This window comes from Anaerocolumna aminovalerica (assembly GCF_900115365.1).
Lineage (GTDB): Bacteria > Bacillota > Clostridia > Lachnospirales > Lachnospiraceae > Anaerocolumna > Anaerocolumna aminovalerica.
On record NZ_FOWD01000014.1, the window covers coordinates 1 to 108281 of the forward strand.

Annotated in this window: 93 protein-coding genes; 27 read left to right on the forward strand and 66 right to left on the reverse strand. The window is 34.4% G+C overall.

All coding sequences use genetic code 11. The features are described from left to right. Positions 1-95: 95 nt before the first annotated feature. Positions 96-1703 carry a mannitol dehydrogenase family protein gene (locus tag BM183_RS09315; RefSeq protein WP_091686393.1) on the reverse strand — a complete coding sequence of 536 codons (1608 nt, stop codon included), beginning with the start codon at positions 1701-1703 and terminating at the stop codon, positions 96-98. 349 nt (positions 1704-2052) lie between these two features. Here BM183_RS09315 and BM183_RS20700 point away from each other — a divergent pair, with 349 nt between their 5' ends. Further along, a complete protein-coding gene (locus tag BM183_RS20700; protein WP_170847947.1) occupies positions 2053-2583 on the forward strand; it encodes a hypothetical protein in 531 nt (176 codons plus the stop codon). A 93-nt stretch (positions 2584-2676) separates the two neighbouring features. Next, the gene (locus BM183_RS09325) at positions 2677-2952 is read left to right on the forward strand and encodes a hypothetical protein (protein ID WP_091686395.1); all 276 of its coding nucleotides are present in this window, start codon (positions 2677-2679) and stop codon (positions 2950-2952) included. A 104-nt stretch (positions 2953-3056) separates the two neighbouring features. On the opposite strand, the gene BM183_RS20705 is transcribed toward BM183_RS09325, so the two are convergent. Further along, positions 3057-3209 carry a CPC_1213 family protein gene (locus BM183_RS20705; RefSeq protein WP_170847948.1) on the reverse strand — a complete coding sequence of 51 codons (153 nt, stop codon included), beginning with the start codon at positions 3207-3209 and terminating at the stop codon, positions 3057-3059. 160 nt (positions 3210-3369) lie between these two features. On the opposite strand from BM183_RS20705, the gene BM183_RS09330 reads away from it, so the two are divergent. Continuing rightward, positions 3370-4143, forward strand: coding sequence for a 3'-5' exonuclease (locus tag BM183_RS09330; RefSeq protein WP_091686396.1), 774 nt, complete (start codon positions 3370-3372; stop codon positions 4141-4143). Between the two features lie 46 nt (positions 4144-4189). Here the strand turns inward: BM183_RS09330 and BM183_RS09335 are convergent, their stop codons facing one another. The 4 genes from BM183_RS09335 to BM183_RS09350 all read right to left on the reverse strand — a co-directional run bounded on the left by BM183_RS09335 (position 4190) and on the right by BM183_RS09350 (position 8948). Next, complete coding sequence (locus tag BM183_RS09335; RefSeq protein WP_091686398.1) at positions 4190-5749, reverse strand: DUF4153 domain-containing protein; 1560 nt, start codon at positions 5747-5749, stop codon at positions 4190-4192. Between the two features lie 204 nt (positions 5750-5953). Continuing rightward, positions 5954-6166, reverse strand: a complete 213-nt coding sequence (locus BM183_RS09340) for a helix-turn-helix domain-containing protein (RefSeq protein WP_091686400.1) — start codon at positions 6164-6166, stop codon at positions 5954-5956. A 10-nt stretch (positions 6167-6176) separates the two neighbouring features. Further along, positions 6177-6626, reverse strand: a complete 450-nt coding sequence (locus BM183_RS09345; protein ID WP_091686402.1) for a DUF2975 domain-containing protein — start codon at positions 6624-6626, stop codon at positions 6177-6179. Between the two features lie 369 nt (positions 6627-6995). Then, positions 6996-8948: an elongation factor G gene (locus BM183_RS09350; protein ID WP_091686404.1), complete on the reverse strand. Its 1953-nt coding sequence runs from the start codon at positions 8946-8948 to the stop codon at positions 6996-6998. Between the two features lie 408 nt (positions 8949-9356). Between BM183_RS09350 and BM183_RS09355 the strand changes: the two genes are divergently transcribed. Next, positions 9357-9869: a spore coat protein gene (locus BM183_RS09355; protein ID WP_091686406.1), complete on the forward strand. Its 513-nt coding sequence runs from the start codon at positions 9357-9359 to the stop codon at positions 9867-9869. A 127-nt stretch (positions 9870-9996) separates the two neighbouring features. Here BM183_RS09355 and BM183_RS09360 read toward each other — a convergent pair whose 3' ends face one another. Both BM183_RS09360 and BM183_RS09365 read right to left on the reverse strand, forming a co-directional pair. Further along, the gene (locus BM183_RS09360) at positions 9997-11043 is read right to left on the reverse strand and encodes an ABC transporter substrate-binding protein (protein WP_091686408.1); all 1047 of its coding nucleotides are present in this window, start codon (positions 11041-11043) and stop codon (positions 9997-9999) included. A gap of 240 nt (positions 11044-11283) precedes the next feature. Beyond that, entirely contained in the window at positions 11284-12606 is a 1323-nt protein-coding gene (locus tag BM183_RS09365) for an MATE family efflux transporter (RefSeq protein ID WP_091686410.1), read from the reverse strand. Positions 12607-12837: 231 nt separating this feature from the next. Between BM183_RS09365 and BM183_RS21255 the strand changes: the two genes are divergently transcribed. Next, positions 12838-13668, forward strand: coding sequence for a methyl-accepting chemotaxis protein (locus tag BM183_RS21255; protein WP_091686412.1), 831 nt, complete (start codon positions 12838-12840; stop codon positions 13666-13668). Positions 13669-13865: 197 nt separating this feature from the next. Here the strand turns inward: BM183_RS21255 and BM183_RS09375 are convergent, their stop codons facing one another. The 14 genes from BM183_RS09375 to BM183_RS09440 all read right to left on the reverse strand — a co-directional run bounded on the left by BM183_RS09375 (position 13866) and on the right by BM183_RS09440 (position 35087). Beyond that, entirely contained in the window at positions 13866-14309 is a 444-nt protein-coding gene (locus BM183_RS09375) for a GNAT family N-acetyltransferase (RefSeq protein ID WP_091686413.1), read from the reverse strand. 78 nt (positions 14310-14387) lie between these two features. Continuing rightward, positions 14388-16310, reverse strand: a complete 1923-nt coding sequence (gene abc-f, locus BM183_RS09380) for a ribosomal protection-like ABC-F family protein (protein ID WP_091686415.1) — start codon at positions 16308-16310, stop codon at positions 14388-14390. Positions 16311-16778: 468 nt separating this feature from the next. Next, positions 16779-17486 carry a M48 family metallopeptidase gene (locus BM183_RS09385; protein ID WP_091686417.1) on the reverse strand — a complete coding sequence of 236 codons (708 nt, stop codon included), beginning with the start codon at positions 17484-17486 and terminating at the stop codon, positions 16779-16781. A gap of 48 nt (positions 17487-17534) precedes the next feature. Beyond that, positions 17535-18365 carry an AmmeMemoRadiSam system radical SAM enzyme gene (amrS, locus tag BM183_RS09390; protein ID WP_091686419.1) on the reverse strand — a complete coding sequence of 277 codons (831 nt, stop codon included), beginning with the start codon at positions 18363-18365 and terminating at the stop codon, positions 17535-17537. After that, the gene (gene amrA / locus BM183_RS09395) at positions 18362-19747 is read right to left on the reverse strand and encodes an AmmeMemoRadiSam system protein A (protein ID WP_091686420.1); all 1386 of its coding nucleotides are present in this window, start codon (positions 19745-19747) and stop codon (positions 18362-18364) included. The genes amrS and amrA overlap by 4 nt, the downstream gene beginning before the upstream one ends. A 121-nt stretch (positions 19748-19868) precedes the next feature. Further along, complete coding sequence (locus tag BM183_RS09400; RefSeq protein WP_091686422.1) at positions 19869-20177, reverse strand: hypothetical protein; 309 nt, start codon at positions 20175-20177, stop codon at positions 19869-19871. 321 nt (positions 20178-20498) lie between these two features. Beyond that, entirely contained in the window at positions 20499-21083 is a 585-nt protein-coding gene (locus tag BM183_RS09405; protein WP_091686424.1) for a hypothetical protein, read from the reverse strand. A gap of 101 nt (positions 21084-21184) precedes the next feature. Then, positions 21185-24616 (reverse strand): pyruvate carboxylase, encoded by a 3432-nt coding sequence (locus BM183_RS09410; protein ID WP_091686425.1) that lies wholly within the window; start codon positions 24614-24616, stop codon positions 21185-21187. Positions 24617-25097: 481 nt separating this feature from the next. Next, positions 25098-26279 (reverse strand): Wadjet anti-phage system protein JetD domain-containing protein, encoded by a 1182-nt coding sequence (locus BM183_RS09415; RefSeq protein WP_091686427.1) that lies wholly within the window; start codon positions 26277-26279, stop codon positions 25098-25100. Continuing rightward, complete coding sequence (locus tag BM183_RS09420; RefSeq protein ID WP_091686428.1) at positions 26257-29616, reverse strand: ATP-binding protein; 3360 nt, start codon at positions 29614-29616, stop codon at positions 26257-26259. Before BM183_RS09420 ends, BM183_RS09415 begins: the two co-directional genes overlap by 23 nt. Then, positions 29576-30232, reverse strand: a complete 657-nt coding sequence (locus BM183_RS09425) for a DUF4194 domain-containing protein (RefSeq protein WP_091686430.1) — start codon at positions 30230-30232, stop codon at positions 29576-29578. Before BM183_RS09425 ends, BM183_RS09420 begins: the two co-directional genes overlap by 41 nt. Positions 30233-30351: 119 nt before the next feature. Next, positions 30352-31725 (reverse strand): Wadjet anti-phage system protein JetA family protein, encoded by a 1374-nt coding sequence (locus tag BM183_RS09430; RefSeq protein ID WP_091686431.1) that lies wholly within the window; start codon positions 31723-31725, stop codon positions 30352-30354. Positions 31726-32721: 996 nt separating this feature from the next. Continuing rightward, positions 32722-33618 (reverse strand): intracellular short-chain-length polyhydroxyalkanoate depolymerase, encoded by an 897-nt coding sequence (gene phaZ, locus BM183_RS09435; RefSeq protein WP_091686433.1) that lies wholly within the window; start codon positions 33616-33618, stop codon positions 32722-32724. Between the two features lie 143 nt (positions 33619-33761). Further along, positions 33762-35087, reverse strand: a complete 1326-nt coding sequence (locus BM183_RS09440; protein WP_091686435.1) for a glycosyltransferase family 2 protein — start codon at positions 35085-35087, stop codon at positions 33762-33764. 319 nt (positions 35088-35406) lie between these two features. Here BM183_RS09440 and BM183_RS09445 point away from each other — a divergent pair, with 319 nt between their 5' ends. Then, positions 35407-36336, forward strand: a complete 930-nt coding sequence (locus tag BM183_RS09445) for an acyltransferase (protein ID WP_091686437.1) — start codon at positions 35407-35409, stop codon at positions 36334-36336. A gap of 180 nt (positions 36337-36516) precedes the next feature. Beyond that, on the forward strand, positions 36517-37662 hold the full coding sequence (locus BM183_RS09450) for a glycoside hydrolase family 18 protein (RefSeq protein ID WP_091686438.1): 1146 nt from the start codon (positions 36517-36519) through the stop codon (positions 37660-37662). Between the two features lie 166 nt (positions 37663-37828). Here BM183_RS09450 and BM183_RS09455 read toward each other — a convergent pair whose 3' ends face one another. The 3 genes from BM183_RS09455 to BM183_RS09465 all read right to left on the reverse strand — a co-directional run bounded on the left by BM183_RS09455 (position 37829) and on the right by BM183_RS09465 (position 42103). Continuing rightward, positions 37829-38611, reverse strand: a complete 783-nt coding sequence (locus BM183_RS09455; RefSeq protein WP_091686440.1) for a hypothetical protein — start codon at positions 38609-38611, stop codon at positions 37829-37831. Further along, entirely contained in the window at positions 38601-40733 is a 2133-nt protein-coding gene (locus tag BM183_RS09460; RefSeq protein WP_091686441.1) for a hydantoinase/oxoprolinase family protein, read from the reverse strand. The genes BM183_RS09455 and BM183_RS09460 overlap by 11 nt, the downstream gene beginning before the upstream one ends. Positions 40734-40804: 71 nt before the next feature. Continuing rightward, positions 40805-42103 carry a citrate transporter gene (locus BM183_RS09465; protein ID WP_091686443.1) on the reverse strand — a complete coding sequence of 433 codons (1299 nt, stop codon included), beginning with the start codon at positions 42101-42103 and terminating at the stop codon, positions 40805-40807. Positions 42104-42421: 318 nt separating this feature from the next. On the opposite strand from BM183_RS09465, the gene BM183_RS09470 reads away from it, so the two are divergent. The 5 genes from BM183_RS09470 to BM183_RS09490 all read left to right on the forward strand — a co-directional run bounded on the left by BM183_RS09470 (position 42422) and on the right by BM183_RS09490 (position 47435). Further along, positions 42422-43447 (forward strand): phosphotransferase enzyme family protein, encoded by a 1026-nt coding sequence (locus BM183_RS09470; protein WP_091686445.1) that lies wholly within the window; start codon positions 42422-42424, stop codon positions 43445-43447. Between the two features lie 159 nt (positions 43448-43606). Then, complete coding sequence (locus BM183_RS09475) at positions 43607-44233, forward strand: GntR family transcriptional regulator (RefSeq protein WP_170847949.1); 627 nt, start codon at positions 43607-43609, stop codon at positions 44231-44233. A gap of 151 nt (positions 44234-44384) precedes the next feature. After that, the gene (locus BM183_RS20995; RefSeq protein WP_091686448.1) at positions 44385-45371 is read left to right on the forward strand and encodes an ABC transporter substrate-binding protein; all 987 of its coding nucleotides are present in this window, start codon (positions 44385-44387) and stop codon (positions 45369-45371) included. A 12-nt stretch (positions 45372-45383) separates the two neighbouring features. Further along, positions 45384-46259: an ABC transporter permease gene (locus tag BM183_RS21000; RefSeq protein WP_091686450.1), complete on the forward strand. Its 876-nt coding sequence runs from the start codon at positions 45384-45386 to the stop codon at positions 46257-46259. A gap of 3 nt (positions 46260-46262) precedes the next feature. Further along, positions 46263-47435 (forward strand): quaternary amine ABC transporter ATP-binding protein, encoded by a 1173-nt coding sequence (locus BM183_RS09490; protein ID WP_091686451.1) that lies wholly within the window; start codon positions 46263-46265, stop codon positions 47433-47435. Positions 47436-47628: 193 nt separating this feature from the next. Here the strand turns inward: BM183_RS09490 and BM183_RS09495 are convergent, their stop codons facing one another. The 12 genes from BM183_RS09495 to udk all read right to left on the reverse strand — a co-directional run bounded on the left by BM183_RS09495 (position 47629) and on the right by udk (position 57004). Continuing rightward, positions 47629-48204: a CD3073 family putative ECF transporter S component gene (locus BM183_RS09495; protein ID WP_091686453.1), complete on the reverse strand. Its 576-nt coding sequence runs from the start codon at positions 48202-48204 to the stop codon at positions 47629-47631. Positions 48205-48326: 122 nt separating this feature from the next. Continuing rightward, the gene (locus BM183_RS09500) at positions 48327-48863 is read right to left on the reverse strand and encodes a CD3072 family TudS-related putative desulfidase (protein WP_091686455.1); all 537 of its coding nucleotides are present in this window, start codon (positions 48861-48863) and stop codon (positions 48327-48329) included. A gap of 166 nt (positions 48864-49029) precedes the next feature. After that, a complete protein-coding gene (locus BM183_RS09505) occupies positions 49030-49353 on the reverse strand; it encodes a GNAT family N-acetyltransferase (protein ID WP_091686457.1) in 324 nt (107 codons plus the stop codon). A 395-nt stretch (positions 49354-49748) separates the two neighbouring features. After that, positions 49749-50552, reverse strand: a complete 804-nt coding sequence (locus tag BM183_RS09510) for an energy-coupling factor ABC transporter ATP-binding protein (RefSeq protein ID WP_091686458.1) — start codon at positions 50550-50552, stop codon at positions 49749-49751. 3 nt (positions 50553-50555) lie between these two features. Next, positions 50556-51410, reverse strand: a complete 855-nt coding sequence (locus BM183_RS09515) for an energy-coupling factor ABC transporter ATP-binding protein (protein ID WP_091686460.1) — start codon at positions 51408-51410, stop codon at positions 50556-50558. Beyond that, on the reverse strand, positions 51398-52174 hold the full coding sequence (locus tag BM183_RS09520; protein WP_091686461.1) for an energy-coupling factor transporter transmembrane component T family protein: 777 nt from the start codon (positions 52172-52174) through the stop codon (positions 51398-51400). Before BM183_RS09520 ends, BM183_RS09515 begins: the two co-directional genes overlap by 13 nt. 21 nt (positions 52175-52195) lie before the next feature. Beyond that, a complete protein-coding gene (locus BM183_RS09525; RefSeq protein ID WP_091686463.1) occupies positions 52196-52798 on the reverse strand; it encodes an ECF transporter S component in 603 nt (200 codons plus the stop codon). Next, positions 52791-53561, reverse strand: a complete 771-nt coding sequence (locus BM183_RS09530; RefSeq protein WP_091686465.1) for a nucleoside phosphorylase — start codon at positions 53559-53561, stop codon at positions 52791-52793. The genes BM183_RS09525 and BM183_RS09530 overlap by 8 nt, the downstream gene beginning before the upstream one ends. Before the next feature lie 45 nt (positions 53562-53606). Beyond that, positions 53607-53792: a winged helix-turn-helix domain-containing protein gene (locus BM183_RS09535; protein ID WP_091686466.1), complete on the reverse strand. Its 186-nt coding sequence runs from the start codon at positions 53790-53792 to the stop codon at positions 53607-53609. 475 nt (positions 53793-54267) lie between these two features. Continuing rightward, positions 54268-55545 (reverse strand): DUF6273 domain-containing protein, encoded by a 1278-nt coding sequence (locus BM183_RS09540; RefSeq protein ID WP_091686468.1) that lies wholly within the window; start codon positions 55543-55545, stop codon positions 54268-54270. 115 nt (positions 55546-55660) lie between these two features. Beyond that, positions 55661-56218, reverse strand: a complete 558-nt coding sequence (locus BM183_RS09545) for an HD domain-containing protein (protein ID WP_091686469.1) — start codon at positions 56216-56218, stop codon at positions 55661-55663. A gap of 165 nt (positions 56219-56383) precedes the next feature. Next, a complete protein-coding gene (gene udk, locus BM183_RS09550) occupies positions 56384-57004 on the reverse strand; it encodes a uridine kinase (RefSeq protein ID WP_091686536.1) in 621 nt (206 codons plus the stop codon). Between the two features lie 438 nt (positions 57005-57442). On the opposite strand from udk, the gene BM183_RS09555 reads away from it, so the two are divergent. The 3 genes from BM183_RS09555 to BM183_RS09565 are packed head-to-tail and all read left to right on the forward strand — an operon-like array spanning position 57443 to position 61049. After that, positions 57443-58384, forward strand: a complete 942-nt coding sequence (locus BM183_RS09555; RefSeq protein WP_091686471.1) for an ABC transporter ATP-binding protein — start codon at positions 57443-57445, stop codon at positions 58382-58384. Then, positions 58371-59699: an ABC transporter permease gene (locus BM183_RS09560; protein WP_091686473.1), complete on the forward strand. Its 1329-nt coding sequence runs from the start codon at positions 58371-58373 to the stop codon at positions 59697-59699. The genes BM183_RS09555 and BM183_RS09560 overlap by 14 nt, the downstream gene beginning before the upstream one ends. A gap of 12 nt (positions 59700-59711) precedes the next feature. Continuing rightward, the gene (locus tag BM183_RS09565) at positions 59712-61049 is read left to right on the forward strand and encodes an ABC transporter permease (protein ID WP_091686474.1); all 1338 of its coding nucleotides are present in this window, start codon (positions 59712-59714) and stop codon (positions 61047-61049) included. Positions 61050-61249: 200 nt separating this feature from the next. On the opposite strand, the gene BM183_RS09570 is transcribed toward BM183_RS09565, so the two are convergent. Continuing rightward, positions 61250-61789 (reverse strand): hypothetical protein, encoded by a 540-nt coding sequence (locus tag BM183_RS09570; protein WP_091686475.1) that lies wholly within the window; start codon positions 61787-61789, stop codon positions 61250-61252. 964 nt (positions 61790-62753) lie between these two features. On the opposite strand from BM183_RS09570, the gene BM183_RS09575 reads away from it, so the two are divergent. The 5 genes from BM183_RS09575 (at position 62754) to BM183_RS09595 (ending at position 67779) form a co-directional block, all read left to right on the forward strand. Further along, the gene (locus BM183_RS09575; protein ID WP_091686476.1) at positions 62754-63932 is read left to right on the forward strand and encodes an ABC transporter substrate-binding protein; all 1179 of its coding nucleotides are present in this window, start codon (positions 62754-62756) and stop codon (positions 63930-63932) included. Between the two features lie 262 nt (positions 63933-64194). Further along, entirely contained in the window at positions 64195-65076 is an 882-nt protein-coding gene (locus tag BM183_RS09580) for a branched-chain amino acid ABC transporter permease (protein ID WP_091686478.1), read from the forward strand. A 16-nt stretch (positions 65077-65092) separates the two neighbouring features. Further along, positions 65093-66229 carry a branched-chain amino acid ABC transporter permease gene (locus tag BM183_RS09585; protein WP_091686479.1) on the forward strand — a complete coding sequence of 379 codons (1137 nt, stop codon included), beginning with the start codon at positions 65093-65095 and terminating at the stop codon, positions 66227-66229. Next, positions 66219-67067, forward strand: coding sequence for an ABC transporter ATP-binding protein (locus BM183_RS09590; protein ID WP_091686481.1), 849 nt, complete (start codon positions 66219-66221; stop codon positions 67065-67067). The genes BM183_RS09585 and BM183_RS09590 overlap by 11 nt, the downstream gene beginning before the upstream one ends. Beyond that, positions 67054-67779, forward strand: coding sequence for an ABC transporter ATP-binding protein (locus BM183_RS09595; RefSeq protein ID WP_091686483.1), 726 nt, complete (start codon positions 67054-67056; stop codon positions 67777-67779). Before BM183_RS09590 ends, BM183_RS09595 begins: the two co-directional genes overlap by 14 nt. Positions 67780-67944: 165 nt before the next feature. On the opposite strand, the gene BM183_RS09600 is transcribed toward BM183_RS09595, so the two are convergent. From BM183_RS09600 to BM183_RS09660, 13 genes are all read right to left on the reverse strand, one after another. Continuing rightward, positions 67945-68445: a hypothetical protein gene (locus BM183_RS09600; RefSeq protein ID WP_091686484.1), complete on the reverse strand. Its 501-nt coding sequence runs from the start codon at positions 68443-68445 to the stop codon at positions 67945-67947. Between the two features lie 164 nt (positions 68446-68609). Continuing rightward, the gene (locus BM183_RS09605) at positions 68610-69551 is read right to left on the reverse strand and encodes an alpha/beta fold hydrolase (RefSeq protein WP_242960955.1); all 942 of its coding nucleotides are present in this window, start codon (positions 69549-69551) and stop codon (positions 68610-68612) included. 45 nt (positions 69552-69596) lie between these two features. After that, a complete protein-coding gene (locus BM183_RS09610) occupies positions 69597-70208 on the reverse strand; it encodes a TetR/AcrR family transcriptional regulator (RefSeq protein ID WP_091686486.1) in 612 nt (203 codons plus the stop codon). Between the two features lie 298 nt (positions 70209-70506). Continuing rightward, on the reverse strand, positions 70507-73521 hold the full coding sequence (locus BM183_RS09615; protein ID WP_091686488.1) for an insulinase family protein: 3015 nt from the start codon (positions 73519-73521) through the stop codon (positions 70507-70509). A 205-nt stretch (positions 73522-73726) separates the two neighbouring features. Next, positions 73727-74314, reverse strand: a complete 588-nt coding sequence (locus BM183_RS09620) for a nucleoside-triphosphatase (RefSeq protein WP_091686490.1) — start codon at positions 74312-74314, stop codon at positions 73727-73729. Beyond that, on the reverse strand, positions 74250-74582 hold the full coding sequence (locus tag BM183_RS09625) for a winged helix-turn-helix domain-containing protein (protein WP_091686492.1): 333 nt from the start codon (positions 74580-74582) through the stop codon (positions 74250-74252). Before BM183_RS09625 ends, BM183_RS09620 begins: the two co-directional genes overlap by 65 nt. Positions 74583-74590: 8 nt before the next feature. Further along, complete coding sequence (locus BM183_RS09630; protein WP_091686493.1) at positions 74591-75352, reverse strand: ABC transporter ATP-binding protein; 762 nt, start codon at positions 75350-75352, stop codon at positions 74591-74593. 36 nt (positions 75353-75388) lie between these two features. Beyond that, complete coding sequence (locus tag BM183_RS09635) at positions 75389-76402, reverse strand: FecCD family ABC transporter permease (RefSeq protein ID WP_242960957.1); 1014 nt, start codon at positions 76400-76402, stop codon at positions 75389-75391. Continuing rightward, positions 76399-77538, reverse strand: a complete 1140-nt coding sequence (locus tag BM183_RS09640) for an ABC transporter substrate-binding protein (protein ID WP_091686495.1) — start codon at positions 77536-77538, stop codon at positions 76399-76401. The genes BM183_RS09635 and BM183_RS09640 overlap by 4 nt, the downstream gene beginning before the upstream one ends. Positions 77539-77730: 192 nt before the next feature. Beyond that, entirely contained in the window at positions 77731-78591 is an 861-nt protein-coding gene (locus tag BM183_RS09645; protein ID WP_091686496.1) for a carbohydrate ABC transporter permease, read from the reverse strand. 2 nt (positions 78592-78593) lie between these two features. After that, positions 78594-79532 (reverse strand): carbohydrate ABC transporter permease, encoded by a 939-nt coding sequence (locus BM183_RS09650; RefSeq protein WP_091686498.1) that lies wholly within the window; start codon positions 79530-79532, stop codon positions 78594-78596. Positions 79533-79727: 195 nt separating this feature from the next. Then, complete coding sequence (locus BM183_RS09655) at positions 79728-81164, reverse strand: ABC transporter substrate-binding protein (protein ID WP_091686499.1); 1437 nt, start codon at positions 81162-81164, stop codon at positions 79728-79730. A 63-nt stretch (positions 81165-81227) separates the two neighbouring features. Beyond that, positions 81228-82244, reverse strand: coding sequence for a LacI family DNA-binding transcriptional regulator (locus tag BM183_RS09660; RefSeq protein ID WP_091686501.1), 1017 nt, complete (start codon positions 82242-82244; stop codon positions 81228-81230). A gap of 274 nt (positions 82245-82518) precedes the next feature. On the opposite strand from BM183_RS09660, the gene BM183_RS09665 reads away from it, so the two are divergent. After that, positions 82519-84942 carry a glycoside hydrolase family 94 protein gene (locus tag BM183_RS09665; RefSeq protein WP_091686503.1) on the forward strand — a complete coding sequence of 808 codons (2424 nt, stop codon included), beginning with the start codon at positions 82519-82521 and terminating at the stop codon, positions 84940-84942. 112 nt (positions 84943-85054) lie between these two features. Here the strand turns inward: BM183_RS09665 and BM183_RS09670 are convergent, their stop codons facing one another. The 10 genes from BM183_RS09670 to BM183_RS09715 form a co-directional block, all read right to left on the reverse strand. Next, on the reverse strand, positions 85055-85813 hold the full coding sequence (locus BM183_RS09670) for an amino acid ABC transporter ATP-binding protein (protein ID WP_091686505.1): 759 nt from the start codon (positions 85811-85813) through the stop codon (positions 85055-85057). Positions 85814-85873: 60 nt separating this feature from the next. Further along, positions 85874-86524 (reverse strand): amino acid ABC transporter permease, encoded by a 651-nt coding sequence (locus BM183_RS09675; RefSeq protein WP_091686506.1) that lies wholly within the window; start codon positions 86522-86524, stop codon positions 85874-85876. 100 nt (positions 86525-86624) lie between these two features. Further along, complete coding sequence (locus BM183_RS09680; RefSeq protein ID WP_091686508.1) at positions 86625-87419, reverse strand: amino acid ABC transporter substrate-binding protein; 795 nt, start codon at positions 87417-87419, stop codon at positions 86625-86627. Between the two features lie 335 nt (positions 87420-87754). Continuing rightward, positions 87755-89170, reverse strand: a complete 1416-nt coding sequence (locus tag BM183_RS09685) for a DUF5808 domain-containing protein (protein WP_091686510.1) — start codon at positions 89168-89170, stop codon at positions 87755-87757. Positions 89171-89368: 198 nt separating this feature from the next. Next, entirely contained in the window at positions 89369-90373 is a 1005-nt protein-coding gene (locus BM183_RS09690; RefSeq protein WP_139221505.1) for a sensor domain-containing diguanylate cyclase, read from the reverse strand. A 196-nt stretch (positions 90374-90569) separates the two neighbouring features. Further along, positions 90570-91505 (reverse strand): tRNA dihydrouridine synthase, encoded by a 936-nt coding sequence (locus BM183_RS09695; RefSeq protein ID WP_091686513.1) that lies wholly within the window; start codon positions 91503-91505, stop codon positions 90570-90572. Between the two features lie 76 nt (positions 91506-91581). Beyond that, a complete protein-coding gene (locus BM183_RS09700; RefSeq protein ID WP_091686515.1) occupies positions 91582-91935 on the reverse strand; it encodes an arsenate reductase family protein in 354 nt (117 codons plus the stop codon). A 182-nt stretch (positions 91936-92117) separates the two neighbouring features. Further along, positions 92118-93338, reverse strand: a complete 1221-nt coding sequence (locus BM183_RS09705) for a Zn-dependent hydrolase (protein WP_091686517.1) — start codon at positions 93336-93338, stop codon at positions 92118-92120. A 19-nt stretch (positions 93339-93357) separates the two neighbouring features. After that, on the reverse strand, positions 93358-93972 hold the full coding sequence (locus tag BM183_RS09710) for an NUDIX hydrolase (protein WP_091686519.1): 615 nt from the start codon (positions 93970-93972) through the stop codon (positions 93358-93360). A gap of 223 nt (positions 93973-94195) precedes the next feature. Next, positions 94196-94654: an Lrp/AsnC family transcriptional regulator gene (locus tag BM183_RS09715; RefSeq protein WP_091686520.1), complete on the reverse strand. Its 459-nt coding sequence runs from the start codon at positions 94652-94654 to the stop codon at positions 94196-94198. Positions 94655-94857: 203 nt separating this feature from the next. Here BM183_RS09715 and BM183_RS09720 point away from each other — a divergent pair, with 203 nt between their 5' ends. From BM183_RS09720 to BM183_RS09730, 3 genes are all read left to right on the forward strand, one after another. Beyond that, positions 94858-96267 carry an MATE family efflux transporter gene (locus BM183_RS09720; protein ID WP_091686522.1) on the forward strand — a complete coding sequence of 470 codons (1410 nt, stop codon included), beginning with the start codon at positions 94858-94860 and terminating at the stop codon, positions 96265-96267. Positions 96268-96939: 672 nt separating this feature from the next. After that, positions 96940-97365 carry a helix-turn-helix domain-containing protein gene (locus tag BM183_RS09725; RefSeq protein WP_091686523.1) on the forward strand — a complete coding sequence of 142 codons (426 nt, stop codon included), beginning with the start codon at positions 96940-96942 and terminating at the stop codon, positions 97363-97365. A 714-nt stretch (positions 97366-98079) separates the two neighbouring features. Then, entirely contained in the window at positions 98080-99414 is a 1335-nt protein-coding gene (locus BM183_RS09730; protein WP_091686525.1) for an MATE family efflux transporter, read from the forward strand. A 157-nt stretch (positions 99415-99571) separates the two neighbouring features. Here BM183_RS09730 and BM183_RS09735 read toward each other — a convergent pair whose 3' ends face one another. Together BM183_RS09735 and BM183_RS21665 are read right to left on the reverse strand one after the other, a co-directional pair. After that, a complete protein-coding gene (locus BM183_RS09735) occupies positions 99572-100858 on the reverse strand; it encodes a glycoside hydrolase family 3 protein (RefSeq protein WP_091686527.1) in 1287 nt (428 codons plus the stop codon). 1095 nt (positions 100859-101953) lie between these two features. Beyond that, positions 101954-102346 (reverse strand): VanZ family protein, encoded by a 393-nt coding sequence (locus tag BM183_RS21665; protein ID WP_091686529.1) that lies wholly within the window; start codon positions 102344-102346, stop codon positions 101954-101956. A gap of 432 nt (positions 102347-102778) precedes the next feature. On the opposite strand from BM183_RS21665, the gene BM183_RS09745 reads away from it, so the two are divergent. Both BM183_RS09745 and BM183_RS09750 read left to right on the forward strand, forming a co-directional pair. After that, entirely contained in the window at positions 102779-103159 is a 381-nt protein-coding gene (locus BM183_RS09745; RefSeq protein WP_330392389.1) for a BlaI/MecI/CopY family transcriptional regulator, read from the forward strand. A 1-nt stretch (position 103160) separates the two neighbouring features. Beyond that, positions 103161-104927 (forward strand): M56 family metallopeptidase, encoded by a 1767-nt coding sequence (locus BM183_RS09750; protein WP_091686532.1) that lies wholly within the window; start codon positions 103161-103163, stop codon positions 104925-104927. Positions 104928-105053: 126 nt separating this feature from the next. Here BM183_RS09750 and BM183_RS09755 read toward each other — a convergent pair whose 3' ends face one another. The 3 genes from BM183_RS09755 to BM183_RS21485 all read right to left on the reverse strand — a co-directional run bounded on the left by BM183_RS09755 (position 105054) and on the right by BM183_RS21485 (position 107564). Beyond that, on the reverse strand, positions 105054-105662 hold the full coding sequence (locus BM183_RS09755; RefSeq protein WP_091686533.1) for a uracil-DNA glycosylase family protein: 609 nt from the start codon (positions 105660-105662) through the stop codon (positions 105054-105056). 335 nt (positions 105663-105997) lie between these two features. Continuing rightward, the gene (locus tag BM183_RS09760) at positions 105998-107401 is read right to left on the reverse strand and encodes a chitobiase/beta-hexosaminidase C-terminal domain-containing protein (RefSeq protein ID WP_207650142.1); all 1404 of its coding nucleotides are present in this window, start codon (positions 107399-107401) and stop codon (positions 105998-106000) included. A 40-nt stretch (positions 107402-107441) separates the two neighbouring features. Continuing rightward, a complete protein-coding gene (locus BM183_RS21485; protein WP_334292870.1) occupies positions 107442-107564 on the reverse strand; it encodes a carbohydrate-binding protein in 123 nt (40 codons plus the stop codon). A gap of 507 nt (positions 107565-108071) precedes the next feature. Here BM183_RS21485 and BM183_RS21670 point away from each other — a divergent pair. Next, positions 108072-108281, forward strand: a 210-nt coding sequence (locus BM183_RS21670; protein ID WP_170847951.1) for a transposase zinc-binding domain-containing protein, incomplete at its 3' end; no start/stop codon positions are given.

Sequence of the window (108281 nt, forward strand, 5' to 3'; positions counted from 1 at the left end):
AATTGAGTCATTATGAAGGCCCAATTAACACTTTTGAGTTTTTCACATAACTTCAGGGCAAAGCGTACGTCGTTAATAAGTTAAATTTTTATTTATCAAAGATATTTGCTTAAAGTTTCTCTTACAGCCCCTATATCGGAAACAAGTTCCTGAAAGTAATTCTCAATCTTTTCCCCTAAACCGGCTTTGTACAAATCGATTCCGAATATATTTGGGTTAGACAAAATAGGCTGTAATTGTTTATGAAATGGTCCTTTATCCCCTAGAGATATGTCCCTTACATACGGGGTCAATTCTTCTAATAAGGGATCCGGACTTATGTTCATTTCTTCTCCTCTGTCGTTGATTCCCATTAAATATCTGCACCATCCTGCTATTACAAGAGGAATATATGTTAGTTGGGAGGCTTTTAGATCTGTTCTTTTCTCGTAGGCTTTTATAGTTTCTCCAAAACGTATGGCCATTTTCTGGGAAGTGTCCTCAGCAATTCTTTGGGGAGTATCATTAATGAAAGGATTGGGAATCCTGATGTTTAAAACGGTATCTATGAATGCTTTTGGATTCATAATTCCAGGATTTATAACAACAGGCAGACCTTCCTGATATCCTATTCTTTCAACAAGGGATTTTAAATGAGGGTCTTCCATTTCCTTTGCTATTAGTGTGTAGTCAAGCAAACATCCAAAAATAGCTAATGTGGTATGCAGAGGGTTCAAACAGGTACATACCTTCATCTTTTCTACCTTGTCTACAGTTTCTCTGTCCGTAAAGATAACACCGCCCTCTTCCAGATTTGGCCTTCCATTTGGAAAATCATCTTCTATGACTAAATAGCCTGTTTCTTCCGCATTTACAAAGGGTGCAACACTGTTACGGCCGGTTTTTATATCATTAACATCTTCTAACCCTGCATCTTTTAATAGTTTTCTTACATTTTCGTCTGTTCTTGGTGTTATTTTATCTATCATGGTCCATGGGTAAGAAACTTTATTGGTATTATTTAAATAGTCTTCAAATTCTGGTTCTGTAAGACTATTTTTAACCCACATTTTCGCAATAGTACAGATGGATTCTTTTAACTTTGTTCCATTATGGGAACAGTTATCCATACTTACCATAGCTATAGGATATTCTCCCTGTTTAAATCGCTTATATAAAAGAGCTGTGACCTTACTCATATAATTAAGAGGTGCTGCTGGCCCATTCTGAAAATCTTCCCTTACATCCGGATAATATTCTTTTTTAGAATTCATTAAACTATAACCTTTTTCTGTAATAGTAAGGCTTGCCAGCTGAAGACTTGGTGCGGAGAATATTTCTTTTAAACGGCTCCAGTGAATTTGATTTTGGGAATCTAATGTAATGGATTCCATAATACTTCCTATTACGGACTTTTCAATTGTTCCATCTGCTTTTAAGGTAACTAATACTGTTAAATTATCATGAGGTTGAAATAATTGGGAAATAACATGATAATTGGTACCGGATACTGCAATAATTCCTTTATCTGCTCTACGGTTCTCTAAAATAGTATGCTGTATATTAGCAGGGAATGCCCTAAATAAATTTCCGGTTCCAAAACGAATCCATGTAGGGTTATTTTTTGTATTGATTTCAATCTGTTCCCTGTCATAACTGGGTATTTGAAATCCTGCATGAGTCCACTGGCTTACATTTTTTAATTCTTCATTTTTTAATTTCATAATAATCTATCATCCTTAATTCTTATTTAGTAAAAGTCTCCGCTAATTATAATGTCACTTATTAAGCTAAATGGCAAGTGATTTTTTTTTAACAATGTAACTCCGCTGAGAGATTTAAAAATTTTAACGAAACGCAAAATTTCAATGAATAATTATAGTATTAAATTAGATACTATTTTTATAATTATTTATACAGGATGAATATCATTGACAATATTCTTATATCCTCCTGAAAATGAAACTTCTTCCTTAACATTCTGATTATCCAAGGGAAAGACACCCTTCCCTATCACCCTCTTTTTCTTATTGCATATATTATAATGTAATATAAAACAAAGAGGTAACCCTATTGAATTATACTTTTTTTAATGAAAATGAAGATAGGAATGAGCAGGTAGAAGCGTCACAGCGGAATGACCAAAGACGTCGTCCTGGTCCTGGCAGACCTGGTGGTCCTGGTAGACCTGGTGGCCCTCCCGGTGGTCCTGGTTTCCCTCCTGGCGGTCCTGGTTTTCCTCCTGGTGGTCCTGGTTTTCCTCCCGGTGGCCCTGGTTTCCCTCCTGGCGGTCCTGGTTTCCCTCCCGGTGGCCCTGGTCCTACCCCCGGTGGTCCCGGTTTACCCGGTAGAGAACAATTTGCACCTCCAAGGTCCGCACCACCTGAGTTTACTCCATTAACTCCACGCACCCCAGTTAATATAAGACAAATTGGAAGATGTCTGTTCCGTTTTACTTTTATATGGTTAAGGAATGGCAATAGTTTCTGGTTTTATCCGGTATTTTTAACTGGTAATATCTTAATCGGATTCCGATGGGGAAGAAGAGGCTGGGAGTATACTATACTGAATACAAGAAGAATCATTTTTTTCCAATGCTTCTAAATTCTATAACAACAAAACATCCTTTCTATATCAATTGTAAAACAACTTATGAATACACGTAGATAGCCTATTTTATGGCAGATGGGAGATACAATGGAAAAATTATATATGGAGACAAAAGCGGGAAATTTCCCAATCGATGAAGAGATAGTAGAAAAATATGATTTAGAAAAAGGAACCTTCTCACCATTTACCAGTAATCGTATTGTTAATGAAGATGGTGATTTTACAAAAAAAATTTCCCCTAAAGAACCTGTATCTATGGGTGAAAGTGAAGGGGAAGTTGATGTAATGGAAAACGGCCTTAGTTTATCAACTTCTGAAATGATTGATCTGGCACAGGGTGTAGATTCCCCTGATTTAAATTAATGTTTTTTAAATTGCACCTCTAAATTTAATCTTTTGAAGTGCCCTCTGCCTTCTTGGCAGGGAGCACTTCACTTTTTCTAGTATTTTAAATTATACTTTACTTTTTACAAATGCTTATCTTTAGGATTATCCTCTTTCAGACCAAATACTGCACGTGCACTTTCTGCTTGGGGATCATGCTTTATATGTTTGGAATGAAACTTGCCATCTTCTTTTTTATTATTTTTAGTACTTTTCATTTTATTATTTGACGCCATTTAAGTCCTCCTTGGAATAAATCTTCTTTTTTAGTATGTACTCCTTACTTGGATTTATCCAAGACCACTTTTAACATATTGCATATATTTTTATATTTATTACATAATAGTAAATTAGTCCATTAAAAATATAACTTATATCTAATTAAAGGAGAAATCTATGAACTATATCGTATTCGACTTAGAATTTAATCAGGATATTCCAAACACAATAATGGATGAAAAAGGTTCTCAAATAGATAAAAAGGTATTTTATCCTTTTGAAATCATTCAAATTGGCGCTGTCAAATTAGATTCTTATTATCATAGTATTTCTACTTTTAACCGTTTTATTAGACCAACCATATATACCAGGGTAAGTCCCTTTATCTCCGAATTAACAGGAATAACTACAGAGCAGCTCTTAGCGGAAGAAATTTTTCCTGACGTTTACATGGCATTTCTGGATTTTATAGGAGATACCGATTCTGTATTTTGTACATGGGGTATGTCTGATATTAAGGAATTATTCCGTAATACAAAATATCATCAACTGGATAATAGCTGTTTACCAAGTAAATATATAAATATTCAACCTTTGGTATCCCTTCATTTTGGTCTTTCCTCTAAAAAATTATTGAGTCTGCAAACTGCGGTAGAATTGTTAAATATACCAATAAATCAAACTTTTCACGATGCGTCTTCCGATGCATATTATACTTCGGAAATTTTTAAAAGATTACGTCCTTCCTATAGGGAAGCAAAAATTTATGATCCGGATAAGATTGTTATACAAGCAATTAAACCCAAAAAAACAATTGATGTGGAAGGCCTTATAAAACAATTTGAAAAAATGTATAACAGAGAATTTTCCGAAGAAGAAAAAGGAATTGTCCTTCTTGCTTACAAAATGGGAAAAACTCATCAATTTATTAAATTATTTCCTCCTGGCTAATAGAAAAGGGGGACGGAAAATTTTAAAACTGAAACAGGGATTCTGCCTATTTATTCAGAGCCCTGTAAGCGCCCTCATAGGATAAATTAAAATCTCTTAATTTCCTATTATATTTTTCCATTCGTATAGTTTCGTGATACTGTTCAACTTTCAGAATAAAGTCTTCTTTCGTTAAAAAATCATTTATTTGGCCCACAGACATATTGTTGCTTTCTTCCATTTCTTCAAGTGCTGGAAGAACAACAGGTGCTGCATCAAGGGACAGTACATTGGTTAAAAAATTAATATCCACAATATCTAATTCTTCTTTTTGTTGTATCTGATAATATGCAATATAATAATCCGGCTTTGAAAATGAGAATGCAATGTAGCATACCCCAGTTACTATAACACAATAATGAAATAGCGGAAATTTTCTATTAAAAACATAAATAATTACACCGGCTAATACAAATGTATCAATAAAAAGAAACAGTAAAACAAACAGCCTTAAAAAGGTCAGGTTATATGCTCCGATATAAAGTATCATGCGGTAAGCTGCTGAACCAATCATAATATAAGTACATACTGTCATAAAAGTCAAAATAATACGAATCAGTTTACTATCTTCAAAGTATTTTGTAATGAAAATTATAAGCAAAATATTAATGGCTGTTACCAAAAGAAGTTCAAAAAAACCTCTTCTGGCATATTCTGAAAAGGTAAATCCCTTAGGCAACACAGAAAAACCTCCGGTAAACAGATAAAGTATCTGAATGCCGCAAAAAATTGCATATACCAAACTAAGTAATACTAAAGCAGTAACTGCTATAGAAGCATCTGCCTTAGTAAAAGGTCTTGGTACTTCTTCAATACCTGCTTTTGCAGTACTTCCGCAAATAATACAGTAACATGCAAGGAAACCCATTATAATCATAAAGATTACTGCAAATAAATTAGATGAAAATATAAATGTATATATGTTTTTAAACATACTTCGAAACAGTAGGTCTGCACTGGACAATAATCCAATCATTATTCCCAGAAGGGGCAATGAAATTACTACACCAAGAAGAATATTTCTTACCTTTTTATTCTTTAATATCTCCGTATTTTGGAAAAATAATAAACTGTCTTTAAAGGGCATGGCAATTGTGGCAATACAAGAAAAGGGCAATAATAACATCCGGGTAAGATGTTTTAGCAAATCCCATTCCTGATCGTCATAAAATTGATGTAACAGCGACAAATCTAATAATAGTAAAATACCAATTATATTCAGAAAATGCAGTATCCAACTTGAAGTAAATAGGCAGGAAGCTCCTAATAATAAGACACCTGTATAATAAGCAGCTGTTCCTCTTTTTACCTTTATAGATAAGCTTTTTATGACTATCACCAATAGCACTGTCATAATAACCGTAAATATTAATATATTAAGACCTAGCCTTGCTTTATAAAATAAAAACGTATATGAAGCTCCAAATAGTAAACTAATACCGCCAAATATTCCGAAATTTGGGCGCACTTTATGAAGCAGTGATGGATTCTTATTTTCAGCAGAATCTAATACTGTAGGTTGATTGTCCTCCTGATTAACGGGAAGACCGCTATTCAATTGTTCCATTATAAATCCTCCTTTAATAACTTTAATTTTTTTAAAACTTCTTTTATATTTCTTTTTAGGTTCTTTTTAATTTCTTTTAAATTTCTTCTTTAATTTCTTCTTTGTTTCTTCTTTAATTTCTTTTCTAATTTTCTTTAATTTCCATTTCAATTTCCTTTTTCAATTTCAATTTCCTTTTTAATTTCTTTTCAAATTCTTTTTATTCTATTCCTCTTCTTCATCTACATAAGCTAATATATCTCCTGGCTGGCAATTCAGAGCTTTACATATTGATTCCAGAGTGCTAAACCGTATGGCCTTTGCCTTATTATTTTTTAAAATAGACAGATTTGCCATGGAGATATCAACTTCTTTTGCTAATTCGGTTAACCCTATCTTTCTTTGAGCCATCACAACATCCAAATTCACTATAATCATTGGTTACCTCCTATATTGTTAAGTCATTTTCTTGTTTGTAAGTAACTGCCTGATCAAACACCTGAGAGAGTACCAGAGAAAATAGACCTGCTACTAAAAAAACTAAGATAATAACTAATGCTGCAGGAGTTATTACAAAAAAAAGTCTTAATGACATAATAAATGCAATGATAAAGGCACAGGATCCCATTCTCTTTAGCGCTGCAACATTTTCCCTGACAAATGGATCTTCACGGATTACCGTCTGAAGCATTTTACGCAGATTCCATAGAATAATTAAGGCAAATACACCAGCCATCATAAATATAATGCAAAAAGGAAAGTAGTTTTCTTTAAAAATCGGAATATACCTTCCTGCTTCCTTAAAAATAAATGGAACTCCCCCACAGACTATGATTCCTGAGAGAAACATAAAGTCTATTAAGTATTTCGTAAATTGAACATATGGATTTTTCTTCATAATGGTAACATCCTCCAAATAATATTTATTTTACTATTTCTTATAATATACTCCTAGTAATTACGAATGTCAATAATAATTTATCGAATAACAATAAATTATTATTGATAAAAATAACCACCTAAAATATGACTGAATCGTTCTTATGTAATATCATTCATTAGAAATGGTTACATAAGTTATGAAACTAAATAAGGTTCCATAATTCACATTCATATAATAAGTGGTTCTCTAATTTGTATTAATATATCAAAGGTAAATCTCTTATTTCAATTATCAGCCGCTGCTAGCACATAAGGTAAATAAAACCGTTATCACCTTTCATTATAAGGATCTAGTTTTTACTAATTGTTATGAGTTTATGTAATTTTATGTGTGCATATATTTTTCTGCTTCGTTCCAAGGCACTGTAAAGGAAGTTCCTTTTGCACAAAATACTGACCAGGAAGTATTCTCTACATCTCTTTCCTTGTCATAACCAATTTTTTGTACTACTTCCTCCTCTTTCCGGCATATATCATAGCCATCAAATCGCAGACTGATGCTGCCAGTTCCTTTTGTAAAAGATACTAAGTCTGTACTATATTCCATAAATGTTTCCACCGGTCCTCTTCCATGTATTAACACATTCCTGTCCATTTGAACCGGGGCTTGGAAGGTGCCTCCCATTTTCTGAATATCAGACATTACCCTGCCCAGGTAATCCTCTTCTATATATATATCAAACTGATAGAACGGTTCCAATAAAATAGACTTTGCCTTCTCCAGGCCTTGTCTGATTGCTCTATATGTGGCCTCTCTAAAATCTCCGCCTTCTGTATGTTTTATATGGGCTCGTCCATTTTGAAGAACAATATTTATATCCGTAATTGGCCCGCCGGTTAATACTCCTTTATGAACCTTTTCAAAAACATGAGTTTCAACGAGCCTTTGATAATTTAGAGATAAATCATCTACACGGCATTCACTACTGAATGTTATTCCTTTTCTCCTTTGATTCGGTTCTAACCTTACCTGAACTTCAGCATAATGCCTTAGTGGTTCAAAATGCCCGTACCCCACAACTGGGGATTTTATGGTTTCCTTGTATTGAACTTTCGGCTTTTCAAAAGTAACCAGAATACCGAATCTATTCTTAATTTCTTCTTCCATGACTTCCAGTTGTATTTTGCCCATAACATTTACCAGCATTTCATCGGTATTTTTATTATAAGAAACAGATAATATAGGATCTTCTGCTTCCAGCACACGAAGTATTTCCATACATTTTGTATTCGAGGTACCGTCTAAGATTGTTATCTTGGATTGAAGGGGAGAAACCAGATAGTAGCTATAATTCTTACATACAACCGTTTCTCCGGTTTCCAAAATAGTACCGCTAATTGGTGTTTTTAGTCCGGTAACCGCAAAAACATCTCCTGCTGCCCCAATACTCTTACTTTCATATTTTTTCCCATTATATATCCGTATTTCATTAATCTTTTCCTTATAGATTTCGCCTTCCTGCTGGAATAGGAATTCATCTTTTACCTTAAGTTTTCCTTTTAACCCTTTTATAAAAGTCAGTCTGTTTCCATTCTCATCATAACGTATTTTAAAAACCTTCCCTAAAAAAGTTCCTTCACCTTCAAGATTTTGATAGTTCGTTTTTGTCAGACTTGAAAATACATCTAACAGCCGTTCAATCCCTTCTCCTTTTAAAGCTGCTCCGGTTATAATCGGATAACATTTCTCTTCTTTGATCAAATTGATTAAAGAAGCTTCCAAAGTTTCTTTAACGAAGCTTTCATCCAGATAAGCCTCTAAAAAAACTTCATCCCGTTCCGCAGCAAACTCAGCTAAAGAAGAAAGAGGTTTTTTATAATATAAAATATCTTCCGTTAATTTATATTTCATATCCTCTAATATGCTTTCCAGAGAAAAGCCGGCTAGATCTGTTTTATTAATAAAGAAAAAGGCAGGTATGTGATATGCTTGTAATAAATGAAATAAAGTAGTTGTATGGGCTTGCACTCCGGAACCTCCGCTAATAACTACTATGGCATAATCCAAAGCAGAAATAGAACGTTCCGTCTCAGATGAAAAATCTACATGTCCCGGTGTATCAAGGAGGTAATAGGTATCCCCTTTATATTCAAATATTCCCTGACCTGAGAATATGGTTATGCCTCTGTTTTGTTCAATTTCATCCGTATCCAGATAAGAAGTTTTGTTATCCACTCTTCCTAAACTACGAATACTTCCGGTATAATATAGTATTTGTTCAGATAAAGTAGTTTTTCCTGCATCTACATGAGCAAGAATTCCTATGGTTTTTTTCATGTTAACCTCGATTCTGGCGCTTTAGCGCCTTTGGATAACGAAAGTAATTTGTGGGCCAGTACAAATTGCCAGTTGAAAAAACATTGTTTTTTCAACCTAATCACCTGATGATTAATTATTGTTTGATTCTATATTTAAGTTCATGTTAAATCCATATTCCAATATAATGGTTCTATTATACCACCCTTAACTGCCCCTTTCTACTTCTATATTATTGTTCCTGTTCTTAAAGGTAACTGATTAATATACTGCTAATGCTTTCAGTATTTTTATATTTTAAGATACTTGTTTATCTTTTCCTTATTTCGGTTTTTCCCCGGATGTAATAAATATTTTGCTGTTATTTGTATTATATCCTACATATTATCGTGATTTATAAGAATACTAAGCATTAGGAGGTGGATTAATATGATAACAAATATAACATTGACAACAAAAGAGAAATTTTTACTAGAAGATCAAAAAACTGAAGAACAGATCTGTATACAAAAATATGCTAATTATGCTAATTTAGCTGCTGATCCGGAATTAAAGAGTATACTGAACAGTAACAAAAAACAGGAGGAAGAACATTTAAATACCATTAACCAACTACTTAGCGGCAAAGTCCCATCAATGAAAAGCAGCCAAGGTTCAAACAGCCAAAGCAGTAATAATTCAAGGGAAGAAAGTACCGGCAATTCCTCTCAAAGCTCACAATCCAAAGCTTCTTCCGGTGGTTTTCAAGCCAGTGATAAAGACTTATGTACCGATCTTCTAATGACTGAAAAATATGTTTCCGGAACTTATAATACGGCTATTTTTGAATTTAAAGACCCACAAGTACGTGATGTTTTAAACCATATTCAAAAAGAAGAACAAAAGCATGGAGAATCTATCTACAAATACATGGAAAGCCAAGGCATGTACAGTCCCAAGTAAATATAGAATTTATCTCTATAGAATTAAAATTGACCTTCGGGAGCAGCCCACGCTGAAAAAGCGTTTTATACTCTCGAAGGTCATATTATATACAGAACAAATTATTCCTTAAACTAAAAAATATATCTTATTTACCTGATGGGTTGATAACTTCTTGAACTTCTGTTGCATCAACATTTTCTTTATCTACTACCATAACACCAGTATCAATTAATTTTTCTTCTGGTTGTTTTCCTTCTGATAATGCGATAGCAGTCTTAACGCCTTCATATCCCATTAAGTATTGTTTTTGAAGAACTGTAGCTACTTCGAATTCACCTTCTCTGATCAGTTGTTCAATTTCAGCGGAGAAGTCAAATCCAACCATAACAATATCTTTACGTCCGGATTCTTTTAATCCAGTAACGAAACCTACTGTACTACCATTGTTAGGACCAAATACACCCTTTAAGTCTGGGTAAGCGGTTAAGAAGTCTTGTGTAAAACCTACTGCTTTTGTGATATCACCGTCGTTAACTTTAATGTCATTATTTAAAACTTCCCAAGCTTCTGGAGCATTAGCATCCCAGTATTCGTTAAAACCTTTTAAACGGTCAATGATTGTTTGAGAACCACTGCTACCGATTTGAACTGCGATTTGAGCTTTTTCTGTTTCAGAAACACCAGCTGTCTTCATACGGTTGATCATTTCTTCAGCTGCAATTTTACCAGCTTCTACGTTATCAGTCATTAATGCTGCGCTATAGTTTTCAGTGTTGATCATTGTATCAACTACAATGATTGGAATACCTGAATTAAAAGCATCATTTACAGGGTTAACCATTGCTGTACTATCAACAGGTCCAAGTACGATAGCATCTGCTTTTGCAGATACAGCATCTTGTAATTGCTGAACTTGTTTTTCGATTTCAGCTTCATTTGCAAGACCAGTAACAACAAGATTAATACCTAATTCTGCTGCTGCATCTTTAGCACCTTGTTCTACTACTGACCAATATTGGTTACCAAGAATCTTTGTTAAGAAATATACTGTTTTCTTACCTGGATTATTGGTATTCTCTGTGTTTTCAGTTCCATTTGAGTTTGCTGTTTCAGTTGTAGATTTAGAAGGACTACATGCTACAAGGCTTAAAGACATTACAGCAACTAATAAGATAGAAATAATCTTCTTCATTAAATGTTCTCTCCTTTTATTGTTATCTTTACGGAAATTAATTTCCGTTTTCAATGTAAGTTTAACACTAGTATACTAGTGTGTCAATGTGCATATCTTTAAAAATGTACATGCCTTTTTTGTGCAATTTGTCTAATTTTCATTTGGTATCAAAAGGAAAACTTACTTTTTATAGTATTTATAACCTATTTATCTTCAATAGGAATTATTTGTAATTAGCTAAATTGCGAAAATAATTAATTAAATTAGTTTTTTCCACCTAAATAAGTTAGGAAGTTCATAGGCTAACATAGCAATCCATCCTGCCAGGCAGGCAAAGGCAATACCTGAAAATCCGAAATAGGGTGCTAAAATATAGGCAAATATAACACGGAAAACAATCTGGCTAAATGTTGCTTTCAATGTAATACTCATTTGCCCCATCCCTCTAAAGAAACCTTGTATTCCATTTGTATTTGCCGGAAATACATAAAAAAAAGCCATATAAGTCAAATACACCACACCTAATCCAATTGACTTACTGTCTTCTGGAGATAAAAATAAAGACATAATTGGTTTTGCAAATAGCAAGACAATACTTCCAATGATAATCCAATAAATATTCTCCAGAATCATTCCTATTTTTAGTCCCTTTTTGATTCGTTCTGATTGATTTGCACCACGATTTTGGGCAATAAAAGTTGTCATCGCGGCACCGATACTTTGCTGAGGCGTAAAGGCAAAGTCATCCACACGATTAACTGCATTAAATGCCGCAATACTTTCCACCCCCAACGGGTTAACAGCTCCTTGAACGAGAACCTTTCCTACATATAGGCAAGTTTGCTGCATGGCAGATGCCCAGCTAAAACTTACAGTTTTCTTAAGTAATTCTTTATCAAATGTAATTTCCTGTCTTTTTAGCCGCAGCTCAGGAACCTTTTTCCAGACATAAATCACACATAGAATTGCAGATACCGCTTCTGCTGCTATAGTGGTATATGCGGCGGTAACTACCCCCATTTTAAAATAACCTACAAAGATTAAGTCCAGGCTTCCATTAAGTACAGAAGAAATAGCTAAAAAAATCAGCGGTGTTTTTGAATCCCCAATGCTTCGAAGACTGGCTGCATAAAAATTATAAATAAATGTGAATAACAAACCTAAGAAAATAACATGAAGATAAGCTATAGATGAATTAAGAATTTCCTCCGGAGTACGAAGCATAATTAAAATTGGCTTCGATAACATCATACAGATTGCTGTCATAATCACTGTAAAGGTCAGACCTGCTATTAATGAAGTTGATATTTCTCTATGAAACTTATCCATATCACCGGAACCGTAAAATTCACTCATAAGTACAGAAGTTCCCATACATATTCCTACTATAAAGAAAATTATAATATTCATAATCGGATTGGCAGTTCCAACACTTGCAAGAGCCTTTTCACCTGCAAACCGCCCAACAATAATGGAATCTACTGCATTATAAGTTAATTGAAACATATTCCCAAGTATCATGGGCAATGCAAATGATATTAAATGTTTTGGTATATTGCCACCAGTCATATTCTTTGTCATATTAACCTCAATTCCGGCCCTTTAGCGCCCTTTAATAGCCCAAACCTCACATCAAAACAGTATAGCACTATCATATATTGTAATCAAATGTATTTTTTACAAAAATTTTAATGTCTTTCTGTCTGGTATTTGTTACTATTGTAATTTTAATCCACAACTATTGACATACCGAATAACTAGTATAAAATGGTAGTATAGTAATACTTAACCTATACATAGGAGGAGTTTTTAATGTTAAAGATGGATTGCGGTAGTGAAATTCTAAATAGCATTTATTATGCTATCCCATTAATCGATACTTTTTTCGATCATGATATTGAAATCATGTTAACTGACAGGGAGAAGGTCCTTTACTATCAGGGGAGTAAAGAGATTGATGCCAAAATTGCAGTTGATTCGGAACCAGGAAAATTTGTTAAGGAAGCTATGGAAAAGGGAAATATTGATGTAACTGTTATTCCTGAAGACTTTATCGGGGTATCCTTTAAATCCTATATGGTACCCATTAAAGATGACGATGGTGATGTTATTGGTTCCATTGCAATAGGTAAAAGTCTTTCTAAAAAGGATGAAGTAGGTAAAATAACGCAAAATCTTATTGACGCATTAAAACACATTGAAACAAGTATAAACCAGATTGCTCATGGTGTTTATGACTTAGCAAATATGAATAATGAAATTCTGAGTGAAACAAATGAAGCAACCAATATGGCAAGCAACACCAGCAGCATCGTTGATTTTATTAAAAATGTATCTTCTCAAACTAACTTATTAGGATTAAATGCTTCTATTGAAGCAGCCAGAGCCGGGGAATTCGGCAGGGGATTTAACGTAGTAGCCGGCGAAATTAGAAAGTTATCCATGTCATCAAATGAATCTATCGGTAAAATTGATACTGTTATCAAAGATATTTCAAATGCTATAACCAAGATTAATGATAAAGTAAAACATGCGGATGCAGTATCCCAGCAGCAATCAGAGGCATTGCAGGAAATAGCGGCTTCTTTTGAGCAATTGTCCTCTACGGCACATTTACTTGGGGCATTGGCTGATAAATTATAAGGTATTATAACCTACATACGTTTTGCCCACTTAAGGGTAGTAAAGAACTTTGAGAATAGGGGATATAGGTTTCCTATGGAACAAGAAACCTATATCCCCTATTCTCAAAGTTCCATCTAATTTTTTGAGGGGCAAAGCTGTTTTATAAATAATTTTAGTTTATATTAATTTATTTCATTTTCTAAACTATCATTAAATTATTTTCCCATTATCACTAAATCTCCAAAATCTTTAAAACCATTCTTTTTATAAAATTGAAAAGCTGGAAATTCTTTTTCTGTATTTAATATTATCCCGTTTAATCCTTCTTTTCTAATAGCTATCTCAATTTCTTTAATAAATTTACTCCCAATTCCTTTTCCTTGTAGACTATAGTCTATACAAAATTCATCTATATAGTATTCTAATCCTTTTATCCAAGGTTTTTTCATACCTATACATAGCCCTTTTATTTTTCCATTAATGCTAATCACATACCCTAAAAAATAATTATTTGCAAAATGGTTCTTAAAAAATTCTCTTACCTGTTCTCTTGATTCATATACATCATTCCAAGGTTCTCTTGAAAAAGTTGAAATAAATAAATCAACGCATTCTCCAATCATATTTTCTTCCATTCTGGTTACTACTATATTTTCCATTCCTGTATTCCTCCGTGTTTAAAATTCCCATGAATTAGGCATTATAGTTCTTTTTTTAATCTAAAGCAGGTAAACGTCCTACTGGGATAAATTATAACTTTCCCATGTTTCGTAAGCAGATTCTAATTCATTTACTAGTTTTTCTTTCTCAATGAAGGCATCTTTTAGGTAATTTATATCAGAATTATGGTTATCCATTTCTTCTTCCAAATGTTTTAATTTTAATTCCATTTCTTCTATTTCTTTTTCAATGGATTCTATCATTTTTTTCCTTTGAGTATCTTCCTTAGATTTATCCGGATTTTCTTTTTTCTTTCTTACTTCTTTTTTTATCTCTTTTTCAACAGTACTTTTCGATAAAAGAGTCGGATTCTTTTCCTTCTGCTTCTTAATTTCTTCCAGATAGTAATTGTAGTCTCCGTCGTATTTTTTGAAGCTGCCGTCTTCTATCTCGATTATATTATCAGCTACTTTATTAATAAAGTACCTGTCATGGGATACAAAAAGTAAGGTTCCTTCGTATTCCATCAACATTTCTTCTAAAACTTCTCTGGAATCTATATCTAAGTGATTGGTAGGCTCGTCTAATATCATGAAATTAACTTTTTCAAAGGTGAGGGAACACAGTTTCAGCCTGCTTTTTTCTCCTCCTGATAAATTTTTTATTTTTTTATTAACATCATCTTGATAAAATAATACTTTTGCCAGTTGCCGTCTGGCTATTTCATAGGTAATATCATATTGTCCCGAAAAGTATTCCAGTATGGTCTGTTCTTCGTCTGCAAATTCTACCTGTTGAGGTAAATAGCCTATTTTTACTTGAGAACCTATTTTTATGGAACCGGAATCCGGTTTTAATTCTTCTAAGATTATCTTCAAAAAAGTAGATTTTCCACTTCCATTTTTTCCGATAATACAAACCCTATTCTGATAAAATATTGTTAAATCAATATTAGAAAATAGTGTTTTATCCTCAAAAGATTTACCGATTTGCTCCGTATTAAGAACAATGTTTCCTGTCCTTTCTATATTTCCCTGATTAAAACTTACTATTTTTGCATCTAATACCGGTCTGTCATGAACATCTATTTTTTCCAGACGTTTTTCAAGTTCTTTGGCACGTTTATACATCTTATCGCTGTCACGCATTGCTCCCCAAATTCGGTATCTTTTGATTTGATTTTCCATTTGTTCAATTTTCTTTTGCTGATTTTGATAATTTTTATAATCAATAAGAAATCTTCTTTCCTTTTCCAGTACATAATAACTGTAATTACCATGATAAATACTGGCTTTGCTATATTCCAGTTCTATAATTTTATCTACCACATTATCTAAGAAATACCTATCATGGGATATAATAAATACACATCCCTTATAATCTTTTAAAAAGTTCTCCAACCAACTTATGGTTTCTAAATCCAAATGGTTTGTTGGTTCATCTAACAGTAAAATATCAGGTTCTTCTAAGAGAATTTTTCCTAAAGTAACTCTTGTTTTTTCACCACCACTAAGACTTTGAAAAGACATTTCCTTTAAGGCCTCCGTAATTTGAAGTCCTTCTGTAATCTTACTAATTTTCGTTTCTAGTTCATAGCCACCTTCTAATTCAAAGTGTTCTGATAATCTACCATAGTTATGAATAGCCTTCTCTAATTCACTTCCAGTTAATGTATTAAATTGCATTTCTAATTCTTTCATCTTATTTTTAATTAAAAACACATTATCAAAAGCCATGCGAATCACTTCTATTGTCTTAACATTCTCATCATAATCAGGAATCTGATTCAGATATCCGATCTTTGCATCTTTCCGAATATTTATATCTCCTTCCTGATAATCTTCCAGTCCCATAAGAATCTTAAAAATAGATGTCTTACCACATCCATTCTGGCCAATCAAGCCAATTCTTTCGCCTGTTTTAATCTCAAATGAGATTTTTTCAAATATTTTTGTTGCACCGTAATATTTTGCTAAATTATTAATTCCTAATTCTATCATTTTAATTAACCTCAATTCTAGCGCTTTATCGCCTTTTAATAACAATAACAATTTGTTCCATAACACAAATCCCGGTTGAGAATATATATTTTTTCAACCTACCTATAAACGCAAAAAAACCCAAAGCCAATAAGCTTTGGGTTTTTAATGTATCACTAATAATTCTTAGCTTCCATTATCAAACATATCAAATATAGTGAATGTGTGTTATCACTTCTTTATGATTTCTCCAAAATTCTTATATGGTTTCTATAAAATCTATTAAATTTGGACGCACCTATCCCCTTAACGAAAAATGTTGCGATCATAATAGATTCTAATTTTACCCATTTAAGAATATTATTCATTACAAAATTACCTTTCAAAATATAATATAGTTACATATTATGCTATATTTCTATTTAAGTCAAGTATGTTTTAATTTTTACCATATTAGCAGATTATAGGCTAGTCTGTTTTTTAGCCCTGTTAAATAACCATTTTCCAACTGGATTGATTTAGCCAGTGTTTACGTTGTTCATAATCCGGAAGTATCTTCCCTACCAAACGCCAAAATGACCTGTCGTGATTTAAGTGAACCATATGGCACATTTCATGAACTACAACATAGTCAATGGAGTCCATTGGTGCCATTGCCAGTTTCCAGTTAAAAGTCAGTTGCAATTTGGAGTCGCAGGTTCCCCAATTGCTTTTGTTATCGGAAATCCGGATGGAACGTGGCTTCATTTTAAAATTGCTTTGATATAATTTAATTCTTTTTTCTACCAAGGTCTTACATTGCTGATAATAAAACCGCTTCAGCGCCTGCTTTATTCTGTCGTCTTCTTGTTCTCTAACATATAGATGTAGTTTATCATCTTCCAATAATACATAATCTTGCTTTATATTTTCATCAATTGTAATGATGATAGGATAGGATTTTCCTAAATAAAGAAAGGTTTCACCCTCATTATAAACCTTTTCTTTAAATCCATTTGTTCTTTCCTTTTGCTCTTTTGATTTGGCCTGAATCCAATCCCATTTTGATTCTAATAAATGTCTGATACTTTCCTGTGAGGTTCCCTTAGGCACCCTTAATTCAATATGTCCATATATATCAATATAGATTCCCATGGTCTTTCGTTTTTTAAATATTATATTGTAATCTACTGTTTCATTTTTATACTCATGTATCATATACTGTCTCTTTTCATTACCTTCCTAAATCAATTCATTGCTCAATCCCTAACAATTACCTTCAAAAACAAAGTTTAAAGATTCCCTGGCTATATCTGCCAGTTTATACACAGAACTTACTTCTGTTGCGTTTCTATTCAACATCTTGTATCGGGGGAAAAACCTTGTTAAATGAAGGGGTATGTCTTTACTTACAGAAGCTATGAATTTTGACAAGCTTCTTATTTCTTCTTCACTATCGTTTTCTCCCGGAATGACAAGGGTAGTTATTTCTATATGACTTGTTTTAATAGCCAGTCTGATAAAGTCTTTTACCGTCTCCAAAGATCCGCCTATATTATGATAGAATTCTTCTGTAAAGCCTTTTAAATCAATGTTTAGAGCATCAATATACGGGAGAAGTTCTCTCATTGGTTCCTCACAAAAACAACCATTTGTAACCACTACATTTTTCAGTCCATTTTCCTTTGCCAATATAGCACAATCTCTTATATATTCATAACCAACCAAAGGTTCGTTGTAAGTATAGGCAATACCAATATTTCCTTTGGTCCTTAGCTCCAATGCCAGCTGAATCAGTTCTTCAGGTGTTACAAATTGAGTATCTAATTCATTTTTACCTGCCATAGAAATATCATTATTTTGGCAAAAGGAGCATTTAAAATTACATCCAAAACTTCCCACCGATAATATTTCACTTCCCGGATAGAACATTTTAAGAGGCTTCTTTTCAATAGGATCCAATGCAATGCCGGTTATCCTTCCATAATTAATAGCGGTTATTTCACCGTTTACATTGCTTCTTGCCTTACATAAGCCAATTTGTCCTTCTGCCAGATTACAATGATGGGGGCATATATTACATACTAATTTGTTCATTTATGTCTCACCACCTCAAATCTTTCCATCTGATAGCTTTCGGTTGGTTTGATCCCTGCTTTTTTTAGTGCAATATTAACCTGTTCTTCCGGTGTATTGATTCCTTCCAGGTTTGGCAAGAGCAGGCCTCTTTTATAACCATTGGATACGATTACTCCATATTTCTGAGTATCTAGTTCCCTTATGGATTTAATTGGTTCTGAAGCTCCAAGAATATCTACAGAATACTCCAATTCAGCTAATTCATCGGAACTAACCGGAGAAAAACGAGGGTCCTCTAAACCAGCACTGATTGCATTCTGTATAATTTCATCTGCGATGGAATCTGTAGTGGCGGCAATAGTTCCAATACAACCTCGAAGCTGGCCCTTCATTTTTAAAGAAACAAATACCCCAGCTTTTTGATTCACCATCTCTTTGGACAAATCCTTTGGCTTGTCTATTCTTTTGTTATGGAGAATATAACTTTCAAGGGATCTTCTGGCTAATCTCACATATTCATCTTCATTTTCCTTTAGATGGTTTAACCGTTGTTCCTCTTTCTGTTTATAAATCCGGTCAAAATGCCGCTCATTGTCATCTCCTATAACATCAAATGCTGCTACGGCATAACCTACCCCAAATGGGCCTTCATAAGAAAGAAGCTGAGATTTTACAGCTTTTCCATCCAATGCTCCGGCCATTATAATAATGGAGCGAAGTCCACATTCCCCAGCATTATGGCAAAAATCCATATCAAAGTTCAAAAATGCAAGAAAATCACCATGAGACATTGCCGAAGTAACCTGCCTATCAAATATAGGTCCTTCCTTAGCAAATCCATAAGGTCCATCTTCCTTTAATCGATGAGATAAATCGCCGCTGGCAATCAGTACTGCTTTTCTGTCTAATTCCTCTGCTGCTTTACTAATACACTTTCCAAATTGATAATGTTCTTCAAAGGACAAGCCGGATATGGAACAACGGACTACCTTATAATCCTTATAATATTTATTTACAAAATATAATGGTATCATAGTGCCATGATCCAGGGATTTCTTCTTTTCTCCCAGAGTTCCTGCTGGTATTCCTTCATTTGCTGCCAGGACAGATAACTTATCCGCCAGTTGGACATCATACTCTGTTTCAAATGATACATTAGGCTGCCCAAATTCCCTGAAATCACCCTTTGCACCTTTACCTGGGGAAACATGGATATAGTCTGCATACATAATGGAATGGGGTGTAGTAATCACTATGGTATCTGGTTTTAAGTCACCAATTTTTTCAGCTATCTCATCATAAGCCTTAATTGTTTCAGATATTTTGCTTTCTTCTCCCTTACCAATCTCAGGGATAATAAGAGGTGGATGAGGAACTATAAATGTATGAATAATTGACATGTAAAAACTCCTCTCATAATAATATGGCAAAGGTATAAACTTCTCCTATTTTGGTATAGTATATACAGTCACAGTATTTTCTCAAGACAGTTCTTATGCTCTTGAAATAAAGCCATACCATTTATTCTACACCATAAATATGAAACAAGTTTAAAAAATTTTCATTAGTCATCTTCTTTGCCAACAGTTGTTTAAAGGTAACCGTATTGGTCTTGTCTTCCTTTCGAAGTTTTTCAATCTTTTCTATAGTTTCTTCCTGACTTAAGATTAAATATTCATAAAGATCTTCAAACTTTGCAAGTTTATTAATTGCCTCACCGGAATAAACATCGGTACATGCTTTCTCGTTATTGAAGCCTTGTACCTGCTGTAGGTTTTTACTTTCTGTTATATATACTTTTTTATCAATTTTCTTTGTTAACCGTTCCATTATTCCTCCATAAACAAATATATTATATTTATTCTAATAACAGGTATCTTGCTGTCATTTCATATATCAGATTCAACTCAAAAGTTCTTACTGTATTCTTTTCTTATTAAAGCCCTTTATAAAATGATTATAACAGACTGTAATCTAAATAGCAGTAAAAGTTTTGTATTCATATATTTTATTCCTTATGATTTTGTTCCTTATGATTTATTTCTAAATAAAAAACCACATTCCTGATAAAGTGTTACCAAGAATGTGGCTTCATTCATATAAGAATTATATTACTTTGCAGTGCTAATTCTGTTTACTGCATCAGCACTATTATAATACCTGAATCAAAAATGCAGTTGTTTGGGGGGGAATACTTGCTGTCTGGAAGATTGCATGTTCTACTCTTACCATTTGACCAGGCCTAAGATCTTCTAATTGAATCATATTACCACGATTGTCTAAAATAATGGTTGAATCGGTAACAACAAATCTCATCTGATCTAACATATCATTGGGATCTCCTGTATAAAGGAAGCTATTGTCCAGGTCTACCTCTATTATTCTGTCCACTGTAACATCATATGGTATTTCCGAGTTTTTTACTGTTATAATAAATGCATTTGACTGAGGTGGATAACTTCTTGTCATAATGGAAGAAATTACAGCATCAACTATCATTCCTTCCCTTAAGTCCTGAAATCTTAGATGTCGTCCAAATTGATCTCTTATTCTGGTACCTCGGCTTACTATTAAGGTAACAATCTGCATATTCATATCGAAGTCTTCCGAAAGACTATAGGAAATTGTTACATAACCGGTTCTATTATCTCTATATATATTTTCTATTAATCCATCTTGTATAAAAATAAATATATCATCCCCTGGTGCACCATTAGAATAGTTTACATCATCCATATTAAATTCTCTATTTTTTTATCATTCTTTATATAATATGCTTTTTCGATTCAAATTGTTAATGATATTGTTTTTCCGTCTGATTGGCAAAAGTTACTCTTTTATTGCAATTTAATTAGAAGCTCTCCTGCTTTAACTTGCTGCCCTTCTTTAACTGCTACTTTTTCAACCTTGCCCGAAACAGAAGCTATTACATTGGTTTCCATCTTCATAGCTTCTATTACTGCAAGACTTTGCCCCTCTTTCACTTCATCTCCTTCTTTTACAAGGACTTTCAGGACAGTTCCCGGAATACTTGCTCCAAGTTCCAGCTTATTATCCGGCTCAGCCATCTGTAAGAAATTTTCTGTTCCCTTACCTGAGGTTATGGTGTTTTTATCCTTTATCTTAATTTCTCTTCTAAAGCCATTAACCTCAAATACAAGATTTCGATTTCCTTCTCCATCGGGCTTTCCAATATTAATTAACTTAATAATTAAAGTCTTACCTTCCTCAATTTCAATTTCACAGGTTTCTCCTTCGTAGAGGCCATGGAAGAAAATATCACTACCCATCCTGCTAAGATCACCATATTCCATCTTAAACTTAATGTAATCTTCAAATACTTTTGGATACAGTGCATAAGATAGAACCTGTCTGTGTGTTGGATTAATTCCGTACTTATCCTGGAGATACTTTCTATCCTTTTCAAAATCCTCCGGTGGCAGAAGTTCTCCCGGTCTGCAAGTAATTGGTTCTTCTCCCTTCAGAACTATTTTTTGAAGTTCTTTCGGGAATCCTCCCTCCGGCTGCCCCATCATTCCTTTAAAATAATCTACTACAGAATCGGGATAAGAAAGTTCTTTACCTTTTTCATATATATTTTCTGCAGTTAAATCATTCTTAACCATGAATATGGCTAAATCACCCACCATTTTGGAAGAAGGAGTAACCTTTACAATATCACCAAGAAGTGTATTGACTTCTTTAAACATTTGCTTTACTTCATTGAATCTGTGGCCAAGTCCGAAGCTCTCTACCTGAGGTTTTAAGTTAGAGTATTGTCCCCCCGGAATTTCATATTTATATATTTCAGCAGTTCCCGATTTTAGATCAGATTCAAATTGATTGTATACCGGTCTTACAGCGCCCCAATAATCACTGATTTTTTGAACGTTATCATTATTAATTCCGGTATCTCTTCCGGTATGTTCTAAAGCAGCAACAATGGAGTTTAATGCAGGGCTGCTGGTAAGTCCCGACATGCTGTTAAAAGCTGTATCCGCTATATCCACTCCTGCTTCCGCTGCCATAAGAACAGCAGCAACACCGTTACCACTTGTATCATGGGTATGCAAGTGTATTGGTATGGATATTTCTTCTTTTAATGCCTTCACTAATTCATAGGCAGCATATGGTTTTAACAAGGCTGACATATCCTTAATCGCAAGAATATGGGCACCCATCCTCTCTATTTCTTTCGCCTTATTCACATAGTACTTTAGATTGTATTTATCTTTGCAATTATCCAGTATATCACCAGTGTAGCAGAGAGCAACTTCTGCCACTTTACCTGCCTTAAGTACTTCATCAAGGGCAACTTCCACACCTTTTAACCAGTTCAAAGAATCAAAGATTCGGAATACATCTATTCCGGAAACTGCTGCCTCTTTTACAAATTCTTTTACTACATTATCCGGATAGTTTTTATAACCTACTGCATTGGCACCACGAAGAAGCATCTGAAATAACACGTTAGGAATTCTCTTTCTTAATTCCTGCAATCTTTCCCATGGTGACTCATGTAAGAAACGATAAGATACATCAAAGGTTGCACCTCCCCACATTTCCAGGGAGAACAAATCTTTTCCAAGAACAGAAGTGGGTTTTGCTATCTTTAGCATATCTCTTGTTCTAACTCTTGTTGCCATTAATGATTGTTGAGCATCACGCATGGTAGTATCCGTAAGCAGAAGTTTCTTTTGTTCCTTAATCCACTGTGTAAGTCCTTCCGGCCCTCTTTCATCCAATATTTGTTTGGTTCCCGTTAATTCCTCCGGAATCCGGACTTTAGGAACTACAGGTACATCAAATTCTTTTAATTTACACTTACCTTCATTTACAATCATATCTCCAAGGTAACTTAATACTCTTAATTCTTTATCTTTTTTGGGAGATATATCTAAAAGTTCCGGGTTCTCTGCAATAAAATTAGTATCGCAGGTGCCTTTTATGAAAGTATCATGATTTAATACATTGAGAATGAATGAAGCATTGGTTTTTATGCCTGAGATGGTAGTTTCTTTTACGGAACGGGTAGCTTTTCGAATAGCATCTTCAAAGGTTCTTCCATGAGATATTACCTTTACCAGTAAACTGTCATAGTATGGACTGACAGTTGCTCCGGTAAATCCATTTCCACCATCAAGTCTCACACCAAAACCAGAAGATGTTCTATATATATCAATCTTTCCGGTATCCGGTGCGAAATTATTCGCCGGGTCTTCTGTAGTAATTCTACATTGTATAGAATAACCCCTAGGTTTTACATCTTCCTGAGATATAATTCCTATCTCTTTAGAACCCAGTTCATAATCCTGGGCAATGAATAACTGAGCCTGCACAATATCAACTCCGGTGACCATTTCAGTAACCGTATGTTCCACCTGGATTCTTGGATTCATTTCTATAAAATAATGGTTCCCATTAACATCTACTAAGAACTCTGCTGTACCTGCACTACGGTAATTTACTTGTTTTGCAATTTTAATTGCATCTTCACAGATGGCTTTCCGTTTTTCATCTGAAATAGATATAGCCGGGGTAAATTCAACTACTTTTTGATGCCTTCTCTGAATGGAGCAATCTCTTTCGTAAAGATGAACAATATTGCCATGATTGTCACCAAGAATCTGTACTTCTATATGTTTTGGCTTCTCCAAATACTTTTCTATAAATATATCATCAATTCCAAAGGCTTTTTTCGCTTCACTTTTTGCACTATGATAGGAAGGAATCAGTTCTTCTTCGCTATGTACTATTCTCATTCCTCTTCCACCACCGCCGGCTGCTGCCTTTAACATAACAGGATAACCACAGGAAGCCGCGAATTCCTTTGCCTCTTCCTCTGACTGAATGGGTCTTTCTACTCCCGGAATGGTTGGTACACCGGCTTTTTTGGCAACAATCTTAGACTGAATCTTATCACCTAGCTGATCCATCATATATCCGGTAGGCCCAATAAAAACGATTCCTGCCTCATCACATTTTCTTGCAAATTCAGGATTTTCGGATAAAAAACCATAACCTGGATGAATAGCATCTACACCTTTCTTTAAAGCAATTTTAATTATTTCATCAATGCTTAAATACGCTTCGATAGGTCCTTTGTTCTTTCCTATTTGATAAGATTCATCTGCTTTTGTTCGAAACAAGGAATACTTATCTTGTTCTGAATAAATAGCTACCGTTCTGATTCCAAGCTCATTACAGGCTCTGAATATTCGGATGGCTATTTCTCCTCTGTTTGCTACCATTACTCTTTTAAATTTCATTGTGAACCTCCTCCGGTCTATAACATATACGAATTACGGTATTTTATAATACGTGTATACAAGTCAAATTTGTTCTATTATAGCGGAGAAATCTGCATACTTCAAGTGTAAATTTTTTTCTTTAATATTTACTGTATTAATAGGTATTTAAAGTTTAAGATAATAAACTTCATTTTAATTGGTAAATATCGGTACATTAGGTAGTGATAATATAATAAAAATATAATAATAGATTTCATACAAATATAAAAATTACCAGCAGCATTGAATTTATAATTATTATGTTAAATGAGGTGGTAAAGATGAATATTATTTTTCTACCATGATTAGAAGATTTTTTCCATATAAGTGCTCTTAGTATCAAGCAGCATCGAGAATCTCTATATAAAGAAATTTGGCATAAATATAAGGGATTAGAATACTTTAGTGCATGCGGATTTGGCGGTCAGAAATTATGTAATTAATAAATTATAAAACTAAATCATAAATAAGCTTCCTGCTCTATTACCAGTCCTGTTTTAATGATTAAGTTAATTAATTCCTGAAGCATAGGTTCTTCCAATTTTTTCAATTTTTCCAATTTAACTTCTTCTATGGGTTCCCCGAAACTTTTATACTTATTAAATATATCCTTATCCATTCTATATGGCTTTACCTGAGGGAATATTTGTTTTTTTATATACCGGAATATACAAATACCTCCAAAGTCCAAATCTCCGCTATGCAGATAGGTAACTGGCTGCCCTGATAAATTATCAGCTAATTCTTTTAAAAAGTTCCGTTCCAGTGGTGAAAAGTAGCCATGAGAGAATATAATCAGTGTCCCCTCTTCCATTGGTTCTGCTGTGAAATTAGCTTTGTTCTCAATGGTTAATATCTTTGTAATCTGAGGATTATCCAATATAATCGCATTTTTAATCGTCTGGGAATTCAGTACTGTGCCATAAGGAAAGCAGCCTGTATCAATTAAGCTTCCTTCTACCTTTATTCGTAGCTTTCCTTTAATATTAAGTTCCTGTGAGTATTCCTCAATGTAGAGCTGGTTAAGTACATCCGAATCTTCCATAGAATAATCCATGGTATCTTCAACGAAATCCCCATATTTCCTGGCAATACCGATAATCTTTTTTTGAAGTTCTTTTTCAAATACCTTGGAGTTGTTTAAATACCGCTTGCTAAATACTCTCTTAAATATAGGGCTTTCCAACCGGTCCAACCCGGATAGGCATTGATAAAGCTGTTCCATCTTTTCGGGTTTCTTTTCATAATCTCCCTTTTCCAGTTTCGGTAGTACTTCTGACTCAATATAGCTTCGAATCCATGGTTTCTTAAAGGTAAGGTAATATTTCATTACCATATCTTTTTGTTCAGCCACAGCTATATATTTTGGTTTTCGCTTGGATATTTGATAAAAGTAAGCCATGTTTGATAATGGATATTCTACTTTTTCAATATCAATATTATAATAACCTTTCACCCATCTAATTTTTAGCAGATCAGAGTTTTCTAACTCTTTAGCCTCTTCTATTAATGCACTTTTACCAATAATTTTATAATGCTTTTCTTCAATCCGAAAACTTGCATTACCAGAAGTTTCATTATCCCACTTTGAACTTCTTTCATATTGTTCTATAATAAAATCAAGCAGTTTCATCTTCTCCATCACTTTCCACAGTTAACAATTCCTGAAATTCTTTTTTCTCAAATTCCTGTATTGAGATACGGTTTTTATTAGGATTTGCAAAGACAAAAGTTTTATCCACATTATCTACGTAATTTTGAATCTTATCGTTGGTAGCACTGATAACTGCCTGGAATCCCAGTTTACGTATTAATCGGATACTGCTGCCAACCTTTTCTGCATCCATTTTGGAAAATGCCTCATCTAATACTACAAGTCTTGGTGTAGGCCTTCTTCTTATGTTCGCTTTCAGATTAATGCGGTAAACCTGTGCAAAACTTGCCAGTAAGGCAACATACAACGGGTTCTGTCCCTCACCGCCGGAATTCTTGGTAAGCATTTTACTTAGGCGCATCGGGGGCATCCCCTCTACTAACTGCTCCATATCAAAAGACAGATAGGTTCGGTAGTCAGCATATCTCTCCATATTGATTCTTGCTTCCTCTAATAGTTTTGGATCACTATTTTCCGGAGGCATAAATAATTCAATTAATTCGTTGATTAAATCACTGTAATCTTTCTCATGCTGTAAGCTGAATATATCCATTTGGTTATCATTTTTGCCTGCTAGTTGGTGAGGATTAATGTCCAGATTCTCGTCCATGAACATATCGTAGAACTTCCCATCTTCACCTCTGTTTTTGGTAATAATAAACCGGTATTTATCTTTACCAAAGTCCAGTTGTGCCAGTATACGGTTTAGATCCTCTTTCTGCTGCATTACTTCTTTTATAGCATCCCGGATTTTATATACAAAGTCTGTTTTAAAATGATAAACAGCCTGTTTTGCCTGTTCATTGGCTTTCTCTGTATATTCGCTTAATTTATCGCTTATTAAGTTTTCCAGTAATTGATTATATTCTTCATTATCTTTAGAGGTTAAAGAAAATCCCCGGAAAGAATAGGCGTTACGGTATTCCTCTCTTTTTAAAACTAATTTGTTAAATTCTTCTTCCCTTTTTCTTTCGCTATCCTGCTTTTTATTTAGCAGCTCAAAACGGATACTATCGGCTTTTCTGTAGCCTTGTTCTTTCATGAAAGAATCATATGAGGCTTCTCTGGATTCCTCTGGTGAAAATACATTTTGTTTTTGAAGCAGTTCTTCATTTAAAGCAAGCAGTGTATCCTTAAAGCTATTTAACTCATGATTCTTTGTTCTTAAATCAACTCCGGCCGACTCTTTCTGTTTTGTTTTAGAACGGATGGTCTCTTCTAATAAGCGTTGTTTTTCTATTAGTGCATCAATGTCTTTTTCTTTTAATTCCTTAATTTTTCGCTGGTACTCCCATTTCTTCTCTTCCTGTTTCCCGATCTCATGGATTTCCTTTAATTTTTGAATTAAGGAATCTGTTTCTTCTGTTAAGGTTTCATAATTTAATACATCCGTAAGTTTTCGTATTTGCTCGTCCAGAGGTCTTTTCTGTTTCTGTAATTCAGATACATCATGCTCCAGCTGTTTTAATCTTCTTTCAATGGAACTTCGCCCAATATAGGCATACTCGGTATAATTGCGGGGGTTAATATGCTGTAGTTTGAATCCTTGATATAACATACAATCCGCTGTAATTCCGCTCTTATTTTCACGAAGTTCTTCTATATTATGGCATTTTATAACTGCTCCTAATAGAAAATCCACATAAGCCCTTGCATATTCTAAGTCTGTTTCCACCTCTTCAGCAAGAGATTTCTTCATAATAACTTTGTTATCTTTTAATACTTTTTCCGTATCAATAACCGCTGCTTTATAGTATTTTTTCGGATCCAGACTTTGATAAAGCTTCATGGCTTCTTTGGCATATTGAGGTGGTACAATTAGTCCAAGTTTATTGTTTCCCATATATCCTTCTATAGCATTAAGCCAACGTTCATCTTTTACTTCCAAAACATCTGCCAACACATCAACCTGTACAGGCTCTTCGTAGTGTTCTTCCAACTTTCTTTTTATAAAATCCTTCACTTCTAACAAATACGCCGGATAAGCCTTTTGTCCATGTTGAAGGGTGATAATTTGTTTAGTTATACCGATAATAGAATTCTTTAACTCCTGAAGTTTCAATGACAGTTCTTCTTTGTCCTGTTGAAGTCCCTGTCGAATTTCCATAATACCGGATTTGATTTGTTCTATTTCATAGGAAGATACTTCATAATCACTAAAATGAAGTATTCCTTCCTGCACAGCCGGTTCTAGTAATTCTGTATTTAACCAGCACTTTAATCCATCGGCAATTTTATCATAGGCAGCCTTATTACGATACATAAACTCCAGTACCTGATTTAGTGCCTTTAATTCAGCTTCAAGAGAATCATAGCCGCTATTTTGAATGGTTAACATTACTTCATCTCTTTGCTTTTGAATAATTACCAGTTCTTCTTCCAACCCTTTTATGGATTGTTCCAATAGGGAAACATCCTGTTCATAATCCAGTTGTTTTCTCTGAATATATTCCAGTTTTCCTTCCAGGTTCTTAATATCCAATTTATCTATATTATACTGATACTGGATAGCACGATCCGCATATATCCGGTACTTCTCAAACTGATCATGTAACTGTGTAAGGATTCGGATTTCATTTTTGGTATCTTCCAGCCTTCTTTTTAACCTTGTGTACCCGGCTACACTATCCTGCATATCTTCAATATGAATGTCATTTTCTGTACAAATATAATTCTTTACGAATTCCTCCAGCTTCATATCCATCTTAAAGGGTATGGCCTTTTTAAAAAGTGCTGGAAAATGCTTTGGATGTAATCCTCCAAAATAATTACTATATAATTCATTTCTGAATTTTTCATTAGTTCTGCTAAAGTAGTACTCTTCTTTTGAATAATTTTCTTTCATATGCTCTTTTAACTCATTAACTGAGAATACTCTTTCACCATCTCTATAGCAATTAGGCAAAAGTTTTCCTCCATGCCAGAAAAACATACGGTTAATATCATTTACAGACACATCAACATCAAAAATTACTCCAAGACTTTGATATTTTCCGGTTTCCGTATCCTGAAACTCCAAAACTATGGTAGAGGAAAAGTTTTTGTTACGAAGATAACTAATCTTGTTATCTTCCTGAACCACCTTCATTCCCCTAAGGTATTCTATTAAGGTTCTGTCAGAATCTTCCTTAGCTGCCTTGTTAAAAAAGCCCCGGCCATTAGTGTCTGCATACAACACAATTTGTAAAGCATCCAATACGGTGGACTTACCACTTCCTGAATGTCCGGTAAAGAAATTGATTTCATTATGAAAAGACAATACCTTTTCATTGATATAGTGCCAATTATTCAGACACATCCTGGTCAGTGATTGAAATCTGTCCATCCAGCGGTTCCTCCTCTTCTTCCTCTTCCTCCTGATACTGCTCTATAATACCGGCAATGGCTTGTCCATCCAGTACCAAATTAACAACTGGATATATAATAAATCTGGTGTCACCCTCCAAGTTGCCCATTTCATCCAGAATTTCCATAATCTGATACTTCTTTAGTGCAGTTATGGTTCTCCGTACTTCCGTAGGTGATATGGATTTATTGTTCCATAAACGAAAAAGTTGTATCTTTTCATAGACATCATTTAACGTTGTATATACATGAATGGAATTAGAGGCTACATTCATTTGTTCATCAAATATAAGTTTTAATATCAAAATAAAAATAGTTGTTAATTTACTTAATTTCTCTCCTTGCAGGTTTTTAGATTTTAAATAAATAACACTAAATTGGCGGTTTTCAATTACATCAATATCCGATATTTTAAAATATTCTTTTATAAAATCTAAATGTCTTTCGCAAATACGGTAAACCCTATTGGGAAGATAACGTTCGGTTTTGTTATCGTATTTTCGCTCCAGCATAAATGTCTGATTTATTAATATTTTAATGGCTTCTGTTAATTCTTCTTTTTCTTCATCCAGGAGTTCATTGTAATATGGAAACATATTTTATCCTTTCTGTTCTACTATATTTGATTGCTATATCATTTTTATATAGGTATGTAATTTATCTAAACAAATATATTGTCTAGTCATCCCAAATAAGGAATATTAATTATATCAGGCTAAATCTCATTTCTCTCAAATATCATGTCCGGGTAAGTGTATTTACCACTTGTAATTGTACCCTTTACTCCAGGTACCACATGAAAAGGACTCTTCTTACGCATACTGTAATCATAAGCCAGGATCAATAGTTCAAATTCTTCATCTGTGGTAATTGGATACTCTTTGGTATGAAACATTCCATTATCCATCTGCCTAATAATAAACTGTTCAATCTGTACTTGACTATATCTGTTTTTATTTTTATTGATTTGCAGAATGGCTTCTTTAGATAATTCTTCCTCTACTTCCTCTTCCACTTCTACGGTTTCTTCAAATACTTTATGTTTTCCTCTTTTTTTATAAAGGGATTCATTGGATATAATGGTAAGATCATTAATCAGAATCGAATCTGAAACTTGTGACAGGATTTCGCTGTTCTCTTCTGCAGATAATAGATTTAGCAGAGTAACTACATTTCCCTGAACACTGTCATCATTACTTAAAAGGTATTCCAAACGGCTTACCGTAGCTCTGACATACTTACTGTGTTCTGTGTCAATATGGGCAATTCTCTTCTCCATATTCAGAATACCCCGCTCTATTTCATAAATAATGTCCAGAAACTCATTCTCAATGTCTTCTTCCTGTTTCCCCTCTGACATCATTTTTTGCTTTAATATAAACAACCGGCTCTCATCATCCTGTATAGCACGAAGAAGTTTTTTAATATCATTTTTGTAAATATAAAAATTATCACTGGTCTTTAGTAAACTATATTTTTTATTGATTATAGCTTCCACATAAACATCCAAATGTTCTTCCAAAAGTTCTTCATAATTCTTCTTCTCTAGCAAAGTTCCGAAAAATTGATCCATATTGTGAAGCATGTCCTGTAAAGACCTGTTCAGTCTGGTTGTATTAACCATAGCTGTCTTTAATAAGTCCATTCCGGCTTTGGTATCATAATAAAAAGAATAAATATTAGTATATACATTCTGAATGTACAAATCTGTATCACTGGAATCCGGATTACTTAATTTCTTAAATACCTCAATAAATGCAGAGGCATAGTCAGGAATAACAATATTGGTTTTAAAGGAGCTGTAATCCTCCACTTTCTTTAACCAGGTAAAACGAATCAGCTTATTAATAATTTTGGTTGCCATAGGCTCCATGCTATCTAAATCCTGTTCGTCATCATCCGCAGATATGTCTATAATACGGTCTGAAAAGTGTTCCGCAATAATCTGAATACAGGTTTCTTTTGTTAGAAAATAATCATTATATAAGTATTCGTCATAAATAACCATAAGGGATTCTATATATATGTATCGATTTTTAGAATAAAACAAATTCCAAAACAGCTGTGAAATCTTTAGTATTTCTTTCATGGTCAGCTCCTTAGCATTCTATAGTAATTAATAGGAAACACAAATAACATCGATATTATAACATAATATTATCCTAATTTCACTTGCTGAAATAAAAATTTGTTGTAGTAAGGCACTTTGCTCTGTAGTTTGTTGAGAACTCAGAAAGTGCTTTATTAAGCTTTATAATGACTCCATTTATATTGTTCAAGGATAACAGGGTGTATAGGATTAATTTTGCTACCTTACCCTGTCGGCCGGATTACGCAAAATTAATCATATACACCCTGTTATCCTAATTTAAAGTTTTATGAGAGTCATTACGAAAGTTTATTAAGCACTTTCTGAGATCAATTTATGTTGTCAGCAAAGCTGTAACTGCCGATTATTTTACAAACTAGTGTATATCTTAGGATAATAAAATGTACATACTATTTTATGTTGTTATATAATGGGTATACTAAATGAATTGTTATATTTATTAAGGCACTAAATTAAATACAAGTTTCAATACACAACTTTAACACAATGTATAAATTGAACTTTGGAGGTTTCGAAAAGCTTTTAATTCTTTTTGAAAAGATATTTAAACTTATGTAAATAGATATAGAATTTTTAAAGGTATTAAAACAGATAATATGAGATGAGAACCTATTTATATGGAAAGACTAATAGTTATTGTCTGACAGAGAATTTATTTCCTTAAGTATAATTAATATATATCTAAACTTGATTGATGAAAATTAAAATTATTTTACAAACAGCTTTGCTACACAACATAAATTAAAATCAGAAAGTACTCATTGAGCTTTCATAATGACTCTCATAAACTAAATTAAGATAACAGGGTGTATAATATAAATTTTGCGTAATCCGGCCGGCAGGGTAAGGTAGCAAAATTTATATTATACACCCTGTTATCCTTGAACATATAAATTGAGTCATTATGAAAGCTTTAATGAGCACTTTCTGATTTCCAACAAACTACAGAGCAAAGCGTCCTACTACCCTAAATTTTTATTTTCCCAAAAAGTTCAATAAAACTTGCATAAATTCTTCCGTTTCATCTACCATTGGTGCGTGGCCGCAGCCTTCAAATTCAGCAATTACTGCCCTGTCGCCCAATCCGTCTTTTATGGTTTGATATTGTTCCTTGGAAACAACAACATCCTTAGTACCTTGCATAACCAGTACAGGCCCTTTGATTTTATCTATATCACCTGTACCTTCAACTACTCCGCTGTGTTCATGAGTCATGTTAAAGGAGGTAAGAGCATAATCAGCTTCTACAAGGTTTCTCTGCTTTAAGGTAGCTTCCAGATATTTATCGTATGTTTCAGGGTTTATATTATTCCCTGTATAGATACTTGCGTTAAAGATTTGTTTTAAAGTTGCTTTGTCCCTATTCTTATATATATTTAGAACTGGTGCTGCAATCAGCGGATCCTTTGCGATTTCTTCCATAGTTGTTATTCTTTCTGCTGATGGTTTAAAATCAGGACCTGTTTTATAAAGGGGGAATCCTTTTATTCCTACAGAACCGGATACTGCTGCTTTTCTTACAAAATCCGGATAGTCTGCAGCAAATTGTAGAACCACTCCTCCACCCAGGGACCAGCCAAATATATCAAATTGTTTTAAACCAAGTTCATCTGCCAATAATTTTACATCTTCCGCTAATTCTTTTAATGAGCTGATTGGAGTGTTATATGTACTGTCACCATATCCCCTTAGATCCGGTGCATATATTTTATAGCCATCCGGCATATTATCCATAATAATATCCATATGGACAGAAGAACAATAATTTCCATGAATTACAAGTAATACTTTACTCCCTTCACCCATCTCCCTGTAGGCAAGAGTTTCCCCATTAGGTAGATCGACAGACTTTAGAAATACTTCTTTCGTCATAAAAAGCTCCTCCGCATTTTGATTATTTTGTACATTATACCATATTTTTCTCTAAAATAACAGTTGAGTTATTATAAAATAACCAAAGATCAGAGATTTTAGATAGCTTGTCTTATTGAAAAGGGGCATTTTAAATTCCTGATTTACAAATTAAGCCGGGTACGTTCTATTTTATTCCAATTATTTGTATGAATAAAGTAACTGATTGTCCCAAAAAATGCATAAATAATTCCTAAGAAACGATATGTAACGCATTCATATAATGTAAAACCGGTAAATTTAATATAGTCCTTTATAGAAAACACATAGTCATAACGGTGCAGTACAAAGAAAACCGTTATATTCTGTAAAAAAGAAGTGACGAATGAAACAAGCAACAGTATCTTTAATGCCCAAACCCCTGACGTTGGAACTAAAAAAATTAAAAATGGAATAAGAATGGTGGAAAATGATACAAGGGTTCCCAATATAAAAGAATCAAATAAAAGATACATGGATGTAAAAAAACAAAAATTATTGAACAAGTCATTCCAATAATAGATGATACAGTCTATAAAAGCCCGCTGCCATCTAAATCTTTGATTAATTAAGTTCTTAAAGTCTTCCGGACACTGTGTATAACAGATTGCTTCCGGAATAAATAACATTCGTTCATTTTTATTATTTTGTTTTATGTATTTTTGGAATTTAAGAGTAATATCCATATCTTCCCCTACTGTTTGTCTAAAACCATTAACCCGGAATAATACTTCCTTTTGAAAAGCTCCAAAAGCTCCGGCTATAACTGTAATTGCATTTAAGCGGGAATGGGTATACTTATTAAGGCAGAATCCTGTCAGATATTGAATCATTTGATGTCTGATTAAGGCATTGGTGTTTTTTAAAGATGGCCTTAAAGTACCGTTATCGTTCTCAAATCCTTGGGCTATATGAACCATCCCCCCCACTGCGATCACTTCTTCTGAAGAATCAAAAGCATGACTGATGTATTTCAAAGAATCCTTTTCAAGTAAACTGTCAGCATCCAAAGTAATCACAATGCCATTAGTACTGTAGTCAATTCCGGCATTGAGGGAATCCGCCTTTCCCCCATTCTCTTTGTTAATTACATATACATTGGGATATAGGGTGGAATGATAAAATTCCCTGACTCTTGCATAATGAAGCTTGCGGGCACATCTTCGGTCATCTATTACCAAACCCAACGATTCCATTAACACCCACAAGGTTTGATCTGTTGACCCATCATTGATAATAATAATTTCATGATGTGTATAATTCACATTTACAAGACTTCCTAAACATTTATGAATCACCAGTTCTTCGTTATAAGCAGGAACAAGAATAGTAAGGCCTTTTTCTTCTTCACTGGTCATATTCATAGCTGCTCTGTCCGGTCTTTCTTTTAAAAGTGGGATAATAATATAAACGAGTTGAAAAATAATAAACAAAATAAATAAAACATGCATATTTAAATTCTCCCTTCACTTTAATGAATAGATGTAAGTATAATAGCTTTTCAAAATAAATCAAATTTGGCAGAAAATTTTTTTTCGTCTTTTTTACTGTTTTTAACAGTTATTTCAAGAATTTATTTGTATATTTTTTCATATTTTTTACAGATGTCAAATTATTATCAAAGATATTTCATTAAAAACCAATTATAAAGATGATACTATTTATGGAAATCATAGAAAATTATGGTAAAGTCCAAATTTGACCATTTTATTTTTATGTGTATAATCTTAGTCATAATTTATAAATATATTATACATAAGGGGTAATCATATGGAGAAATTACAAAAGAAATCAGAACTGCAGCCAAAGAAAAGAAACAGAATTGTATACCTGGATATTTTACGTGTTTTATCCATTCTCTGTGTAATTGCAATTCATGGGGCGGCAGGCAAGGCACAAGATATTAACGCTTTAGGAGAACCAAGCTGGTGGTGGTCCAATGTAGTAAACAGCATTACCAGATGGGCAGTTCCTGTATTTTTTATGATTAGTGGAGCTTTGACATTAGATAGTCCTCACCTGGATAACATTCCATATTTTATAAAGTCACGTTTTCTTAAAGTAGGTATTCCGTTTCTGATATGGTCTATTATCTACTCTCTCATTATGGAAATTTATATTTTGGGGAATGAGATCCACTTTCCAGAAATATTGGGAATCCTATTTATGAATATTCTATTGGACAAATCATATTATCATCTATGGTTTGTTTACGATATATTTATTATTTATCTGATATCACCCCTTTTAAAGAAAATAGTGGTTCACTCCACCAAAAAGGAGTTTGAGTATTGGTTAGGACTGTGGTTTGCTTCCACTGTTTTATGCACTTTAATACAAAGCTTGGTGAGATTCTTTGGTGGACCAGAATATTATTACGTTCATATTCTGAATATTCCCTTTGTTTTTGGCATATCGGGATACTGTATTCTAGGTTATTATTTGCATCACCATGATTTATCCAAAAAATTAAGAATGGTTATTTACATAGGTGCTCTTGCTTCCGTATTTCTTACTGCCTTTGGAACATATTTTATTTCACTTTCTAAAAATACGTTAAACGAAAGCTTATATTCTCACTTTGCAGTAACTACGGTTACTATCTCTATTGCTATTTTTATTGCAGCAAAAAATATTGACTGGAATGGATTTCTGACAGAAAGCTTTCAAAAGCTTTTAGGAACTTTAAGTACTATCTGATTCATATGGTATTAATCATTGATTTTTCCGGGCGTTTAGGCTTTTTAGCTGAAAAATCATACGCATTTTATACTATAGCTTTAATTATCATTAGTTTTACCTTAAGTTTTATACTGGTTAAATTGATACAATTAATCCCTCGTGTAGGAAAATATTTAATTTAGAACCGGGAGGTGAATCATGTTTAAAAAAAATTTAAAAATAATAATTCTTATATGTACTGCAATAGTTATTGCAGCATGTGTAATATTTAGATTCGTGCAGTTAGGAAACGAATCCCAGAAATTTGTGAAGCTCTCTTATTTGCCTATTTATAAAACCTGGCATGCGAAAGATGTGCCTGGAGACTTATTAACAGACGTAAATCTTGCTTTTGGTGAAATAGCGCCTGATTTCACCCTTCAAGTAAATCCAATCAAAGAATTAAACCTCCCAAAAGAATTAGAAATATTGAGACAAAGTTATCCTGATCTTAAGATTAATCTGGCCATCGGAGGCTGGGGTGGGGATGGTTTTTCTGATATGGCTTTCACAAAGGAAACCCGTTCTGTTTTTATTGACAGCATTGTTTCCCACCTGGAAACTTATGGTCTTGACGGTGTTGATATTGACTGGGAATATCCTGTATTAGATAATTCAGGACTAATTAAAACCCGTCCTGAAGATACTGAAAACTTTATACTTTTAATGAAAGAAATACATTCTAAATTTAATGAGCTTTCAAATGATAAGAAGTATACTTTATCATTTGCAGCACCTATAAGTGATTGGGCCGTAGAGATTTTCGGAATAAAAGAAGTAAGTAATACTGTAGATTATATTAATCTCATGGGATATGATTACGTGGGGACATGGTCCCAGGTAACCGGACATCAAAGTAATTTAATGGATTGTAAGGAAGCACCTGATCATCTAAATACATATCAGGGAATACAAGAGTATCTTAAGGTCTGTAGACCTGAAAAATTAGTAGTGGGTATTCCCGCTTATGGATATGGATGGAGAGGTGTTCCCTCCGAGAATCAAGGATTGTTTCAGTCTGCAAAAGCCCCAATTCCTCTTGACGAATCAGATTTCACCTATAATAATTTAAAGGAAAATTATATTTCCAAAAATGGATATACCAGATACTGGGATGATATCTCAAAAGCTGCCTACCTGTATAACGGTGATATATGGATCACTTATGAGGATTTAGAAGCAATTCGATACAAGGCAGATACTGTAAAGAAACTGAAATTAGGGGGGATGATGTATTGGGAGCAGACTCATGATTTTACCGGAGATATTATTACAACGATTTCAAAAGAATTGGAGAAGCAGTAATTCCAGTATATAAATTCAGAACCAACGGTAGTTGGTTTTATATACCTGGATACAATAAACAGGAGATTTTTGATTTCAATAAAATCTCCTGTAAAAAACTCTTATTTTGTATTTTTCAAAGCTAAAATAGCCTACAGCCAATTTATCTAATTAAATTTTAAAGGCACTAATTAATATTTACCTCATTATCCATTATCTGTTTATATATATACTTTGCCTCATTCCTATCGTGAGGATAAAGCAGTAGAACATCCAGTACATTAGGGCTGAAGTTTAATCCAAGCAGCCTTTTTGCAAATGCCATACCGGCTATTTCACTGGTACAGGAAAGCAAGGAAGTATGTGTATATGGTCCTAATTTCCACAGTTTAATACGGTATTGATTTACAAATAGCTTTTTATTCCTGGCTTCAATATAGTGAAAAATTTCATGAGCAAGAACCACTTCTTTTAGATTAATGTTCAATAATTCCTTTATTTTATATTCACGGATCAGTTCTTCACCTTTTCTAATATTATCAATATATAACGTTATTGTACCCGGTTCTTCAAATGCGCCAAAATAAATATAGTTCAAGGAATCATCCCTGTCTTCTTCCCTAATAAGTATTCCGTACTCTTGTATTAACCGGTAGATATCAAAAGGCATTTCCTGCTTTTTCAGATTACTGAGAATCTTATCCGCTTCCTCCTGTCCACAAGTTAAAGATTGTTCTATAATAGTATTTCTAATCTCTGGTGTGATTTTTCTTTGGATAGGATCTGTATATACTTGATACATTGCAAAATATCTATCTTGCAGTTTTAATAATTCCTCTATTTCTTTTTTAATCTCCAGGTAATACACCATCCTATCCATTTTAACGTTACGCCCACTGTCTAAGGTATTATTTTTTATTTTTAAAGTACTGTTTTTTATCCTATTGAATATCATTCTTTTACATATCATTCTTAGCACCAATTAGAATTACACTATCACCGGATGCACGTGTCATTAATTCCGAGTCCATTACCATATGAAGTTGATCTAAACCGGACATTCCTTCATAATCAATAACTTTCGGGCCAATACACAGATAAAAGTCTGGTGTGATCTTAATATCTGACTTATAAACTGACAACTCTTCCCACAGCTTATCTACAACTGACCTGACACTGCCAGTAGTGGATTCAACGGCATTACCGTCACTTCTCTGGATTTTAATAATACCTTTTTTGTCTACAACACGAATCTCCTGTTTTCTTCCCTTTTGAGAACCAAATACATAGAAGTTTTCATTCTGCACAATGCAATTTACTTGTTTGGCTTCTACACGCATAGAATCCGCTGCAATTTTAGTCGCTTCCTCCATAGTAGCTTTCTTTGAAAGGTCTTGGGTTTGAATTTCTGTAGATCCTGTTGCAATAGCACGTACTTTGGAAGTTTGTGAATCTATTTCAATCTGAATTTCTATACTTTCTGCCGTTGCACCGGATTTAATTGCCATATCTGTTACTTCGGTACGTATTTCAGCAAGATCTTGTGGGGTCGGACTTGGAATCACACGTTCCACTACATCTCTTACCAAGGCTAGAGCTACACCGATAGAAGAAATAACTTCAGCATTCTTTGCAATTTGATATGGCAGATTCATTTTATTGGCGGTAAAGGGCAACAAAGCAGTTGCACCGCCGCCTCCTCCAATAAGGGTAATTTGATCACGTTCTATTTTATATTTATCTGCCAATTCTTCAATTACTGCAATACAGGTATCTGCCCCATTATTTAATATGGCTGTTGCACATTCTTCTACAGACATTTTTAATTCTTTTGCTAATGCTTCTATTGCTTTTTTACTGGATTCCGGATTACCATAGGAGAAATCTCCAGGCTTAACAATTCCTAAAGCTGTAGCTGCACAAGTTACGGTTATAGTACACCTGAATCCGCCATCACATTCAATGGCAATATAATCCTCCGGATCACCTTCTAACGGTTGTATTCTCACAACTTTGGGATTAACAATCTTACCGGGATCTGTAAATGCAGAATAAGGAAGATTTGCAATATGGGCGGAACGAGGCCCAACATGAATAATTCTGTTATTATCAGCGCGAACCATGGAACCGCCTGCAACACCGGATACATGAACATCCAGGGAGTGAATTAAGGTACTTTGTCCTCCTACAACAGAATAGTCAATCATTGGCCGGCCATTTTTAATAACACCTATATCCGTACTGGTACCGCCAACCTCAAAGAAAATTCCGTTGGAAACTCTCAAATACATTAAAGCTCCAACAGTAGATGCCGCCGGGCCAGATAACATAGTTAGTACCGGACGTTTTCTCATTTCTTCTATATCCATAACACCCCCGTCACCACGCATGATCATAAGAGGCGCTTTAATACCAGCTTTTCTAACGGCGGATTCTGTACTGTCAGCAGTTTCAAACATTTTTGGAAGTATGGAAGCATTAATTACTGCGGTACGGGTTCTTCTTGTCAAGCCGTATAATTTACTGATATCCGCGGCAGCTGTTACTTCAATGCCCCTTTCTTTTCCTGCTTCTTTTACAATTAGCTCTTCCTCAATATCATCCACACCAAAAGCTTTTGAGGCCACTATAACCCCACAGCCTTCAGCTTTTAAATCATCAATGACTTTACCCGCAGCTTCTTTGCTGATTTTTTTCAAATCCATATACCTATGGGCAGTTATTATCTTCCTCCTGCCGGAGTTATCTAAGTTTATATTTTTTACATTACTTTGCATATTGGATAAAAACCCTGAAATAACTCCTTTTCCCATTCCAATAATACCGGTTTTCGCTACATCACCTTCAAGCAATGCATTGGTGGCCTGGGTAGTTGAATGTGCAATAAATGTTACTTCATCCGGAGAAATATTGTTATCACCCAGGCATTTTTTAAAGGATTCTACCACACCTTCCGAAACACCTAATTCACTTTCATGTGTGGTTTTTACGGAACCGATTCCTACAATTTCATAAGTTGCATCATCTACAGCCACAGCCTTTGTATGAGTTCCTCCAACATCTATGCCCACCCGAATTTTCCTATTTGTCATGTTAAACCTCGATTCCGGCGCTTTAGCGCCTTTTTTAATTATAACATCTCAAACAATGGATGTTTAACCTCCTACCCGAATAATAGGAATACCAAAACAGTGTTAATGATATTTATGATCCATGCCCATATAACACCGGTTCTCAGGAATTCTTTTACCGAAACTTTACTGTAATTTAGTGCCCATAAATTCCAAGATTGAGTTGGACAAACAGAAAGGTTCATGGTAATCGTGGGAACATACATTAAGGTAAAGAGGAATGGAGTGGTAAAACCGCCTATGGCATTTAAAACCCCAACGGTGGCAGCACCTGCACCAAAGATTGTTAATGGCCCCCGGAATAATCCAAAGGGTGCTACAATTGCAAATACTATGCAAAGTACCAATGTGGAGTTTGGCATAATACCTCCAAGAATCGCTTCAAAAAACGGAGCTGCAACACCGGATATTTTATTGAACATGGGAAGGATGAATAAAAATCCCAATAAGCTTGCAACGTCAACAACTCCGTCATAAAAGGTTCTTGATATGGTTCTGGCAGCCTGTCCGAAATTGGGAAATTTACCGCAGACAGCAAGTCCAAAAACAGAACCTACAATAAATGCCGGAATTGACTGCCATTTAAAAAATATAGCCAATGCTGTAGGTATAATAGGTGTAATCATTGCTACTGTTGGTACTGTGGCCTCCAAATAACCCGCTTTTCCCGTTTTAACTGCCCAGGCCCTCCTGCGTCTTTTTTTCTTTCTCAAATGGTATATCAGCATGATCGAAATAATTATAAGTTGAACACCCATTGCCAAAAAACCAAAAACAAAATAATTTTTATCATATAGCATATCTGTAAAAATTCCCTGCATTTGTTTAAATAGTACCTGATTAATATACATACCGCTGCCCACACTCATTAGATATGAGGTAACTGCAAGAGGTTTAGGAACACCTAAGGACATAAGAATCGGCAGAATAATAACACCAATTGCTACTACTGCACCCGCACCAAAGGTAGAGGTAAATATAATACCGGAAACTATGGATAACAGTATGGTGGTAAATAATGGATTATCCCCGCCAAGTTCTGTAACACTCTTTATTAATTTTGAAGCAATACCTGTTTCAATCAGTACCCTTCCAAACCAACTACCGAATATAACGTTAACTGCAGTAGCACCCCAACTCTCCGGTCCTCCCTGAAAGATGTCGGTCTGAGCGCCTGCCCAGGTTAATTTGCCACCAGCCATACATAGTGCAACCCAAATAACTGCCATAATAAAGAAACCTACCATTAAGTTCCCTCCACGTGCAGCAAAATAGATTAACCCAAAGTATGTGATAAGCAGAATAATACCTATAATAATTGCAGTATCCATACACTTCTCCTTTCAATCATTATGTGTTTGTCCCGTTCTTACTTTTAACAACAAATACTTATATTAATTTTTCCATTTTGTCACTAAATATATTCATACAAATAGTATAGATAGATTTATCTAAAATTTAACTTTTAAAACAAAAATGTACCATAGAAATACATTATAGTTCCCCTATAAATAAACAATGTATATTCCGGTAAGAAGAATCTTAGAATAATACTAATTATTACTCTGGATAGATTTTCTAATTACTAATAGACATTACAATCTCTTTAATGATATAATACCCAAAAATGAAAACAGGAGATTTTTATTATGGAAAAGCATATTCATACCCTCTTTAATGAAGAAATTCTTGCATCCGCTTGTTCGAAATACAATATGGACAGGGGAAGTGTTAAAAAAGTAGGCGGATTTGAAAACTATGTCTACGGATATACCATTAATAATAAAGAATATGTGCTCCGTTTAACCCATAGTTCCCATAGAAGCAAAAACATGGTTCAGGGAGAATTGGATTGGGTTGAATATTTATCAAAAAATCATTCTGCTGTCTGTATGCCTGTATACTCTAAAAATCATCAGTTAGTAGAAATCATACCCATAGCAGAGGATAACTATTTTATAGCCACCTCTTTTGAAAAAGCAGAGGGCAGGCATATTCAGGCGAAAGATGCTAATGATTCCCTGTTTTGCACATGGGGAAAAGTTATCGGAAAAATGCATCAGCTGACCAAAAGTTATAAACCCAAAAATACAGCTACAACCCGCCCTGCATGGCATGAAGAAAAATTATTCAGTAATTGCAGAGAATATCTTCCTGAAGGTCATGAAATAGTTGCTGACAAATTAGAAAAAATGATTCATAAATTAAAATCGCTTCCTCAGGATAAAGACGGATATGGCCTAATACACACCGACATACATTCTGGTAATTTTTTTATTAATAAAGGAGACATCACTGTTTTCGATTTTGACGACTGTTCTTACATGTATTTTATTAGTGATATAGCTATAGCCCTGTTCTACTGTCTTCTAAGGCCAGATACCCCGGAAAACAGACTGGCTTTTGCCAATCGGTTTCTAAAGGCATTTTTAGATGGGTATCGTGAAGAGAATAAGTTGGATGATTTCTGGATTCAACTATTACCTGATTTTTTAAAACTACGTGAACTTTTGCTTTATGTAGTTGTTTACCGCAGCTGTGATATGAACAATCCAGGTCCATGGGAAGAAAATTACATGCGTAATAGAAGAGAATCCATTGAGAATGACATTCCATTCATAGGTTTAGAGTGGGATTTATCACCTTTTATGAATCTTTCAGCTTCAACACTGTAATATTACTCATTCAAATGATAATATCAGAGAAATTGACTGGGTGGCTGCATTCCTGCTGTAATATACTTTCACTGAGTACCATTATAGTAAGGAATTCTTGCAAAAAAATCATGTTAATAGTACAATACAAACAAAATATAAAGGATGGAGAGATTACATTTGAAAAACATTGGACCACCGGTTTATTCCCAAATTGCATTGGATATTGCTGTGCGAATTGCTAGAGGCGAATTAAAAGAAAACACCAAAATATCTGGACGTTCTAAAATGGCTAGTGAATATAATGTATCACCAGAGACTATTCGAAGGTCATTCCAGCTTCTCCAAGACATGAAAATTATTGAAGTATTACAAAGCAGCGGTGCAATTATTAAATCAAGAGATAATGCTTTAAAATATATTGAAAGAAATAATATTGGAGATGATTTTAGAAACTTAAAACGGGAACTAAATACTCTTCTAAAAGAACGCTCCAACATGGACAAGCGTATAAATGAAATTGTCGGTCAGATTATTGACTACAGCGAACGTTACCGTAACATTAAACCATTATACACATTAGAATTCGAAATTCCTGAGAATTCTTCTATATTAAAAAAATCCATTACGGAAACAAAGTTCTGGCAAAATACCGGTGCGACTATAGTTGCCATAAAGCGTTCAGACGATATTATATTATCACCTGGGCCTCATTTTGTATTTGAACCCCATGATATTATCGTGGTTACCGGTGATATGGGAATCGCCCAAAGAATCCAGGATTTAATAAAAAATTGTGATCAATAGGATACATTTCAATAGGTATTACCCATCAGCCATATTAAAAAAATATGGCTTTTTTTATTGACAAATTTAAAACTTGTATTATTATATATACATAAGTGCCAACTTGTATAACACAGTAAAGTTGTCGGAAAATCGAAAGGGAGGTCATAAAATGAGAAAAAAAGGAATGTTAATAGGAATTACTTTGCTGATATGTGCATCCTTTTTAGTTGGATGTAAAAAAGATTCAAATACAGTAATTAAATTAGCGGATGTAGGTTGGGATAGTATTAAATTTCATAACGCAGTTGCCAGCTTTATAGCAGGGAATGCTTACGGTTATGAAACAGAAGAAATATCTGCAACTACTCCTCTTACTGTTCAGGCTTTAAAAGGAAATGACATTGATGTAATTATGGAGATGTGGACAAACAATGTAGTCAGTTATTCAGATGATATTGCTTCTGGCGCTTATCAAGAACTTGGAACTAATTTTGACGACAACAAGCAGGGGTTCTATGTTCCCAGGTATGTAATTGAAGGTGACCCGTCAAGAGGTATTGAACCTATGGCACCTGACTTGAAGACTGTTGCTGATCTTGTTAATTACAAAGATGTATTTGTTGACGAAGAGGATGTAACAAAAGGAAGAATATACGGAGCTATTTCCGGTTGGGAAATTGATAAAGTTATGTATAACAAGTATAAATATTATGGTTTAGATAAAGATTTTAATTATTTCCGTCCTGGTTCTGATGCTCCATTAGCCGCTGCATTTTCAACTGCATATGAAAAAGGTGAGCCTATTGTTGGTTACTATTGGGAACCAACCTGGCTGACTGGTAAATATGATCTTGTTCTTCTGGAAGATGCTCCATATGATCCAGAAACTTATCCGGATGGAAAAACAGCCTGTCCACCTGTTATTGTAACTGTAAGTGCAAGTAATGATATGGTAAAAAAAGCTCCGGATTTTGTAGAATTTTTAAAAAAATACAAAACCTCCAGCAGCTTAACGGCAGAAGCCTTAGCATATATGCAAGATGAAAAAGCAAATTATGAAGAAACAGCAAAATGGTTCTTAAAAAATCACGATGAATTAATTTCAGAATGGTTGCCTGAAGAAAAGGCAGAACTTGTTAGAAACGCTTTGAATTAGGAAGGTGAATTTATGAATACGAATTGGCTTGCACAATTTCCTGATAATTTTAGGATTAACATTAATGATTCTATCAATAATGTTGTAAACGATATTAATAAAAATTTTGAAGGATTGTTTAAGGTAATAAAGGATGGCGTTTTAGGATTACTTGACGGAATCGGCGCTATTATCAATATAATACCCTGGTGGTTATTAATTCTTATTGTTTTCTTTCTGGGATGGAGAACTAGTAAGAAAATATATAAAGGTATAATGTATGCATTGAGTTTATCAATAATAGGTATATTAGGCCTTTGGGAATTAATGAATCTGACCCTGGCTATAGTTATAGCATCTGTTTTAATATCTTTATTATTTGGATTACCTATTGGGATTTTGCTTTCATCAAGTAAAAGGGCATTTGCCATTGTCCGTCCAATTCTTGATGCTATGCAGACAATGCCCTCCTTTGTATATTTAATTCCTGCGGTTATGTTCTTTGGATTAGGAAAAGTTCCAGCAGTTATCGCTACTATTATTTATGCAATACCACCTGTTATAAGGCTTACCTGCCATGCTATAAATCAAGTAGATAAAGAAATGGTAGAAGCGGCTCAATCCTTTGGTTCAACCAGAACCCAGCTTTTATTAAAGGTAAAGCTTCCCCAGGCATTACCAACTATAATGACTGGTGTTAATCAAACTATGATGATGGCGGTATCTATGGTTGTAACATGTTCAATGATTGGAGCAGCCGGACTAGGGGAAGAAGTATTAATAGGCATTAATCGTTTGGAAATCGGAAGAGGTTTCACTGCCGGTGTCTCTATCGTGATTATTGCCATCCTTATGGACCGTTTAACCCAGGGCTGTTTTAGCAAAAAAGCATCAGCATTGGAGGAATAAAAAATGGAAAATATATTAGAAGTAAAAAACGTAACTAAAATATTTGGGTCCGGCATCGGAAATGCATTAAAATTATTAAAGGCCGGAAGCAATAAAAAAGACATATTTAAACGTTTTGGCACAACAGTGGGAACAGATAATGTATCCTTTGATGTAAAAAAAGGTGAAATATTTGTTATAATTGGTTTATCAGGAAGCGGTAAATCCACTATTATCCGTTGTTTAAATATGCTGCATCATCCAACCTCAGGAGAAATCTTATTTAACGGAAAAGATATTTGTAAATTCAATAAAAATGAATTACGTGAATATAGAAGAAATCACATTTCCATGGTTTTTCAACATTTTGGCTTAATATCCAACCGTACTGTTTTAGGAAATGTAACATACGGATTAGAAGTTAAGGGTATTCCCAAAGCAGAAAGGGAAGCAAAAGCAGAAGAAATGCTTTCACTGGTAGGACTGGAAGGATGGGCAAATCATAACATATCTTCACTTAGCGGCGGTATGCGCCAACGTGTAGGAATAGCTCGTGCACTTACCAACGATCCTGATATTCTGCTTATGGATGAACCATTTTCTGCTTTAGATCCTATTGTAAGACGGGATATGCAATTTGAGCTGCTTAAGATTCATAAGATGGTTCAAAAAACAATTATATTTATTACACATGATATTAATGAAGCTTTTAAAATTGGTGACCGTGTAGCAATTATGAAAGACGGCAAGATTGTACAGATTGGTACACCGGAAGAGATATTAGAACAGCCCGTTAACGAGTATGTAGAAGAATTTGTTAAAGATATTGATAAAACAAAAATACTTTGTGTAAAGCATGTTATGACAGTTCCTTCTGCATTTGTAAAACAAAGTGACGGGCCAAATGTTGCTATGAAAGAAATGAAATCCAATGGAGTTTCCAGCGTTTATGTGGTTGGTGATAACATGAGGTTAGTTGGTTTACTCACTCTTGATGGTGCGCTAAAAGCAAGAAATGGAGAAGTCCCATTAAAGGATGTAATTATAAAGGATATTCCTGTTACCAATTCGGAAGTGAACCTTCAGGACCTTCTGCCAATTGCAGCTGAGGCGAAATATCCCATCGCAGTTACCAATCAGAAAAACCAACTGATTGGAATTGTTACCAAAGCCTCTGTACTCTCCTCATTAGCTTAATACTAAATTATTAGAGGGAGACTGTTTGAATACAATAAATGGCTATCTCAGCCGTTTAGTTAAAGATTATCCTTGAATAGGGTTTAAACAATAATCTCAATTTTTAACCCATTAAAAGTGGCTGTTGCAGATATTCATTTAGCAGCAGCCACTTTGTAATTGGTTCCATAATGTATGAAATATAATTGTTTTATTATTGAATTTTTGCTGAGTAACCTTTTAACGTACTTTTCATACCCGCCGGCAATGAAATGGTTAATAGATAAGCTATAAGACAAGTTCCCACTTTATCAATCAGATTATTACCTATCTTTGTAACAAAAGATGCTGTAAATAAGCTGGCTCCTGCATTCTTAAGTGCCATAACGAGAACATCGGAAACCGTTCCTGTTAGTCCGCCATATAAAGCGATACCTATGGGTGTACCTATTAACGGTGCTACAACACTTAAAATAAGACCTGTAATAATTGCAGTGATTACATTAAATTTAAATTTCTTAGCAATAAAACCTGTAATTAATGCAACAGCAATACTTACCAGGGCAAACGGGATATCCCGCATACTATAGATGAATCCTGTAATAACATTGGTCAATGCCCCAACAACGGCACCAGGAAAGGGCCCTATCAAAACGGCAGTAAGGATAGTACCTAAAGTATCCAGATAGAAGGGCAATTTTAATAATGAGGTTATAATACCCAATACAATATTAGCTGCAATAGCAACAGAACAAAAAGTCATTAAATACACCGGACTATTTCTTTTCATTGAACGTTCCCCCAATTCATAATACTTAAAATAAAATACCTATTTTAAAATTGTATTATGAAATCAGGAATATAACAAATTAATAATACCGATATAATCGATACATTAATAGATATTATCTATTAATTAATATGAGTAGTAAAAGTACTCAAATCCATAATAGGAATATCAACATTTTCTTTTTTCAGAAAAGATATCATTTCCTCCATAAATATTCCCGGTTCTTTTGCCATGTAAAGGTTGTAAAATTTTTTATGTAAATCCGGGCAACCAGTAAATTCACCTCCCCAGTCCCCTTTACAAGTCATATGGTATCCGCAGCTTGGACTTCCATCTATGGCGATAATACCTAATAGTTGAAAACGTTCCGGATAAGAAGCATATTCTTTTAACTGCATGATAATGGGTTCTAACATCTCCCTGCATTGTTTTCGAAAATAAGGATGATTAAATTGTTCTTTCACATGTCCCCATCTTTTGGCTCCATATAATAAAAATTCCGGGCATGGAAGTTGGAGTAGTTGTATATTATTCTTTAGTACATACTTTATTAATTTTTCTCTGTTAGCATTTTCCTGTTTTATTTCTTCTTGATTATAGCTCACCACTTTAGATGATGTATTTAAGATACAATGTGAAACTATTAGTATTTTATCCATATTTCAACCCTCCTGTCATGATGCTGCTTTATGGCATTGTATATGGAAAGAAGTTAAAATGAAATTCAAGTGAATTTCATTCCGGAATTTTTCTGAAGTATACTTTTCCATTTGTGAAGATACTTATTCTTCACTCTTCCTCCTATAGTCTATTAGCTGCTTTTTATCAGTGTTTACCATTAATATTACAAGCAACAGCTTGATCCATCAAACCATTTGAAATAACATCTTCATAATTCTTCTGATTCTTTCTGAACCAGGAATTTGCGTAGGAACAAGAAGCAGTTGCTTTCTTTCCTTCTTTTCTTAAATGTTCTGCAACTGTAGCCATTACCTCTCCTCCAACACCTTGTCCTCTTAGTTTAGGATTAACATAGACATGTTCTATATCTATCTCTCCATTTTCTTTTTGACGGAAATTAGCCTCTGCCAATATTTCACTATTTTCATCTTCACTATAAATTCTATTGTTTTCAAATTTCCAATTCATAAAATTTTGCCCTCCATCCTATAGATATATTTATTATTCCCACTAGTAATAAATAAACTCAAAATATTATAATCATTTTATTTACATTTACCACCATTCATACTACATTCATTTACAGATGTAACACAAAAAATCAAAATATATTATTTTTTCCTTTGTTTTCTCTCAACTATATTGTCCGTTTGAACATTATGATAACCTTCAGTATTCTTTATAAACTGTTTATATAAGTTTGTTTTCTTTCAGAATGATACCGTTTACCGGCATCTCAGATAATGTTGCATAATTCTATTATATAATAAAAAAACATCTTTTGCAGTACCTTATATACAAAGCAAAAGATGTTTATTGAATTAACATTTTATTAAGCTCATTTTTTATTTTTGATTTATTTATTACCTTTTATTCATTTTTCCTTGTATAAACTCTTCTACGTTTAAGAAACCCTCCTTAAATCCTAATTCATAACATAACTTCATAACATCTGGCTGCTCCAGATAAGACTTTTCCAGTATTTCCTTTTGTAAGAATACCATTTTTGTAGAATCATCAAGTATTGCATGTCCTTGTGCAAATACAATGGCCCGTTCAAATACATCTGCCACAAAGTTCATATCATGAATAATGGTAATCACAGTTTTTCCATCGTTACGAAGTTTACGAATAATATCTTTAATGCGTTCCTTTCCAGCATAATCCTGTGCAATGGTAGGCTCATCAAAAATGATAACTTCCGTATCCATAGCAAGAATGGAGGCAATTGCCGCCAGCTTTCTTCTTGAAAGCCCTAAATCATATGGATTTGTATGTTTCTCTTCTGCCAGACCAACAATCTCAAGTGCCTCCAGTGCCTTTATCTTAGCAGTTTCCTTATCCATACCAATCTGAAGGGGGCCAAACATAACTTCATCTAATACCTGATTTTTAAATATTTGATCATTGGGGTTTTGAAATACCATACCAACATGTTTTGCAATAGCAGCAACGGTCATGTCTTTAATCCCTTTACCGTTTAACAGAATTTCACCTTCTGTTGGTTTTAATAAGCCTTTCAACAATTTTACAAAGGTAGTTTTACCGGCTCCATTTTGACCAATAATTGCAGTTGACCGGCTATCAATAACAAAATTAAGACCTTTAAGAATTTCGTCTCCTTCCACATAGGAAAAATGAAGGTTCTTTACTTCAATTGTACTCATGCCTTACATTTCCCCCTTCCTATCACCGGATAAAATTCTCTTCGCTTCCTCCAATGTAATTGGATAATATCCGCTGCTTCTGTCTTTTAATCCAAGTTCTCTGCATATCTGAGTATACACTGGTGCTTCCACACCGTACTCATCTAAATCATCACGTGAAAAGATTTTCTGGGGAGTATCTATATCTATTAACTTACCATCCTCCAGCAAAACAATGCGGTCACTGTAGGCTGCTATCTTTTCCATGTTGTGTTCCACCATAATTATGGTAATACCCTGTTTACTTAACTTTTGTACTGCCTGAAATACTTCTTCCCTTCCCTGAGGATCCAGCTGAGACGTAGGCTCGTCCAATAATATGACTTCCGGTTTCATGGCTATGATACTGGCAATTGCCATTCTCTGCATCTGTCCCCCGGATAAATCAAAGGGATAACGGTCACGGTATTTACTAATATCCAAAAGTTCCATGGCATCATCAATGTGTTTTATCATTTCCTCCCTGGGAATTCCCATGTTTTCCAATCCAAAAGATATTTCTTCATATACCGTTAATTTGGATCCGGTTACCTGATTAAAAGGATTTTGAAAAACGATTCCTACGGTTTCACACAACTCTTCAACGCCTACTTTTTTTACTTCCATGTCATCTATAAAAATTTTTCCCCCATAGGCTCCTTTATAAAAATTCGGTATCAGTCCTGCAATTGCCTGACACAGGCTGCTTTTTCCGGATTCATTTCTTCCAATAATTCCAATGAACTCACCTGGTTCAATGGTAAATGAAATATCATCAAGAGCCAGTTTATTGGTTCCGGGATACTTATACTTCAGATGTTCAATTACTATCCTAGCCATACGGTAATCCTCCAAATCAGAGCAGCTGCAATACCTAATAATAAAGCTATCTGTATATAAATATCTGCACTTGTTTTTACCTGTTCATTTAAAAATGTCTTCTTATTCTTTGAATTAAATCCCCGTACTTCCAATGCTAATGCTCTCTCTTTTGTATTAATCAGGGAACTCATTATAACCGGCGAAATCAAAGGAATAAATGCTTTAATCCGTACCCATAGCTTCCCTTCTGTTTCCATACCTCTGCTTCTTTGAGCATCTGTTATAGTATTCATGGTTTCTGTCATCTGAGGTATAATTTGAAACACGGAAATAAATACATAACCAAAACGGGGTGAGAATCCTTTCCTGACAAAATTCTCAATCATATCGGAAGGTTTGGTAGTAAGAATTAATACACAAAAGCTTAATAATATATTGATTACATTAACCAATATTCCCAAAGCGAAATTCAATCCTTCCTTATAAAATACTGCCGGCCCAATTCTGAATAATGGTGTTATATTTCCTGCCCAGAATAATCCTTGAATAATCAGGACCGTTACTAATACAAAACCGGAGACCCCTAGCAATGGCAGCGTCTTTTTAAGGACTTTTCCTGATAGCAGTAAAATTATGCTCAGAACAATAAATCCCATGCCTGCCCATCGTATTCCTAACAGGGCAGGCACGGTAATTGCAGTAATGATATATATAATCTTGCTTTCCGGAGCCATCTTATTGAGCCACGATCCCTTGTCTACATATAAGCTAATACTTTTCAATAGTAAACTCCTCTCAAACTATTAATCCAAACTTTCTACTTCTTCATTATTGTGGAACAGATTAAGCAGATTCTTTGGAAGGCTTTTCTGAATGATAAATACCAGAATAACCACTGCCAATTTGTCCGGCACATCCACTACTAATTCATCCAAACCGGAAGCCAGCCACATAGGCATGTTCTGAGACACTGCCCATGCATACAGCGCATCTCCCCATACATTACCGGTGGTTCCTCCCCAGTAATATATATTTAATGGTGTAGAAATGATAACTGCTACAATACCGACTATAATACCTGTTAAAATGGCACCTTTTAGATTCTTCATAAATCCCTTATAGGCCAGAATACCAACTACAATACCAATACCAATATTGGTAAGGGCATATACTGTTGAAATAGGATCTAGTGTCAGACCATATATAATGTTGTTGACAGCACCACAGACAGCACCAATAATTGGCCCACCAAGTACTGCTGCCAGACAGGTTCCAATAGCATCCAGCCATAATGGAAGTTTTAACAAACTAGCAAATAATTTTCCTAAATAATTAATGCCAATTGCTGCAGGTATTAATACCAGCGTTGCAGTGTTAAATTTTAATGACCATAACTTTTTACTCATAATAACCTCTCCTTTTATTATTTATTTTATTTTCTTCCTTTACAAATGCTTCCAAAGCTAACAAAATTTCATTCTTTTCACCCAGTTTCATAGATGCTTCTCCATCTACATAACCATTTATTTCTTCTGCTAAATTCCCTTCATACTCAACTACCGTGTTTAAAATAGAGGCTGTTTTTACACCTCTTAGTGCCCCAATGGTAAATAAAGCTGCTGTCTCCATATCTGACCCCATAATGCCTTTTCCAGACCAATATTTACTTATTTCCTCCTCATTGTCAATATAGAAACTATCATGACTTCTTGCTTTTCCTATAAAAAATGGTACTTTGCATTCATTGGCTGCTTCTAAAACACTGATTAATAATTCCGTATCCGGAATAGCCGGATATATGCTATCTATATAAGCTTTTGAGGCTCCCTCATCCCTAACTGCACCATTAACAATCAATAAATCTCCAAATTTCATTCTGGGATCCAGCCCGCCGCAGCTTCCGATCCGTATCATATACTTTACTCCGATATTATGAAGTTCTTCTACTGCAATTCCCGTAGAGGCTCCTCCCATTCCGGTTGAAACCGCTAACACCTTAAGTCCTTTGTAATATCCGCTAACACTTCTCATTTCCCTATTATAAGCCAATTCTTTTGACTCCGTCAGAAAGGTCTTAATGTGATCAATTCTGCCCGGATCCCCGGGAAGAATCGCATATTTGGCGGCGTCTTCTTTTGACAGCCTGATATGTGCCTGCAAATCTATCATAAATATTCCCCTACTCCTTTCAAAGTCTTTGTAAGAATGTTTCTTTCAACCTTTCTTTTTTCCCTGTTTCTCTGTTTGTCTTGCCGGCTGACATTCTTCTTCCAGTAACTTTTCAAAATTCTTAATTACAATATGCGCTTTTGTAATCTCAATAATTCCACTTTCCTTTAATTGTTTTAAAATATTTAAGGGAATACAAAGTATTCGTTCCCATATTGCTGCATAATACATACGTACTATCGCTCAGCTTGTCTGTTTCCGATAATTTTTCAGTGCATTAAACTTTTATAATTCTTTTAGTAAACTTATGAAGAACCTACCATTTGTTTTGTGTATTATGTATACATTATGGAATTAAATAATTTTTTTTGTGTTATTTTAAATTAATTATATTCCCTTTGTCAAGGCAAGTAAAGGATTATTGTCCTTTTATAGTGATGTTTTTTACCATAATAAAAAAAGTATATATTTATCTAGGACAAATGTCCAAAATAAAATATATACTAAAAAAGGCTGCTGCAAAACCAATATGCCATTCTGAAAAGTAAATCCATATATAGCTGAATTCTTGTCCATAGAAACTTATTCTAAAAGTAAGATTCTCCATCCAATATTCAACTATGCTGAAATCCCATATTCAGAATGACTGTCTTGCAACAGCCAATAATTTTTTATCTTTTATTTAAATTTTATCTTTTATTTTAAGTTAATCTAGATTGAACCACATTACTGGCTTTACTCTGAATTCTTCACTATTTGCTTCATAACCATATTCCATAGCAAGTCTGTTTACAGACAGGAAGGCTGCACTGCTTGGTTGGTTACCTGGAGAACGAAGCCAGCTGTTACTTTTTAAATCAGGAATAAGTTCATTATATTGCTCTATTTCATCAATACTGAAAAGATATATATAATCTTGTGTATCGTTTCCTCCATCTGTTCCATACTTGGGATTATCCGGATTTTTTACAGTAGTAAGTATAATATTATCTTTCTCTGCTTGTGTAAAATTTTCATTCAGGAATTCTGAATTCAGCCAATTACGCAATGTAGACTGCTCCCATGTAATATCTCCTCCATTGGTATTGTATGCCATACCGGGCAATGCCAGGTCCTTTAGTAATAAAGCCTGATTACCTTGTATATCTAATATTCTCCACTTATTTTCACCTATATTAATGGTATCTCCGATTTCACTATTTTTAATATATAGTTTTTCCATGTCCACTTTTTTCTGGTCACTGTCTTTATAGTCCCCTGCTGCTTCAAAAGCTTTTTTAGCATTTTTATAATCTTCTTCAGCCATAGCCTTTAATCCTTTTTGGTATCTGCATTCGGCCATTCTATCTTTACTATCTTTAAAACCATCTATTTTTTTATAGATTTTAATTGCTTGATTATAAGAACCAGTAAACTGATATGCATTGGCTAAATAATATTTTGCATGAGTATTTTTGATTCCAAAAAATATTGCAACAACTGCAAGTACAACTGCCGCACTTCTTATTAACTTTTTCCTGCCTGATTTCTTTTCTATACGGGTGATTGCTTCTTCACATTTTTCCGCCAAGGTATTGGCATCCAGGTAACCATCGATTTTACGAAATTCTTCGGCAGCTAATTTATATTCATCTGCCCGTTTGGCCTGTTCTTTCAGCTCCGTGGCATTTTTATAAATCTGGTCTTTAATTTCCCCCTCTGTCAATTTAGCAAGACGATTACATTCCCCGGCAAGCTCCTTGGAATCTTTATAATCAGATAATTCATCAAATTGTTTTGCTGCTTCAAGGTACATATCTACTTTATCTTTATAAGGAGTCATACAGCCTATTGATTGCATTAAATTTAATACTTTTTGGTAATTGATTTCTTTACCTGCATCAATGGCTTCTTCACTTTCTGCTTCTGTTTTTAAAATTGTTTCATCCGTCATTTTATTTTCCTCTGCTAATTTTTCTAACAAATCCTTGTCCTTTTGAGACATAATAACCATCCTCATTTCCAAAAGTTCTATTCTTTAATTGTATTTGCTATTAAAACAAATACAAACACATCATATTCTTTTTTATTCAAAAAGTAAATATCAAAAAAAGGATATGCTATTTATGTATTTTTTGTACAGTATCGTTATAAATATCTTTTCGAAGTTTTTTTAGATATTCCGAAAAAGCCACATTACCATTACCATAATCTAAATTGGTAGTATATTCAAGGGGTATCCAGGTAGAAAGGTCTGCTTCGTTATGCTGGATAATTACTTCTATTTTGTCTAAAGCTTTGTATATTTTAGCTTCTAAAGTTTCCAAAGCCTCCATTTCTTCATACATAGCCCTAAGTTCCGTATTATAAGGTGCCGGCAGGGAATCCACCCAATTATATAATTGTTTGCTTTCTTCCTCTTCATCTTGTGCAGTTTTGTTAAAGGATGGGATATCACCGGTAAATGCTTCTCCCATATCATGGAATATACACATCTTTATTACTTTATCCATATCCGCTTCCGGAAATTCATCTTTTAAAAAATAAGCAAATAATGCTAGTCTCCAGCTATGTTCTGCTACACTTTCATGTCTTCCTTGTGAAGTCCAGGAATGGCGGGTGTTATTTTTTAAATTCTCTGCTGTTCCAAGAATTTCAATTAACTTTCTCGTATCCACTTACTTACCTCCTGTTATTTAATTATTCCCATTATCGTCATTTACCTATTATAGTAAATGAGGTTTACCATCGGATGTATTCATGCTTCCTTTGATTATACCATTATTAATAAGAAATGGCGAGGAAAATCCCCGCCCCAAGCTAACTACAATTCATAATTATATTCATTGCTCCGCCAAAATAGCTTTTATTCTGTGGATCAGCATATCCATTGCCACATTATTCTTTCCCCCTCGGGGTATAATAATGTCTGCATATTTTTTATAAGGCTCTACAAATAATTCATGCATTGGTTTTACGGTATTTATGTATTGCGCTATAACAGATTCCAAACTTCTTCCCCGCTCATTTACATCTCTAACAATTCTGCGGATCAGCCTTTCATCCGCATCGGTATCTACGAATACCTTAATATCCATTAAGGAACGAAGATTCGCATTTTCATAAATTAAAAATCCCTCTACTATAATAACTTTAGCAGGATTCACTCTTATTGTTTCGGCAACCCGGGTATGTTCTTTGTAAGAATAGACCGGCCTGTCAATTGCATCACCTTGTTTTAATGCCTTAATGTGGGTAATCATTCTTTCGGTATCAAATGCATTGGGATGGTCATAATTTAGTTTTGTTCTTTCTTCAAAAGGCAATTCATCGTGAGGTAAATAATAAAAATCGTGGCTTAATAATTCCACACTGTCTCTAAATGCTTCTTTTATTCGATTCGCAACTGTTGTCTTTCCGGAAGCAGAACCTCCTGAAACCCCTATAACAACAACATTTTTCATACAACTTACCATGCATACCACAAGTGATATGTGATACTGCCACAAACCTATGTGAAAGATATAACTGTGGCTTCCTTTCATTTATTTTTTCTTTCACACTACCAAATAAATGCCGTTCTTATATTCTATACATTCCAACGACATAAATCACCTTGGTTTCCTTTTTTCTTTTATATTCTATCATATAAAACGAAGAAGATAAATCACAAAATAATTTATTGGAAGTACTTTTATCTAAAGTAAAATAGTGGTATAATCATTTTTGCTTGGGCATATGTAAAAACCATTTGTTTACATAAGTTTTGCCCAAATATAAAATATCTTTTTAATATCAATAAGGGATTTAAAATGAAGTGGGGAAGCAACCAGCAATTAGTACTGGAATACAACATTGTATTATAATTAAAAGGCGTTAAAAGTGCCAGAAACGAGGTTAATATGTCATTAAGTGTTAATAATTTATCTAAAAGTTACGGAGACAAAGTTGTCTTAGATAACTTGAGTTTCGAGATCCATGAGCCTGGTGTTTATGCTCTGCTTGGAACTAACGGTGCTGGTAAAACAACCACACTGCGTATTATTTTAGGGATGCTTGCCAAAAATAACGGTGAAGTTTTATGGAAAGGAAAATCTTTAGATCCTATACGTACTAACGTTGGTTATCTTGCAGAAGAAAGAGGCTTATATCCAAAATATTCTTTACTGGATCAACTTTTATACTTTGCAAAGCTTCGCAATGTACCAAAGCATACTGCAATGGACCGTATAAAATACTGGGCTGACAGATTAGCAGTGACTGAATATGTATTTCCCCCTAAAACCAAAGGTAGAAAAACTTCCAAATCCAATCGCGCCGATCAATTATCAAAAGGTAACCAACAAAAAGTCCAATTAGTGGCTGCCTTAATATCTGATCCGGAACTGCTTATTCTTGACGAACCTTTAAGCGGTCTGGATCCTGTAAATACAGATTTATTCAAATCTATTATACGGGAAGAAATCAGCAAAGACAAATATTTGATTATGTCCAGCCATCAGATGCCTACCATTGAAGAATTCTGTTCTGATATTACGATTTTAAATCGAGGTAAGGCAGTGCTGCAAGGTAATTTAAATGAAATAAAAAAAGGATATGGACGTGTAAACTTATTTGTGAAAAGTGATGTGGATATTGCATCCTATATATCCTCTTTTGGTCTTACCATAGCAGGCAAAACACCTAGTGAATATCATCTGAAGGTTAAAAGCGAAGAGCAGGCAATGGAATTTCTTACAAAGTTAATAAACGACCAAATTCCTATTGTAAAATTTGAACTCCGTGAACCTTCATTACATGAAATATTTATTGAAAAGGTAGGGGATGCAAATGAAGAAAAGTAATTTAGCCGGCTGGAAGGATGTATTTTCTTTTACATTGGTGCAAACCTTGAAAAGTAAAGCATTTCTCATCTCCTATATAATACTGATTACTCTTTCCTTAATATCCATGCCCCTGGTTAATAAAATATTTAACAGTGGTAATGAAGATGTAAATGCACCAAGCCCTATAAAGAAAGTATACGTTTATAACAGTACTTCCCTTCAGGACATTGATTTTTCAAAGCTCCTGCCGGAGGAAAATATGAACCATATTCTTTTTGAAACAGCTTCAGAAGAATATGATACCTTATCCAAAGAGGTGGAGAAGGAAACCACTTCTGTTATCTTAACCATTACAGAAGATTCAAATATGTTCTCTCTGCATTTTCTTAAAGCAGGTAAAGGACCTGTAAAAGATACACATATACAGGCTTTAGGTAATGCTTTGGCAAAGCAATTCCAATTATTAAGAATTAATGCATCAGGAATTACAGATGAACAAAATGCAATGCTGAATGCCAAAATCGGAACCAGCGTATCTGCTGCTGATGTGAATGGAGAGATTATCCTAAAAGAAGATACTTCCATATCCATGGCTGAATATTGGTTTATATATGGAATCTTATTCTTTGTATTAATGGCAAATATGTTGTCAAGCACACAGATTGCATCCAGTATTGTAACTGAAAAATCCACTCGTGTTGTGGAGTATCTGCTAATTACGGTAAAACCTTTGGCACTTATGGTTGGTAAAATAATAGCCATGTTATTTGCAACTTTGTTCCAGATGGTATCCATGGTAATTGCACTATTTGTATCCAATCGGATAACTTCTGTCATTATTCCAGGCAACAGCAGCAGCATGTTGGAACAGTTTTTACCTAAAGATATCTTTCAGAATATCAATATAGTAAATATTTTGTTATGCTTTATACTGGTTATGCTTGGTATGATCTTTTATGCTACTTTGGCAGGTCTGGCAGGAGCAACCGTAAGCCGAATAGAAGAATTAAATGAAGGTCTGACTTTATTTACAATTACAAACCTGATTGGCGTATATATTGGATTAGGTGCATCAGGTACTTTGGTAGGAGCAGGAATCAATCCATTTGTTGTTTTTGCTTTCTTATTCCCCCTGTCTTCTCCATTTATATTACCAGGTGCAATTCTTATTGGAAAAGCCACCTTACCCTTAGTGGGTATCGCCATAGTTCTTGAACTGGTATTTATCCTGCTGCTATTCAGTTTTGTTGCAAAAATTTATGAAACACTTATACTTCATAATGGTAATACAATTAAATTGAAAGAATTAATTCATCTTTCAAAAACAGTCTAGGGAGGTGGGCAAATGAAGAATAATTTTAGAGGATGGAATACCGTATTTGGCTTTACCTTCCGTCAATTAACAAAAGGCCCGGGCTTTAAATTTGTTACCGCATTAGTTGCACTTCTTATATTAGGGGCATCCGTTTTAATTAATGTAATAGCGGCAAAACCGGAGCAAAGTAACATGCCGGAACGTTCACCAATAGAAAAAGTATTAGTCTTAGATAACAGCGGATTGCAGCCAACTGATTATAAAGAAATGAATCCGTTTTTCTCCCAGGAACAATATGCACATATTGTTTTCGAGACAATTACAGGTCAAACCAGAGAAGATGTAATAAAAACAGCAGCATCAGATTCAACAGTGACCATTGCAGCTATTATTAACACCACAGATACAGGATATGACATCGAAATTGTCATCCCTGACGGCTCTGTAATTTCCAAAAGTCAGGCAGAAATATTAATAGAGCCAATGAGCGCTGCATTTGAAACTAACAAGTTATTACAGTCAGGTTTAACCGAAGAACAATTGGCTGCCGCTTTAAAACCAGTTATAACCTCCTTTGCTGATATTGGTGAAGATACTAATGAAATCACCTTTGTCATAAAGATGGTGGCACCTATGATATTTGGTTTAATGCTGTATATGATGCTTATTTTTCATGGGCAGGCTATTAGCAAGTCAGTTTCTACAGAAAAGACTTCAAAGCTGGTAGAAACCTTATTGACTTCTGTACACCCATATGCCTTAATCACAGGTAAGGTATTAGCCGTTTCCGCAATGGCAATTCTACAATTTGTAACCTGGTTAGTTGCCATTTTTGCTGGTTTATACCTTGGAAATACCGTTGCCCATTCCATATATCCGGGATACGAAAGTTCGGTAATATCAGTAATTAATTTCTTAAAGGATAATATCGGTGAAACTGCTTTCACTCTTCCTGCTGTAATTTTAACTATTGTAGCATTCTGCATTGGCTTTCTATTCTATTGTGTCATTGCAGGACTTACAGGATGTCTGGTATCCAAACCGGAAGAAGCCGCATCTACACAGGCTATTTTCCAGTTCCCTGTTATTATAAGCTGGTTGATTACTTATCTTTCACCTATGCTGGGCAATGAAACCGTAACAGTGGTAACTAGATACATTCCGTTTACAGCACCATTTTGTATTCCTGTGGATATTTTAACAGGAACAATTGGATTAGGAGAAGGTATTATTACAACCTTGCTGTTACTTCTTTTCACTTTAATCGTTATTATGCTGTCAGGCAGAATTTACAAAGGGCTTATATTATATAACGGACAAAAAGTTAGTTTAAGGATGATTGGGAATGTAATAAAAGCGAATAAATAGTAAGGACGCTTTGCCTATATAGGTTATCTGGACCTTCATGAGTATGGGAGGTCAAATAGGTTATGAGGGGCAAAGCTGTTTTTGAATTGGACTATGTTGTTTTAGAATGATTAAAAATATATAAGTTATATAAGGGAAGTCTTTTGGCTTCCCTTAATTTTTTAAGATAGTATGTAAAACAAACTGATTGTTTAGTATTTTCATCTTTTATATTTGTTTATAGGATTATCACTCCAAATTTGTACTTCAATATATCTTTCGGGTCCAAACTTACCATCATGATTCCAATCCTGGGGAAGTCCATATTTTTTTATTATTGCAAGAATTTCATCATACATATAAACCTTTTTTCGATATTCTTTTGAATCATCTACTTTTGGACTAAATGTTGGGTGTGAATCCCCATATGTAAATGATATTGTTTTTAAATCAAACTCTTCTATAGGTATTTTAATATATGCACTATTCTCATACCATGTAGAAAGCCATGGGCTATGTTCTACAACCATATAATGTGGTGCATTTCTTGTGACACTTCCACCCTTTTTAATAAATAGATTCCTTATAAGTTCTTCGTAATATAATCTTGTTTCCATATATTCAACGTGTCTTCCTGCACATTGAACATTGGGTTTATTTTGTTTAAACTCATTAAGTACCTTTTTAGCCTCATCTATGGGGATATCTGATAAATTCATAAATGGTCCAATAGACTTGTCATAATAATGGTATAGATACATTTCTCACATCCTTTTAATTTTAATATATTTTCTGCCACAGAAAGAGATACTCATGGTCTAATGAAAGAACATAACTCTTATGACTATCTGTACGAAAAATAGAATCATCTCCAATACGACCATAATTCATATTGTAACGATGCATATAATATTTTCTATATTAATACTTTCAAGAAGTTCTACATATATTTAACTATTAAATATCATTCAAAAACTTTAGTATAATCCCTTTGCATAGCAACGCCATGTTTTCAAAATAGATTAATTTATTTATGATCATTAATAAAAAATAGTAGTAATAAGCTGGTCTATCTTTACCTTATGTTTAATCTAGTTTCATAATTAAATTTCTAAAAATTAAAAGATAGTTTTAATACTTTTTATAATACCGTTTTTCATGAATTCATTTCTCTCTATAGATGCTACAATTACAAATATGTAAAAAATTACATAAAGTGTTGACATTATAAATTTATTATAAATTCAATTATAACTTATACTTTTAACAATTATATTTACCACCATATTTTTCAATACCCAGCTTTGCCCTCAAAAACGTAAACAGAACTTTGAAAATAGGGGATATAGGTTTCTTGTGACTTTGGGAAATTCGTTATGGTTCTTATAGGATAGAAATCCCGCCAATCATTGAAAATGGATAACTCGGTGGCAACGCCACCGAGTTATCCATTTTCAATGATGTTTTAAGGGATTGCTGTCCTATTAGAACCATCGAATTCCCCTATGGAACAAGAAACCTATATCCCCTGTTCTCAAAGTACTTCCACCAGCTTTAATGGGCAAAGCGTACATCAAATATACTACGATTACCTTTTTTAAAAATATATTAGAAATGTTTATACTTTTTTAACATTCTCTTGAATTCAGTTGTTTAAGGTGGTATACTACTAAAGTATAAAGAACAAATGTCTTTCACAGAAAGACAAATAGGAGGAGGTATTTTATGAAACGCAAAGTATTTGCTGTTGCACTTTGCTTAAGCTTAGTTGTAAGCTTGTTTACTGCCTGTAGCAGTAAACCAACCAGTACAGATGGAGGTAAAGTAATTAAAATTGGTGTCTTTGAACCTCTTACAGGAGAAAATGGCGGTGGTGGTTTCCAGGAAGCTCTGGGTATGCGTTATGCTAATAAGGTATATCCAACTGTGGAAATCGGTGGAGAAACTTATAGAATTGAATTAGTGGAAGTAGATAACAAAAGTGATAAAACAGAGGCAGTAAGTGCCGCACAGAATTTAATCAGCTCCGATGTCAGTGTTGTACTTGGCTCTTATGGTTCCGGTGTATCTATTGCAGCCGGCGAGATTTTTGCAGAAGCTAAAGTTCCTGCAATCGGTGCTTCCTGTACAAATCCTCAGGTTACACTTGGTAATGACTATTACTTCCGTGTATGCTTCTTAGACCCATTCCAGGGTACTGTAATGGCTAACTATGCATTTCAGGAAGGTGCAAAAAAAGCAGCTGTCATTACACAACTTGGTGATGATTATTCCTCCGGTCTTGGCAGCTATTTTGTAACAGCTTTCAAAGAACTGGCTGGTGATGGTGCCATTGTCAGTGAAGAACAATTCCAGACAAATCAAACTGACTTTAAGGCAATCCTAACCAATGTAAAAGCGGCAAATCCAGATGTAATATTTGCTCCCTCTTCCATTGCTACTGCTCCTCTAATTATTAAGCAGGCCCGTGAACTTGGAATTACAGCGACTATTATGGCAGGTGACACTTGGGAGAACTCATCTATTATTGAAAATGCAGGGGAATACGCAGAGGGTGTAGTTCTTTCCACTTTCTATGATGAAGCAGATCCGGCAACCGATGAAGCAAAATCTTTTGTTAAAGGATTTAAAGAATACTTAAAAGAGAACAAACAATCAGAGATTATTCCTGCAGTATCTGCACTTGGATATGATGCTTACATAGTTGCACTTGAAGCAATCAAACAAGCAGATTCCACAGACCCAGCAGCTATTCGTGACGCGTTAGCAAAAGTAGAAAAAGATGCCGTTACCGGTGGTATTTCCTTTGATGAAAATGGTGATGCGAAAAAGGATATTGCTTTTATTAAGGCAGTTAAAGGCGGGACTTTTGAATTCTTAAAGACAATAACCGTTGCAAAATAGTCTCTAACTATTAGTCAAAGCGGATATTCCACTTGCCTACAGGCAAGTTTATCCGCTTACGCTACTTGTTCATAATCTCATTGCCACTACGTGACATTTCAGCAGAAGCTTGAACTCCTGCTGAATCAGGAAAGTCCTTACCCCCGCTTGCAGAAGTGGGGCTCTTACCTGATGAGGTTAAAGTATATTAAGAGGCTGCCTGCTACATTTGCGGCAGCCTCTACTGCTTTAGAGGAAAAGATAAAATATTGGAGGACATCACATGACTTTATCCACATTTTTTCAGCATATTTTAACAGGGATATCCCTTGGCGGTGCTTATGCTTTAATCGCTATTGGATATACAATGGTATATGGTATTCTCCGCCTGATAAACTTTGCACATGGTGACATATTCATGATGGCAGGTTATTTCATGATATTTTCAATGGCAAGTCTACCATGGCAGATTGCAATCCCTATGGTATGTATCCTAACAATTATATTGGGAGTTGTAATAGAACGGGTGGCTTATAAACCACTGCGAACAGCCCCTCGAATGTCAATTATGATTTCAGCCATTGCGGTATCCTATCTGTTACAGAATCTGGCTACCTATTTATTTACTGCACTTCCACGTGCATATCCGGAAATACCTTTCCTAAAGAAAATATTCCAGTTCGGTACAGTTTCTGCCTCTTTGGTTACTTTTATAACACCGGTACTTACTATTCTTTTGGTTATTGCTCTAATGTTCCTTATTAACCATACAAAAATCGGTATTGCCATTCGAGGAGTATCAAAAGATTTTGAAACAGCACAGCTAATGGGAATTCGTATCAACAAAGTTATCAGTGTAACCTTTGTAATTGGTTCCTTCCTGGCTGCCATTGGTTCCATTTTATACTTTACAGACCGTATGTCAGTAACACCTTTTAGCGGAACACTACCGGGATTAAAATGTTTCGTTGCAGCGGTTCTTGGGGGAATCGGCAGCATTCCCGGAGCTGTGGTAGGTGGTTTTGTAATCGGTATTAGTGAAACCCTTTTAGTAGCCCTAGGATATTCCACCTTTAGTGATGCTTTTACATTTGCTTTATTAATTGTCATTTTGTTATTCCGCCCTACTGGTTTGTTTGGCGAGAAAAATATTGACAAGGTTTAGGAAAGGAGGAGCTTGTATGAAGAATTCAAAAAAGATTACCTATTCTATTATTTTAGCAGTAATCATTCTTGCCTTCCTATTCTTTTTAGAAACCAATAAGGCAAACTATGGCATGGCATATACCGTACTTATGAAAGGTGCTATTTTAGCAGTTGTTGCAGTTTCCATGAACTTAGTAACCGGATTTACCGGTTTATTCTCCTTAGGTCAGGCAGGATTTATGGCAATCGGTGCATATATTACAGCTATATTCTTAATTCCCACAGATACCATACAGGATGTATATTACATAAGCGGTGTATCACCGGCAATTATGAATTTTAAAAACTTATTGGATTCCACTCCAGGCTGGTTACAGGTCATTAATCCCTATATTGCATTAATGACCGGAGGTTTGGCAGCGGCATTATTCGCAGCCTTAATCGGTATTCCTGTTCTTAGGTTAAAAAGCGATTACCTTGCCATCGCAACACTTGGTTTCTCTGAAATCATGCGTGCAATTATATCCAGTCCTCAATTGGATACCATAACAAATGGCTCTTATGGTTTGAAGAAAATCCATGGTTTTTCCTCCATCATACAGACCTTTACTATTGCTGCAGTTTGTATAACATTTATGGTATTGTTAATCCGCAGTACTTATGGAAGGGCATTTAAAGCCATTCGGGAAGACGATACCGCCGCAGAAGCTATGGGTATTAATCTGTTTAAACATAAACAGTTATCCTTTGTAGTTGGTTCTTTTTTCTCAGGTGTCAGCGGAGGAATGCTTGCCATGTTTATGCGTTCCATTGATTCCAAAACTTTCAGCGTTTCCTTAACCTATGATATTCTGTTAATAGTTGTTATCGGTGGAATCGGAAGTGTAACAGGCAGCGTAATTTCGGCACTTTTAGTAACCGTAAGTAAAGAATGGTGGCTGCGTTTCTTCGATAACCCCCTTTATATCGGAAGTTTTCAGGTTCCGTTTTTCCGTACTGGTTTCCGTATGGTAGTTTTCTCTATCATACTGCTGGCTGTGGTACTCTTCTATCAGAGAGGGCTTATGGGTAAAAGTGAATTCTCCTGGGAGAAGATTGGAAAAAGTGTTTCAGGATTAAAAGGATTTATCCTGAAAAAAACCTCTAAAGGAGGTTCTAACCATGTCAAATAGTATATTAAGATTAGAAGATATCACCATGCAGTTTGGGGGAGTTGTTGCAGTCGATAATTTATCACTGGAAGTAAATCAGAATGAGATAGTTTCCTTAATTGGCCCAAATGGTGCCGGAAAAACCACTGCCTTTAATGTGGTAACCGGTGTTTATGCACCAACTAACGGAGCCATTTATTTTAAAGATAACTTAATAACCAGTAACTATCCAAAAGGCTCCATGAAGAAACTATATGCCGGACAAAATAATGGCAAATTCAATACCAGAATAGAGAAAACACCGGATCAGATTACAAAACTTGGCGTAGCCCGTACCTTTCAAAATATCAGGCTCTTTAAAGATCTGACTGCATTTGAAAATGTCCTTATTGCCAAACATATGCGGGCAAAAGCCAACTTCCTTTCAGCCACACTTTGCCTGAATCACAAAGAGGAACATACTATGAGGGAGGAAACCTTAGAATTGCTTAACATCCTTGGTTTAACCGATGTAAAAGATGAAAAAGCAAGTTCCCTTCCCTATGGTCAGCAAAGACACTTAGAAATTGCCCGTGCCCTTGCTACAAAACCGGAGCTTTTATTATTGGATGAACCTGCTGCCGGGATGAATCCACAGGAAACCGGGGAATTAACAGCTTTCATTCATGATATACGTTCTAAATTCAACTTAACTGTATTCATGATTGAACACCACATGGATCTGGTTATGGAGATATCAGACCGTATCTACGTTTTAGACTTTGGTAAATTAATTGCTTCCGGAATTCCGGAGGAAGTTCAGAATAATCAGCGGGTTATTGACGCATATTTGGGGGTACAGGAAGATGGCGAAGAATAATTTATTATCAATAGAAGATCTATGTGTATCCTATGGAGGTATTAAAGCAGTAAAAGGAATCAGCCTTGTTGTATCGGAAGGTGATATTGTTACCTTAATTGGAGCAAATGGTGCGGGAAAAAGCACCATACTTCGAACTATATCCGGCCTGGTAAAACCGGAAAGGGGTAAAATCACTTATAACGGAGAAGATATAACAGGTGCTCAGACTACTACTCTTGTAGAAAAAGGTATCACTTTGGTACCGGAAGGACGGCGGGTATTCCCTAATCTGACCGTTTTAGAAAACCTGAAGATTGGTGCTTATTTACGTAAGGATAATCTGGAGGAGGATATTCAAAGAATATATAAACTATTTCCCAGACTGGAGGAGCGTTCCTGGCAGCTTGCAGGAACCCTTTCCGGTGGTGAACAGCAGATGTTAGCAGTAGGCCGTGCCTTAATGAGCAGACCAAAACTAATCATGATGGATGAACCCTCTCTGGGGCTTGCACCCATTATCGTTAATGAAATCATGAACATTATAAAAACAATTAACAAGGAAGGTGTAACCATCCTTTTGGTAGAACAAAATGCCAACCTTGCATTAAGAATCGCCCATGGCGGTTATGTATGTGAAACCGGTAATATAACCATGGAAGGCACAGGTATGGAGCTGTTAAATGATGAAACTGTTAAGGCTGCATATCTTGGAAAAGCAAAGAAAAAGTAAATATAATTAAAAGCTTTTAATATCTTAATGGAAGCAAAATCTAATTAGTGATCATTAAAAAATATCCTTTCTTATTAATTTCTATACAGAGAGGATATTTTTTATTGTCTAGTAATAAAGGTTGAATGCCTGATTTTATTAAATTTTTAAGATCTAAAATGCTATTTAAAAACACCTTAATTTACTTATTCTATTAAAAATAATGCTTAGAAAATAAAAGTATATAATATTATAAATTACAGAAAAGCATAATAAAATAACTAGTTGAATTATCATATTTCCTGGGATTTTTCCTCCAAAAACAGGAATACCAATCCCATAATTCATAATGCTTAAAGTTATGGTTAGAATAAAGGAACTTATTATCCATATAATGCTCTTTCTTTTAGTATAGTAATTACAGATACCAAGAGACAATCCTATAATTCCATTGGTACATAGAAAAAATAATCCTTCATGAAGGGTAAAAAATATAATAATAGCACTTGCAACAATATAGGATAGGACACCCACTTTGGGTTTAATTCTTGAAATAATATAAATTGGAAGCCCGCTAAAAATAGTTAATAATACTAGCATTTCCGAAAAAAAGTATGGTATTAACTGAAACAGAGCTGCTAAGGCTGCCAGTAAAGCCCCTAAAACAATAATTCTTGTTTTATTCAAAGTATTCCTCCATATCTATGATTACAATGCATATTCAAATATACAAATCCCTCAAGTGATTATGCAATTGGAAACTTTTACTGTTTTTATATTATATGTTTTAACTCTTTATTCCATGATTATAGATGCAACAACTATAGTGAATGGGAAACCTCATACTCTATTTACTTCGTTTTCTCTATAAACTCTTTTATAGCAGAAGAAACTCTATCCCCATGCCCGGTAATCATATGCCCCCCTGTTTCAAATATAGCTGTATGAGTTTTTGTACGTTTCATAAACTTTTCAATATTCTCGTACTTTGCCATAGGATCATCCTTTGCGTGAATTACTAAAATTGGCGCCGTTATCCGTTCAACTTCATACTGGTCATAATTAATATCCATATCTATGTTGGTAATATGGGTATCTGCCTGAATTCCTTTTTTACGGGGTTTTACCGGAAGCAATGTCTTATAAATCTCGCTGTCATCTTCTAGTTCTCCTCCAAACATTGGCTTAAAAGCAAAACCTAAATATTTAGTTGTAAACCACATTGGAAAATCATTTACAATGGGTGCAGGAGGCCCGGTCATTCCCTTTATTTCTTCTTTTGCCTTTTTCATATTAGGGACACCGGAAGAAAGTAAAATAAGTCCTTTAACTCGTTCCGGATATTGGATAGCAAAAGATATACCTGAGGCGCCTCCAGCAGAAGTGGTAATAATATATACCTTTTCAATTTCAAGCTTATCAATAAGATGCAAAAATGCTTTTGCTTGATTTTTTGGAGTAGGTTCTGATGGTAAATCTGAACCTGGATATCCAAATCGTGATGGTGCTATCTTTCTATACCCATTTCCTAATAGTGTTTGTAAAGATTCATATGCCTGATCATACCCTCCGAATATACCATGGGATAAAAGTACAGCTTCACCTGAGCCTGCATTTAGATAAGTCATTTTTCCAAACTTAGTATCAATAGTTTGAGTTTTATAATCAGCAAGCTTATCATAAGCTCTATGAATATCAATCTTATATTGTATAGTAATGATAATTCCAAGTATGACCAAAACTATTAGTAAATACATCCACACTTTTCTGTACCGCCTTTCCTTTACTTTCAATTATTACCTCCTGCTATAAAATGCAACAATTTCAATTATTTCAGATTAATGGTATAATTTTGAAAATTGTATTATATGGTCTTCCAGAATATCAAGTACTTCTTTCTCTTCTTCCAGAGCTCCATCATATTTATTTAATAACAGAAATATGGGTGAATAAAAATGAAGAGCCATAATATATGGATCACATTGAATAAATACACCTTGTTCTATCATTCTTCCAAATAAAGTTTTTTCAAAATTTATTGGTCCATCCATAAAGAAATTGCGAAATACTTCACCAACCAAATTATTTTTAAATTGCTCCATAATAAGCATTTTTCGAAACTTTGAAGCAAAATCATCTTTTAAGAAATACAAAAACATTTTTTTTGCCAGATTTATAAGCATCTGCTCTGATACATCCAAATACTTACTTACCACTTCACTTATTTCCCCATGGGGTACTTCCATGCTGGAAATTGCTTCTTCATAGCGAATGGACATTTCATTTATAATACTTTCAAAGATATCTTGCTTACTTTTAAAATGGTTATAAAGAGAGGATGCTTTTATACCAACTGCATTTGCTATGTCCCGCATTGAAACTCCTTCATAACCTTTCTTTGAAAACAAAGTTAATGCCTGATAAATAATAGTTTCTTTTGTATTCTCCATTGTAATTCTCCATTCTTCCAAAACACCTCTGATTTGGGCGTCACAGCAATATTTACTTAAATATTCATTTCACTATTCACTTATGAAACAATCTTGATTTTTTATAATCTCACTTCTTTTATGGCTAAACTAACAAGTGTTAGTTTTATTTTAACTAACATTTGTTAGTATGTCAATAGGGTATAATAATACTGTAGCTGTAAGTTCTGCAAAAAAAGTTATAAAAGGAAAAAAACAGCCTGCAAACATAATAATTTGAGGCTGTTTCTTTATTTAATAATGATAATTTAGCGTTAAATTACTGTAACGATATAATAGAATCAAACATATCTTTATTCCCTTCAATATCACTTGGAGATGCAACTATAACATAATTCTGGTTTTCATTTAATTTCTCCATGTATCCTGCATATGTGTCTATATCTGCAATTCCAGATTCTTTGATTTCTGTTAATCTGTTTATCCTGTCCTGTAAGCTGATACCTTGTATATGATAAAGCAGTGACATATAAGCATCGGTTAATTCATTGGTACTTGGACTTTCAGCAGCATATGTGGAAAGCTTATAACTTTCTAATGTTTCTTCTGTCATATATGACGTTAATGCTTTTAGGAATTCATCCGTTGCTCCTATTGTCTTCATTGAATTCACATAATTATTATCTCTGTAGGTATAAGCAATATAGTTATTATCCATTATAGCTGCAGAAGCACCATATGCCCCTCCCTTTAAACGAATTTCAGGAGTCAGTAATAAATTATTTAACATGTTCATAATTACATTCCCTTTACCGCTTTGAGGAACATTGCTTTCTGATAAAGACGCATTCACTAATACATATTGAACTGTCGAATTAATTGCCAGTGCTTCTCTCTTAGCAGGCTTTGGTAAGGAATATACCGCTTTTCCATATTGAGCATCCGGCAGCTTACCGGTTAAACCTGTTATAGCCGATTTAAATGCGCTTTGTGCACTTTCATCACCGGCAAATAATATATTTAAATTGTTTTTGTTAAATGCTTTTGTACGAATCTCCGTAATTTTTTTCGCTACTTCAGCAGGATTATTTGTTATTTCCTTTTCTAATTGTAATACAAATTTATAGTAATCCAATCCGTTTAAATAATTAGAATATCTGTATAAAGGACTTGTATATGCCGTACTTCTTAATAAGGCGAGATTCAATGGTTCTGCAAATTGATACTTAAAATCTGCTTTTACATTGGCTATGGTACGGGTACCATACCCGGTTATATCTGTGATTTTAGAGTTCAATAATATATCGGATACCAACTCAAAAGTATCTTTATATTCATCTTCAAAGCTATAATAGTCCACTATAAATACCGGATGTGCTGATGTACCATTCTTATTATCCATAATGGCGGAAACGGCAGTTGAAATAGTATTGGTCTTAAGGGCTATTTCATTTAGAACCTGACTTTCCGTTCTATTGGTTGTTGCCATTCCATTTCCTATCATATCGCTATAGAATCTTAAATATAAAAGTTCATCCGGAGTCAGATGGCTTAAATCAAAACCTAAGGATACAGAACTGATTTTGTCCACATCTGCATTAGCCGTTAATACATGGGCCCCATCTACTGTTGTTTCCTTGATTTCTCTATCCTTTAATTCTACTTCAATATCTTTTAAGGATACTGCTCTTAAAGATTTTAATACTGCTGCCGGTGTTTCCTTGCTGTTCCATTCCTGGAATGCAGCAGTTCTATTTACAAGTGCGCTGATCTCTTTCTTTGTCATAGAGGCTTTTTTCTCAGCAAGTGTTTTGGCTGCAGCTTCCTGATTCTTCTCAAGTAATCCGGCTTCTGGAGTTGTAACCGTAAGAGCAGCTGATTTGTTTTTGACAATATATTTTTCAATCACCTTTTCCAGGACTCTTTCATCCAGTTTATTAACCAGTTTCCTATAATAGCTATTAACATCCACTATAGAATTACCAATTAAGTTATCAAATAAACTGGCTGTCATCATCTTATTTACTGCACTGCTTTGGTTATTTCCCAATGCTTCCTGAAACTCGATGGAACGTAGGGAGGATTTAATCAGTTCAGTATCTAATCCCTTTTTCACAACCTTTTTTAATTCTTTCATTACCAAATGATAAAAATCATTACTCTTAGCCGGATTCGCGTTATTAGCTATAAAGTGAAGAGATGGTTGATATGTGGTAGCATCCAGAGAGATACTATAAGATTCTCCTATTTTACTTTCCATCAATGCCTGCTTAAAACTGGAATTCTCTACGTTTAATAAAGATATTGCTGTGCTAAGGGCTATGTAATTATCCATTCCCAATTCTTTCATATCATTGATTGCAAATACAAGGTCAATAACCGATTTATTTTTTGTATCTGTTCCTGCTGCAGCCGGTACTGTATAAGATTTTTTAGATAATTTATTAAATGGTTTCTGAGTTCCTCTATCTATGGTTATTTCCTTCTTACTATAAGAAGATAAATAATTTTCATTTACCATTTTCAAAAATGCTTTATAATCTACATCACCGTATAAGACCATAAAGCTGTTTGATGGATGATAATTCTTTTTATATGTATTAATTACTTCCTGATAAGTTAAGGCAGGGATATCACTTGGGCTGCCTCCTGAAATATTCCCTTGGTTACTATCAGGAAAAATAGCTTTTTTAGCATTAATCATGGCTGAAGCTTCAATGCTGCTCAAGCCTCCCTGCATTTCGCTGTATACAATACCATTATAAATTAATTTAGAACCTGCATCCTTTAATTCATTTCGAAAACCTTCTCTTTCAAATATTCTTGAATCTGATAATAATAATGGATTAAATACAGCATCTAAATAAATATCGGCTGATTTAAAAAGTTGTTTTTCATTGGAAGAACAGATTGGATACATAGTCATGTTCTGATATGTAAATGCATTAGCATAAGAAACATAGGTTGTATTCATTACATCAAATATAATGTTACTGCTGGGATATTTTTTACTTCCCCCTAAAACAGAATGTTCAATGATATGGTTAATACCCTTGTCATTGTCAGCAGGAGTATTAAACTTTATTGAGAATCCACGATTTATATCGCTGTTCTTAATAACTAGTAATTTTGCTCCCGTCTTAACATGTTCAAATAGTATTTCATCTGATTTAGTTGATGAATCATAGGCGGTTTGTTTTACTTTAAAACCATGAATTTCATCACCTGTCTTTAGTTCCCCTGTGGTTGCTGCAGATACCATTTTAGTTGAACCTAATATAGTAGTTAAAAATAAACATACTGCAGTAACAAAAAATAATACCCTTTTCTTCATAATAGCCCTTCTTTCTTATTTTTATTATCCCTTTGCATATAATGTGTATTTAGATGTAAAGGCTTAATATTCTATATTTTACCAAACACTTCTTTTTTTCGCTTTAAGATTTCCTTAACCTTCCATTAAAATCACCTGAAAAAATAAAGTACTTTTTAATTGCTTTTTAATATAATAAGCTAACCTTCTCAATCCTACGTTATTTTTACTGCTTTTTAGTATCTATATCAATAAGGAAAACATCCTTTCTTTGAATTAATGTTTCAGTAAATGAATTCAGTTCTTTTCGGATAACAGCAATTACTCTTTTATCAAAACTTTTGATTATTTCCTTTTGATACTGTAAACAGTTGACTTCCAGATACCCAATTTCATCTATAACAATAAGGTCAACACTGCTGCTATTATATTTCTTTAGTATGTTAACACCTAAATTCTCAAAGGTTTCGGGGAAAGGAGTAAATGAATTAGCTTGGGTGTTTCTTTGAGCTATTAATCCACTTATATCCGGATTATTAATATCGCGAAGAATTACATGTCTGGGCATATAAGCATCATCTCGAACAGCATAGGTGATGATTCCTCCAAGGATAGTCTCTTCTACAATCATATGATTGTCTTTATTAAAAAAATCCTCTAAAGGCACCAAATCTTTTAAAATTTCTTTTAGAACTGTAGTTTTTCCACTCTTTCTATGGCCTGTAATCAACAGATGCTTTTTTCCGCTTTCATAAAAAGATGTCATGATAGATTGCTTCAATTGCCTGATCTGATCGTCTAATGAATTGGTCATATTTTTTAATTAACTCCTTTGCCTCTTCTGTTATATAAGAACCGCCTCCGGATTTACCTCCTGCCTGTCCGATTAACAGGCTAACCGATAATTCTTTCTCTGCGTTTTTAATTAGATGGAAGGCCTTACTATAAGACATGTTCATCTCACCTGCGGCCTTACTTAAAGATCCTAGTTCATCTGTTTTTTTCAAAAGCAGCATGGGACCTTCACCAAAGAATTTTATATTCTTATCATTTACCAGCCATAATTTTGATTTAAAATGCATGTTCTCACCTAACCATTATAATATAGGATATATTTATCATCATATTTTAAAATCTTTATGGGACCATATATCTCTATAAGTTTTTTTTCTATAGAAACCATATCTTCCACTTCCAGATCTATTTCGGATATTTCACCCCTTTTCAGGAGTAGAATTTTATCACAGTAATTTAGGGCATATTCGGGATTATGCATAGATATTAATGCACTTTTATTATTATACTTTATAATCTGTCTTATTTTTTTCATAAGCTTATGTTTATTTACTAAGTCCAAGCTGCTATCCGGTTCATCCAACAACATATAGGTTCCATCCTGAAGAAGGGCTCTCGCAATTAATACAAGCTGCTTTTGACCTTCGCTAAGATTTTGATAGTTTTCATCTGACAATTCTTTGATACCTAATTTCTCCAGGCAATTTAATGCTTCCACTTTATGTTCCATACTAGGAGTCTGAAACAACCCCAGATACGGTGTAACACCCATTAATACCACATCCATCACAGAGGTTTCATAAACAATATCACTTCGCTGTGGAACATAACTTAGTATCTTTCCCCGTTCCTTTTCATTCATTGTAAGAATATCTTTTCCGTCAATAAATACATGTCCCTCTTTTGCCTTTAATAAACCGCTTATTGTTTTAATAATAGTAGTCTTTCCAGTACCATTTAGGCCAAGTAAGGCAGATATTTTACCCTCTTCAATGGAGAAATTAATGTTGTATAATGAAAATCCCAAATATCCTGCTGTAATATTACTTATATTCATGTTAACCTCGATTCAGTGCTTAATGTTCTCAATATACTATCTATATTTCTTATTTTTCATTACTAAGAAAGCCAAATAGGGTGCACCTATAAAAGAAGTAATAATACTAATGGGCAATTCCGACGGAAGTAAAATTCTTGCAAGACAATCGGAAAAGGCCATTAAGATGGCTCCCACCAAACCGCTGAACAAAACAGTTTTAAAGTTATTTTTCTTTAATATGGACCTTGCTATATGGGGCGGAATTAAGCCGATAAAACTAATTAATCCTGTAACAGATACAATACTTGCCACCACCAAAGTGGAAAATAATAAAATAAGTAATCTGCTTCTGTTTACGGAAATGCCTAAAGACTTGGCTTCTTCATCACTAACAGAAAGAACGTATATCTTCCATCTCATTATAATTATTCCAACCATGCCCATTAGGAAAAAGGGAAGTACGATTTTTAATTTTTCTAATGTAATTCCTCCAAAGCTTCCCATAGTCCAATATTCAATGGCACCTAGCTGATTTTCCGGATCGGCAAAATATTTAATTGTCATTAGAATACCATTAGTAATTGCATTAATAACAATTCCGGAAAGTACATAACCTAATACGTTATCTGACTTTGATACTTTCACCAGACCTATAACAAAAATTAATGCTAGAATTCCTCCAAGAAAAGCTCCAAATGCAACAGAAAGCACACTCCCGGTTGCAAATACAATACTAAATGCTGCTCCTACGTTAGCTCCGGAGGTTACCCCTATGATATCAGGGGATGCCAGAGAGTTCTTAAATATTGTCTGATAGACACTTCCGGCAGCACTTAAGCCGATTCCAGCTAAGATTACCATAATACTTCTTGGTAATCTTAGCATATAAAATACATTAATGGTCATTTTATCTTCATGAGTTCCTTGCAGTATTTTTACAATGTCATTTGTAGTTATTCTGTACTTTCCTACATGAATAGATAAGATAAATGCTGCAATGACTACTAAAAGCCCACCGATCAATACCATATTGGATTTTGCATTAATGTGTTTCTTATTAGTAATCATTGATTCTTTAATACCTCTTTATCAATTTTAAAATTATAGAATCTGTTATAGAAATCTGCTGCATCTTCTGCAAAAGTATCCTTGGAATATTGTTCTTGATACAGAATACTGGTTAACCACATTTTACCCAATATACTGGAAGGTACCGGTGAATCCCAAGCTTCAAAATCCTTTGGCATCTGATAAACATGATTATTCTTAATAGCCTGTAGATCAGACAGGTTATTGTCCTTCATAACATCCTCTATGGTATATTCAGCCTCAGGAGTTAAAATGATGTAATCCGGATTATATGCTAATAATTGTTCATAGGAAATATTCGCCCAGTATGTATCTTCTATATCACCGGCGGCATTGATTCCGCCAGCTGCTTCTATTAAGTCATTTTGATACATATTTGCAGCAGCCGTAGATAACAAACTACTATTACCGGCTAAATAGATCCTTGGCTTATCCGTTATATTCTCATATACTTTTTTTAATTCATTGGCTTTTTCTGTATAATAATTTAATAATTCTTCATATTCAGCTGCTCCGGTAAGTTTTGCTATCATAGTGATCATCTCTACCAGTAACTGTTCATTTTCAGGATTTACACCAATTACCGTAATTCCCATTTCCTCCAGTGTGCCGATTTGATCCTTTAGCTTAATGGGAAGAATAACTAAATCAGGATTTAATGCAATACATCCTTCCAAATCAAATTCTTTTGCAGTTCCTACATTAGGTAATTCCAGCAGCTTGGGTGCTGCAAGGGAGTATATAGGCCTGGAGGCAGCTTTTGCTTCAATACCTACTAATTTATCTTCTAATCCTAAAGAAATCAGAGCAGAGGAGGATATATAATAACCACTTACAATTCTTTCAGGCGTTTTTTCTATGGTTACCGTTCTCCCTAAGTGATCTGTTACAGTTACTGGAAAACTGGCAACCGGCTCCACTTTTTCCTCTGCAGTTTCTGCATTATCTTCCCCCCTAATTGACTCTGTTCCTTGGTTGTCATTGTCTTCTTCCCCAGTAATTTCTGCTGTGTTTGTCTGCTGATTTTGTAAATCACTACCTGATGATTTGTTACAGGCAGTTACAGATAGCAGTGTAAAAATAGTTAATAGTAACAATAATACTTTCTTTTTCATAATCTCCTCCAAAACTTTTTTCGTTATATTATTAACAATATAACGTATGTATATTTTATAACAACAGCCCTGATTGTTCAACTATATATTACCAAAAAAAATGCAATTCATAATACACTTTTGTGTAAAATGAATTGCATATCATATCTGTAAGCAGATGCTATACTACCAAATCTATAATTAATTCTCACGTTACCCTTTTATACTTCCGGCAGCCACACCCCGGACTATAAACTTAGACAAGCATATATATACAATAATAACCGGAAAAATCGCTATGGCAATAAGCATATATAACTGTCCCATATCAAATTTTAAAAAGTCAGCACTTCGAAGCTGGGCAATCAATATGGGCAGGGTTTTCTTTGTATTGGTTTTAATAATCAGGGAAGGTACAAAGTAATTATTCCAGGTATTTACAAATGCAAAGATTGCCTGTACTGCTATTGCAGGCTTTATAATGGGCAACACAATATTATTAAATGTTCTGAATTCCCCTGAACCGTCAATTCGTGCAGCTTCTATGATCTCAATGGCAAGATTGCTCTCCATATATTGCTTCATAAAAAAGAATACCACTGGAGCTGCTATTGATGGAGCAATTAAGGGAATAAAGCTGTCCATTAATTTTAACTTTTGCATTAAATCAATAAATCCTAAAGTAGACACTTGTACAGGCACCATCATAATCATCAGGATAAATAGAAATAAAGCTCTTTTAAATTTAAATTCATAAGCGTGAATTGCATATGCAGTAAGTGATGAAAAATATGTAGTAAGAATTGCATTGCACCCGGATATTAATAAACTATTGGCAATACCATGAATAACCGGGAGATTTTCATTACTAAGTACATTCTTTAGATTTGTAAAAAAGGATTTTCCCGGTAAGAAGGAAAAGCCTTTCTGAATATCCGGATGAGAACGTGTTGCATTAATCAGTAATATGTAGAAGGGCAATAAACATAGAAATGTTAAAAGTAACAAGACTACATAACTGATAGTCCGCTCAGAAGTCAGAATTAGTTTGGCCTTCTTATCCTTTTTATCCATGATTATTTTCCTCCTTTCTTTTTCGTAATACCTTTTGTCATAGTTGCAAATACCGCAATACTTAAAATAGATGTGACAACAAACAAAATAACAGATAAAGCACCAGCCAAGCCATAATTCTTACTAAAGAGATGGTTATTTAAAAACATAATCAATGTCATAGTGCTTCTATTAGGTGTTCCCTTTCCGTTTGTTAGAATTTGAGGAATATCAAACATCTGAATGCCGCCTATCATGGAGGTAATGAATACAAATATAAGGATAGGACGAATGGTAGGTATGGTAATCTTAGTGAATATTTTTAATGAGTTTGCGCCATCTATAGCTGCCGATTCAAAAAGTGATGTATCAATACCCATAATTCCTGACATTAAAATAATTGTTGTATTACCAAACCACATTAGAAAATTCATACCTGAAATTAAGCCCCTTGTTGCCCACACAGATGTCATAAAGCGGAATTCTTCTTTTAGAAATCCTATATTCATTAATATATTATTGATAGGGCCCCGGTCTGAAAACAAAGCATAAAATAACATGGAGAAAGCTGCCGCCATAATTAAATTAGGCATATAAATGATAGTTTTGAAAAAACCGGTTGCTTTTAACCGCAAACGCAAATCCGTAAACCAAACAGCTAATAAAAGTGAAAAAATAATCTGTGGAATAAAACCCATAAGCCAAATAATAATTGTATTGCTGATATATTTTAACAAATCACCATTGAATATGGTCTTGAAGTTTTCAAATCCTACAAAATTTGGCCCGATGTGTTTTAGGCCTGACATATAGTTTTCAAAAAAACTGTTATAAAATGTTGATATTAATGGAACAAATGAAAATATCAAATAAGTCACAAAAAAGGGAATCAAAAAGATGTAGCCCCATTTGGCATAACTAACGCCCTTATGCTTTACTGCTTGATTTCTATCTGCTTTCATGGATTTCCCTCCTATAAAATACCCTTTACAATTTTTAAATTGAGGCTGTTGTAAAACTGTCAATGTTTTATAATCAGTCTTATTAATAGTCCATGGAAACTTATTCAACTGATTACAAGACAGTTTATTGTTTTACAACAACCTCATTATTCATGACAATAGAAAGTTAAGCAGCTTCTATTGCAGGCTTTGTATCTACCTGGTTAACTCAGGATATTTTTCTATAGCTGATGTATAGAAAGTGTCTAATGCAGTATCTTTATCTACTGTACCATCAAAGTAATCTTTAAAAGCTCCCTGGAAAGATTCATTTAAACCTTGGTCATATTGAGAAATATTACTCATATCAATCTTTGGAGCAGCTTCTGCAAATAATTTAATGTGATTTTGTCCGCCTAAGAAAGCAGATTGGAAATCACTGTTTGCAAGTTCATCCATAGCTTTCATATTATTGGTATAATCTTGTGTTTCTTCTGTTATCTTCTTCATAGTTTCTGCATCACAGGTTAAAGTTTTCATAATCTCTTTAATTAACGGAAGATTATCTGTTCCAGCTGCTGCACAGATCCAGGTACCTCCCCAATAATAACTTTCCGGTCCCTGACAAACTGCGTAATCACCAAAAATACCATTACCTACTTCTTCTTTTCCGCCTTCTGATACAGGTGTTGCCAATGCGTTTCCTAATAAAGTAAAGTTAATGCCCCATGTGGAATAAAAGAAACCAAATACCTTTCCTTCCGGACCTTGATCTGCAGACCATTCAGGAGCCCATAGAGATGTTTTATTGTTATATTTGTTATCGGTATAAGCTTTAGTTTGATCTACCCATCTCATGAGGTTGTCATCAATTACTATCTTAGTACCATCTACCCAGGGGGCTGATACATTATTAGAGAAAGTACGATAAGCATCATCGTATCCTGATAACATCTTATACCCTTTTTCAGCTGCTTTTGCTGCAACATCATCAAATTTATTCCAGTCACTTAAAGCTGCCTGTACTTCCACAGGATCATCCGTTCCAAGAACATCTTTTGCAATGGAACGTCTGTATGCGAATAGTCCCGGTGTAGCCTGCCATGTCGTACCTTTTTGAATACCATTGGAATCGGTTACAATATCTTTCGTATATTGATATTGATTTGCTAGATCTTCATCGGTTAATCCCACATCTGCTTTCACATCCAAAGCATAATCTGTATCAACATACTTCAAGGCATAATCAGCCTCTACCAGGAAAATGTCTACTTTATCATCATCTGCTGCAGATTCCTGGTTTAATAACGCCTGGTCTAATGCATTTTGATATGCATTATTTTCATTTGGTGTTATCACGAAATTCACTTCAATACCTTCCGGCAGTTTCCCTGCCTTTTCAAAATAGTCAGTATAACGGCTTTTGAATTCTTCATTCCAGCAATAAATATTAAGTACTTTACCTTGCGTAACCGTATCCCCGGAACCACCTTCTTTCTCCTTATTATCTTCTGTTTTTGGAGCATCCGTTACCTCTTTTGTTACTTCCTTGTCAGGATCTTTTGTTCCGTCCTTACCTTTTCCTGCACATCCAACCAATGTGGATATTGCCATACTACTAATTAACAACGCTGCTATAAGTTTCTTTTTCATATAAAACACTCCCTCCTTAAATAATTTTTTATGTTCTACTGGATATCCAGCATTGCATCATAATTAATTAGTTTCTATCATTTTCACAGTTTTTCCTTCCAGTAACTTACCCTGAATTAATACCTGGGTAGCCAGACTGGTTTTTGGATTCTCAATCCAATCAATTAATTTAGCCGCCGCCTCCCTTCCTATAGACTCTGAATCTTGTTTCACTGTAGTGAGTTTAGGTTTAAGTACCTGGGACAAAAGAATACCGTCAAATCCTGCTACACTTATATCTTCCGGAATCCTTAAGCCTTTTTCATCAATTACATTCATTCCCCCAATGAAGGAAAAATCATCGGGAAACATAATACATGTAGGAGGATCTCCACATTCTAGTAACTCTCTTGTAAGCTTTCCCGTTGTTTTAGGATCATGGTAATAAGAAGTTTTTACATATTCTTTCGGAACTTTTATTCCAAGATTCATACAGGTTTTATAAAAACTTGCCAAACGTTTTTGGGTAACAGAAGTGTCCTCACCGTGAATAAAGGCTATTTTTCTGTGACCTCGCTGATATATGTAATTTACCAGATCTTCCACAGCTTTCACATTATCTGAAAGAATTGCTGTCTTACCATTATAAACGTGGTCAATGGTTACAACCGGCAAATCACTGGTTACCAATTCAACCACCATAGGATCTGTATAATCTACACTGGCTATCACTACTCCATCATAATTACGGTATCTGCAATGCTCCAGATAACTTACTTTCTGCTGTCCTATATTTTGAGAAATAAAAGTAATATCGTACCCTCTTTTTTCAGCTTCCGACTTTAAGTTTTCTAAAACAGATGAGAAATACTCATGAGCCAATCCACTGTGCATTTTATCAATGAAAAGTATTCCAATATTATTACTTCGCTTTGTCTTTAACATTCTAGCCGCTGAGTTTGGAAAATACCCCATCTCTTCTGCTGCTTTTCTAATATTCTCTTTTGTTTCTTTTCCAATATCGCTTTGATCATTCAAAGCTTTACTTACTGTTGCAACCGATACTTTACATTTTGCTGCTATATCTTTTAAAGAAGCCATTTATCTTCTTCCTCTCTTTTATAGTTGTTCGGATTAAGTACTTAAGACTTTACTTAATCGTTTTCGTATTCATTATAAAATAATATACAACAAATTGCAATACATTTATTTATTTTTGTTTAATTTGCATACTAATAAATTATTTTTTTAGTAACATCTACTTAAATCACTAAATTATGGATTATATATTGCTTTTTTTCTCATACAATAGTATTATATTCGTAACTTAATCGTTTTAGTACTTTATGTAAATAATAGGAAGTGAGGAATACATATGAAATATGGATATTTTGATGATAGGAGAAAAGAATATGTGATTCAGACACCGGATACTCCACTGCCTTGGATCAACTACCTGGGCAGCAATCAATTTTTTAGTCTTCTATCTAATACAGGGGGCGGCTATTCTTTCTACCGTGATGCGAAACTAAGGCGTATCACCAGATACCGTTACAACAACGTTCCAAACGATATTGGAAGCCGTTTTTTTTACATTAAGGATCAGGATGAGATATGGAGTCCTTGCTATAAACCCGTTAAATCTAAACTGGATTATTACAGCTGCAGGCACGGTATGGGTTATAGTATCATTTCAGGAAGCCGTAATTCTATAGTGGCTTCCATCACTTTCTTCGTTCCTTTGAAAGACAACTGTGAATTGCAGCATGTTACCTTAACAAATGAAGGAGATAGTAAAAAATCTTTTGATCTTTTTGGCGTAGTGGAATGGTGTCTTTGGAATGCTGTTGATGATGCTGCAAATTATCAACGGAATTTAAGTATTGGGGAAGTTGAAGTAGAAAATTCTGTGGTCTATCATAAGTCCGAATACAGAGAACGCCGTAATCATTATGGTTTTTATAGTGTTAATGCTGATACCTGTGGTTTTGATACCAATCGTGATTCTTTTCTTGGTGCAGATAAAGACTGGTCATTACCGGATAGGGTAAGATCCGGCCAATCGACTGATAGTATAGCAAGCGGCTGGTACCCTATAGCTTCACATCAGATTTCCATCTCATTGGAACCGGGAGAAACCAAAGAATTAGTGTTTATCTTAGGTTATATTGAAAATGAAAAAAATGATAAATGGGATTCACCTAATAAAATCAATAAGACAAAAGCAAAAGAAATGATTTCCAAATATGAATCCCTTTCTTCTGTAAATAAAGCATTTTCAGAACTAGCCGGATATTGGGAAGATTTACTGAGTAATTATCAGGTTCACTCTGCTCTTCCTCAGTTGGACCGAATGGTGAACATATGGAATCAATATCAATGTATGGCAACCTTTAACATGAGCAGAAGTGCCAGTTATTACGAGACCGGAACTGGACGTGGAATGGGATTTCGAGACAGTTGTCAGGATTTACTTGGGTTTGTTCATATGATACCGGAACAAGCCAGAGAACGGATTATTGATATTGCCTCTATTCAATTTGAAGATGGAAGCACATATCACCAGTACCAGCCTTTAACTAAACAGGGAAATGCCGATATCGGAGGCGGTTTTAATGATGACCCTCTATGGCTGATTGGCTGTACAACTGCGTATATCCGGGAAACAGGCGACATGTCCATTTTAGATGAAATGGTACCCTTTAATAATGTGAAAGGAACAGAGAAACCATTATTAGAACATTTAAAGAGAAGTGTTTATTACACTATAAACCACAAAGGTCCTCATAATCTTCCTTTAATTGGGCGTGCAGACTGGAATGACTGCTTGAACCTGAATTGTTTTTCAGAGGAACCCGGAGAAAGTTTTCAGACCTGTGAAAATATAGACAATAAAAAAGCAGAAAGTATTTTTATTGGAGCGATGTTCGTAAAGTATGCCGGTGAGTATGCAGATTTATGCAGTCGGTTAGGTAATACAGAAGAAGCAGATTATGTAAACAAAGAGATTCAAAAAATGACAGAAGCTATTGAAACCTCCGGCTGGGATGGTTCCTGGTTTCTGCGTGCATATGACAGCTATGGTGACCCTGTTGGAAGCCATATATGCGAAGAAGGTCAAATCTACATTGAGCCTCAGGGTTTTTGTGTTATGGCAGGTATCGGTATTCAGAACGGAAATGCTAAAAAAGCTCTTGACAGTGTAGAAGAACGCCTTACTACACCTTATGGTATTCAATTACTAAATCCATGTTATACAAAATATCATATTAACCTTGGAGAAATCACCAGTTATCCTCCTGGATATAAGGAAAACGGCGGTATTTTTTGCCACAATAATCCCTGGGTAAGCATTGCCCATACTGTAATTGGACAGAGAAATGAAGCATTTGAAAGCTATAAACGTATTTCACCGGCCTTCACGGAAGAAATCAGTGATATACATAGAACAGAGCCTTATGTATACAGTCAGATGATTGCAGGAAGAGAAGCCCCTAACTACGGAGAAGCTAAAAACAGTTGGCTAACCGGAACTGCATCCTGGTCCTTCGTGAATGTAAGCCAGTTCATCCTAGGAATACGTGCAGACTATGATGGGCTGAGAATAGAGCCATGTCTGCCGGATGAATTAAATGAAATTACTATCATTCGTGAATTCAGAGATGCCCGGTTTAATATTCATATCAATAATAGGAAAACAGGCAAAATACAGATTATGGTAGACGGAGAAAAGATTAAGGGTACTCTAATACCATTAATAGAAAACAAAAAGCTTTACACGGTTGAAGTGGACGTATAACTAATACTTTTTAAATAAGTTTATCTAATCACCAATTCCTCTTATATATTTTCTTGTAGTAGAAGTTATTATATCAGACTTCTACTACAAGGAATGTACTAATTGGAATTTTTTATCCTGCAAATTTACCGATAAAATCTTTTACCCGGGTATTTTCTGTAGAAAATATCTGTTCCGGCGTACCTTCTTCCTGTATTTTCCCATTTTCCATAAAGATAATCCGATCTGATAACTCTTTGGCAAATTGCATTTCATGAGTAACTATAATCATAGTCATTTTTTCTTTTGCCAATTCTTTAATAACCTTAAGTACTTCTCCTGTTAATTCAGGATCTAAGGCTGAGGTAGGCTCATCAAAGAACAGAATTTTAGGCTGGAGTGCTAAAGCCCTTGCTATGGATACACGCTGCTGTTGCCCACCGGATAATTGATAGGGGTAAGCTTCCTTTTTATCTTCTAGTCCTAATTTCTTAAGTAATACCATAGCCCGCTCTTCCGCTTCCTTTTTACTGACTTTATCCACCGTCATAGGGGCGTCTGTAATATTTTTAAGTACGGTATAATGAGGAAACAGGTTAAAATTTTGAAAAACCAGTCCGTAATATTTATGGAATCTTCTTAGTTCCTTTTTGGCCATATAGACGCTTTTACCCTCTGTATTATTATGAGCGGCATATTCACCAAGATAAATTAAATCACCGCTATTCATTTTCTCTAGCATAGCTGCACAACGAAGTACAGTAGATTTACCGGAACCGGAAGGACCGATAATGGATAGTACTTCACCTTCATTTACAGACAAAGAAATATCTTTGATTACCTCCAGCTTATCAAAGGATTTTTTCATATGATTGATCTCTAATATTTTCATATTTACCCCCATTGTATCTCACATCTGCAGATGTGATACTCTGCTTACAGATGTGATCTGCTATCTATAATAGTTTAATTTTCGCTCAATTAGTTCCATTCCCAGTGCAACAGCCAGATTAAATATGTAGTAAAATAAGCCTGCCACCATGAGAGGCATAATTGTGGTTTCGGAAGCTGCAATCTGCTTCGCTGTTGTAAACATCTCTACAATGGATAATACAAAAGCCAAGGAGGTATCTTTCACCAATGTAATGGTCTCATTGGTTATGGAAGGCATAACACGCTTAATTACCTGAGGCAGAATAATCTTAAAGAAAGTCTGGCCCTTTGTATATCCCAGCACCTTAGCAGCTTCATACTGGCCTTTTGGCATAGATTCTATTCCGGAACGGTATATTTCTGCGAAATAAGCTGCATAATTCAAGACAAATGCAAGAATTACAGCTATAAAGCGATAGGAACGGCTTAATTGAAGTCCGAAAACATAGAATGGCCCAAAATATACTACAATGAGCTGCAACATTAAAGGTGTTCCACGCATAACAGAAATATAGAATTTCGTAATAGTCCGAAGGATACAATTTTTAGACATTCTGCCAAATGATATAATTAACCCTAAAGGAAGAGAAAAGATAAGGGTTAGCATAAATATTTCAACAGTTGTAATAAACCCCTTCCCTAATTCCAAAAACATAACCGCTATATTCATAAAAATTCCTCCAATTTATCCCGGTTATTAATAGTCTATCTAAAAAATCAATGGACTAACGGGGCAAATAATTAACACATATAATACTCCGGGCATAATCCTATTCACCTAAGCAAACGCTATCCTGTAAATCCCATTTTCTGGCTATTTCCATAAAGGTTCCGTCTTCCAGCATCTCCATTAAGGTTTTTTCTACTGCATCTCTAAGTTCTTCATTTCCTAATAAGAATCCAACACCATACTGTTCACCGGAAAGAAATTCATCTAAAATAATAAATTGCTCTTGATTACGTGAAGACATTTGTGCTTTTGCAACGCCAATATCCATTGCTACCCCATCTACAGTTCCCATTTCCAGTTCCATAAATGCAGTATTATAATCGCTAAACTCTAAAAGCTTAGAAAATGAATCCTTTAACTGCTTATTCTCCTCACTATTTAATGCCGCCAAAGCAGAAGAGTCTTTTTGAACTGCAACTATTTTTCCTGCTAAACCTGCCTGGTCTTTAATACCGGATGCACTTGCTGTTACAAATACCTGACTATTGTTTACATAAGGAGAACTCCATGTATATTTATCTTCACGATCGTTAATGGTAAATCCATTCCAGATGCAATCAATAGCACCGGAGGATAATTCCATGTCTTTCACATCCCAGTCAATAGGCTGCTTAACTAATTCCCAATTGTTACGGTTACTGACTTCTTGTGCTAAATCCAAATCAAATCCTACATATTCTCCTTTTTCATTTTTAAATCCATAGGGCTCAAATTCTGCATCAAAGCCTACAATAAATTTTTCTTTTCCAGAGCCTTGTTGCTTTTTTCCTCCACATGCTGTGAAAGTTCCTGCAAGTAAAATCAATACCACATATAATATTATATTCCTTTTCATACTTTCCTCCACTACCATATTATTACTCTAATGATTTACCACGCTAAATTGTTTTGTTTGATTGTATAATAACACAGGTAATTTATCTGTGTCAATTATGTTATTGAAATAATTTTTTAACCGTTAACTTGTTTCTTTTCTTATACCTTTAATTTGCCACCCTTTTTTGTATCATTTTCCTCATTCATTTTATATATTCAAATTCTAAGGTATGTTAAACTGGTATTACTCTTTGAAAAATTATACCTAACACCCGCATAAAAATGCCTCTGTAGAATTATTGTTCTACAAAGGCATTTTTTAGACTAAAATACAAAAGCTTTATATTTTCCTGACTATCTGTTTAGTAAATTTTTCTCCTTCATTTTTTCAATTATACTGTGGTTTCCATTAATTATTATGGTTTCTTCATCTGTTGTCATAACCAAAAACGGAGGCTGTTTAGGATTTAAACAAAGTCTGCACTTCCCATACCCTTCCACTCTAAATGTTCCTTTTAGAATATTCTCCATATTTGTTCCAACTACTTTTACCGTTGATGGCAAATTATCCACGATTTCTACGGATTTAATATCATTTGTAGGAAAATCCAGTTCTTCTGCTGTATGGGTTACTATAATCCGATTATCGAAAAGTTCTATTGTTACTGGGGTGAACTCTTCTTTTATTACATATACTCCGGACACCGGCAATGCTAATATACAAACTATTGCTATAACCATTACGATTTTTCCTATTTTATGTGCCAGATTCATTGTGGTGCCAATACCCACCCTGTCATTAACTATAATCTTTTTGTCATCAGGATTATAATAAAACAAACCATATATCCAGTGATCATCCTCATCCAGATATAAAGGACGTGTACTTTCTTTTGATAACTTTTGCTGAACATACCGGGCAGTAAACTCTGCTCTCATAGCAATATATAAAATAACTGCGGAATAAATCAGTGTGAAAATCAATCCGAAAAAATACGGGATCTTGCCGGTTAAAAACATCCAGAAAGCAACCGTAAATATTCCAGAGAGCCATGTCATGCTCAACCAAAATTTCCACCAGCACTTTCTGCGAATCCGGTTAATCATTGCATTAATATTCCGGTCTTCATCTACGATTTCTGCTTTTTGTTTATTAATAACATTTTGAAATAAGGCACCCAAAAGTGTAATTAAGGTAAATGATCCACAGCCTAACAATATCAATATATAATCCTCTTTATGGGTAGATACAAATCCTTCATATATAAGCGGAAAAAAACTAAGGATAACCGGAGGAAGAAACCAAAGTTGATTCACCCTTTTTTCTGATTTCATTAATGCTGTTACTTCTTCCAAGGCTTTTTCAGAAGCTTCATATTTATTAATAGTTTCTGTTTTTTCTTCTAAAGTACCTTTTGTACTAATTGCTTCACCTTTAATTATTTCCATTCTAAGATGATATTTTATATATGGGATATAAGGTAGTAAAATAACTAACAGAATCCAAATAATCATTATAGTATAATAAATTGAAAACCATGGAATAAAAAATACTAAAATCGGTATTAAAAGCAGTACTAAAGATATAATATTCAATTCTCGTTTATAAGCTGCTAACAGCCCATCTACCCTTTTATCATAAATTTTTGAATAGGGCAGTGTTACTCCAAGTACAATGTTCTTTTTAGGTTTTACTTCATTTTTCAGCAAAAAATACATGATTGGCAATACAGGGTACATAGATATAATTAAAATAATACGGGCAGCCATCTTTTACACCTCTCCAACAGGCACTAGTTAATTTACGGTTTATAACTTTAATGTATCACTTCTTCAAAGGAATGTAAATATATAATACCATTTCCCTCCATTTTGCTGTTAATAAAGTATGGACTTGAAATTATAAATGGACTGCTGCAGAACTATTCTATCTTAGTTAAGCAGCAGCCCTTGACAGTTTGTATTATATTACATACCCTGCATTTGCCGGTTATAGATTTCTCTTTTCTTGTATTCATACATTTTTGCATCTGCAAGAGTTAAGGCTTTATCAAAACTCATATTATCATCAGGGCCGATCTCACATATCCCGTAGCTGAATTTTAAAGCGATTCCTTCAAGCCTTTCTTTTAAAAACTTTTCTTCAATTGATTTCATTTTATTTTCTGCCTGGGTTAAGTCAAATCCTTTTAGTAAAATTATAAATTCATCTCCGGCAAATCTAGCTACTATATCAGAAGCTTCAACTGAATTGCTTAATACTCCGGAAAAGTGCTTTAACACCATATCTCCTAAAAAATGTCCGTAGGTATCATTGAAACATTTGAAATTATCTACATCAATCATAATCAAAGATAAACTTTTTCTATTGTACTTCATCTTTGCAATTTCATTATCGTATTCTTTTTTTAAGGTTCTTCTGTTCATTACTCCAGTAAGTTCATCATAATTGGCAAGGTATTTTAATTTATTTTGTGCTAGGGCATTCTTGATTGCCAATTCTAATTCACACTTAATTTGATCCATTAAATCCAAATCTTTTTGAGTAAATATATAATTTGTTTTATTGGAATCCACATTGATCAGTCCTATTAACTTATTATCTATGTATATTGGTGCGGATATTGTGCAGCTTATATCCAAAGCATTTATTCTTTCAAGTCTCTCAATAGTATCCTTATTGGCGTGCATTCTATCGAATTCTTCCGGGTTATTTATGATAGCGGTTTCTTCAAACCTGTTTATTCTATATAAATATGTCTCTTCTCTCTTAAGAGAAAGACTTTTTAATTCTTTTTGAAACCCTTTTACCACCTTAAAATAAAAATTATCTTCTTCATTGACTAAAAGTACACTGCCATGAGTTGCATTTGGGATTAACTCAATGATAGTATCTAAAACAATAGAATAAATCTCATTCTCATCGTTTGTTTTTGATATTCTATCACTGGTCTCGTATAGCTTTTTTCTCATTTTTTCATATCTATTCAAAAGTTTTTTATGATTTAAAAGCAGTTTATATTCATATATAGAAATAACTGAAACAGCGAATAGTAAAAAAAAATTTATTGAATTGAAGATACGCAAGATAACACCCCATTTACACTTTTCTCATTCCGTTTTTATTGTAACATTAGCACGTTAAATTGGTAATTAATAGATTGAGATCTTATTCTATTTCCCGTTCTCGAAATAAACTGGAAACTACTTCATGGTAATCACATAATCTCTCAGATTTTTTAATTCTTTTTGCATATTTTGCGTTATCTGGAAACAGCGTAATCATATATACCCACAATTCTTTCATTTTGAACAAGACATTCCTATCTCCGTATAAAATCCTTTTATAGCCCTCATATATTTTATCATGAAAGTCTTTTAGCAATTTCTTATCCAAGCTTTTCTGTTCTGCTATCTCCATTAACAATCCCGGATTAGTAATGAGTCCTCTGCCTAACATTATCTTTTCTACGCCAGGGAATTCTTCCTTAAAAGTATTATAAGCATCCATCGTAAAAATATCTCCATTATAGCAAACAGGATTTTTACTTAAATTCAATGCATCTTTAAAAACTCTCAGATTAGGATGATTTTTATAATAATCTTTTTGAATTCTAGGGTGTATAATAAGCTCCTCTAAAGGATATTTATTAAATATTTCAATTAATTCATAAAATTCTTCCGGACAGTCTTTTCCTATCCTGGTCTTTATTGATATTTTTGTTATAGAAGCGGAGAAAATTTCGTCTAAAAATACATCCAGTTCTTCCTTTTTAGCAAGAAATCCAGAGCCTCTGTTCTTTGAAACAACAGTTCCGGAGGGACATCCAAGGTTTAAATTTATTTCTTTATATCCTAACTCCTTTATTTTCCTTGAAGCAAGAATGAAATCTTTTCCATGGTTGGTTAATAATTGTGGTATTAAAACAATATCTTGATTATTTTCAGGTAAAATATCATTTAAATCTCTATTTTTAAATTCACCTCTAGTACTTGGAACAATAAATGGGGAAAAGTATTTATTCACATTAGGAAAAAAGGCGTTATGAGTATTTCTATATATATATCCGGTGATACCTTCCAAAGGTGCAAAATAAAATTGCATGAAAAACGGCTCCTTACTTCTTCTCTTTTTAATTTCATTTAATACTGCTATAATATTATATTCACATATAATTAACTTACCTTAATACATCCCATTCTGCTTCCTTAAAACCTACCAGAATTATATCATCCCTTATTATAATAGGTCTTTTAACAAGCATTCCATCAGATGCCAAAAGTTTAATCTGTTCCTCTTCAGACATTGAGGCCAGCTTATCTTTTAGATTCAATTCTTTATATAAGTTACCGCTTGTATTAAAGAATTTTTTTATAGGTAATCCGCTTTTAGAGATCCATTCTTTTAATTCGCTTTCCTTGGGATTATTTTCTTTTATGGGTCTTTCTTCAAATGAAATATTATTATTCAGCAGCCACTTTTTTGCTTTAATACAAGTACTGCATTTTGAATACCATATAAATTGTGCATTCATAATTTTACCTCCTGTACTTCTATTCTCTTATATATCCAGTCATTCTTATATCCAGTTATTCTTATGTCCAGTTATTCTATATCCTGTTAACCTAAGAGTTTGTCCTGTGAAACTTAAATTTTTTTTTTAGGATTCAGCTTTGCTGAATTTAGCTCTGATAATACCTATATCTTCCGTAATATTTATATTCTATCAATATCTAAAATAGTTTGTAATAGTACATTAGTTCCTTTAAAACAATTATGCAAAGGTGTAAATTCTTTTTCACAATGACTGTGTCCATTCTGGCTTGGAACAAATATCATTGTAGTTGGTATCATATCGGCAATATACTGGGCATCGTGTCCTGGTCCACTATACATTCTCATGGAGGAGTATCCGTATTCATTTGCATTCTTTTCAACAAAATCTATAAATTCTTTGCAAAATGCAACTGTTTTACGGGACCATAATTCTTTGTAACTTACGCTGCATCTGTCAACTTCCTCAGGTACTCTTTTGATAATTTCTATTGCCTGATTTATTACTGTGGGATCTTGGTGTCTCACATCTAAAGTAAATTTAACAAGATCGGGAATAACGGTATGAATATTAGGAGAAACATTCATCCTACCTGTTGTATATACCAGCTTGCTATCCAATTTATCCAGTTCATCATGTAAATACCGGATTATATTACAAGCTGCAAACAATGCATCTTTCCTGTATTTCATAGGAGTTGTCCCTGCATGGTCTGCCTGTCCGGTAATGGTAAATTCATAATTGACCATTCCTACAACACCTTCTACAATACCAATATCCTTTTTTTCTGCCTCTAATACCGGGCCTTGCTCCACATGTAATTCAACTAATGCCATATAATCCTTAGCATTCAAACGGTTTGTAATTTCACCCATATATCCGCTGTCTTCCAGAGCTTCTTTAAAGGTTATTCCTTCCCTATCTTTTGATTCCAGCATAAGTTCTTTATCAAATTTGCCGGCTATAACACCGGATGACATCATGGCAGGGTCAAATCTTGCGCCTTCCTCATTGGTCCAAACAACTACCGTAATTGGATGACGGTGAGGAATTTTCTCTGTTACAATTGTTTCTGCTGCTTCCAGTGCAGTTAATACTCCTAATATACCATCATAATTTCCCCCCTGTACAACCGAATCCATATGGGAACCCATTATAATTGCCGGAATATCTTCCTCACCTTTTAAAGTGGCATAAATATTAGCCATATCATCCCTTTTAATTTCCATTCCCAGTGCTTTACATCTTTTACAGAACTCATCTCTTGCCGCCAGTGCAGCCGGTGATAAGGATAATCTGGTAATTCCTCCATTACCCAAAGCTCCAAATGTTGCAAAAGTATCTATTTTATCTTTTAATCTAAGTTCATTACAAGTTATCATATTTCATCCTCCTGCCCTATCAACATAAATCATATTGATCAATCAATTTAACAATTGATTCTACCATACGTGCTGTCATTCCCCATATAACATGCTTCTCATACCGGTAAAATAAAATGTCATAGTTCCCTTGTGCCCATGGATATTTTTCACCTTTAGGAATCCACTCATAGGGAAAATCATCCGACAATTTGTTGATTAGTCTGCTTTCAAAATGAGCCGGTTGCTGATTACGAAAGAAGTTCAGGGGTATCTTAATGATTTCCTCCACTTCATCTGTACTAAAGGTATTATTATACTCTTTAATCACACCTAAAAAGGGATAAACAATTAGGTTAAAAGGAGACACAAAAATATCTCCCGGACCTATAATCTCAATCTGCTGCTTTTGAATCAGCAATTCTTCCATAGTTTCACGTACAGCACACTCCTGTAATGATTCATCCGGTTCCAGCTTTCCACCGGGAAAGCAGATTTCACCGGGTTGATGGCGCAATTTATCCGATCTCTTCTCGAACAGCATGAAAATACCCTCCGGCGTCTCTATAAGTGGTGCCAGTACAGCATATTTTCTGAACTGCTCTTCACTAATGAATTCCGGTTGCCGAATAGAAAATATATTTTTATTTTTCATTCTTATAGCTATGCTCCTTTTAAAATCTGAAGACTTTGTCCGTAGATCAAATCTCCGGTTAAAAGAATTCCAACCTTCCAAACATGTTGTACCTTGCCACATCTTAAAGAAGTTCAACATGAGAATTCCAATAAATTCTCATGTTGTAGCTCTTCAGATTGGAAGACATGGTCTTCCATTTGTAAAGATTCTTTTCTTACACACTTTCTTCTAATTGTATTCTCTATAATCGTAATCCTTTAATATCCTTAATTCTGGAAATAATAATATTACAATCCAGAGATAGAATCCCCGGCAATTTATACATTACATTATTAAGAAATGCTTCCATTCCTTCACTATCCTCAAGTACTGCATGAACATGGAGCTTATTTTTACCGGATACCTGATAAATTTGTGTTACAACATCGTTGGAATCCAGGATATCAACAACCTTTTGATAACTGCCGGGCTCTATTTCAATCTCATAATAAGAGGATACAGCACTACTAATTTTTTGTGGATTGATAATGGTCGTATATTCTTCAATGATACCCTTATTCTCTAATGAGCAGATCCGTGATTTAACAGCAACCCGGGAAAGTCCCACTGCTTCACCAATATCTACATAACTCATTCGGGCATTTTTTGTTAGTAACGTAATAATCGTTCTATCAATTTCATCCAATCCTTTTAGGTACATAAATAATCCCCCATAAATATATTATTTTGTTTATCATATCACCTATAATATAAAAAGACAAGAATACTGATATTTTGTCCGGTTTTTATTGACAAAAATATAGTGCAATGGTACTCTGAATAATGTTGTATATTTAAAATTATGTTATATTATGGATTTAATTTAAATACAAACATTATACATTCAGAGGACTTAAGACAACTATGAAAAAAGTTAATGATCTAAGACATGATTCTATCCGTTCTTTAGTAATAAGACTTGCAATTCCATCTATGATTGCACAACTGGTAAATGTTCTTTATAGTATTATTGACCGCATGTACATAGGAAATATTCCAGATGTAGGTGATGTGGCTTTAGCTGGTGCAGGCGTATGCGGTCCCATTGTTACCCTCCTTTCTTCCTTTGGTACTTTAGTTGGCCTGGGCGGCTCCATCTTAATGGCTATGCGCTTAGGAGAAAAGAAAAAGAAGGAAGCAGAACAAATACTATCCAACAGCTTCTTAATGCTTATCCTTTTTTCTCTTACATTAACAGTTCTTTTTTTGATAATAAAAGATAATCTTTTAATACAGTTTGGCGCCAGTGAGGTTACATTTACCTATGCCAACACCTATATGACCATTTATACGCTGGGTACATTTTTTGCCTTGCTAAGTATTGGACTGAACTACTTTATTACCTGCCAGGGTTTTTCTCTTATTAGCATGTCAACTGTACTGATTGGAGCAGTCACCAATATTATATTGGACTTTGTATTTATCTTTGTATTTCATACAGGTATTGCAGGTGCTGCCTGGGCAACTGTTATAGCTCAGATGCTTTCCTGTGCTTTTGCTGTTTCCTTCCTGTTTGGTAAACGGGTACCTATTCGCATTACCTTTGGGAATTACTCCCTCTCTATCATGAAGAAAATATTATTCATCGGTTTATGTCCTTTCATTATTCTTGCAACGGATAGTCTTATTATAATAATTTTAAATGCAGTACTGCAAAAATATGGCGGGCCTGCTCAGGGTGATCTGCTTATTTCCTGTGCTACAATTGTTCAAAGCTACATGATGTTAATTACAAGCCCACTGATTGGTATAACCGGCGGAACACAAACTATAATCAGTTATAACTACGGTGGGGCAAATTCTGAAAGAGTAAAACAGGCGGAACGTCTTATTTTGCTTTTATGCCTTGTATTTACAAGCTGTATGTTCCTTGTGTCACGTATATTCCCAATATATTTTGTTACGATTTTTACAAGGGAGCAGGCTCTTATAAATCTATCTATCTGGGGAATTAAAACTTTTACCCTTGGGATCATTCCATTAAGTTTACAGTATGTATTTGTAGATGGTTTAACTGCCCTTGGACGTACAAAAACAGCTTTGGCTCTATCTATATTCAGAAAGTCTTCTTATGTTGGGTTTACCATTTTACTTCCTACATTATTTGCAGCAAAGCATGCATTCTATGCAGAACCTATGTCAGATATTCTTAGTGCCTGCATTACAAGCACAGTATTTTTACTTGTCTTTTCAAAGCATTTAAAGGCCAGAGAATTAACTGTAAAGGAAACAGTTAAAAATGACAAAAAAGCCATCCTGAAACCTTCCATCTAATAAAAACTTTAATATATTTAGCCTGTTACTTTTACAGGCTTTTATTTTTTTCTGTTTATATCTCATATTTCTTATAATATCTTATTGTACTTCCAGTACATTCTTCATACCTTTGCTGAAGTTCCAGCAGATCCACATAATAGTTACTGAGAATTTTACTGATACAGCAAACACTGGGCGAAGTATACTTTGACCTATACTTTATCATCCAGTGCAGTATCTTCCGCAAGACTCGAAAAGTCCTCCATTTGTGTTCCATTTGTGCAATTATCTTTCGCTCATTCAATTTGTTATCCATTCCTTTCGCTTTACTTAGGGCACAATAAATAAAATACTTAGAGCCATCAGCATTTTATTACTAAGTTCCCCCGATGATCATTTATATCACAGAGAGGTAAGCAGGCTGCTTACTTACAATATTCCGGAAATAATTTAGATTAACTTTTGTATATTACTTCTTCACATTCCGCATATTATATTTAAATCGGCAATTGACGGATAATTATTATGATTTTTTCCTTTTTTGCAGATTTAATTTAAAGTTCAGCCTTTTAACATTCCCTTTACCTGTTTGCTATTATATAATAGCATATTTCCACCATAAATGCTATCACTAATATCCACAGGCAGGCATTTTTTATCTATACTTGACTTTGAATAGGTGGTGAATTGATGAAAAATGAACTTTTAGCCAAAAGATTAAGAGAATTGAGAAAAGCCAATAATTATACTCAAGAATATGTTGCTTCTTATCTGAATATCGGACGTCAGGCATATTCTCATTATGAGACGGGCAGAAATACACCCAGTTCAGATACCCTTTATAATATTGGGGTCCTTTATGGCATACCATACCAAAGTTTATTAGAATTAATAATGACAAGCGACCACCCTTTTTCCTATCAGACCTCACCTGACCATGCTGTAGTAAATGAGGTGTCTGACTTTTTAGAATATATTAACGCCCCGGAAAATGAAAAGAAATTTAAGCTGCTTAGCGTAAAAGAAAAAGAACTGCTATATTATTTTGAAAAATTAACAGTAAAGGATCAAGGCGATATTCTTGATTTTATTAAAATAAAAGTAAAAAAGAAATGATGTATTCTGATTTCTTTAACTATTCTATATAGCCGAGTGTAATAATTCTGATTACACTCGGCTATATACGTTATTTTTAGTAATCAGCCTTAATATATTCTATAATTTGTACCACTACAATTTTAATCTCTAAAGTTACTTTATCTGTTGATATTGTATTATGAGGGCCAGTAAAGCTTAATAACAGCAACAATAGCTATTACTGATGTTAGTTCATTAGTAATTGATCTAGTATCAATATCATAAATATCTTCATGTGCATTTATCCATGCCTTTTTTGAACTTCTTAAGCAATATAAGGATTTCGGATTGTATCTCTGTATCAATATATGTATTTTTACTTTCTTCTTTTCCTTGATAATCTCAGATTTGTTTATATATAACATAAAGTAATTTAACTATATCTTTTTGTTATGTTTATATTGACAAAATGCAAGTATAATGGTACCCTAGATGGAGTTACATTAGTAAAGTTTAATATTACATTATGAAACTTATGATAAATTACTTAATATTAGTTAATTCTTGAATTTAGAAGTCAAAAATCATAAGTTTTTACAAGAAAGAAATAAGGTTGAAAGAAAAAATTATACGAGAGGATGCCACAAGTGATTCTTTCAACTTAATTTTGTGGCAGTATCACGTCTACAGCTAAGTAACACATCTGTAGCAGAGTATAACTGCTAGTAGCTGTGAGATACAACGGGTGTAAATATGAAAGCGGCTAATGATTTATTATATGGAAATGAAACCAAAGCAATGCTCAGTTTTGCTATACCGATGGTTATCGGAAACTTGTTTCAACAATTATATAACGTAGCAGATTCCATTATTGTTGGAAGGTTTATCGGACCAAATGCACTTGCTGCGGTTGGAAGTTCTTTTACAGTTATGGTGTTTTTAACATCTATCATACTTGGTCTTTGTATGGGAAGCGGTGCTGTGTTTTCCTTTTTTTATGGTGCCGGAGAAACAGATCATTTAAAAAATAGCCTGTTTACCTCTTTTTGTTTTATTGGAATAATCTCATTGATTATTAACATATGTGCATTGGTATTCATTGATGAGATTCTCACTTTTATACATATACCTACGGAAGTTTTAGCTGATACCAAAGCTTATATACAGATTATCTTTTATGGTATTATATTTACTTCTATTTATAATTATTTTGCTGCAGTGATGCGAAGCATGGGTAACTCTGTAATACCTCTTGTATTTCTAATTATTTCTACGGTTATTAATATTGTACTGGACATTATATTTGTAGTACCTCTTGATATGGGTGTTGAAGGCGCTGCTTATGCAACTATAATTGCCCAATGTTTTTCTGCTGTTGGTATAGCTGTTTATTCCTTTGCAAAGGTTCCTCAGATTCGCCTGCAAAGAAAACATATTTATTTTGATGGGAATATGATAAAGAAGATTGCAAACTACTCGGTACTCTCCAGTATTCAGCAATCTATTATGAATTTTGGTATTTTAATGATACAGGGATTAGTAAATAGTTTTGGAGTTTCAGTAATGGCAGCTTTTGCGGCAGCAGTTAAAATTGATAACTTTGCATATATGCCTGTACAGGATTTTGGTAATGCATTTTCAACGTTTATTGCTCAAAACAAAGGTGCGGAAAAAAATGAACGTATTCGTAAGGGAATAGGCTCAGCAGTTAAAATTATCACTATTTATTGTGTTGTAATCTCCATTCTGGTATTGGTATTTGCCAAACCTCTCCTGTATATTTTTATTGATGCAAAGGAAATAGAAATCTTACGTATTGGAAGGCAGTATCTTTTCATTGTAGCAAGCTTTTATTGCTTGATTGGCTATTTATTTATGTTCTATGGATTATTCCGGGGAATAGGAAAAAGTGGAGTTTCCATAGTTCTTACCGTTGTCAGCCTTGGCACCAGAGTAATATTAGCTTATACTCTCTCCGCGGTATCTTCAATAGGAATTGCAGGTATATGGTGGGCAATCCCCATCGGTTGGGGGCTTGCGGATATAATAGGTATTGTTAAAGTCCGATCATTGCTATGGCGCCAATAGAGTTGTTTCCCATATAACCTAAGCTACTCTCTATAGTATGCAACTCCCAATATTTCATAAATAATAATCGAGTCACTTCGCCGGATGACTCGATTATTTTTATAAATAGCAGCCTTTCACCAAGTTATGGTGGATCAGCAATGCCAACATCAATATATTACTTAAGAAGCCCGTACTTTTCCTTTAAAGATAGAATACGTAAAACACTCTGATCAATCCGTGCTTCACTTAATGTTCCGTTTTCAACTGCCTCATATATACCCTCATATGCCTCGATAAAGTTTTCAGGCATAAGAATAATGTCTGCTCCGGCTGATATTGCCAAAATGGCGGCATCACCTGAGGAATACTGATTTGCAATAGCTCCCATAGACATAGAGTCCGTTATAATAACTCCATCATAATTAAGTTCTTTACGTAATTTCTCTTCTATCATTTCAAAAGAAAGGGAGGATGGAAGCTTTTGCTGGGTAATATTTTCTGCAGTAATGTGAGAAATCATAATCATGTCAGTCTGTGCAGCAATACCTGCTTTAAATGGTATTAACTCACATTCCTTAAGCTCATCCCAGTTCTTTTCAATTGACACAGAACCATCATGTGTGTCTTCTTTTGTGTCACCATGGCCTGGAAAATGTTTTATACTACTCATTATACCAGCCTTGTGAAGACCTTCAATTTCTGCTGCAACCATTTCAGCAACCAGATTGGACGCCATTCCAAAAGACCGGTTACCTATTACAATATTATTTGGGTTGGTATTAACATCGGCAACCGGAGCAAAATTTAAATTAAAGCCATATTCTTTCATATAAGAACCAATCACCAAACCAACTTCCAAAGCTTTCTCAGGGTCTTTGGTTTGCCCCACTGCCTGCATACTTTCAAACTTTTGGACATTAAAGCCCGGTGTATTTGCAATCCTTGATACGCTGCCCCCTTCCTCATCAACTCCTAAAAATAAGGGTATTTTACTATTTTGCTGCATCTTACTAATAAATTCTGTCAATTGAGATGGGGACTGAATGTTCTTTCCAAAGATAGCAATTCCGCCAACAGGATAATTATCAAGGGTTTCAGCCATTTGCAAATTGAATTCGGTCACTCCATATTTATATGTATCATTAATTTGTGAAGGTGATAAGTCCGGGTAAAGAGACTCCGGCCGAATAAACAATAGTTGTCCGACTTTTTCTTTCAGTGTCATATTTTTTAGTAATTGCTCTGCTTTCCAAAAAACTTCATTGTCTGAATCTGGCGGAGTTGAATCGGATTGGGTTGGTTCCGGCTGGGTTATTTCCGGTTGTATTGGATCTGGTTGTACTGGCTCTGGTTGTTCAAAATTATTTGCAGGTACAGTACTGTCAGGTTCTTGAGGTTGCTTGCATGATGAAAGCATACATAAAGCTACAAACAAAATAACAGTTAAATATATTTTTCTCATTTTTCTTCTCCATTGCACATCACATTTACTGAATATCCTCCAAACAATTCTAACTCAATTATTTAGTTATTTCAATGTAACTGTTTTCCTTTTGATTTACAGTGTTTTATAAATAAAAATTTGGAGCAGTAGGACGCTTTGCTCTGTAGTTTGTTGGAAATCAGAAAGTGCTCATTAAAGCGTTCATAATGACTCAATTTATATGTTCAAGGATAACAGAGTGTATATAATAATTTTGCTACCTTACCCTGTCGGCCGGATTACGCAAAATTATTATATACACCCTGTTATCCTAATTTAGTTTTTGGGAGTCATTACGAAAGCTCAATGAGTACTTTCTGAGTTTACGTAATGAGGCAAAGCTGTTAAATAATTACTTATCGTAATCAAATTTAAATATATATATCAATTTATTTAAGGAAATAAGTTCTCTGCCAGACAATAACTATTAGTAAATCTATATAAATAAAACAATTAAGTTCTCATCTCATACTATTTGTTTTAATACCTTAAAATTATAATTATATCTATCTACGTAAGTATAAATATCTTTTCAAAAAGAATTAAAAGCCTTATCGAAACCTCCAAAGTTCAATTTATATATTGAGGTAAAGTTGTGTATTAAAACTTGTATTTAATTTAGTGCCTTAATTAATATAATTCATTAAGTATAACCATTAGCTACAACAATATAAAATTAATATCATAAATTAGTATGTACATTTTATTTATCCTAAGATATATAGTTTGTAAAATAATCGGTAATAACAGCTTTGCTGCACAACAAAAATTGAACTCAGTAAGTGCTTAATTAGCTTTCGTAATGACTCTCATAAACTTTAAATTAGGATAACAGGTTTATATGATTAATTTTGCGTAATCCGGCCGACAGGGTAAGGTAGCAAAATTAATCATATACAACCTGTTATCCCGAACAATATAAATTGAGTCATTATAAAGCTTATTAAGCACTTACTGAGTTCTCAACAAACTACAGAGCAAAGCGTCCTACTGGGACAAATTTTTATATCACCATAAATATTTCTTCTATGGGTGTGCTCAATACCATAAAGAATATGGCATGCTTCTTAAAGGTTATATATATGTTACCAACACAGATCGTACAAGTAATTGCGTTATTATAATACCAATTAAAATTTTCTCTCGTTTTGTTAACCTTGGGGGCCTATCATCCTTCTTTTCGTAGCCTTTAAAAATTTTATTAATTACGAAAGTGGCTAATGGATAGAATAACAGATATAACCAATAGCCAACAATGCCTCCAATGGTATTGGAAATCAAGTCTGTAGTATCAAAACTTCTTAATCCGCCATATGAAAATATCTGTAAAAATTCAATTATCAGACTAAAGCCCAAAGTGTATTTGACAGTTGAAAAAAATTCTTCTTGTATATAAATGGAATCATTATACCGAATGGGAGCATCATAACAATATTTAAAACAAGTTCTCTTATAGACCCGCCATATCCATGTAGAATATCATTGAAAGGAACTAAATTTAGATTTACTGATGATATATTAAAATTAATATAGGGAATTGGTATAATAAATGGGATTAAAGTAAAATAAAGAACAAAACTAATATAAATATATAAGATGGATTTTAAGAACAAACTTTTTTTATCCTTTTTCCATCTTGGTAAAAAGCAAGTGAAATATATTAATATTAAACAGACTATATCAAATAAATAATAATATTTATACATATAATACCTCCAGATTATTATAATTCATTTTACCATATCTGACATTAAATAAAAAGAAATATAAATTAAAGCCACAGTAAGCACAACTTATACTTAATTTGTGAATTAATTATCATTATTGATAAAAAGTGTTGACATTCATTTAAGGCAGATGTAGAATATCATTATAGACAATTGTCTTAAAGGAGTGAATATGATGAAAACAATGAAAAAACTGCCGGATGCGGAGTTTGACATCATGAAAGTGGTGTGGGCAAATAATCCGCCTATAACAACTAATATCATTATGCAGGAGCTTGGAAATGAAAGGGAATGGAGAGCACAAACGGTCATTTCCCTTATGTTACGGCTGGTGGAGCGTGGTTTCCTCCGAACTGAAAAAAACGGAAAAGAGCGTACCTATTTTCCCCTTATCAGCAAGGAGGATTACCTGAAATTTGAAACAGGTGACTTTATAGAACGTTATCATGGGAATTCTTTTACCAGCTTGGTTGCAACGCTGTATGACGGAAACAAGTTAAAGGACAGTGACCTTGACCAACTGGCAAAATGGCTGAGAGAAAAGAGGGATTAATATGCGGAATTTTCTTACAACCCTGCTTCAATGTTCCCTTTCTATGTCTCTGGTAACCCTTGTGTATGTGGCTATATTACCCCTTTTGTCAAAACGTTATGCCGCTAAATGGCGGTATATGGTTTGGCTGGCAATCGCGGCAGGATGGATATTTCCTTTCCGTCCCCATATTAAACTACCATTTCTTCCTATGCAGATTCAGAAGATACCTGTAGAACCCATGCAGCCAATTGTAAATATTGTACCGTCTATGGTAAACCCAGGGGCTATTGTAACCACACCTTCAACAATTCCTTTATGGCGGGTGCTTCCAGCCATTTGGATTATAGGTATTATAAGTGCCGTAGCTTATCATACCTTACGTCACAGCCGTTTTATGAAGATGGTACGCAGATGGAGTGAACCTATAACTGATTCAGGAAGTTTGAAGATTTTGGAGGACTTGAAGGCAGAACTGGATATTAAGGCACAGGTAGAGTTAAGCTTATGCCAAAGCATCACAAGTCCCATGCTGGTTGGTTTTTTTCATCCTGCAATTTTACTGCCTGCTATTAAAACCACAGATAACGATTTATACCTGATTCTAAAACATGAGTTAATTCATTTTCAACGGCGGGACCTTTGGTGTAAAGCCCTAATTCTGACAGCAACCACCCTCCATTGGTTTAATCCGGTGGTCTACCTTATGTCAAAAGCGGCTGCAATACAATGTGAAATCTCCTGTGATGAACTGGTTTTGCAAGGTACGGATTTCCAACAGCGTAAGCAATATGGGGAAACCATCCTTGGTATTGTCAGAAACGGAGGAAAAATTCAAACAACATTATCAACCAATTTTTATGGAGGAAAAAAAGGCATGAAGAATCGTATTTTTTCAATTATGGATACAAAGCAAAAGAAAGCCGGCGTTGTGATTCTTTGTATGGCACTGGCGGGAATTATAATTACAGGGGCTACCCTTACAGCAGCCGCTGATAAAGAACCTGCATATGCTTTTGAAGGTAACATCCCACTTTCTGATAGAGAGAAGGCAAAGCAGGAACAGGAACGTAAAGAGGAAAAAGCAAAACAGTATTCTATCTACACAAAATTTGGATTGAATTATAACCAGGAAAATGACCGTTTTTATTATAACGATCAGTTGGTAAGATTTTTCGCTGATAAGTTAGATGATAAGGATTCCTACAACTCATTTAGTTATACCGAAGGCGATGTTGATTTGCGGGGGGTTCGTAATGAAAAGTATGAACTGATAGCCTTAGAGCCTGTGAGCCAGAAAGAATATGATCAGCGTACAGCTAAAATTCAGGCTTTCTCTGAAAGCTTGTCAGAAATACAAGAATCAGCAATTCAAGAATCAGAAATGCAAGAAAATGTAGGTAACGAATCCATTAATACTAATTCCACTGCTATTGAGACAGGGGATTCAAATAAAAATATAAATGGTGTAATTCAAGAAAAGGCAGATAGTAATGGTCTAACCGGTAACGGTTCTGATGCAGTAGAGGCCGGTGACCCGAACTACGTGGATCATTCTCTTAATGCTTATACAAAGTATGGGATTTCTTATGATAGGGACGCAGAAGTTTGGATGTATCAGGATAAGCCCATTCATTGCCTTTATGATAATGGATATACCACATTTATAGATAATAGCAAGGTTGCACTTAAAGACGGCCTGTCTTTGAAAGTGATTAGAAATTCTAATGCAGGTATTGAACAACTGGCAGAAATGACGGAAGCAGAAGTTAACAGGCTTTTCAACTAATATGAAATAGGTCTACCTTAGTTAACGCCTTTTCAATGATTTATTGGAAAGGCGTTATGATATTCCTATTAGTTGTTGGATAGCTCACCCTTACTTTGGAATAGTGTTGGCCGATCAGTCAATGAATTAAAGGCCTAATACTTTATGGACTTCCTTCTGTATCTTAAATATCCTTTCTTCCATAAACTGTGGGTAATCTTTAAACCATTTCATATTTAATGGCGATGGATGAGGTAAAATATAAGCAGGTTTTCCATTAATTTGTTTATCTTCAAAAGCTAAGGTGGTAATTTTTTCTCCCGGGAAGAAAAATTCTGCTGCAAATCCACCAATTATGATGTATATTTCATTATCCACAAGTTCTATTTCCTTAAGAAGCCAGTGTTTCGAACAAATCTTAGGCGGACGGCGGTCTCCGCCACCGGGTGCTTTCCCGGGATAACAATGTGCCATTGAAACAATATAAAAATTATCCGGATCATAAAAATCCTCATCGGATATTTGATACCATTCACCACGTAGTTTTCTGCCACTGGCATCATTAAAAGGCTTCCCTGTTTCATGTACACTTTTAGACGGTGCCTGGCTAATCTGCAGTATTTTGGCATTATGATTGCCCAATATAATTGGACGGGGTTCAAATCCGAATGTATCTTGACATAATCGACACTGTAATATCTGATTTTGTAAATAAACAAGTTCATTTTTGTTTTGATTTTTCTTCTTATCTATCATTTTATCGCCTCCTAAACATAGGGCACCTCATTTTACACCAATTAAACCTTGTAAGGGTTCTTGTATAATTAAACTTTGCCACTTTGAACTTTAGATGTTTATATTTTATCACAAGGAGAACAGTATATCCATTAATTCTAGCATAGAATTCCCCACACATTTCCACCACATGATATTCTGAACAATTACTTCCCAACAGAATATAGACGGTAATAGCAGCACCAGCAGGAGGTTTGTTTTATGTTGATACAAAAATAGCCCCTTGTTTTCAATAATATTAGAAAACAAGGGGCTATTCATAAACTATTTACTATCAGCCCAACTGTGAATGTACATCATTGTACTTGCCAAAGGGCAGGAACATTGGAAGGTTCCCAGCCTACCAGTGATGTATGGGGCTGAATGCATTTATAATTTTTACCACTGTAGTAAACAATATCTCCTACCTTATACGCGGTATTTGGTGCCCATGTCTGGTAATTACCTCCGTTATCAATTGTGTAAGTAACGCTGTTAACAGCAGAATCATTCATTCCGGGTGCTGTAGCATATGCTTTAATGGTAGTAGTTGAAGATACATTGATTGCGCCTGAATAAACAGGTGAACCGGAATTTGGTGTGCTTCCGTCCGTTGTATACCTGATAGTTGCACCACTTGTTGCACAGGTAATAGTTACACTCTGTGCCGAATTATATTTTCCTCCTGCCGGACTGAAGGCTGGCGTTACCACTGTCTGCTGCTGGCCACCTCCACCTAACGAGTTAAGATGTGGTTTTACAGTATTTGCAAAGTTATAGCCATTAGAAGCATCCCAGTTAATTGACCATGTCATAGCACCCCGAATTGTGGGATACGTATGAGGCGGCTTAAATGTTCCCCCATTGGAACCATTATACAGGCAATCTAGAGCTGCATTCACAACTGTTGGGGATACATATCCGCCACCAGCTCCAGATGGTGAAGCAGGCAGACCAAGACCTACCTGATCCGGACGCAATCCATTTTCAAGCTGGATAGTTGCCAGTGCAGTAAGGAAGTCTACTGTTCCCTGTGAGTATACCTTTCCATCATATCCAAGCATTGCACCTGAATTATAGTACTGAGTATTGACAATAGTAAGTATATCCTTAATATTCAAAGCCAATTGGAAATAGGAACTGCTAGGTGACTGCATGTAAATTGTTTCCGGAGCCATAGTAATAATCAGACCAGGCCCCGCTTTTGATGAAAGCGAGCGTAAAGCAGATGCCATGTAGGTTGGATTTACTCCATTCTCCAAGTCGATATCAACACCATCAAACCCATACTTTGTCATCAGAGAATAGACGCTGTTGGCAAAGTTGGTAGCAGCATTTGAATCCTCAACCCTGATAGTGCCGTTTTGGCCACCAACAGAAATAATAACCTTCTGTCCTCGCCCTTTCACTGTAGCTATATCGGATATGAACTGAGATTCCGTATAGCCACCTAGTGCCGATGACAACCCTGAATCCAAGGTAAAGCTGACAGCACCTGGAGTACTTGTAGCATCAGCAAATGCAACCGCAATGATGTCATAGGAAACTGGAACATCACTAATACGCAGACATTTTGCACCATTATTAAAGTTTTGCCAATAACCGGTCAGAAGATGGGTTGGCAGTCCACTCTGGGCATATGAAGTAATTGGATTTTTTCCAATAGTTACTGCTATCATCAGACACATTAAAAGGAAAGACCATATTTTTTTACCTTTCACAATGAATACCTCCATATTTTAGATAGTTTTAGATATGAATTTACTGAACCTGCCAAAGAGCAGGAACATTTGAAGGCTCCCAGCCTGCTAGTGAAGTATGGGGTTGAAAAATTATAATTTTTATCGCTGTAAGAAACCATATCTCCCGCCTTATATGCGGTATTTCTGTTTAAATACAGACAATCTGTCCTGCATATGTGTTAGCCCTTACTAGGTTCACCTCCTGTTCTTAAATTTTATAGAAACTTAGGATTCTTAATTAATGTAAGTTAAAATTTTAATTGTAAACCAGCAGATTAAAAATAGGATGTAAGAAATAGAATTTCCCTTGCAGCATAGAAGTTAAAATTTTCCCACACAATCACTTATAGCCTTCCCCCCTTTAGAATTACTCCAAGGTAAAAGAGTAGGTTCCCGGAAGAATTTCACTATAATTTTATTGTACAGCTTCCTAAAAAATGTTGTAATAACTTGGTATTTATTGTACGGTCTTGCCTTGTCATAACCAACACCTAAGAACAATCCTCAAACCTGAGATTTTTATCCTACTGCACCCGTCACATCTCCTTTAGGTAAAAAAGTGTCTTCGGCACATCAGCTCCCCTAGCCCCTCATTCATGAGGGGAATCTGGGGGTTTCTTTTTTTGTCATTCTGTTTCATAATAGTCATATGAATATATTACAGAAGATTTTCAATGACAATTATGAAATAATTAAATATTCTCTTCATCCTCGCCATGTTGTTATGGAAAACATTGAAAAGATGATTAACTGCGGCGATCCTTCCTTTGGCGGTGCCATGTACGGCTGTTCCCATTGTGGTGAACTTAAATTCGTTCCGTTTCGCTGTCACTCCAAGTTTTGCCCTACCTGTGGCAAC

Excerpts from the sequence above, each read along its gene's own strand:
- amrS (WP_091686419.1), bottom strand. The coding sequence starts at position 18,365 with ATGAACAAATTAGTATGTAATATATGCCCCCATCATTGTAATCTGGCA.
- BM183_RS09500 (WP_091686455.1), bottom strand. The coding sequence starts at position 48,863 with ATGGATAAAATACTAATAGTTTCACATTGTATCTTAAATACATCATCT.
- BM183_RS09420 (WP_091686428.1), bottom strand. The coding sequence starts at position 29,616 with ATGGACAGATTTCAATCACTGACCAGGATGTGTCTGAATAATTGGCAC.
- BM183_RS09440 (WP_091686435.1), bottom strand. The coding sequence starts at position 35,087 with ATGCATGTTTTATTTATTTTGTTTATTATTTTTCAACTCGTTTATATT.
- BM183_RS09625 (WP_091686492.1), bottom strand. The coding sequence starts at position 74,582 with ATGCATTTTAAATCAAAATTATGGCTGGTAAATGATAAGAATATAAAA.
- BM183_RS09400 (WP_091686422.1), bottom strand. The coding sequence starts at position 20,177 with ATGGAACGGTTAACAAAGAAAATTGATAAAAAAGTATATATAACAGAA.
- BM183_RS09535 (WP_091686466.1), bottom strand. The coding sequence starts at position 53,792 with ATGTATTATGCAGCAATATGGGAACGAATACTTTGTATTCCCTTAAAT.
- BM183_RS09415 (WP_091686427.1), bottom strand. The coding sequence starts at position 26,279 with ATGGAGAAGATGAAACTGCTTGATTTTATTATAGAACAATATGAAAGA.
- BM183_RS09365 (WP_091686410.1), bottom strand. The coding sequence starts at position 12,606 with ATGACAAAGAATATGACTGGTGGCAATATACCAAAACATTTAATATCA.
- BM183_RS09645 (WP_091686496.1), bottom strand. The coding sequence starts at position 78,591 with ATGGATAAAAAGGATAAGAAGGCCAAACTAATTCTGACTTCTGAGCGG.
- BM183_RS09685 (WP_091686510.1), bottom strand. The coding sequence starts at position 89,170 with ATGGCTGCCCGTATTATTTTAATTATATCTATGTACCCTGTATTGCCA.
- BM183_RS09650 (WP_091686498.1), bottom strand. The coding sequence starts at position 79,532 with ATGAAAGCAGATAGAAATCAAGCAGTAAAGCATAAGGGCGTTAGTTAT.
- BM183_RS09450 (WP_091686438.1), top strand. The coding sequence starts at position 36,517 with ATGTTTAAAAAAAATTTAAAAATAATAATTCTTATATGTACTGCAATA.
- BM183_RS09670 (WP_091686505.1), bottom strand. The coding sequence starts at position 85,813 with ATGAAAATATTAGAGATCAATCATATGAAAAAATCCTTTGATAAGCTG.
- BM183_RS20705 (WP_170847948.1), bottom strand. The coding sequence starts at position 3,209 with ATGGCGTCAAATAATAAAATGAAAAGTACTAAAAATAATAAAAAAGAA.
- BM183_RS09385 (WP_091686417.1), bottom strand. The coding sequence starts at position 17,486 with ATGATACATGAGTATAAAAATGAAACAGTAGATTACAATATAATATTT.
- BM183_RS09505 (WP_091686457.1), bottom strand. The coding sequence starts at position 49,353 with ATGAATTGGAAATTTGAAAACAATAGAATTTATAGTGAAGATGAAAAT.
- BM183_RS09525 (WP_091686463.1), bottom strand. The coding sequence starts at position 52,798 with ATGAGTAAAAAGTTATGGTCATTAAAATTTAACACTGCAACGCTGGTA.
- BM183_RS09635 (WP_242960957.1), bottom strand. The coding sequence starts at position 76,402 with ATGATTACTAATAAGAAACACATTAATGCAAAATCCAATATGGTATTG.
- BM183_RS09350 (WP_091686404.1), bottom strand. The coding sequence starts at position 8,948 with ATGAAAAAAACCATAGGAATTCTTGCTCATGTAGATGCAGGAAAAACT.
- BM183_RS09620 (WP_091686490.1), bottom strand. The coding sequence starts at position 74,314 with ATGACCAATTCATTAGACGATCAGATCAGGCAATTGAAGCAATCTATC.
- BM183_RS09660 (WP_091686501.1), bottom strand. The coding sequence starts at position 82,244 with ATGGCTTCTTTAAAAGATATAGCAGCAAAATGTAAAGTATCGGTTGCA.
- BM183_RS09710 (WP_091686519.1), bottom strand. The coding sequence starts at position 93,972 with ATGAAAAATAAAAATATATTTTCTATTCGGCAACCGGAATTCATTAGT.
- BM183_RS09355 (WP_091686406.1), top strand. The coding sequence starts at position 9,357 with ATGATAACAAATATAACATTGACAACAAAAGAGAAATTTTTACTAGAA.
- BM183_RS09735 (WP_091686527.1), bottom strand. The coding sequence starts at position 100,858 with ATGAGAAAAATATATTTAACTGTTATTTTGTTTGTAGCTTTATGTATG.
- phaZ (WP_091686433.1), bottom strand. The coding sequence starts at position 33,618 with ATGACGAAAGAAGTATTTCTAAAGTCTGTCGATCTACCTAATGGGGAA.
- BM183_RS09515 (WP_091686460.1), bottom strand. The coding sequence starts at position 51,410 with ATGGCTAGGATAGTAATTGAACATCTGAAGTATAAGTATCCCGGAACC.
- BM183_RS09325 (WP_091686395.1), top strand. The coding sequence starts at position 2,677 with ATGGAAAAATTATATATGGAGACAAAAGCGGGAAATTTCCCAATCGAT.
- BM183_RS09530 (WP_091686465.1), bottom strand. The coding sequence starts at position 53,561 with ATGATAGATTTGCAGGCACATATCAGGCTGTCAAAAGAAGACGCCGCC.
- udk (WP_091686536.1), bottom strand. The coding sequence starts at position 57,004 with ATGAAAAATGTTGTTGTTATAGGGGTTTCAGGAGGTTCTGCTTCCGGA.
- BM183_RS09755 (WP_091686533.1), bottom strand. The coding sequence starts at position 105,662 with ATGATAGATAAGAAGAAAAATCAAAACAAAAATGAACTTGTTTATTTA.
- BM183_RS09555 (WP_091686471.1), top strand. The coding sequence starts at position 57,443 with ATGTCATTAAGTGTTAATAATTTATCTAAAAGTTACGGAGACAAAGTT.
- BM183_RS09655 (WP_091686499.1), bottom strand. The coding sequence starts at position 81,164 with ATGAAAAAGAAACTTATAGCAGCGTTGTTAATTAGTAGTATGGCAATA.
- BM183_RS09640 (WP_091686495.1), bottom strand. The coding sequence starts at position 77,538 with ATGAAAAAGAAAGTATTATTGTTACTATTAACTATTTTTACACTGCTA.
- BM183_RS09695 (WP_091686513.1), bottom strand. The coding sequence starts at position 91,505 with ATGCAATTTTATTTTGCACCTTTGGAAGGTATCACCGGATATATATAT.
- BM183_RS09700 (WP_091686515.1), bottom strand. The coding sequence starts at position 91,935 with ATGAATGCACAATTTATATGGTATTCAAAATGCAGTACTTGTATTAAA.
- BM183_RS09430 (WP_091686431.1), bottom strand. The coding sequence starts at position 31,725 with ATGAAAGAAATACTAAAGATTTCACAGCTGTTTTGGAATTTGTTTTAT.
- BM183_RS09425 (WP_091686430.1), bottom strand. The coding sequence starts at position 30,232 with ATGTTTCCATATTACAATGAACTCCTGGATGAAGAAAAAGAAGAATTA.
- BM183_RS09750 (WP_091686532.1), top strand. The coding sequence starts at position 103,161 with ATGCGGAATTTTCTTACAACCCTGCTTCAATGTTCCCTTTCTATGTCT.
- BM183_RS09455 (WP_091686440.1), bottom strand. The coding sequence starts at position 38,611 with ATGATATGTAAAAGAATGATATTCAATAGGATAAAAAACAGTACTTTA.
- BM183_RS09730 (WP_091686525.1), top strand. The coding sequence starts at position 98,080 with ATGAAAGCGGCTAATGATTTATTATATGGAAATGAAACCAAAGCAATG.
- BM183_RS09630 (WP_091686493.1), bottom strand. The coding sequence starts at position 75,352 with ATGAATATAAGTAATATTACAGCAGGATATTTGGGATTTTCATTATAC.
- abc-f (WP_091686415.1), bottom strand. The coding sequence starts at position 16,310 with ATGATAGAATTAGGAATTAATAATTTAGCAAAATATTACGGTGCAACA.
- amrA (WP_091686420.1), bottom strand. The coding sequence starts at position 19,747 with ATGTCAATTATTCATACATTTATAGTTCCTCATCCACCTCTTATTATC.
- BM183_RS09445 (WP_091686437.1), top strand. The coding sequence starts at position 35,407 with ATGGAGAAATTACAAAAGAAATCAGAACTGCAGCCAAAGAAAAGAAAC.
- BM183_RS09335 (WP_091686398.1), bottom strand. The coding sequence starts at position 5,749 with ATGGAACAATTGAATAGCGGTCTTCCCGTTAATCAGGAGGACAATCAA.
- BM183_RS09375 (WP_091686413.1), bottom strand. The coding sequence starts at position 14,309 with ATGGAAAATATAGTAGTAACCAGAATGGAAGAAAATATGATTGGAGAA.
- BM183_RS09540 (WP_091686468.1), bottom strand. The coding sequence starts at position 55,545 with ATGTCTCAAAAGGACAAGGATTTGTTAGAAAAATTAGCAGAGGAAAAT.
- BM183_RS09725 (WP_091686523.1), top strand. The coding sequence starts at position 96,940 with ATGAAAAATGAACTTTTAGCCAAAAGATTAAGAGAATTGAGAAAAGCC.
- BM183_RS09330 (WP_091686396.1), top strand. The coding sequence starts at position 3,370 with ATGAACTATATCGTATTCGACTTAGAATTTAATCAGGATATTCCAAAC.
- BM183_RS09590 (WP_091686481.1), top strand. The coding sequence starts at position 66,219 with ATGTCAAATAGTATATTAAGATTAGAAGATATCACCATGCAGTTTGGG.
- BM183_RS09565 (WP_091686474.1), top strand. The coding sequence starts at position 59,712 with ATGAAGAATAATTTTAGAGGATGGAATACCGTATTTGGCTTTACCTTC.
- BM183_RS09665 (WP_091686503.1), top strand. The coding sequence starts at position 82,519 with ATGAAATATGGATATTTTGATGATAGGAGAAAAGAATATGTGATTCAG.
- BM183_RS09585 (WP_091686479.1), top strand. The coding sequence starts at position 65,093 with ATGAAGAATTCAAAAAAGATTACCTATTCTATTATTTTAGCAGTAATC.
- BM183_RS09560 (WP_091686473.1), top strand. The coding sequence starts at position 58,371 with ATGAAGAAAAGTAATTTAGCCGGCTGGAAGGATGTATTTTCTTTTACA.
- BM183_RS09615 (WP_091686488.1), bottom strand. The coding sequence starts at position 73,521 with ATGAAGAAAAGGGTATTATTTTTTGTTACTGCAGTATGTTTATTTTTA.
- BM183_RS09465 (WP_091686443.1), bottom strand. The coding sequence starts at position 42,103 with ATGGATACTGCAATTATTATAGGTATTATTCTGCTTATCACATACTTT.
- BM183_RS09470 (WP_091686445.1), top strand. The coding sequence starts at position 42,422 with ATGGAAAAGCATATTCATACCCTCTTTAATGAAGAAATTCTTGCATCC.
- BM183_RS09690 (WP_139221505.1), bottom strand. The coding sequence starts at position 90,373 with ATGAGAAAAAAGCTATACGAGACCAGTGATAGAATATCAAAAACAAAC.
- BM183_RS09360 (WP_091686408.1), bottom strand. The coding sequence starts at position 11,043 with ATGAAGAAGATTATTTCTATCTTATTAGTTGCTGTAATGTCTTTAAGC.
- BM183_RS09680 (WP_091686508.1), bottom strand. The coding sequence starts at position 87,419 with ATGAAAAGGAATATAATATTATATGTGGTATTGATTTTACTTGCAGGA.
- BM183_RS09575 (WP_091686476.1), top strand. The coding sequence starts at position 62,754 with ATGAAACGCAAAGTATTTGCTGTTGCACTTTGCTTAAGCTTAGTTGTA.
- BM183_RS09510 (WP_091686458.1), bottom strand. The coding sequence starts at position 50,552 with ATGAGTACAATTGAAGTAAAGAACCTTCATTTTTCCTATGTGGAAGGA.
- BM183_RS09580 (WP_091686478.1), top strand. The coding sequence starts at position 64,195 with ATGACTTTATCCACATTTTTTCAGCATATTTTAACAGGGATATCCCTT.
- BM183_RS09570 (WP_091686475.1), bottom strand. The coding sequence starts at position 61,789 with ATGTATCTATACCATTATTATGACAAGTCTATTGGACCATTTATGAAT.
- BM183_RS20995 (WP_091686448.1), top strand. The coding sequence starts at position 44,385 with ATGAGAAAAAAAGGAATGTTAATAGGAATTACTTTGCTGATATGTGCA.
- BM183_RS09610 (WP_091686486.1), bottom strand. The coding sequence starts at position 70,208 with ATGGAGAATACAAAAGAAACTATTATTTATCAGGCATTAACTTTGTTT.
- BM183_RS21000 (WP_091686450.1), top strand. The coding sequence starts at position 45,384 with ATGAATACGAATTGGCTTGCACAATTTCCTGATAATTTTAGGATTAAC.
- BM183_RS09715 (WP_091686520.1), bottom strand. The coding sequence starts at position 94,654 with ATGTACCTAAAAGGATTGGATGAAATTGATAGAACGATTATTACGTTA.
- BM183_RS09705 (WP_091686517.1), bottom strand. The coding sequence starts at position 93,338 with ATGATAACTTGTAATGAACTTAGATTAAAAGATAAAATAGATACTTTT.
- BM183_RS09745 (WP_330392389.1), top strand. The coding sequence starts at position 102,779 with ATGATGAAAACAATGAAAAAACTGCCGGATGCGGAGTTTGACATCATG.
- BM183_RS09405 (WP_091686424.1), bottom strand. The coding sequence starts at position 21,083 with ATGGATGATGTAAACTATTCTAATGGTGCACCAGGGGATGATATATTT.
- BM183_RS09490 (WP_091686451.1), top strand. The coding sequence starts at position 46,263 with ATGGAAAATATATTAGAAGTAAAAAACGTAACTAAAATATTTGGGTCC.
- BM183_RS09495 (WP_091686453.1), bottom strand. The coding sequence starts at position 48,204 with ATGAAAAGAAATAGTCCGGTGTATTTAATGACTTTTTGTTCTGTTGCT.
- BM183_RS09345 (WP_091686402.1), bottom strand. The coding sequence starts at position 6,626 with ATGAAGAAAAATCCATATGTTCAATTTACGAAATACTTAATAGACTTT.
- BM183_RS09460 (WP_091686441.1), bottom strand. The coding sequence starts at position 40,733 with ATGACAAATAGGAAAATTCGGGTGGGCATAGATGTTGGAGGAACTCAT.
- BM183_RS09340 (WP_091686400.1), bottom strand. The coding sequence starts at position 6,166 with ATGATTATAGTGAATTTGGATGTTGTGATGGCTCAAAGAAAGATAGGG.
- BM183_RS09315 (WP_091686393.1), bottom strand. The coding sequence starts at position 1,703 with ATGAAATTAAAAAATGAAGAATTAAAAAATGTAAGCCAGTGGACTCAT.
- BM183_RS09410 (WP_091686425.1), bottom strand. The coding sequence starts at position 24,616 with ATGAAATTTAAAAGAGTAATGGTAGCAAACAGAGGAGAAATAGCCATC.
- BM183_RS09675 (WP_091686506.1), bottom strand. The coding sequence starts at position 86,524 with ATGAATATAGCGGTTATGTTTTTGGAATTAGGGAAGGGGTTTATTACA.
- BM183_RS09595 (WP_091686483.1), top strand. The coding sequence starts at position 67,054 with ATGGCGAAGAATAATTTATTATCAATAGAAGATCTATGTGTATCCTAT.
- BM183_RS09720 (WP_091686522.1), top strand. The coding sequence starts at position 94,858 with ATGAAAAAAGTTAATGATCTAAGACATGATTCTATCCGTTCTTTAGTA.
- BM183_RS21255 (WP_091686412.1), top strand. The coding sequence starts at position 12,838 with ATGTTAAAGATGGATTGCGGTAGTGAAATTCTAAATAGCATTTATTAT.